Genomic DNA, 111,775 nt, shown 5'->3' on the forward strand with positions numbered 1-111,775 from the left:
ACCGTGGTGGTGCTCGACGAGGACATCTCGATCATCGCCGACAGCCGGGGCCGCTTCGTCTTCCGCCTGCCTTACGTGCCCACCAACTGCATCGCCACCCTGAAGGCGGGCGAGGACGAGCGCGAGGCGGTCATCGCCAATTGCGGCCCCGCCGGCCAGCCCGGCCCGAAGGGCGAGACGGGGCAGAAGGGCGACACGGGTGACAAGGGCGAGACCGGCCCCGCCGGCCCGCAGGGCGTCGCCGGCCTGCCCGGTCCCCAGGGGCCCAAGGGTGAGCCGGGTGCCAAGGGCGAGCCGGGTGCCAAGGGCGAGGCCGGACCGAAGGGGGAACCCGGCCCCAAGGGAGAGACGGGTCCGAAGGGGGACGCCGGACCAAAGGGCGAGACGGGCGCGAAGGGGCCGGCCGGCGAGCGCGGCCCGGCGGGTCAGAAGGGCGAGCCCGGTCAGGCCGCCCTGGCGGCCGCCGCACCCGCATCCCCGTTCCGGGTGGTGCGCCAGGACACCTGCCCGGCCTCGGGCTGCGCGATGACCTGCGAGGGCACCGAGATCCTCGCCTCGGCCCTCTGCCTGAAGGGCGGCAGCGCCATCGTGACGGCGGGCGCCGACGGAACCTTGAGCGCGGCCTGCCCCACAGAGAGCCAGGGTTTCGTCGGCCTCTGCGCCCGGCGCTGAGGGGACGAACGACCCGGGCGATCGCCCCTCGCCGAAACGGAGCCGTCCGGTGTAAGGACGCGCTTCGTTTCGCGCCGAAGTCGATCCCACCCGTGTCGATACCGTCCATGCTCCCTGCCCCTGCCAGCCCCGTTCCCTGCACCCGCGGGGTCGTCCGATGACCCTGGGCATCTGGGGCAAGCTCGGCGGGGCCGGCCTCGGCCTCGCCATCGGCGGCCCCCTCGGCGGCCTCGTCGGCGGGGTGGCCGGGCACTTCCTGGTCGACCGCGAGGGCGCGCTGTTCGGCACCACGCCGCGCGACGTGGTCTTCACCACCGGCCTCGTGGCCCTGGCCGCCAAGATGGCCAAATCCGACGGCGTGGTGACGCAGGCCGAGGTGGAGGCCTTCGCCAAGGTGGTGCAGGTGGACGAGCGCGCCCGGCCCGGCGTGCAGCGCCTGTTCGACCTCGCCAAGGGCACCGCGAACGGCTTCGAGGCCTATGCCCGGCAATTGGCCACCACCTTCCACGACGAGCCGGCCCTGCTGGAGGACGTGCTCGACGGCCTGTTCCACATCGCCAAGGCCGACGGCGCCATCCACGAGGCGGAGGAGCGCTACCTGCGGGCGGTGGCGGAGACCTTCGGCTACGACGAGGCCGCGTTCCGCCGCATCGCCGCCCGCCACGTCCGGCTCTCCGACGATCCCTACCTCGTCCTCGGCCTCGACCACGACGTCGACGATGCCGGGCTGAAGGCCGCCCACCGGGCCCTGGTGCGGGAGAACCATCCCGACCGGGCCATCGCGCGCGGCCTGCCGCCGGAGGCGGTGGCCATCGCCACCCGCCGGCTCGCGGCCATCAACGCCGCCTATGACCGGATCAGCGCCGAGCGGGGCCTCACGTGAAACCGACGCCCGAGAGCGCCGTCGCCACCAGCGTCCACCCGTCGCCGAATCACGGCGAGCGGCGGTCCGGCCCGGTGGATCTCCTCATCCTGCACTACACCGGTATGGAGAGCGCGGCCGTCGCCCTGCAGCGCCTTGCCAACCCCGTGGCGGAGGTCTCGGCCCATTACGTGGTGCTGGAGGACGGCCGCGTGGTGCAGATGGTGCCCGAGGGGCGCCGGGCCTGGCACGCGGGCCAGGGCTCCTGGGCCGGGCTCAGCGACGTGAATTCGCGCTCCCTCGGCGTCGAGATCGTCAATGGTGGCCATGCGGGCGGCCTGCCGGCCTACCCCCCGGCACAGATCGAGGCCGTGGTCGCCCTGTGCGGCGATCTCGCCAAGCGCTGGAGCCTCGCTCCGCACCGGATCCTCGCCCATTCCGACATCGCCCCCGGGCGCAAGGAGGACCCGGGCGAGCACTTCCCCTGGGAGACCCTCGCCCGCGCCGGCATCGGCCACTGGGTGCCGCCGGCCCCGATCCGCGACGGCCGCTTCTTCGCGCAGGGCGATGCCGGGCCGCCGATCGAGGCGCTGCAGGCGATGTTCGCCCTCTACGGCTACGACCTGCCGGTGAGCGCCACCTTCGATGCCCGCATGGGCGCGGTGGTGACGGCGTTCCAGCGCCACTTCCGTCCGGCCCGCATCGATGGTGTCGCCGACGCCTCGACGATCACGACCCTGCGGGACCTGATCGCGGCGCTGCCGGGACGGTAGGGGACGAGAGGGCGCGCTTCCGCTCGCGTCCTCCTGCGGAAGAGGGTGGGCGCGGAGCCCCGGGAGAGGAAGGCGCCTGCGCCAGGGCCGACGGGCACTTCGCGCGCGTGCGGCCTGCGATCCCGCTCGGGTGAGCCGGGAGATCCCGGCTCACCTCTGGGAGCCGGCTTAGGCCCGGTGCTGTACCGCCCCGCCGCCATGCCCGTGCGCCTCTTCCGTCACCGAGCCGCGGGTGCGCCACAGGCTGTAGGCGATGCCCGCGATGAGGAACACGACGGTGACCGCGAGGGAGACCCACGGCGGCACGTGGACGAGGTCGAAGGTGTCGGCGACCACGATCTTGCCGCCGATGAAGATCAGGATGAAGGCCAGCGCCGTCTTGAGATAGGCGAAGCGGTCTACCATCGCGGCCAGGGCGAAGTAGAGCGCGCGCAGGCCGAGGATCGCGAAGATGTTCGAGGTGTAGACCACGAAGGTGTCGGTGGTGATGGCGAAGATCGCCGGCACGCTGTCGACGGCGAAGATCACGTCGGCGCCGTTCACGAGAATGAGCGCCAGAGCCAGGGGCGTCAGCCAGAGGGCGGTCTTGCCGGTCTTCGGGTCGGGCTTGCGCACGACGAAGTGCTGCCCGTGCAGCTCGGGCGTGATGCGCAGGACCCGCTGCAGGAACCGGACGGCCCGGTTCTCGCGGATGTCGCCCGGCTCCTCGTCCTTCGAGAGCAGCATCTTGAGGCCGGCGAAGATCAGGAAGGCGGCGAAGATCGACAGCACCCAGGCGGCCTGGTGCACGAGGGCCGCGCCGAGGCCGATCATCAGCCCGCGCAGCAGGACGGCCGCGAGGATGCCCCAGACCAGGACCCGGTGCTGGGCGGCGCGGGGGATGCCGAGCGCCGTGAGGATGACGGCGATCACGAAGACGTTGTCCATCGACAGCGACTTCTCGACCACGAGGCCGGCGACGTATTCCTGGCCCGCCTGGGGCCCGAGATACCACCAGACCCAGCCGCCGAAGATCATGCCCAGGGTGAAGTAGAACAGCGTGAGGAGCAGGCTCTCCTTCACGCCGATCTCGTGATTTTTGTCGCGATGCAGGAGTCCGAGATCGAAGGCCAGCAACCCGGCCACGAGGGCGTGGAACCCGAGCCACATCCACACGGGCTTGCCGAGCCACTCGTAATACAGAAAATCAACCATGACGCAGGACCGTCGATGCTTCTTGAGGAGAGAAAGCATCGGCTCCGACATCACGGAACGCATCATGCAGCATCCCGCCAGAGGGGCCCGCAGCCGATGAGGCGCAGTTGGGACTCTGAACCGGGCGAATCAAGGGCATCGAGCCGTCACGCTTGACAGGGCCGGCCCCCGGCGGCTTCCCAAAGCGCATGACTGACAGCGAACGCAACGGCCGCGAGGCTCGCGGCCCCGCGGTGATCGGGGGCGGCCCGGCCGGCCTCGCGGCGGCGGAGGTGCTGGCGCAGGCCGGCCACGCCGTGACCCTCTACGACCGGATGCCGAGCGTGGGGCGAAAATTCCTCATCGCCGGACGCGGCGGGCTCAACCTCACGCATTCCGAGCCGCTGCCGGCCTTCCTGGCGCGCTACCAGCCGGCTGAGGACGCCCTCGCCGGGGCGATCGCGGCGTTTCCGCCGAGCGCCCTGCGCGCCTGGTGCGACGACCTCGGCCAACCGACCTTCGTCGGGTCGAGCGGCCGCGTCTTTCCCGAGGCCTTCAAGGCCTCGCCGCTGCTCCGGGCCTGGCTCCAGCGCCTCGACGGGCTGGGCGTCCGCATCCGCACCCGTCACCGCTTCACCGGCTGGTCGGACGCGGGCGGGCCGGTCTTCGAAACCCCGGACGGACGGGTCGAGGCCGCGCATCGCCCGGTCCTCCTGGCTCTCGGCGGCGCGAGCTGGCCGCGCCTCGGCTCCGATGGGGCCTGGGTGCCCCTGCTCGCGCGGGACGGTGTCGCGGTGGCGCCCCTCAAGCCCGCCAATGTCGGGTTCACCGTGGCCTGGTCGCCGGTCTTCGCCGCGCGCTTCGCCGGCGCCCCCTTGAAGCGGATCGCCCTCAGCCTCGAGGGCACCCGCGTGCGCGGCGAGGCCGTGATCAGCGCCGACGGGATCGAGGGCGGGGCGATCTACGCCCTCGCACATCGAATCCGGGCCGCCACCGAGCGGGGCGAGGCCCGGCTGGAGATCGATCTCCGGCCGGACGTGGAGGAGGCCGCGCTGGCACGGGCGCTCCGCGATCCGAAACCCGGGCTCTCCCTCGCCAATCGCCTGCGCAAGGCCGCCGCGCTGACGCCCGTGGGGATTGGCCTCCTGCGCGAGGCGGCCCACCCGCTGCCCGTGGCCGCCGAGGCCCTGGCGGCCCTGATCAAGGCGGTACCGCTCCGTCTCCTGGCGCCGCGCGGCCTCGACCGGGCGATCTCCACGGCGGGCGGGATCCGCTTCGGCGACGTCGATGCCGGCTTCATGCTCGTCCGGCGGCCCGGCACCTTCGTGGCCGGCGAGATGCTGGACTGGGAGGCCCCGACGGGGGGCTACCTCCTCCAGGGGGCCTTCGCCTCGGGCCGCGCGGCTGCGGCGGGCATGCTGGCCTGGATCGCGCGGGACGCCGCCCGAGGCGCGTGATTCGCCGTCTCACGAAAAAGGCTCCCTCTCGGGGGAGAGGGAGCCTGATGGTCCGGCGCAGCCGTTCCGGGCCGCGCGGTGCCGGGTCTTAGCGGCAGTATACGTCGCCGTAGGCGTCGCGGTAGGTGCCGTAGGGGCAGCGCGGGGCGGTGGAGGCGCCGACGATGGCACCGCCGGCACCGCCGATGGCGGCACCCGCGAGCGCGCCGCCGGCGCGGCCGGTGGCGGCACCGCCGATGGCGGCACCCGCGAGGGCGCCGAGGCCGGCGCCGCCGAGGGCGCGGTCCTGCGGGGTGTTGCAGGCGCCGACCGAGAGGGCGAGAGCACCCGCGAGGGTGGCGGCAATGAGCTTCTTCATGGTTCCGAGACTCCCTTGTGCGTCGTCGTGACCCGGCCTTCGGCCGTGATGTTCGTGCCGCCCGAGCTTAAGCATTCCGCGCGAGAAATGCACGCGAAACGGCGCAGGTTCCGTCCCGCCTTTCCGTTTCGTCGAAAAACCCTCTAGTGATGCGCCGATCAGGGCCCATCCGGGCGGCGCCGTCCGCCCATCCCGCCGCGAGGACTCCATGCAGCGCGCCACCGCCATCGTCCGCAAGGTCGCCGTCCGCGCCGATGCGATCGTCGACACGATCGTGCTCGACCATGCCGCCCGGCAGGCCCCCCCGGACAGCCTGACCGGGGAAGGCGGGCTGAGCCTGACCCTCGCGCTCGCCAAGGCGGCGGCCTTCGAGGACGGCGATGCCCTGCGCCTGGAGGACGGGCGCCTCGTCGCGATCCGCGCCGCCGGCGAGCCGCTCCTCGAGGTCCGTGCCGAGAACCCGGCCCGGCTCCTGCGCCTCGCCTGGCAGCTCGGCGGCAGCCACGTGCCGGCCGAGATCGCCGCCGAGGTGCTCTACGTGCCCCGCAGCGCCGCCGAGTTGGTGCGCGGCCAGGGCTGCGCCGCCACGCCGGTCACCCGCGCCTTCAAGCCCGAGCGCGCCGCCCACGACCACAGCCAGTGCGGCCACGATCATCACGATCACGGGCACCACGCGCACGACCACGCGGATCACGACCACGGCCATACCCATGCGGGGCATGACCATGATCACGGCCATGATCACGCGCACACCCATTCCCATGGGCACGATCATGCCCACGCGCACGATCGTGCCAAAGACCCTGCCAAAGAGCACGGCGCGCACGGCCACGTGCACGGGCCGGACTGCAAGCACGACCACTGAGCGGAGCCGCCCCGCGTTGAAGCCGGCGGCGCGGACCGTTATGTCCGCCGGATGATCGCCCGCGACCTCCGCTTCTCCGTCGCCCCCATGATGGACTGGACCGACCGTTACTGTCGGGCCTTCCACCGCACCCTGTCGCGGCACGCCCGCCTCTACACCGAGATGGTGACCACCGGGGCGGTCATCCACGGCCCGCGCGACCGGCTGCTCGGCTTCGACGCGCTGGAGCACCCGGTGGCGGTGCAACTCGGCGGCTCAGATCCGGCCGACCTCGCGCACGCCGCCCGCATCGCCGAGGATTTCGGCTACGACGAGGTCAACCTCAACGTCGGCTGCCCGTCCGACCGGGTTCAGGACGGGCGCTTCGGCGCCTGCCTGATGCGCGAGCCCGCCGTGGTGGCCGACTGCGTCGCCGCCATGAAGGCGGCCGTGTCGGTGCCGGTCACGGTGAAGTGCCGCATCGGCGTCGACGACCAGGACCCCGAGCGGGCCCTCGACGCCCTCGCGGACGCCGTGGTCGCGGCCGGCGTCGACGGCCTCGTGGTGCATGCCCGCAAGGCCTGGCTCCAGGGCCTGTCGCCCAAGGAGAACCGCGACGTGCCGCCCCTCGACTATCCGCGGGTGGCCCGGCTGAAGCGGGACCATCCCACGCTGCCCATCGCCATCAACGGCGGCATCGCCACCCTCGCGGACGCGGTCGCCCATCTGGCGGAGGTCGACGGCGTCATGATCGGCCGGGCCGCATACAGCGACCCGGCGATCCTCCTCGACGTCGATCCGGTCCTGTTCGGCGAGCCCGCCCCGGCGGCCGACCCGTTCGCCGCGATCGCGGCCTTCGAGCCCGTCCTCGCCGGAATGCTGCAGGAGGGCGTGCGCCTGCACGCGGTGACCCGACACATGCTCGGCCTGTTCAACGGCCGCCCGGGCGCGCGCGCCTATCGCCGGCATCTCTCCACCTTCGGCCTCCAGCCCGAGGCCGGCCTCGCGACCCTGCGGGAGGCAGTGAATCGGGTCTCCCGCGGCGGTCAGGCTTCCGATCCGGCCATTCCGGGCAGGGAGGGGGCACAGGATGCCGCCTGAGCCTCCCCGTCCGGGCCTCTATAACTAGAAGCGGGCGTCTTCTTGTTTGCTGGCACAATATTCAGGAAGTGCATTGGGATTGTTGCTGATATGGCACGCGAAATCACAGCTTGGATTGTGACATCATTATGAACAATTTGCGGCTGTAGTTTTCGGTATTTCAACCATCGATCCGACCAGCGGATTCGATGGGGCGAACGATGCGATTCCAATACAGTGTTTCGAGTGCGGCCATCATTCTCGCGGCATCGGGTATAGCCTCGGCGCAGGCACAGACCGCGACTATCACGCCGTCCAATGCCAATGTGCTGAACCTGCTCGCACCGTTCCTATCCCTGAACGCCAGTGCGATTGGCCAGGCGACGCTGCAAGGCAACCTCTCGCAAGCCATCGCCATCAACAACCAGTCGACGCCGGACCAGCGCGCCCTCGCCATCAGCGGCAAGGCCCTGCCGGGCGGCACCCCCTTCCTCGGCTCGATCACCCTGGTCGACGGATCGGTGGTGAAGCTCGGACCGGCCGACAATCTGGCCGGCGGCCTCCCGCTCCAGGCCATCCAGAGCAATCCGGGAATGCCGGGCACGATCAACCCGATCCAGCCGGTGGGCGGTTACGGCCCGGTGCTGGGTCCGCTCTATCAGCAGGGCATCCGCGCCAGCACGGACACGAAGGGACCGCTGGCCCGGACTTTTGATTTCCTGAACCGGGCCTACAAGTTTACCAGCTCCGATCTGGGCGTCGCGAAGAACTACTTCGCCAACGGTGCGGCCAACAATCCGAGCGTGACGCCGGCCGGCTATGTCCCGGTTCCCGCCGTCGCGCCTGCCGGATACACGCTGCCCCGCTTCAACGGGCTGCCCAACACGACGACGAGCGTCCTCGATATCGCCGCCGGCGTGACCAACACGCAAGCCGGACAGGACGTCTACGGGAGTTCGCGCCCGGTCCAGGTCCGTCCGAACGGCATCGACCCGTTCGATCCGACCTCGATCAATGGCCTGACCACCAACCCTTCGTTCCCCAGCGGCCACACCAATTACGGGATTACCGACTCGATTCTGCTCGGCATGCTGACGCCGTCGCTCTACCAGAGCATGCTCATGCGCGGCTCGGAATACGGCGACAGCCGCATCGTGCTCGGCGTCCATTATCCGCTCGACATCATCGGAAGTCGCGCCTTCTCGGCTTATAATCTCGCGCAGGCCTTCACCAACCCGGCCTATATCGACAATGCCGCCACCACCGGCACGGCCATCAACCTGACCTCGCTCTTCACCCAGGCCCAGGGCGAACTCCAGAGCTACCTGTCGGCCGGCTGCGGCGCCGCCGTCGCGACCTGCGCCACGAGCGCGGCCAACACGGGGGGCAACCCCTATCTCCCGTCCGCCGCCAATCAGGCCTTGTACCAGTCGCGCCTGACCTATGGTTTGCCGGTCCTCACCTTCGCCGAGGCGCCGCGCGAAGCCGCACCTGCCGGCGGGCCGGATGCCGCCATTCTGCTTGCGCCTCTGTATGGCGGTAGCAGCAGCGCGGCCGCGCAGATCGCGCCGAAAGGCGGCCTCTATGGCGCGCTCCAGGACAGCACGATCAATCAGATCATCGTCAACACCGAGACGAACGCGCTCAGCGCCTTCTACGGCATGCCGCTGAGCTACTGGGCGCGCATCGACCTCTACAGCGCCGCCGGCTACTTCCGGAACGTCGTCGGCACGCTGTCGATGGCCGCGAGCGACCTTGTCGCCACCGACGTCACCGTCGGCCAGACCGGGGCCCTCTATGCCAACGGCACCATCGCGGGGACCGTCACGGTGGGCACGGGCGGTCTTCTCGGCGGCACCGGCACGGTGGGCGGGCTCGTGGCCCAGTCCGGGGCCGTGGTGGCGCCGGGCAATTCCATCGGCACCCTGAACGTGGCCGGCAACGCCGCCTTCGCCGCCGGCACCACCTTCCGGGTCGAGGCCAACGCCGCCGGCCAGGCCGACCGCCTCGCCGTGGCGGGCACCGCGACGCTGTCGGGCGGCACCGTCCAGGTGCTGGCGGCCGACGGCGCCTACGATCCGCGCACCCGCTACACCGTCCTGACCGCCGCCGGCGGCGTGCAGGGCCAGTTCTCCGGCGTCACCGCCAACTTCGCCTTCCTGACGCCCACCCTGGGCTATGGCGCGAACGCGGTCGACCTGACCCTGACCCGCAACGACGTCGCCTTCTCCACCATCGCCCAGACCCGCAACCAGGGCAGCGTCGCCGACGCCATCCAGGCGGCCGGGGCGGGCGCCGCCCTCTACGGCCGCACCGTCGGGCTGAGCACGCCCGAGGCCCGCGCCGCCTTCGGGGCGCTCACCGGCGACATCCACGCCAGCGCGGCCGGCGCCCAGTTCGAGACCGCCTTCTTCGTGCGCGAAGCGATCCTCGACCGCCTGCGCTGGGGCACGGGCGAGGCCGCCGACTACGGCGCCCTTCCTGCGACCTACACCGCCGACCTGCCGGGCCGGGCCGCCCCGGTGGTGCCCGTGCCCATGCGGGTGCTCGATCCGCAGGTGTTCGGGCTCTGGGGCCAGGGCTTCGGCAGCTTCGGCCAGACCCGCGGTGACGGCAACGCCGCGTCCCTGTCGCGCCAGACCTCCGGCTTCGTGCTCGGCGCCGATCTGCGCCTCGAAACCGGCTTCCGCCTGGGGTTCACGGGCGGCTACACGCTGACCAGCCTCGACAGCGCCGGACGGCTCGCCTCCGGCACGATCGAGAGCGGCTTCGGCGGCGTCTATGGCGGCTTCGCGCGGGGGGCCTTCGCCCTGCGCCTCGGCGCGGTCTATGCCGACCAGGCGAGCCGCCTGCGCCGGGCGGTGACCTTCGCGGGCCTCTCCGACAGCGACACGGCCCGCATCGGCGGCTCCACCGTGCAGGGCTTCGGCGAAATCGGATACCGGATCGTGCTGGGTGCGGCGCCGGCGCTCGCGCTCCAGGCGTCCGCCCTGCAGCCGACCTACCTCGAGCCCTTCGTGGGCGGGGCCTACGTGTCGATCGGGCGCGACCGCTTCGCCGAGACCGGGGGGCTCGCCGCCCTGACCGGCGCGGCGCAGACCACCGAGGTGGCGACCTCCACGGTGGGCGTGCGCGGCCAGACCAGCCTGGACCTGGGCCTGGGCTCCGGGGCGCCGGTGTCCCTGCACGGTCTGATGGGCTATCGCCGGGCCTATGGCGACGTGGTGCCGAAGGCGCTCCTCGGCTTCGGCACCGGTCCGAGCTTCCTCGTGGCCGGCACGCCGATCGGCCGGGACGCGCTGGTGGCCGAGGCCGGCCTCGACATGCGGGTGGGCCGCGCCACCACCCTGGGCGTGGCCTATACCGGCCAGGTCGGCGAACGCGCCCAGGACCACGCGGTGAAGGGCAGCTTCACCTACCGGTTCTGAGACGCGACCGGCCGGGTCGGAGACGCGAAGACGCCGCCCGCCCCGTCGGCCGGGCGGCGTCTCCTTCGGCGAAGAACCTCAGCGGCCGCGCAGCACCAGCCGGTCCCCGCGGACCTCGAAGGAAGCGAGGCGGTCGAGGAAGCTCATGCCGAGGAGGTTTTCGCGCAGGGCGCCCGGCCGGCTCACCAGGGCCGGGACCCGCCGCGCGACGATACCCCCGACCCGGAGGCTGTCGAGGAAGGCCGGGGCCGCCACGGTGACGCCGTTGGCGGTGGAGACCCGGACGCTGAATTCGGACTCCGCCGGGCGGATGCCGAGGGCGGCCGCGCTCTCGGCGGTGAGCACCACGGAGCTGGCGCCGGTGTCGAACTGGAAGCCTTGGGGCTGGCCGTTCACCTCGGCCCGGACGTGGAAGTTGCCATCGCTGCGCCGGGTGATCGTCACCGTGCCGTCCGACCCCGTCACCGCGCTGCCGGGGCGCAAGGCCCCGAGCATGCGGTCGCCGATGATCCGGGCGTCGTCGCGGTAGGCGTAGCCGGCCACCAGGGCGGCCCCAAGGGCGCCCCAGAGCAGCAGGGCCGTCAGGTTCGCGCTCACGCGGCCCCGGAACTGGTGCCAGAATCCCGCCGCCACCACGGCGAGGAGGCCGGCGCTCATGGCGAGCTGGGCGAACTGGTCCGGCTCCATCCCGGCGATGCGCTGGGTGTCATCGGACAGGAGCAGCACCGCCAGGGCGCCGCCCAGGATGACCAGTCCGACCAGGATCATGACGCCGCCGGGGCCAGGGCCCGGGTCGGGAAGGCGTTCCGCAGGCGTGCGTCGAGCGTGGCCATCACCGCCCGGCGCTGGGGCTCCGACATCGAGCCCCACAGGGCGATCTCGTCGCGGGTGCGGCCGCAGCCCTCGCACAGGCCGGTGGCCGCATCGAGGAGGCAGAGCTTCGTGCAGGGGCTGGAGGGTTTGGGGCGGGGCTGGGTCATCGCCCCTGTCCATGCCAGGGCCATGGCGTCCGGATCAAGTCCGGCCGCGGATCAGGCGGGGACCGCCGCCAGGAGACCGATGAGGGCGGCGATCTCGGCCGCCTGCTGGGCGGCACCGACCACGTCGCCGCTCTGCCCGCCGATCATCCGTCGCGCCAGGGCGGTGACCGCGAGGGACGCGCCGAGGCCAAGACCGAGCATCAGGACGAGGCCGGGCACCGGAAGGCCGAGGACTAGGGCCACCAGGGCGACGAGGAGGGTGAGGGCCCCGGCGGTGGCCAGGGTCCGCCGGCTCGGACGTCCCACGGCGGCGCCGGCGCCGTCCGCACGGGCGGGCGGCAGCAGGGCGAGGGGCGCCAGGGCGGCGCTGCGCGAGAGCGCGGCGGCCAGCAGCAGGGCCGGCGCCGCCAGGAGCTCGACCCGGTCGAGGAGCGTCGCCAGGGCGCCGATCCGCAAGGCCAGGGACAGCATCAGGGCGACGCCGCCATAGGCGCCGATGCGGCTGTCGCGCATGATCTCCAGGCGCCGGGCGGGCGTGGTCCCGCCGCCGAATCCGTCGGCGACGTCGGCGAGGCCGTCCTCGTGCAGGGCCCCCGTCACCAGGACGCCCGCCGTCACCGCGAGGGCGGCGGCGAGGAAGGGCCCGAGGCCGAGGCCCCAGGCGGCGAGCAGCACCCCGGCTCCGGGCAGGCCGAGGAGGAAGCCCGCCAGGGGCAGCATCCGGGGGAGGGTGCGGAAGTCCGGGACCGCGTGCGGGTCGCCCTCGCCGGGCAGCGCCGGCACGGGCAGGCGGGAGTAGAAGCGCAGGCAGCCCGCCAGGTCGTAGGCCAGGCGGGCCCCCGGAAAGGCGGGTTCGGCCTCCTCGTTCATCGCGACCCTGCCTCGCCTTCACCACCCGTGCCCGGAGCGTTATAGCTCCCGCGACGGGCGGCCCGCCATCCTGGCACCGGGGCCGGCCACCGGAATCGCTCCATGACCTCCGAGACGACCGCCCCCGAGAGCCCCTTCGGCGACATCCGCCGCCTCGTCGAATCCCTGCCGGGGCCGGACCGGGACGCGGTGGCGATGGTGGCCGAGCGCGACGCCACCCTGACCAAGCCCGCCGGCTCCCTGGGGCGCCTGGAACATCTCGTCTCCTGGCTCGCCGCTTGGCAGGGCAAGGGCCAGCCGAGCCTCGACCGTCCCCTCGTCTGCGTCTTCGCCGGCAGCCACGGCGTCACCGCCCGGGGCGTCTCGGCCTTCCCGGATGCGGTGAACCGCCAGATGCTCGACAACTTCGCGGCCGGCGGCGGGGCGATCAACCAGATCTGCGCCGCCTACGGCCTGGGCTTCAAGGTGTTCGACCTCGCCATCGACATGCCCACGGGCGACATCACGGTCGGGCCGGCCTTCGACGAGAAGGCCTGCGTCGCCACCATGGCTTTCGGGATGGAGGCGGTGGCCGCCGGGACCGATTGCCTGGCGCTCGGCGAGATGGGCATCGGCAACACCACCGTGGCGGCGGCGATTTACGCGGCCCTCTACGGGGGAGAGGCCGCCCATTGGGTCGGGCGCGGAACCGGCGTCGACGCGGCGGGGCTCGCCCGCAAGGTCGCGGCCGTGGAGGCGGCCCTCGCCCAGCATGCCGGCCACCTCGACGATCCCCTGGAGATCCTGGCGCGCCTCGGCGGCCGCGAGATCGCCGCCATGGCGGGGGCGATCCTGGCGGCCCGCCTGCAGCGGGTGCCGGTGGTGCTTGACGGCTACGTGGCGACCGCCGCCGCCGCGCTCCTGCACCGGCTCGACCCGACGCTCCTCGACCATTGCCTCGCCGGGCACGTCTCGGCGGAGGGGGCGCATGCGGACGTGCTGGAGCGCCTGGGCCTCGTCCCGCTGCTGGCTCTCGGGATGCGCCTCGGCGAGGCCTCCGGCGCGGCCCTGGCCCTGGGCCTCCTCAAGGGCGCGCTCGCCTGCCACCGGGACATGGCGACCTTCGCCCAGGCCGGGGTCTCGGAGCGCAGCGCGGGCTGACGCCCTCAGGCGGCCCGGGCGCGCTTCTCGGCGGGGGCGGCCTGGGATTCCCCCGGTACTTCCAGCGCCGGCAGGGTCTCCATCACGCGGCTCGCGGGGAAGATCACCACGACCTCGGTGCCCTCGCGCGGCTTCGACTTCAGCTGGAAGTTGCCGCCGTGCAGGTCCACGAGGCCCTTCACGATGGGCAGGCCGAGACCCGAGCCCTGCTCGGCCGTCTTGATCGCCAGCGAACCGCGTCCGAAGGACGACATCACGGTGCCGATCTCGTCCTCGGGGATGCCGGGGCCGCTGTCCTTCACGCTGACGTACTGGCCCCCGGACGAGGTCCAGCCGACCTTGATGGTGATCTCGCCCCCCGGCGGCGTGAACTTCACCGCGTTCGACAGGAGATTCAGCACGATCTGGCGCAGGGCCCGTTCGTCGGCCCAGAGCCGGGGCAGGCTGCCGTCGATGAACTCGTGGACGACCTGGTTCTTGCCGCGGGCGCGCAGGCTCATCATGTGGCGACACTCCTCCACGGCGTGCCCGAGCTGAACCGCCTCCTCGTTGAGCTCGTAGCGCCCGGCCTCGATGCGCGAGAGGTCGAGGATCTCGTTGATCAGGTTGAGAAGGTGCATTCCGCTGTCGTGGATGTCGGAGGCGTATTCCTTGTACGAGGGCGCGACGTGGACGCCGAACACCTCGTTCTTCATCACCTCGGAGAAGCCCAGGATGGCGTTGAGCGGCGTGCGCAGCTCGTGGCTCATGGTGGCCAGGAAGCGGGACTTGGCGAGGTTGGCCTCCTCGGCGCGGCGGCGGGCCTCGTCGGAATTGGCCTTGGCCTGCTCGAGCTCGCCGAAGATCGAATCCTTCTCCGCCTGGGATTGCAGCGCCTCCACCGTCGAGGCGTAGACGCGGCGCCCGAGGCCGAGGAAGAACAGCTGCGCGCCGACCACCATGGTGACCAGCATCATCGTGTTCATGTCCTGGGACACCGCCAGGAGCGAGAGGGCGGCGATGCACAGGGGCACCAGGGCGGCCCCGGCGGCGGCCGGCAGGGTCGCGGCCAGCATCGTCGCCATGGCGGCCACGATGACGAGGCCGAACAACACGAAGGTCCGCGCCCCGGAGGCGCCGACCAGCACCATCATCGCCCAGGCCGTGCTCTGGAGGAACTCCGCGGCCATGAAGGTGCGGCGCCAGCTCCGCACCGAGACGAGGTCCGGGTCCTGGGCCAGGAAGCGGCGCGTGAGCAGCTTGGAGACCGTCACCGTCGCCAGGAGGCACAGCCCCCAGCCCGCCGCGAGGGCCGGCGGGGTCCAGACCGCCGCGATCCCCGCCACCGCGAGGCCGAGCAGCGCCAGGGGGATGACCGCGCCCGATCGGTACTGCGCGTAGACCCGGATCAGCTCGTAGTCGAAGGCACGTTCCAGCCCGCTCGTCGAGGTGAGCTTCTCCCGCGCCGATCGCATGTCGCGCGCGACCTCGCGTCGACGGGCCGCCTCCTGGGCGGAGGGGCCGCGGCCGCGCTGAATCATCTCGGCAGTCAGGTCGGTCATCACCGTCGCGAGGAGTCGGAGGGGGCGTCGCGGTCGAGATCGGGACCGCGGAGAGGCCGGGATACAACCGCTCGGAACCTGCGCCGGATATGTTAAGAAGCGCCTGCCGGAACCGGGCGGATTGTCGGAATCCGCATCACGGCGGCGGCCTGTGAACAGGATTCCGGCAAGGATTTCAGGGGCGCGTGGCCACGGCGCGGCGATGGAATACGGTCTGCCGGGGTGTGCTGCCGCACATGGTTACGATCAAGCAACGCTTAGCCTCGTTCCAAACTGCGATCGGGAGGCCGAGATGCTGAAACTCACCGTCAACGGGGTCTCCCACGAGGTCGATGCCGACCCGGAGATGCCGCTCCTCTGGGCGCTGCGCGACCACCTCAACCAGACCGGCACCAAGTACGGCTGCGGCATCGCCCAGTGCGGCGCCTGCACGGTCCATCTCGACGGCCAGCCCGTCCGCGCCTGCCAGACCCGCATCGGCGATGTGGGCGCGGCCCAGATCACCACCATCGAGGGCGTCTCCGGCAAGGTCGCCGAAGCGGTGCGCACCGCCTGGCGCGGCCTCGACGTGGTCCAGTGCGGCTACTGCCAGTCCGGTCAGATCATGTCGGCGATCGGCCTCCTGTCCGGGAACCCGAAGCCCACCGATGCCGACATCGACGGGGCCATGGACGGCAACGTCTGCCGCTGCGGCACCTACCAGCGCATCCGCGCGGCGATCCACGAGGCGGCGCGAACCCTCGCTTGAGCCTCAGGCCCGCCGCGACCCCGAATTCCCGATCTTTCCGACTCTCGCGTCTGAACTGGAGCCCCCCATGCTGAAGGTCCGTCAGGCCGCCCCGCCCGTGCCGTCCCGCCGCGCCTTCCTGGGCGGAGGCGCCGTGGCCGCCGGGGCCCTCGTCATCGGCTTCACCCTCGACCCGGCGAAGTTCGCCCAGGCCGCCCCCGGCCCCGACCTCTCGGCCCTGCCGCCGATGCCGAACGCCTTCGTGCGGATCGCCGCCGACGACACCGTGACGGTGGTGATCAAGCACCTCGACATGGGCCAGGGCAACACCACCGGCCTCGCCACCATCCTGGCCGACGAGCTCGATGCGGACTGGGCCACCATCCGCACCACCTTCGCGCCGGCCGACGCCACGCTCTACAACAACTTCGCCTTCGGCCCCGTCCAGGGCACCGGCGGCTCCACCGCCATCGCCAATTCCTGGGTCCAGCTGCGCAAGGCGGGGGCGGCCGCCCGCGCCATGCTGGTGGCGGCGGCCGCCGAGCGCTGGACGGTCCCGGCCTCCGAGATCACGGTCGAATCCGGCACGGTGCGCCACGCGGCCTCGAACCGGCAGGCCCGGTTCGGCGAACTCGCGGAAGCCGCCGCGGCCCAGCCGGTGCCGAAGGAACCGCGCCTCAAGGAGGCGAGCCAGTTCACCCTCATCGGCAAGAAGGTGCCGCGGACCGATTCGGTGGCCAAGACCGACGGCACGGCGATCTACTCCCTCGACATCCGCCGCCCCGGGCAGCTGACCGCGGTGGTGGCCCATGCGCCCCGCTTCGGCGGCACCGTGAAGACCGTCGACGACAAGGCCGCCCGCGCGGTGGCGGGCGTGGTCGACGTGCTCACGATCCCCACCGGCGTCGCGGTGCTGGCGCGTGACACCTGGTCGGCCATGAAGGGCCGCGAGGCGCTCAAGATCACCTGGGACGACAGCGCGGCCGAGACCCGCTCGTCCGACGCGATCCTGGCCGATCACCGCAAGCGCCTGGAGACGCCCGGCCTCGTCGCCTCGAAGAAGGGCGACGCCGCCGGCGCGATCGCCGGCTCGGCCAAGGTGCTGGAGGCCGAGTTCACCTTCCCCTACCTCGCTCACGCGGCGATGGAGCCCCTGAACGCCACCATCGAGAAGGCCTCGGACGGCACCTACGACGTCTTCGCCGGCTGCCAGCTCCAGACGATCGAGCAGGCCGTGGTGGCGGCCACGCTCGGGGTGACCACCGACAAGGTCCGGCTGCACACGCAATGGGCCGGCGGCTCCTTCGGCCGGCGTGCGACCCCGGGCGCCGACTACTTCGCCGAGACCGCCTCCATCGTCCGCGCCACCGGCGGCAAGGCTCCCGTCCACCTCGTCTGGACCCGCGAGGACGACATGGCCGGCGGCTTCTACCGGCCGATGGTGGTCCACCGCCTCCGCGCCGGCCTCGACGCCAAGGGCGGGATCACGGGCTGGGAGCACCGGACCATCGGCAAGTCGATCATGATCGGCACCGCCTTCGAGACCATGATCGTGAAGGACGGCGTCGACGCGACCACGGTGGAGGGCGCCTCGGACACCCCCTACGCGCTGCCCGCCTACCGCTTCGAGGTCCACAACGCCCGCGAGGGCGTGCCGGTGCTGTGGTGGCGCTCGGTGGGCCACACCCACACCGCCCAGGCGATGGAGGTGTTCATCGACGAGCTCGCCCACGCGGCCGGCGCCGATCCCGTCGCCTACCGCCTCGGGCTGCTGGGGGGCGCGCCGCGCCTCTCCGCCACCCTGAAGCTCGCCGCCGAGAAGGCCAGCTGGGATCCGAAGAAGGGCGCCGACAAGAATCGCGACAAGAATCGCGGCCTCGGCGTCGCGGCGCACGAATCCTTCGGCTCCTACGTGGCCATGGTGGCGGACGTGACGGCCGAGGACGCCAAGGTGAAGGTGAACCGCATCGTGGCGGCGGTGGATGTCGGCATCGCGGTCAACCCGGATGTGATCCGCGCCCAGGTCGAGGGCGCCGTGGGCTTCGCCCTGTCCTCGGTCCTGCGCAACAAGATCACGCTCAAGGACGGCGTGGTGCAGGAGAAGAACTTCGACGCCTACGAGCCGACCCGGATGAGCGAGATGCCGGTGGTCGAGGTCCACATCGTGCCCTCCACCGCCGCGCCCACCGGCATCGGCGAGCCCGGCGTGCCCGTCATCGCCCCGGCGATCTCGAACGCGATCTTCGCCGCCACCGGCCAGCGCCTGCGCTCGCTGCCCCTCGACCTCAGCGGCCTGAAGGGGGCCTGAGCCGGCGCGACGACACGGGCCCTCGCCCGCGGCTCCGGCGCCGCCTATCTCGGAGGGCATCATGCTCTCCGAGATCAAGCCCATCGAGACGCCCTTCGACGCCACCGTGGCGCGCCTGCGCGCCTGCCGGATCTGCCGGGATGCGCCGCGCTACGGCGCGCCCCTGCCGCAGGAGCCGCGCCCCATCGTCCAGGGCCTGGCCTCGGCCCGGCTCTGCGTCGCGAGCCAGGCGCCCGGCAACCGGGCCGACAAGAGCGGCATCCCCTTCATGGATCCCTCGGGCACCCGCCTGCGGGACTGGCTCGGCCTCGACGAGGCGGCCTTCTACGACGCGCGCCGCCTTGCCATCGTACCCATGGGGGCCTGCTTTCCCGGCTACGACGCGAAGGGGGGTGACAAACCCCCGCGCCGGGAATGCGCCGAGCGCTGGCGGGACGAGCTGTTCGCCGGCCTGCCGAACCTCGAACTCATCCTGGTGATCGGGCAATACGCGCAGGCTTGGCATCTCGGCCGCGCCAAGGCCGGGCTCACCGACACGGTCCGGCGCTGGCGCGAGATCCTGGCGAGCCCCGGCACGCCGCGGGTTCTGCCGCTGCCCCATCCCTCCTGGCGCAACAGCGGCTGGCTCAAGGCCAATCCCTGGTACGAGGCCGAGCTGCTGCCGGTCCTGAAGGCCGAGGTGGCGCGGGCGATGGCGCCCCGTTGACGGCGTTCCCCCCGGCGGGATTGCCCGTTGACAGGAGCGGCCCTGCGCGGGATCGCTCGCGGCGGAACCGGAGAGCCCCATGACCGCATTGCTGGACCCGCGCGACCGCCTGATCGTCGCCCTCGACGTGGGCACCGTGGACGAGGCCGAGCGTCTGGTCGACCGGATCGGCGATGCGGCGACCTTCTACAAGATCGGCTACCGCTTGGCCTATGCGGGCGGGCTCGCCCTGGTGCCGCGCCTGGCCGCCGCCGGCCACAAGGTCTTCCTCGACCTCAAGCTCCATGACATCGGCAACACCGTGGAGGAGGGGGTCCGGGCCCTCACCGACCTCGGCGCCACCTTCCTCACCGTCCACGCCTATCCGCAGACCATGCGGGCGGCGATCCGGGGCCGGGGTGCGAACGGCCCCCGGATCCTCGCCGTCACGGTGCTGACCTCCTACGACGATGCCGATGCGGTCGAGGCGGGCTATGCCCTGCCGGTGGCGGACCTCGTGGCCCGGCGCGCCGGCCAGGCGGCGGAGGCCGGGATCGACGGCATCGTCTGCAGCGCCGCCGAGGCCCCGGCGGTGCGCGCCCGGATCGGGGCGGACCGCGCCATCGTCACCCCCGGCATCCGGCCGGCGGGCGCCGAGGCGGGCGACCAGAAGCGCGTCATGACGCCCGGCGAGGCGCGCCGGATCGGGATCGATCACGTCGTGGTGGGGCGTCCCATCACCCAGGCGGCGGACCCCCGCGCGGTGGCGCAGGGCATCGTCGCGGAGATGCGATAGGGGTTCAGCTCCTGGCGCGCAGGCTTCCCAGCAGGAAGGCGATCATCGCTTCGAGGGGCGGGGCACCCGCGTCCGGGTAATGGCTGACCAGGGCGGGATGGCAGTAGCGGATGACGGCGGTATGGATGCAGGCCGCCGCGGTCGACGGATCGGCGACGTCGAACTCGCCGGCCGCCACCCCCGCCTGGACGAGTTCGCGCAGGACCGAGCCGATCTGGTCCACATGGGCGCGGCAGACGTCCCAGCTCTCGGTGATGGCCGCTTCCACCATCTCGTGGAGGCGCGGGTTCGCTTCGCAACGCTCGACGCAGGCCTGGTGCATGACCGTGACGACCCCGGCGATCCGCGCGGCGGCGGTCCGGTCCGGCGCGGCGGCGGCCTGGGCCACCCGCTGCTCCGTGTCGTCCATCAGGCGCTTGATGACGGCCTCGTGGATCGCCTTCTTCGACTCGAAGAAGCGGTACACGTTGGCCGGGCTCATCCGCAGCGTCTTGGCGATGTCGGCGACGGTGGTCTTCTGGTACCCGACGAGCCGGAACGCCTCTTCCGCCGTCGCGAGAATGCGGCAGCGCGTGGTGGGGGCCGCTTCGTCGGGGATGTCGCGGACGAGGGCCGCTGTACGGGTCATGGCTTTTAACTAGGCTGTTGCCACGCTGGCGTCAAAAATACGCCGCGCCCTACCGTCCCTCGCCGATGGCCTGCCGACGCATGACGCGGCCCGGCACCGCGCGACGCCGGACAGTTTCGGGCTGGAACCGGATCGGAACGGATCAGGATCCGAACTGCGAGCCCAGCTGTTCCAGGTACTCGGCCAGATCGACGCCGCCGATCCGCTTGCCGTAGTCGAAGCGCATCCCCTGGCGGATGTCGACGCTGCTGCTCTTGGTCGTCAACGTGAAGGGCTTCACGCAGACCCAGGCGCCGTCGCGCCGATGTTCGAAGAAATTCAAGATCTCATGCTTGGCCATGAGGGCCTCCCCGGCTGTCTCACCAGACAACGGGCCGGCACGGGAACGGTTGCGCTCCCGGTTAACGAAGTTCGAGCTTGACCGTTAGCTTTGGGCGTCCCCGCGCTGCACTGTCCGATGGTGCGCCGCAGCTATCCTGGTCTTGCGGAGATTGCCACCGGGTCCGTGGCCGCGGGGGGATGGCCTCCCGGCGTCACGGAGCCCGGGCGCTCCGGGATCAGGCGGCGCTCTTCAGCGCGCCCGTGCTGTCGTGGAAATCCGGGCCGTTGGTCGTCCGGGTCACGTAGCCGTCGCGGATCAGGTAATCGCCGAACCGTTCGCCGGCCTCCTTGTTCCGGGCATAGGTGGCGAAGAGCGGGTCGAGGAGGGTCTTGATCTCGGAGGCGGTGACGTCCTCGGCGTAGAGCTTACCGAGGCGCGAGCCGTCGAAGGCCGCCCCGAGATAGAGGTGGTAGCGCTCGGGCCCGCGGCCGACGAGGCCGATCTCCGCGATGAACGGCCGGGCGCAGCCGTTGGGGCAGCCGGTCATCCGGATGGTGATCTCGTCGTCCTGCAGGCCGTGGGAGGCGAGGCTCGCCTCCAGCTCGTCCATCAGGCTCGGCAGGTAGCGCTCGCTCTCGGCCAGGGCCAGGCCGCAGGTCGGCAGGGCGACGCAGGCCATGGAGTTGCGGCGCAGGGCGCTGGCGCCCTTCAGCATGCCGTACTGGTCCACCAGGGCTTCGATCTCCGCCCGCTTCTCGGACGGCACGTTGGCGATGATGACGTTCTGGTTGCCGGTGAGGCGGAAGTCGCCTTCGTGGATCTCGGCGATCCGGCGCAGGCCGGTGAGCAGCTGCGGGCCGTTCTCGTAGTCCTTGATCCGGCCCGAGGCGACGTAGAGCGTGAGGTGGTGGCGCCCGTCGTCGCCCTCGGTCCAGCCGTAGCGGTCGCCGTTGGCCGTGAAGGCGAAGGGCTTCGGGTCGGCGAGCGGCTTGCCGACGCGCGTCTCCACCTCGGCCCGGAACGCGGCGAGCCCGTAGCGCTCGATGGTGTACTTCAGGCGGGCGTTCTTGCGGACTTTGCGGTTGCCCCAGTCGCGCTGCACCGTCATCACGGCTTCCGCCACCTTCAGGGCATCCTCCGGCGCCACGAAGCACATCACGTCGGCGGTGCGCGGAAAGGTGTCGGTCTCGCCGTGGGTCATGCCCATGCCGCCGCCCACCGTGACGTTCCAGCCCGTCACCCCGCCCTTCTCGTCGAGGATGGCGATGAAGCCGAGATCGTGGGCGAAGATGTCGACCTCGTTGGAGGGCGGCACGGCGACCACGGTCTTGAACTTCCGGGGCAGGTAGGTCTTGCCGTAGATCGGCTCGATCTCCGCCGCGTCCTCGCCGCCGACCACGCGCTCGCCGTCGAGCCAGATCTCGCGCCAGGCGCTGGTCTTGGGCAGGAGCGAGTCCGAGATGTCCTTGGCGAGCTGGTAGGCGGCCTTGTGGGCGCCGGTCTGGGCCGGGTTGGTCGCCGCCATCACGTTGCGGTTGACGTCGCCGCAGGCCGCGATGGTGTCGAGGAGCGTCGCGTCGATGGCCGCCATCGTGCGCTTCAGGTTCGACTTGATGACGCCGTGGTACTGGAAGGTCTGGCGCGTGGTCGCCCGGAGCGCCCCGCCCGCATAGGTCGTGGCGATCTCGTCCAGCGCCAGCCACTGCTTCGGGGTGACGACGCCGCCGGCGATGCGCAGGCGGATCATGAAGCTGTAGGCCTTCTCGAGCTTCTTCTTGGTGCGCTCGGCCCGGATGTCGCGGTCGTCCTGCAGGTACATCCCGTGGAACTTCACGAGCTGACCGTCATCCTCGGAGATGGCGCCGGTGGCGTGCTTGAGGAGGCCGTCCGCCAGGGTGCCGCGCAGGTAGCCGCTGGCGATCTTGATGTGTTCGTTGGCGGCCAGGCCCGCGGCGCGCGCCGCTTCCGCTTCCGAGATCGGGCGGTCGGTGGGCGGGGTCTCGTAGGTGCGGGTGGTGGTCTTGTCGGCCATGGCGGGCATCCGGTTCGGGAACTCTCCTCCCCCCTGTGGGGAGGAGCTGGAGGTGGGGGTGGTGCAGGAGGCACCGCGAGCGCTCGATCCTGCACCACCCCCACCCTTGGTCCCTCCCCACAAGGGGGAGGGAGGGGTCTCAGTAGACGTCCTGCTGGTAGCGGTGGGCGCGCTCCAGGGCGGCGACGGCGGCCTCGGCCTCGGCGGGGCTGAGGGCCTTCACGTCCTGGAAGGCCTTCACCACGGCGTTGCGCACGTCCTTGGCCATCCGGGTGGCATCGCCGCAGACGTAGAAGCTGGCGCCGCCGTCGAGCCAAGCGACGACCTCCTTGGCGTGCTGGGCGATCCGGTCCTGCACGTAGACCTTCTCGGGCTGGTCGCGCGAGAAGGCCACGTCGATCTGCGACAGCGACCCGTCCTCCAGGGCCTCCTGCCACTCGAGCTGGTACAGGAAGTCGTGGGTGAAGTGCCGGTCGCCGAAGAACAGCCACGAGCGGCCGGGCGCTTCGACGGCGCGGCGCTCCTGCACGAAGGCGCGGAACGGCGCGACACCGGTGCCGGGGCCGACCATGATGATGTCGGTGGCCGGGTCCTGCGGCAAGCGGAAGTGCCGGTTGGGCTTCAGCTTCACCCGCAGCTTGGCGCCGTTGCGGATCCGGTCGGCCACGTGGGTCGAGGCGACGCCGCTGCGCGCCCGGCCGTGGGTCTCGTAGCGCACGGCCGCGATCACGAGGTGGACCTCGTCGCCCACCTCCTTGCGGGAGGACGCGATGGAATAGGCCCGCGGCGGCAGGGGCCGGGTGATGGTGGTCAGGTGCTCGGCCGTGACGGGGGCCGGGAAGCTCTGGATGAGGTCGATGAGGTGGCGCCCCTCGATCCAGGCCTTGGCCTCGCCGCTGTCGATGAGTTTCTGCGCCTCGGCATGGCCCGTCGCCTTGACGAAGCGCTCGACGGTGGTGGCCGACAGGGTGGTGATGTCGCGCTCGGCCAGCAGGGCCTGGCGCAGGGCCGCGTCGCCGGACAGGCCGGTGGCCGCCAGGATCTCGTCCACCAGGGCCGGGTCGTTCTCCGGATAGATCTCCAGGGAATCGCCGGGCTCGTAGGCGGGCGCGCCGTCCTCGAATTCAAGGGCGAGGTGGATCGTCTCCTTGTCGGAGCGCGACGAGTTCAGGTTGACGTGGTCGATGACCTCCACGACCCGGGGCTCGCGGCTCGGCTCGGCCTCCTCGTCCTCGTCGCCGGCAGCGCGCGCGGCGAAGTCCACCGCCACGACGTTGTCGGCGCTCGGGGGCGGCGCCAGTGCCTTGAGGGTATCCTTGATCCAGGCGGCGGCCGGCGTCTCGAAATCGAGGTCGAGGTCGGCGCGGTCATGGGCCCGGGTGCCCCCCAGGGCCTCGAAGCGGGCATCGAGCGCCTTCCCGATGGCGCAGAACTCCGCGTAGGAGGTGTCGCCGAGGGACAGCACGCCGAAGGACACGCCGTCGAGGCGCGGCGCACCGTCGGCCATCAGTTCGTTGTAGGCGCGCACGGACCGGGCCGGCGGCTCGCCTTCGCCCCAGGTCGCCGCGATGGCGACGATGCGCTTCTCCTTGGCGAGGCTGGCGATGTCGAGATCGGCGAAGTCGAGGACCTTCGGCTTGAAGCCGTTCTTGCGGGCGAGCTTGGCCATGTCGCCGGCGAGCTTCTCGGAGTTGCCCGACTCGCTCGCGAACAGGATGGTCAGCGGCTCGGCGGCCTTGGGCGGCGCGGCCGGGACGGTGGCGGCCTGCGGCGCACCGCTGGCGTCGAGGCCGGCGAGGAAGCCCGCGAGCCAGGCCCGCTGAATCGGGGAGGCGGCGCCGAGGACGGCGTCGAGGCTCGCGCGTTCGGTGTCGCCGAAGGGAGCCGTGCGGGGAATGATCGCGTGTCGTGCCATGTGGGAAGCCATGTCGTCCTGAGAGGCCGGCTGTCAACGGGGTTGTCCGTTTTACAGAACGACGTCACGGTAGAAGGAGCTGCCTGCGTGTGCAGGGCGAAAGAGAATTTTATTCCCCGGCCACCACCGACAGCGTCGGCGTGAAGCGTCCGTTGGCGGGCGGGGCCGGAAGGGGCAGGGCGGTGGTGGACTTGACCTTTTCCATCGCGAACCGGGAGGTCACGTTCTTGAGGGGCAGAGTCGCGATGAGGTGCTTATAGAACGTATCGTAGGCGCGCATATCGGCGACGACGACGCGGAGCATGTAATCCACGTCGCCGGCCATGCGATAGAACTCGAGCACCTCCGGCATGGCCGAGACGGTCTCGGCGAAGCGTTCCAGCCATTCGCGCGAGTGATCCGCCGTCTCGATGGAGACGAAGACGGTGAGGCCCAGGCCGAGCTTCACCGGATCGAGCACGGCGACGCGCCGATCGATGACGCCGTCCGCCTCCAGCCGCTGGATGCGCTTCCAGCAGGGCGTCTGCGACAGGCCGACCTTCTCGCCGATGGTGGCGATGGACAGGGTGGCGTCCTGCTGCAGCAGCGCCAGGATCTTCAGGTCGATCGAATCCAAGCTGGCCTCGCGGGTTCGTGAGACGCGGCGACGTGCTGGTCGGCACATCGTGGCCGCATAATGAGAAGGAATTTCCTTCGTCGAGCAACAGAATGCCCCTGCGGCCCGTTTCGGCAATGGGGGCGCGACACCGGGGAGTTGCCCGGTATCGATGGCCGCCATGCCTTGACAGCGTTCGTTATAGCGAACATTTCAGGTGCCAGACAAGTCACATCGCCACATTCGCCACCAAGCCACCTCCACCACGGTACATCGCGAAGTCTCTCATGAGCTCTCAACTGGAACACGCGGCGCGGGACCTCGCGTCCGCGATGGCGGGCCGCGACCTGAAGGCCCGGATCGCCTTGATCGAGGCGACGGTGCCGGGCCGGATCGTGTTCACCACCAGCCTCGGCATCGAGGACCAGGCGCTCACGCACGCGGTCGCGATGCACAAGGGCCGGACCGAGATCGTCACCCTCGACACCGGGCGGCTCTACCCCGAGACCTACGACACCTGGACCGAGACCGAATCGGCCTACGGCATCCGCATCCGCGCCTATGCGCCCGAGCGCGAGGCCGAGGAGCGCTTCGTGGCCGAGTCCGGCATCAACGGGTTCCGCCACTCGGTCGCCGCCCGGCAGGCCTGCTGCGGCTTCCGCAAGGTCGAGCCCCTGGGCCGAGCCCTCGCGGGCGCTGCCGGCTGGCTCACGGGCCTGCGGGCCGGGCAGTCGGCCAACCGGGCCGACACGCCCCTGGCCGAGGCCGACGAGGGGCGGGGCCTCCTGAAGATCAACCCCCTGGCCGACTGGTCCCGCGCCGACGTCGAGCGCTTCGTCGCGGACAATTACGTGCCCTACAACGTGCTGCACGATCGCGGCTTCCCCTCCATCGGCTGCGCACCCTGCACCCGGGCGATCCGCGTCGGCGAGGACGAGCGCGCCGGCCGCTGGTGGTGGGAACAGGCGTCCAAGAAGGAATGCGGCTTGCACGTCCACGCCCCCGAAGAGCAGCCACCCGACGAGCGATCGCCCGAACGGAATGTCGCGCCCGGCCACGAAGCGGCCGCCTTCGAAACGACCCGAACCTCGAACGCCCTGGAGATGGCCCGATGAGCGCCGCCCCCCTCACCACCCACGCGGCCACCGCCCAAGGGGCGAGCCGGTCCGCCCGGCTCACCCACCTTCAGCGCCTGGAGGCCGAGAGCATCCACATCATGCGGGAGACGGTCGCCGAGACCGAGAACCCGGTGATGCTCTATTCCATCGGCAAGGATTCCTCGGTGCTGCTGCACCTGGCGCTGAAGGCCTTCGCGCCGGGGCGCCTGCCGTTCCCGCTGATGCACATCGACACCACCTGGAAGTTCAAGGAGATGATCGCCTTCCGCGACCAGCGCGCGAAGGAACTCGGCCTCGACCTCATCGTGCACACCAACCAGGACGGTCTCGCCCGCGGCATCGGTCCGGTGAGCCACGGCTCGGAGGTGCACACCGACGTGATGAAGACCCAGGCCCTGCGCCAGGCCCTGGACAAGCACAAGTTCGACGCGGCCTTCGGCGGCGCGCGGCGCGACGAGGAGGCCTCGCGCGCCAAGGAGCGCATCGTTTCCCTGCGCACGGCGCAGCACCGCTGGGACCCGAAGCGCCAGCGCGCCGAGCCCTGGCACCTCTACAACATGCGCAAGAAGCGCGGTGAGTCGCTGCGCGTGTTCCCGCTCTCGAATTGGACCGAGCTCGACGTCTGGCTCTACATCGAGCAGGAGCAGATCCCGATCGTGCCGCTCTACTTCGCCAAGCCCCGCCCGGTGGTGGAGCGCGAGGGCCAGCTCATCATGGTCGACGACGACCGGCTGCCGCTGAACCCCGGCGAGACGCCCCAGGAGGTGTCGGTCCGTTTCCGGACGCTGGGCGACTATCCCCTAACCGGTGCCGTCGAGAGCGGCGCCGCGACCCTGCCGGAGATCATCGGCGAGACCCTGGCCGCCCGCACCTCGGAGCGCCAGGGCCGGGTCATCGACAAGGACGGCGCGGGCGCCATGGAGCGGAAGAAGCAGGAGGGCTATTTCTAAGATGACGATCCACCAGTCACCCGAAGCCTTCGGCTACGACGCGTTCCTGTCCGCCCACCAGAACAAGGAAGTCCTGCGCTTCATCACCTGCGGCTCCGTCGACGACGGCAAGTCGACCCTGATCGGCCGCCTGCTGCACGACACCAAGCAGATCTTCGACGACCAGGTGACAGCCCTGCAGCGCGACTCGCGCAAACACGGCACGCAGGGCGCGGAGATCGACCTGGCGCTCCTCGTGGACGGCCTCCAGGCCGAGCGCGAGCAGGGCATCACCATCGACGTCGCCTACCGCTTCTTCTCCACCGACAAGCGTTCCTTCATCGTGGCGGACACCCCCGGCCACGAGCAGTACACCCGCAACATGGCCACCGGCGCCTCCACGGCGGACGTGGCCGTGATCCTGGTGGATGCCCGCCAGGGTCTCACCCGGCAGACCCGGCGGCACGCGCTTCTGGTCTCCCTGCTGGGGATCAAGCGCGTGGCGCTGGCCGTGAACAAGATGGACCTCGTCGGCTGGTCGCAGACCCGGTTCGAGGAGCTCCTGTCGGCCTTCAACGCCTTCGCAGGCCCCCTCGGCTTCAGCGAGATCCGGGCGATCCCGCTCTCGGCCAAGAACGGCGACAACGTCGTGCTGCCGGGCGCCGCCGCACCCTGGTACACCGGCACCCCGCTGCTCCAGTACCTCGAAGAGGTCCCGGTCCGCGTCGAGGAGCAGGCCGCCCCGTTCCGCATGGCGGTGCAGTGGGTGAACCGGCCGAACTCGGATTTCCGGGGCTTCGCCGGCCTGATCGCCAGCGGCCGCGTCGCCCCGGGCGACGCCGTCATCGTCGAGCCCTCGGGCCGGACCTCGACCATCGCCCGCATCGTCACCGCCGACGGCGACCTGCCGCATGCGGTGGAGGGCCAGTCGGTGACCCTGGTGCTCGCCGACGAGATCGACGCCTCGCGCGGCTCGGTGATCGTCACCGCGGACGCCCCGATGCGGGTGACGGACAGCCTCGACGCCCGCCTGTTCTGGGCGGCCGAGACCGAGCTGCTGCCCGGCGCCACCTTGCTCGCCAAGATCGGGACCGTGACGGTGAACGCCGTCGTCACCACGATCCGGACCCGGATCGATCCCGAGACCGGCAACCCCGAGCCGGCCGCGCGCCTGACCGCCAACGACATCGCCGACGTGACCCTGACCCTCGACCGGGCGGTGGCGGTGGACGCCTACACGGCCAACCGCGACACCGGCGGCTTCATCCTGATCGACCGCGAGACCACCGACACGGCGGCCCTCGGCCTGATCCAGGCCGATGCGGCGGCGACCCCGGTCAAGGACGAGCCCGCGGAGGTGCGCGAGACGCGCTCCGGCGGCGGCTTCCTGTCGAAGCTGCGCTGGGTCTTCGGCGGAATCTGACGGGTCCGGACCCGGCCCGGCAGCGCCGGGCCCGCGGGACCACCCCCGACGGCCTCACCGCCGCGGCTCCTCCCGGAGCCGCGGCGGTTTGCGTTCGCTGCGCGCCGGTGCCGTTTGCAAGGGGGGATCGATGCGGCGAGGGTCATCTCCCTCGCCCATCTCCCTTGCCCATCTCCCTTGCCCGTGCGCGACGGCGCGACTAGGGTCCGCGCCGCTCGATCCGACCTTCGAAAACAGACGGGAGTGACCACCCATGGGCTTTCTGGCCGACGCCTTGTCCCGCGTGAAGCCGTCCGCGACCATCGCGATGACGCAGAAGGCGCGCGAGCTGAAAGCGCAGGGCATGGACGTGATCAGCCTCTCCGTCGGAGAGCCGGATTTCGACACCCCCCAGCACATCAAGGATGCGGCCATCGAGGCGATCCGGCGCGGCGAGACCAAGTACCCGCCCGTCTCCGGCATCGTGTCCCTGCGCGAGGCCATCGCCAAGAAGTTCAAGCGCGAGAACGGGCTCGACTACAAGCCGTCCCAGACCATCGTCGGCACCGGCGGCAAGCACGTCATCTACAACGCCCTCCTCGCCACCCTGAACCCCGGCGACGAGGTGGTGATCCCGCGTCCGTACTGGGTCTCCTACCCGGAGATGGTGGTGCTGTGTGGCGGCACCCCGGTCTTCGCCGAGACCGACATGGCCCATGACTTCAAGCTGCAGCCCGAGGAGCTGGAGCGGGTGATCACCCCCAAGACCAAGTGGATCATCCTCAACTCGCCCTCGAACCCCTCCGGCGCGGCCTATGCCCGCGACGAGCTGAAGAAGATCACCGACGTGCTGATGCGCCACCCGCAGGTCTGGGTGCTCACCGACGACATGTACGAGCACCTGACCTACGGCGACTTCGAATTCGTCACCCCGGCCCAGATCGAGCCGGGCCTCTACGAGCGCACGCTGACGATGAACGGCGTCTCCAAGGCCTACGCCATGACCGGCTGGCGCATCGGCTACGCCGCCGGCCCCGAGCACCTGATCAAGGCGATGGACTTCGTCCAGGGCCAGCAGACCTCCGGCGCCTCGACGATCTCGCAATGGGCCGCGGTGGCGGCCCTCGAGGGGACGCAGGCCCACCTCGCCGAGTTCCGCAAGGCCTTCCACACCCGCCGCGACCTCGTGGTGTCGATGCTGAACCAAACCAAGGGCCTCAAGTGCCCGACGCCCGAGGGCGCGTTCTACGTCTATCCGTCCTGCGCCGAGACCATCGGGCGCAAGACCCCGGCGGGCAAGACCATCGCGACCGACGAGGACTTCGTGGTGGAGCTGCTCCAGGCGGAGGGCGTCGCGGCGGTCCACGGCTCGGCCTTCGGCCTCGGCCCTAACCTGCGCATCTCCTACGCCACCTCCAACGCGGCCCTCGAAGAGGCCTGCACCCGGATCCAGCGCTTCTGCGGCTCCCTGAGCTGAAGGCGGCGTCCGGCGCGGCCCGCGGGCCTCGCCCGGATCTTGCGTCCCTGGAACGACCGCGCCCCGGCCGAGAGCCGCGGCGCGGTCGTTCTTGTTTCCGGAGGTCCGTGCCCATGACGACGATCGCCATCCTGGCCGCCGGCGCGATGGGGAGCGCACTCGCAGCGCGCCTCACCGGGAACGGCGCCGAAGTCCTGACCGTCCTCGACGGACGCAGCCCGGGGACCCGGGCGCGGGCGCTCGCCGCCGGCATGACCGACACCGACTTGCCCGGCCTGATGCGGGCCGACCTGCTGCTCTCCATCGTCCCGCCGGCCGATGCCGAGGCCCTCGCCATCACTCTGGCGCCGATCCTCGCGGCGGCGGCGCACAAGCCCGTCTACGTCGATTGCAACGCGGTGAACGTCGTGACGGTCCGACGCATCGCCGGGATCGTCGCGCCGACCGGGGCGGCCTTCCTCGACGGTGCGATCATCGGCCTGCCGCCGATACCCGGCACCCCCGGTCCGCGCCTCCACGTGTCGGGCGATGCCGCCGAATCCGCGCGACCTCTTCGCGACCTCGGTGTCGACCTCAGGGTGAATACCGGTGGTATCGGCGCGGCCTCGGGCCTGAAGATGGCCTATGCGGGCATCAACAAGGGCCTCACCGCTCTGGCCGCCCTCATGGTGCTGGGGGCCGAACGGGCGGGCGCCGGCGAAGCCCTGCGGGCGGAGCTCGCCGAAACCGAGCCGGCTCTCCTCGCGCGCTTCGCCCGCGGCCTTCCCGACATGCTTCCCAAAGCCCAGCGCTGGGTCGCCGAGATGCACGAGATCGCCGATTTCCTCGGTGACGATGCCGCCGGGCGCCAGGTCTTCGCCGGCGCGGCCGACCTCTATGCGCGTCTGTCCGGCGCGGACGAGGCGGGTGACAGCGCCCGCCTGCGAGCCTTCGCGGCGGCGTGCGGATCGTCGCAGCCGTCATGACGCGGGGGAAGCCGGTTGCCGGCTTCATCGGCGCCGCCTACATCGGCGGTCCCTGCTGCCGAGGCGCTCGATGGTTTCGCGAACCCTCTCGGGCTTGGCATGGCAGCGGGGCTTGTCGTGACGGGGCGGTGCGGACCAGTTCTCTGCATGGTTCCTGTGAGGCCTAGTGGGCCGGGTGGCGACAGGCGTGTCAGGGACGCGGGGAACAGGAACCGCAGCCTTGGCGCAAGGCCCACCTCATCGGCCCCGTCTCATCCCGGGACGGTCTTCGGCTGCATCCCGGTCCCGGTCGTTAAGGATCCTCGGCAAGTGTAGGGATCGGCCGGGGAACCGGTCGTGTGCCACTGCGTAGTTTCGGGCCAGACCACTATGAGACGCCTCCTGACGGGCGGCATCAAGGCGATCCTCGCGGTCGCTGCGCTCTCCACCGCCGCTCACTGGACCTTGCGCCTGCAGCGCGAGCCGACCCTTCCGCTCCGCGCTCAGGCGGAGCTTCCCGACCCGATCATCACCGGATCGATCACGCCGCGGCACGCAGAGCCTGCCATCCTGGCGGAGCCGGCTGCGGATTTTGCCAAGACCCTCGACCAGCGCCACCTTTCCGAACTCTTCGCCGGTGCGGCGCCCGAGAAGGCGAAGGTGCAGAAGACGGCCGTCAAGCGCTAGGACCAAAGTCCCGACTGCCCGTCAGCCGGCCATGCCACGGACCGCACGCCCGAATCCGGGGCGTGCGACCGTTGACGACGGGATCGTGGATCGGTCAGGCGGCGGCGCGGCTGGCGTGATTGCCGTCCTGGATCTCCGCGATGATCTTGGCGCAGAAGGCGTCGAGGTCGTCAGGGTTGCGGCTCGTGATCAGGCCCCGGTCCGACACGACGGGCTCGTCCGTCCAGTCCGCGCCCGCATTCACCACATCCGTCCGGATCGATTCGAACGAGGTCATCCGGCGTCCCTTCGCGGCGCCGACCTCGATCAGCAGCCAGGGCGCGTGGCAGATGGCAGCGACCAGCTTGCCGGAATCCAGGAAGCTGCGGATCACCGCGAGGGCCTTCGGCTCTAGGCGCAGCTTGTCTGGGTTGATCTGGCCGCCCGGGAGGACGAGGGCATCGTAGTCCTGCGGTGACACGGACTCGAGATCCTTGTCGACCGCGACGTTCTTGCCCCAATCGGTCTTGTCCCACCCGCGAATGGATTCCTTCGCCGTGCGGGACTGCGGCGCCGCGACGTGCACGGTGGCGCCGACCTCCTTGAGCCTGCTCTGCGGGACGGTGAGCTCGGTCTCCTCGAAGCCATCGGTAGCGAGGATTAAGACCTTGGCCTGCCTGATGTCAGACATGGATTGTCTCCAGAATGCGAAAGATATGGCACTGAACAGGTCACATGAGATGCGGGTTCCGCACGGGTAACGGACGGGCCCTTCGGGCGCGGGAACCTGGCCGCGCTCGGCCGTGTTGGTCCGCACATACCTTAGACAGACAGGAGGCTTCGCATGGCCAATCACGAGATGGCCAATCCCGGCCTGCCGATTCCCGAGCCGCTGCCGGGTGGAATTCCGGGCGATCTGCCGACGCCGCCCCCGCCGGACGAGCAGCCCGATATCGGACCGACGGGGCCGCGCACGCCGTATCCGGTCAACGATCCGGGGATCGACGAGCCGGCCGGCCCGGGCTCGGAGCCGGACTACCTGCCGGGCGGTCCGACCGATCCCGGCGTCCGGATGTAGGGGGGGGTCAGTGGTCCCCGTGCGACGCGCGCACGTCGCGCGGTGCACTTAGGATTTCGGAGAGGCTCGTCGCCACGTGACGGGCCTCTTCATCCGTTAGGCGAAGCTGAAACGGGGGCAGGGCGCCAGCCTGGAGGGCCACGACGGCCTGGCCTTTTTCGTCCGTACCGATCTCGATCGCCGACGACGTGACGTCGAGCATCGCAATCTCCTCGTCGGACATGTCCTCGGGCAGATCGCTGTCGTCGGGTTCGTCGATGGCGGTGAGAAGCTGGCCCACCGCCCGCACCAGGGCGCGAGCCGCCCGGGCATCCATCACGACGGCCGTGGCCTGATCGTCCTTCTGAAATGAAAGCTGGATGTTCGCCCCTTCGAGGGAAACCGAGATGCCCGCCATGAATCGCCTAACCGCTTGCTCAGGAACTCTTATATGCGCTGGGCCGCGCAAATAACACAGGGGACGCCGTTAGGGGCGCTCCGAACCGGGGTCGTTTCCGTCGGGTAGAACGCCTTGTTGCCGCCGCATGATCGGACTACATGAGAGATAGCGGGTATCGGTGAGCTGGGATCTTGTACCGCAAGCGTCTCACGTCCTGCTGATTCCGTCAGGCCTACCGAAGAGGATCTGCCGCTTGTGTCGAGCAGACGCAGGCTGTTGATCGACGAACGATACGAGGATCTATTTCGTGAATACCGGCACTGTAAAGTGGTTCAACGAGACCAAGGGCTACGGCTTCATTCAGCCTGACGACGGCGGCAAGGATGTGTTTGTGCACATCTCCGCAGTCGAGCGCGCTGGCATGCGCAACCTCATCGAGGGTCAGAAGATCTCCTACGAGATTCAGACCGACAAGCGCAGCGGCAAGGACTCGGCTGGTAACCTCCAGGCGGCCTGATGCTCCCGGCGCCAGCCCCCGGGCTGGCGTCACCCTGAAGGGCTTCCCACGAAGCCTCCGCCGCCGGTGACCGACACCCTTCTGGGGAGAAGGGGTTTAGCATCCGGCATATCCCGCAACACCAACGACGCGCGCGGCTCAACCGGCCCGATGCGTCCGAGACACGGCACGCAAAACCTGCACGTTATTGAAAGTACACAAGAAAAATATGTTGTTTGAATATACCCGACGCCGCGGCGTCCGTTCGCCCGTCACCGATGCGGCGACCTTCAAGGTGGGTCACCTGAAGCAGACCATGGCTCATGAGGCAAAGACCGTCGACCTCAGCCATCTGATCGACACCTCCTACAACTACCATTCGCCCCGCGAACTGCGCTGGCATCTGGCCGAGCGGTTCGGCATGGCCCCAGAGGCGGTCGCTCTCCGCGAGCATCACTGATCCGAGGCCGCCCTGATCCTGTCGGGGCGGACCACGCGCCTCGTCATCGAGCCGACGTTACGATCGAGCCCAGCGCCCAGGTGCTGGGCTTTCCTGTTTTAAGACACCCGGGCGCCGCCTCCGCCGGCGTTTTCAGCGGGGTGTCAGCGCCGCCACGACATCGTTTCGCAAGGTCTGGGATACGGCCACGAGTTCTCCGTGCACCGGGTCCGGACGGTTGTAGGTCGTGGGACGGCCTTGAAGATCGCTGACAGTGCCGCCCGCCTCGCGCAGGATCAGGTCGGCGCCCGCGAGATCCCAGTCCCGCGCATGGGGCGAGACCAATCCCACATCGATGGAGCCCTCGGCAACCCGCGCGACGCGCAAGGCCAGGGACGGAACCCGCTCGACGGAGACGAGCTCGGCCTGTTGCCCGTTCGTCCCGGCGCCCCGGGCCAGGCGGTCCATCATCGGCTTCGGACCGGTGACGCGAGCCCCTTCGACGGCGCACTGGCCGGAGACGGTGATGGTCTGTCCGTTGCGGGTGGCTCCCGCTCCCGCGATGGCTTCATAGAAGGTGTCGGTCACGGGCGCGTGGACGAAGCCGAGGACGGGTTGCCCAGCCGACAGCAACGCCACGGCGATCGACCAATCGGGATGCCCGGACATGAAGGCGCGGGTCCCATCGATGGGATCGACGATCCAGACGAGGCCGGCATCGAGCCGCACCGGATTGTCGCTGGTCTCCTCCGAGAGCCAGGCTGCTCGGGGCAGCATCGCGCTGAGGCGAACCTTCAGGAAGGTGTCCACCGCCACGTCGGCTTCCGTCACCGGCGAGCCGCCCGCCTTCGACCAGACCCGCGCCCCCGTCTGTCCGCCTGCCTTGTAGAACGGCAACGCGAGGGCGGCCGCTTCGCGGATCGTCTCGCGCAGGGCAGGAACGAGGGCGTGTGCGGCTTCCGGGGGGATCGGATCGGACATGCGTCTCCATACGGTTCAGGAGGTCAGGCTGGGCGCTTGTTGAAGAGCCCGTCGCCCCGGCACGGATGCATGGAGGGCGGTGCTTCCTTCGTTGTAGGGTGCCGGGCGGGTTGTCACAAGGAGAGCGACGCAGATGTCGATACGGACAAATCTCTTAGATCGAAGCAAGGAAGCGTTGAGCATTCCACGTGCTTCACCCTTGTCCATACTCGCTTAACGCTCACTCTTAAGCTGGCCTGAGGAGGTTAGACGTAAATCTGCTTATCATAGACGGGTGGCCCATAGAGGTTGCCGGCGCCAACAGGGTGTACGAGCCATGAACACTTTCGCGAACATGAACGACATGTCGGCGGATGCCACCTTCGTCGGCGCTGCCCCCGTTCTGACGCTGTCGCGTCTCCCGGTGATCGACCGCCTGGGCCCGGGGCGGCCCACCGGCGTGGCCCTCGCCTACGCCGAGGATGATTCGGATGCTTGCGGCGAGGACCGCTTCGACCTCCTCCTCGTCGACGCCACCGGCCGGGTCGTCACCCGCCTCGGACCGTTCTGCGAGGACGAGGTCGTGGCACATTGGCGTGACGTCGCCGCCAAGTCGGGCCTGCCACGGATGATCGTCAAGGAGGACGGCGAACTCGCCAGCGTCTCGAACCAGCTCGGCCCGGTGGCCCTGGGCCGGACCCGGACCCGCCGCCGTCACGGCCTCCTCAACGGCCGCCGCCCGCGCTTCCTCGTCCGCCGCAAGACTGGCGCACTGCCGGTTCGTCCCCTGATCCATCGCGGCGAGAACGAGATCATCTCCGGCGCCCGCTGCTGAGCCGGGTCGCCGGATCCCGAGCGAGACTCAGAGGATGTGCGTCACGGCGGCATCCGCCGCGAGGCCGAGAAACAGGATCAGACCCGCTTCCCGATTGGAGCGGAAGAGCGTCAGGGCACCGCGCCCGTCGCGCGTGTCGAGGCGCAGAACCTGTCGCCCGAGATGGGCGCCGAACAGGGCGACGCCGAGCAGGCCCACGGGGCCTGCGCCCGCCAGGACCGCAGCGAGCGCGACGAAGCCGACGCTGGTGCCGTAGCACAGACCGATCGCCCCCCGCATCCGGCGCCCGAAGAAGCGGGCCGAGGAGCGGATGCCCGCGATCTCGTCGTCCTCGATATCCTGTACGGCGTAGATCGTGTCGTATCCGATCACCCAGGCGATGGTGCCCGCGTAGAGCAGCAGGGCCGGCACATCGAGGCGTGCGAACACCGCGACCCAGCCCATCAGCGCGCCCCACGCGAAGGCGAGGCCGAGGACCGCCTGCGGCACCGGCATGACGCGCTTCATGAAGGGATAGATCGCCACCGGGACCAGCGAGGCGATGCCGACGCCGATCGCAGGACCGTTGAACTGGAGCAGTACCGCGAGGCCCATCAGGGCCTGCAGCACGAGGAAGACGGCGGCTTGGCGCGCCCGGACCTGGCCCGAGGGCAGGGGGCGCGAGCGGGTGCGCTCCACCTGGGCGTCGAGGTCCCGATCGGCGATGTCGTTGTAGGTCGAGCCCGCACCCCGCATGGCGACGGCCCCGACGAAGAACAGGGCCAGATGGATCGGGTCAGGGAAAGCGGCACCGGACCGGATGGCCGCGAGGGAGGCCGACCACCAGCAGGGCAGAAGCAGGAGCCACCAGCCGATCGGCCGGTCGATACGGGCGAGGCGCAGGTAGGGCCGGGACCAGCGCGGCGCGATCCGGTCAACCCAATGTCCCGCCACCGCATCGGCGACGCGGCGGTCCGCGTTCGGGGAGCTCACGCCGTCCATGGACGCACGGGCGCGTCGGGCCGACTCGTCCGGAAAGGTTTCAGCACCGGATCAGAGGGCGCCCTGCGGCATCTTCAGGCTGCCCGTGAGTCCGGGGCCGCCGAGGAGGCCACCGCCGCCGCCGTTCTGGGCCTGCGCGCGGGCCTGGGCTTCCATCTTGGAGGCCTGGGCCGCGACGGTGCAGACCTTGGTCTTGATGCCCGACACCTTGAGGTGGTCGGCCTTGAAGCCCTCCGCGAAGGAATCCGGGATCGAGCACCACTCCTTGTTGGCGGTGATCCACTTCAGGCCGGCGGTGCCGTTGGCCTGGAGCTTGCCGAACAGGGTGCAGGCCTCGGCCGGCGTCATCTTCTTCTTCGAGTTCGACGCGGCGTTCGCCTTGCCGATCAGGTCCTTGCGGGCCTGGAGGGTCTGCTGGATCTCGCCGCACTCGGCGGACTGCGCGAAGGCCTGTTCGCTGAAGAGCGCCGTGCCGGCGAGGGCGACGGCCAGCGTCGCGATGGTCTTGAACGACATGCCTTGAGATCCTTTCTCCCCCCATCCGCGATCCGATGGGGGTGAGCCCGGCGACCGGATGCGGAATGGCCTGATGCGTGCCCGGAAGCGCACAAGAGTTCGCGCCTTTCGGTCTTGGTTTCGTTTCGGCATAGGAATGTGGCGTCTTTCGAGCCGCAAACGCCGGGTCGCATTCGAACGTGGATTTACGGCGCAATGTTGCCGCGTGTTGCGGGTTTGCATCAGCCGCTGCGGTTCGGGACCGCGCCGTTGACAGCCGACCCACCCCACGCGACCACGCCGGGCATGGCCGCTTACGACTTCACCGCCCCACGCCTCTTCGTCGAGGCCGACCTCTCCGTCGGAGCGACGCTGCCCCTCAACCGAGCGCAGGCGAACTACCTCCTCAACGTCCTGCGGCGCGGGCCCTCCGATCCAGTTCTCCTGTTCAACGGGCGCGACGGCGAATGGCGCGCAGAGATCGCCCCGACCGGGCGCAAGAGCGCGGACCTGATCGTGCGAGAGCGCACACGCCAGCAGCCGCCACGCGCGGACCTTCACTACCTGTTTGCACCGTTGAAGTCGGCCCGGCTCGACTATCTGGCCCAGAAGGCGGTGGAGATGGGGGCCGGCACCCTTCGCCCTGTCTACACCCGCTATACCCAGAGCGAGCGGCTGAATGTCGATCGCCTGCGCGCGAACGCCATCGAGGCCGCCGAGCAATGCGGCATCCTCGAACTGCCGGAGATCCAGGAGGCGGCCAAGCTCCCGGCGGCGCTCGCAGACCTCAACCCCTTGCGCCTGCTCGTGTTCTGCGATGAGGACGCCCCGGTTTCGGATCCGATCCTGGCCCTCCGGCAGGCCGCCGATCCCGCGGCCGCCCCGCCTCTCGCGGTGCTGGTCGGACCCGAGGGCGGGTTTTCACCGGACGAGCGCGCCCTGATTCTGGAACGTCCGAACACGGTAGCCCTCTCCCTTGGTCCGCGCATCCTGCGGGCCGACACGGCGGCGGTGACGGTGCTGGCCCTGGTTCAGGCAGTGCTCGGCGACGCTCGCTGAGGCGTCGCTTGCCCGCGTTGTTCGCGCGGGTCCCGTGGCCTATGAGGCGCGTTGACCCGATGTAAGGGGCCACGCCGCTGCGGTCCGGCGCGCCTCTCCTTTGAACGACCTTCCTGAAGAGGCAGCGCATGGCGCGCGACACGTCCGATACGACGCCCCTGACCACGCGGGACGAACTCATCGCCTGGTTTGCGGAGGGCGAGAAGCCGCGCGCGCGCTTCGCGATCGGCACCGAACACGAGAAGGTGCCCTTCTACCGCGACGGACACCGCCCGGTCCCGTATGCGGGTGAGAAGGGCATCCGGGCGCTGCTGGAGGGGCTCGGCCGCGAGACCGGCTGGGAGGCGATCGAGGATGCCGGCCACCTGATCGGTCTAGCCGGTGCCGAGGGCGGCGCCATCTCCTTGGAGCCCGGCGGACAGTTCGAGCTCTCCGGTGCACCGCTGGCCGACGTGCACGCGACGGTCACGGAGTTGCGGACGCATCTCGAGGCGACGACCCGGGTTGCAGACGGTCTCGGCATCGGCTTCCTCGATCTCGGCATGAGTCCGAAATGGACGCGGGAGGAAACCCCCGTGATGCCGAAGAGCCGCTACAAGATCATGGCGGCGTACATGCCCAAGGTCGGCAGCCTCGGCCTGGACATGATGCTGCGTACCGCCACCGTGCAGGTGAACCTCGATTTCGCCTCCGAGGCCGACATGGTGGCCAAGATGCGCGTCGCCCTGGCGCTGCAGCCGGTGGCGACCGCCCTCTTCGCCAATTCGCCCTTCACGGATGGGCGTCCCAACGGCTTCCTGTCGCGCCGGTCCGAGATCTGGCGCGACACCGATGGCGACCGCACCGGCATGCTGCCGCGGGCCTTCGAGCCCGGCTTCGGCTACGAGTCCTACGTCGACTGGCTGCTCGACATGCCGATGTACTTCGTGAAGCGCGGCGAGACCTACCACGACGTCTCCGGTGCCTCGTTCCGCGACCTGATGGCCGGCCGGCTCGCGACGCTGCCGGGGGAGCGCGCGACGGTGTCGGATTGGGCCAACCACGCTTCGACCGCCTTCCCGGAGGTCCGGCTCAAGCGCTTCATCGAGATGCGCGGATCCGATGTGGGCGGTCCGTCGATGATTGCTGCGCAGGCTGCTTTCTGGGTCGGGTTGCTCTACGACGAAGCCTCGCTTACGGCGGCCTGGGACATCGCCAAGAACTGGAACGCCTGCGACCGGGAGGGGCTGCGCGCCACCGTTCCCCGCCTCGGTCTGGCCGCCCGCATCGCGGGTCGATCCCTCGGGGCGGTGGCGGCCGAGGCACTGACGATCGCCCGCGCCGGGCTTGCCGCCCGGGCGCGACGCGACGCTCAGGGGCGGGACGAGACCCATTTCCTGCAGCCGCTGGAGGCCATCGTCGCCGCCGGACGCTCCCTCGCCGAGGAGCGCCTCGCCGATTACGAGGGCCGCTGGCAGCGCTCCGTGGAGCCTGCTTTCACCGAATGCGTCTTCTGAACGACTCGCGCCGTCACAGCCGGGCACATCCGCCGGCAAAAGGCGAAGGTGCTCGAAAACACCCGCCATCCTGGCTTGACTGTCGCGAATCTGGAACGGATCGCCAATGTTGCCGTTTCAAGGACTATCTCTTCCTGTGACGGAGAACGTTCGCATGTCGCGCATCTTGTCCTTCGCCCTCGCGGGCACCACTGCCATCGGTCTTTCGGCCGGTTCCTTCACCGCCGCTCAGGCCGCTCCGATGCCGATGCTCAGCGCCGCCCAGGTCGGTGGCGGCACGGCCATCGAAACCGTGCGCTATCGTGGCTATGGCCGGGGCTATCACGGTGGCTACCGTCGCGGGCCCGGAGTCGGCGGCGCGCTCGCGGCCGGTGCGGCCCTCGGCATCATCGGTGGCGCCATCGCCGCCAGTCAGGCCCCGCGCTACGGCTACTACGATCGCGGCTACGTCGGAACGGGCTACGGCTATGGCTACGGCGCGCCCGCCTATGGCTACTATGCCGCCCCGTCTTACGGTTATGGCTACGGCTATCCGGCCTACGGCTACGGTTACTGACGTCTCGCCGTCCGGGTGCGCTTAGCGCCCGGATCGGACGTCCATGATCCCGCCGACGGTCAAAGCCGTCGGCGGGATTTTTCATTCCTTCAAGGGGTAGAGCAGCGGTGAGCGGGAAAGCTGCGGGCTGGGATGCGTTGCCGATGACGGACGGAGGCAGCGAGACCGAGCATCTCGACCTCACCGGCTTGAAGTGCCCCCTGCCGGCCCTGCGGACCCGGAAAGCCCTGCGCCGGATGCCGTCCGGCGCCGTCCTGGTGGTGACGTGCACCGATCCGATGGCGGTGATCGACATTCCGCACCTAGTCAGGGAGGAGGGCGACACCCTCCTCGCGCAGGCGCGGGACGCGGATCGGATGACGTTTACGATCCGCAGAAGCCGCACAATCCCCGAGATTGTTGCCGAAAACACGCGCCTCACGCCTCATTGATGCGCCAACGCCCTGTTAGGGCCCTCCCATCCGGTCGCCGCAGCCTCGGCGATCCGACGGGGGAGAGCAGAATGGCGCCGATTATCCGCGGCACCCGAATCGTGCACGACGGCTGGAGCCGGTTTCTCGTCGCCGAGGTGACGATGGACGACGGCACACGCCTTGCGCGCGAGATCGAGGATCACGGACGGGCGACAGCGGTACTGCCCTACGACCCGACCCGGCGGGTCGCCCTGCTGGTCGAGCAGTTCCGGACCCCGGCCTTCTATGCGGCTGGGGTCACCTCCGTGCTGGAGGTCCCGGCCGGCCTCCTCGACGAGTCGGAACCCGAGGAAGGCGCACGGCGCGAGGCCTACGAGGAGACCGGCCTGCGTCTCGGTGCCCTCGAACCGGTGACCTGCGGCTGGAGCATGCCGGGAATCTCGACCGAGCAGATGGACCTGTTCCTGGCCCCGTACGAGGCGCCCGACCGGGTCGGTCCCGGCGGCGGCCTTGCCGGGGAGCATGAGGACATCACCATTCGCGAGATGGCCCTGAGCGAACTTGCGGCCATGACGGATCGCGGCGAGGTCACCGACATCAAGACCCTGGCATTGATCCTGACCCTACGCCTGCGGCATCCGCACCTGTTCGCCGCGGCCTGATACCTCCTCGACGCTTCAGGGCGTATCGGGCGCGCGCCGCGCGTTGGGGGTCGGACGCGGCCGGGCAGCATGGGGACGCCGGCGGGATGTCATGAGCAGCGATCGGCGCAGGGCAATTCCGATCAGCCCCCAGGAGCGGACGAAGTAGCGGCGGAACAGCCGGTGCGGCGCGTGCCAGAACCGGAAGAACCACTCGAGCCCGAAGCGCTGCATCAGGGCGGGCGCGCGGGGCACCAGCCCGGCCGCGACGTTCAGCGCTTCACCGACGGCCAGGACCACGGGACCGCCGAGGGCATTTCCTTGGCGGTCGACCCAGATTTCCGAGCGTGGCGCACCGACGCCGAAGACCAGGAGGGTCGTCCCGTGCGCCCGCACGGCCGCACAGAGTTGCGCCCCATAGGTCTCATCGTTCTCGAATCCGAAGGGCGGCACCGTGAAGGCGATCGACGCGCGCGGGATCCCCTCCGCCACCAGGCGCTCGGTGAGGTGGAGCCCGACGGCCTCCGTCGAGCAGACGAGGAAGATCTGCTGGCCGGCAGGCCATGGCGCAGCGAAGGCGGCCGCGATCAGGTCGTGGCCCGTGACCCGCTGTGCCGATCGGCCCCCGCGGAGCCGGGCGAGCCAGACGAGGGGCATGCCGTCGAGGGTGTGAGCGACGGCGCCCTCATACGCTTTCCGGAACGCCGCGTTCTCCGACAGCGTAACGATGTGATCGAGGTTCGCGGTGACGATCATGCGCGGCCGAGTCGCCGGCTGGCGGGCCGAGGTCGCGAGGATGTCGGAGGCCGATCCGGGCGTGAACGTGATGTCGAATAAGCGAACGCTCATGTCATCGCCTTTGGGACCTGTCCCGTGCGCACCCCGAGGATGAGCGACGGGAACCCGGGGCTGATCCATCGCGCCTCGGGGGAGGCTGGCGCGGGGGAGGTTTGAGGGGATCGATCGTGGGAGCCGTGGCGGACGGCGCTGCGTTCAGGCATCGACAGCTCGGAAGCTGCGGGCCCCGGTCGACCCGCTCGTCCGAGGCGGACGGGTCATCACGCGTCGGTCGCGACGGGCCCCGAGCCAGAGAGCGGCGGCGGCGCCGAGACCCATGCCCAGTAGCAGGGCGAGCGGCAGCACCAGCTTGGGGGAGGGTGGCCAGGCTCGGCTCCGCGGCGGCGTCGCCGTCGAAATGACCCGCACGTTGGAGCTGTTCACGCGCTCCTGTTCGTTGGTCTCCCGTGAGCGGCGCAGGAATGCCTCGTAGATCGACCGCCGGGCATCGAGCTCGCGCTCGAGTTCGCGCAGGCCGACATTGGCGCGATCGTTGCCCGCCGTCTCGGTCTTGGCCCGCTCCAGGCTCCGGCGTACGGCGGACTCGCTCGCCACGGCCCGGTCGTAGTCCTTTTGCGAGGTGTCGATGATGCGCTCCTTCTCGCGCTGGATCAGGCGTTGGAGATCGCGCTGCTGCGCATACTGGTCGGCCATGGCCGGGTGGCGGTCGCCGAGGCGCTGGGCGAGTTCTGCGGTGTTGCGCGAGAGCGTCGCGTATTGCTGCCGCAGGTTCTGCATCTCGAGGGATTGCAGCATCTCCGGCAGGGCGGTCCCGGCTTCGCCGGTGCGCATGTGCCGCGCCTGATCGAGGCGGGCCTTGGCCTCGGCCATTTTCAGGGTCGCGGTGACGAGCTGTTGGTTGAGGTCGCTAAGCTGCTGGTCGCTCAGGAGGCGCCCGCTCGACGTCACCAGCTTGTTCGTCACCCGATATTGCAGGACCCTGCGCTCGGCCTCCTCGACCGATTGGCGCAGCGTCGTCAAACGGCCCGACAGGGCCTCGGAGGCACGGCGCGCCGCATCGGTGCGCGCTGCCGCATCCTCCGCGAAATACGCGTCCGCGATGGCATTGGCGATCCGGGCCGACTTCTCCGGGTCCCGGGTCTGGACGTAGACGTCGATGACGAATGTCCGTTCGGCCCGACGCACGCCGAGCTTGAGGCGCAGGTTGTCGAGGGCGAGATTGACCGGCTCGCGGCTCGCCGGCGGCGGCTCCATGCCGAGGAGCGCCGTGAGGCTCAGCACCAGAGGATTTGTCGAGGCTGCGGGAACGAACTCCTCGTCCCGCGTCAGATCGAGGCGGTCGATGACCCGCCGCAGGACGTTGTCGGACTGCATCACCCGCGTCTGGCTCTCGGCGATCGAGACGCCGCTATCCGCCTGGGGCTGCCGGTTGCTCAAGTCGTTCTGGATCACCGGAAGATCGGCCGGATCGACCAGGATCTGCGTCACGGCAGTGTAAGTCGGTGTCACGGCGTTCAGCAGCACCACGGCGAGGATGACGGCCGCGAGCCCGCCGAGCAGGATCACGCCGGTGCCGCGCCACAGGCGACGCAGGATCAGGCCGCTGTCGAGCCCACTCGGTACTCTGGTCTCGAGGATCACCGGCTCGCCACGGACCGGGCTTCCGAAGTCGAACATCTGTCTCGTCTCCCGACCTGGTCGCCGCTCGCGCGGTTCTTGTCTTCCGCCTCGAACAACTCTGTTCCAGTTTCGTCGCCGGTCTGTTTCGAAACGGAACAGGCGCCCACCGAAACGTCCTCAACAGCGTCGTATGCGCAGAACCTATGCCAAGGGAGCTGCTGCGCTGTGCGTCGCGATGGCCGCACCCCACGATGTTCTCGTCCAAGCCGGGAATCGAGATGATATTGGCAAGAACAGGCTTGATGACAGGTTGCGATCTACGTAGTCCGCCGGACCTTCGTCAGTTGCCTGTGCACAACTGCGCCCGACGTCATGCTGGGTCATGATTGGGTGGCTGTACGAGCCGATCTTCCGCGACCTCGTAGGCGGATGGGCCGACCTTTAGAAATGTCGAGAAACACGCCGCGTCCCCGGCGGCCAAGCGATTCCAGCGTGCCACGTTGGCCCGGGCGGCCGCCGGGACCGCTGCGAATGCGGGATTCTCGATCCAAGCGAGGATCGCGGCCGCGGCACCCGCCGGATCGGAGGGTTCGATCTGCAAACCGGAGCCGGCCAGGACTTCGGAGAAGACCGGTCCGTGCGGTGAGACGACCGGAAGCCCGCCGTGCTGAGCCTCCAGGAGCGGCAGCCCGAGCCCCTCGGCCTTCGAAGTCGAGAGCAGGAGATGACACCGGGCGACGAGGCCGCGCAGGGCCCCGTCGTCGAGATAGCCGTGCAGGGTAAGGAACGGCGGCGGCGCGGCGAGGAACGCATGGTGTCCCCAGCCGACCCGGCCGACCACATGGAGTTCCGCCGCGACCCCGCCCGCATTCAGGGCTGCGACGATCGCGAGCGCGGACGGGTAGTCCTTGCGCGGCTCGATGGTCCCGATGCAGAGCAGACGAAGCGGCATGCCGGGGGCGGGCGGCGGGCCTGCGGGCAGGTCGGTGAGTCCGAATACATCGCGCACGGCAGGCCGCAGTAGGGCCACCAGGGCCTCGCGGGCGCACAAGGTCCTTACCGCCTCTCCGGTGGTGCGGGAGTTGACGAGGAAGGTGCGCCCGAAGCGCAGCGCGAAGGCGAAGCTCGGCGCCATGTAGAGGCGGCTCTTCCAGCTGAGGTCGTTTGGGCGCGTCAGCAGAAAGGTGTCGTGCACATACGTGATGCATTGGCGACGGCGCAGGACCGAGAGCGGCCCCGGGGGGAACCCCGGAAAGAGGAACAGGCCCGAGGGATCGCGCAGGGCCCGTAGGGGCAGGCCGAGATGCTGGGCCGCGATCATGCCGGCGATCCCGCGCGCCCGGACCTTGGTGACAGGGTGCGGATGGAGCGTGTCGGACGTGAACAGGTCGAGGGCGACGCGCTCGATCCCGGTGACGTGCCCGCGCAGATGGGTGTGATCGAGATAGAGGCGGCGCGGGTCGGACGGCACGGTCATCGCGCCTCTCCGCCGGTAGCGGGCCGGAACGTTCTCCGAAGCGTCGCGACCGCGTAGAGGAGCCGGCGCAGCCACGGCGGCATGTCGCGTCCCACGAGAGCGTGCTTGGCCCGCCGGGCCAAGCGGACTCCCGGCGGCGTGTCGCCGGGGATCAGGCTCGTACGTCCGGGCGCCCGGTCCAACGCCATCGCGAAGGTCGACAGCATCTCCGGCGCGAAGCGGAGACGTCCGGCCCCGGCCGAGGCCGGCAGGATCCCGCGCGCGACGAACACGTCGTTCAGGCGCATCGCACACGCGGCGTGGCTGTTGCGGCTCTCGAGGGCGATCCGCCCCAGGGCTCCCAGGCGTCTGCGCTCGGAAGCATCGGCGATCAGCGCTCGGAGTGCGTCCTCGAGGGCGCCCCCGTCCGGTGGCACGAGGCGGCCCGAGACCCCGTCCAGGACGGCGGTGGCGAGACCGGTCGTGCGATAGGCGACGGTCGGAGTTCCGCACAGCCCGGCTTCGACGGGGGTTTGGCCGAACGTTTCCTGGCGGCTCGCCGTGATGGCGAGATCACAGGCACCGTACCAGGCTGCCAGCGTCGCCTCGTCGCCGATGGGACCCGCCGCGATCAAGTCCGGGATTCCCAGGGAATCCGGATCGTCGAGCCGCCCGACCGCGACGAAACGGAGCCCCGGCCGGGCGACCCGGCGCAGGATCGCGGTCAGCTCGGTGGTCCCCTTGCTGGGCGCGTCCGCGATCACGGCGGCGAACATCACGAGGACGTCACCGGACGGCAAGCCGAGTTCGCGCCGCAGGGCTTCCCGCGATCCGGGCCGGAACACCCCCGTCGGAAAAGCCAGGTCGATGCGGTCGACGCGTGTCCCCTTCGGCGCCAGCGCGCGCGCCGCGGATTCCGACCAGTCGGAGGCCGCGAGCAGGAAGGGTCCCTCGGGTCCGGCGAGGATCGCCTGCTTTTCCGCATAAACGCCGGCGATCCGCTGCGGCAGTAACTGCGGATAGGCGTTGGGCGAGGGGCAGCGGGCGTCGCATCCCTCGGCGATGATCGGGCAGCCGGACGGGGAGGCGCAACGCCCGGTGACGGGGAAGAGATCGTGTAGAACGGCGGCGACCGGAACGGTGCGGGCGAGCCGCCCCAGGATCGTGGTGCGGCGGGTCGCGCCATGAAGGTTGCCCGCCAGGACAACATCGTAGCCGCCCTGCGACAGGGCATGCTCCGTCTGCGGAAACCGCTCGACCCACTCGGCCGCGGCCGGCGGCGATTCTGCCCCGAGGCAGTGATCGCTGACGGCGTGGCCGGCAAGGGCAAGCGCATCGCACAGGCGCCGGTGGGCGATCCCGGCGCCGCCGAGCTGACCCTGGTCGGTCAGGCTGGCCACCGAGAGGCCGGAGGCCATCGCGGGCGCAACGCTGCCCGGCGCATAGTGCAGAAGCACCGGTCGGCCCACGCGTGCAAGTGCGGCGCCCTGTCGGACGAGGCGGGGCCAGAGGGCGGCTACCGGATGCGCGGCCTCGGGGTCGAGGCCGCCGGCAGCCTGCACGCAGGAGCGCTTGAGCAGAACCTCGCCGCCGGTGAAGGGAGCGAGCGGCCCGTCCGGCGGCGCGGGATCGACGAGCGTCCCCGGCGGCGCCGCCGGTGCGTCGAGACCGAGTAGTCCCGTATCGAAGACGACTCGCAGGCCGACGACGACATCGGCGCCACTGAGAAGGAATTGCAGGCCGAGGGCCGCGAGCGCATCCGGGGCCAGAAGATCCCCCGGACGAAGGACCAGAAGAGCGTCCCACCCCTCGTCCGCGACGATGACGGGCAACTGCACCGCGCCCTCTGCCAACGGGATGAGGTCGTGGCGGAGGTTCGGATAGCCCTGAGCCTCCACGGACGCCCGGGTGGCGGCGAGCGGCCCGTCGCACGAGCCATGGACCAGCGTGACGACACGCAGGCGAGGCCAGGCACGATTCGTCAAGGGCGGAACGACCAGAGCGGGACGGGGTGGTCCGAAGGGCCAGGCCGCGATGCCATGCGCACGGGGTCCGAAGCGGTCGGCGACTCCATCGACCGTCGGCTGCGCGACGGATCTGTCCGATAAGTCCGTCACGCTTGCCCGATCACCCTTCGCCCGACCACTGCTTGCCTGGGCGCCGTCGGGAATGCCGAGGGCCGCCGCACAGGATGCGGGGGAAGATCTGAATCGTCCGTATGCGCGGAGCTGAATTCCGGCGGACGACACCGACGTACCCCCAACGTGCGATCGCCTCACTCCAGACGGACAGTCCGAGCGGACAGGGGCTTGCCTGTCACGCGAACGCGCGGGCCGAATTTTCAGGCGAAGAGGGACGTCGATCGGCCGAGATCGTGACGTCGCGAGGCGCTTCCATCAGGATGATCCGCGCGAGAAGCCGGACAGCTTCTGATGTTCGATGATCTCGGGAAAGACAGGGTCTTGATGATACTGGTCGGAGTGGCAGGATTTGAACCTGCGACCCCCACGTCCCGAACGTGGGTACGTTCGGTGTCCGTCCCCGCGGGGGTTTCGGTTTCCCCTCTACACCGCGACTGGTTTCGCATTCGTTCATTCACGTTCATGCGCCGCAATCCGTGGCCGTCGGGACCAAACCTGTGGCCGACATGTGGCCCGAGAACGTTTGTGGACCGCCGCCGTGACAGTGCCAAGGCCCCTCCGCACCCGCCCGGGCTTGCCCTTGGGCTCCGACGGCGCGAGGTTCGGTGCATGCCTGATCGTCCCGGCCGCCCCGGTGAACGCGTTGCCGACCTCTACCCCATCGAGGACGGCCCCGGATCCGGGCGCCTCGTCGAGCTCACCGTGCGCGTGCTCGTGGGGACCGAGCGGTCGACCGTCATCGTGGCCGACCCGGTGACGGGGAGGGCCCTTGCCCACCAGGTCGTCCCGCACGGGGCGGAGGCTGACACGGCGGCCGCCGCGGTTGCGTCCCTAGTGGAGGACAGGATCGCAGGGGGAGCGCCGAGATGGCTGATACGACCGAAGCCCGCCCGTCCCGAGAGGAGCGCCTCGCGCGGCTGTCCCCCGAGGACCGCGCCGCCGTCGAGGTCTGGAGCCTCGGCCGCCGGGCACGGGACCTGGCCGCCGCCGGGGATCCGGACGCGCCCGCGGCGGAGGCGGCCTTCTGGGAGGCGGAGGCCGCCGCGATCGAGGCCGAGATCCTGATGCGGCGGGTCAACGTCGAGGACCTGAAGGCCCGGTACCCGGTGCTCGCCCGGGACGCCGAGGTCACCGTCGGCGTGGGCTGGCAGCCGATCCTGGAAGCCCTGTTCGATCGGCTCGCCGGCATGAGCGTCGTCGTCCCCCTCGTCCGGGAGAAGTTCGGCGGGCTCGACGCCAAGTTCTACCCGGTCGGTGCCTGGGTCCATGCGGAGTTCGACGCCATGGACGGGATCAAGGAACCGGTTAGGGAGGCGGCGCTTCGGACCTGCGAGGCCTGCGGGGCGCCGGGCACCATGCGGCGGGACGGCCGGTGGCGGACCCGGTGCGATCGGCATGCCGCCATGTGAAACCAGATTAAGACGGATCGCCGTTTCTGTCTTAATCCGGTTTCAAATGGGAGAGCCCCTCCGGCCTACTGTTGCTGGGCTACCCAAAGGTTGTCAGTGGGACGGGGGTATCTGACAGCGCTGAAGGCATTTGATGGCAGTTCCCTGTCAAATCAGGCTTTGCAGCGGATATGAGAGCATTGACGCGGACGCCTCGACGGCGATGCGGGCGGCTCAGGCCGCCGCCACAACCGGAAGCTCTTCGAGCCGGGTCGTGTACCGGGGGGAGCGCATCTCGAACTTTGTCGACCAGTCCCGCTTGGGCGCAAACCCTGCCGTGCCTGGTACGACCGCTCCCCGTCCGAAGCGGCGATTGCAGGCGTCGAGCGCCTCCATAAGAGCCGCGCCCATCTCGCGGTCGATCTGTCCTAGGCCGGGCATGGCTCGCTGCGACGAGACGAGAGGCGCCAAGTCGGTCGTCACGACCCCGGCCTTGGAATAGCGGTACCCGTCCCGCCACGTCTTCCGGACGCCGTGGGTCGCGGCCTTCACGAGCGCGAGCGAGTCGTTGGTCGCTTCCGGCAACGTGACGACGGTCGAGACCGAGCGCTGTGGCCGGCCCCGGTCGTGCTCCGAGGTGTGAAAGAAGACCGTGACGTGGTTGGTCGCCAACCCTTCGCGCCGGAGCTTCTCGCCGAGCCTGGACGCATGCGTCGCCACGGCCTGCTCCATGGTGGCCCGGTCCTCGACCCGTTCCGAGAAGGACCGGGTGACCGCGCAGCCCTTCCGGGTCGCCGCCAACGTCTCCAGGTCGAGGCAGGCCGTCCCGCGCAGCTCGTGCACAAGGCGCTCGCCCACGACAGTCATGGCCATGCGGGCGGCGCGCGGGTCGAGGTCGCGCACGTCCGCGGCGCTGTCGCATCCCAGCGCCTCCAGGCGCCGGGCGTTCGCCGGGCCCACCCCCCAGATGTCGGCCACCGGCACCCGGATGATCCAATGGTCGTACTGCTCGGGATCGGTCAGGTCGCACACGCCCCCCAGCGCGGGATTTTTTTTCGCGATGTGGTTGGCGAGCTTCGCGAGGGTCTTCGTGGAGCCGATCCCGACGCAGGTGGGGATCCCCGTCCAGGCCCTGACGGTCTCGCGCATGTCTCGGCAGAGGATCGCCCGCTCGGCAGGGCGCACATCCGAGATGTCCAAAAAACTCTCGTCGATGGAGTAGATTTCGATGCGGGGGGAGAACCCCTGGTAGACGGCGTTCACCCGGGCGGACATGTCGCCGTAGAGGGCGTAGTTCGAGGAGTAGACCCGCACGCCCTTCTGCCGGCACATGTGGCGGATCTTGAACCACGGCTCGCCCATGCCGATGCCGAGCGCCTTGGCCTCGTTGGTCCGGGCGATGGCGCAGCCGTCGTTGTTCGACAGCACGATCACCGGCAGCTTCGCCAGGCGCGCATCGAAGACCCGCTCGCACGAGCAGTAGAAGCTGTTGCCGTCCGAGAGGGCGTAGGCCCGGGCGCTCATTCCGAGCGGCGCCTCGGGCTCACCGAGCTGGAGACCACGCCCCAGACCTCGATGACGGCGTCGGGCGAGAGCCGGAACTCCGGGAAGCGCGGGTTGGCGAAATGCAGGGTCACCCGGGGGCCCTGGCGCTTCCAGACCTTGAAGGAGCGCTCGCCGTCGATGTCGACCACGACGACGTCGCCGTTGCGCGGGGTCAGCGAGCGGTCGACGACGGCGAGATCCCCGTCGTGCAGGCGGGCCAGCAGCATGCTGTCTCCGGCCACGCGCACCAGGAAGGTCGCCGGCCGGCTCACGATCAGCAGGCGCTGGAGGTCGATCTCCTCCTCGATGAAATCGTCGGCCGGGCTGGGGAAGCCGGCCCGCACGGGCGTCGCCAGGAGGGGGACCGGCATGGGGAAGCCGATAACGACGTCGTAGACCTGCATGCCCGCGCTCCGCGAATCCTTCGGAACAAAAGCAGAACACATTGGCCGGGTTCCGCACAAGCGGCCACGCTTGCGGCGACGGAAATAGGGGGCAACCTATGGACGGACCCTGGAACGGTCTACGTCACCCGGAGGGAGCCGTGCGCGTGTCCCGTGATACGGACCCACCCCGCACGCAGGCAGGCTCGGCGCCGCTCCATCGTGTCAAAGAAGACACACGAAGCGGGCGACGACCCGGGACGTACCGGTACGCTTAACCTAAGCGCCAACCCGCACGTCGAGCGCGCTGGCTGAAGCTTTCCAACGGGGGTATGCTAATCAGCGTATTCGTGAACGGCAAGGCATCATCCATGACCCCGGCGACCTTCGGGTCTTACATCGTCAGCCAACGCAAGGCGAAGGGCATAAGCCAGAAGGACCTTGCGGCCCGCATCGCGCGGGAGGAGGACGGCAAGCCCATTTCCGCGCAATACCTGAACGACATCGAGCGGGATCGCCGCAATCCCACTTCCGACCACATCATCACCCAGTTCGCGACCGCGCTGGACGTCTCGCCGGAGTACCTTTTCTATCTGGCCGGAACCCTGCCGAAGTATGCGCGCGATGCGGGCGTCAGTCCCGAGACGGCCACCCAGATCATCAGCGCGTTCAGGAAAAGCGGCGGGTAGGGGAGCGGCCATGGTGATGATGGTGCCGGACGAGACGAGGCGGTTCCGCAGGCGGCCGCACTTCAGGCAGGAGGAGATCGATCGCGAATGCGAGACGCTCGTGGCCGGTTTCCTCATGCGCCACAGGGGCAAGGTCGAGTACCCGATCTCGACCGATGACCTGACCGTGCTCATCGAGCAGCATGTCGACGTGTTGGACGTCTACGCCGACCTCACGCCGGACGGACACGACGTCGAGGGGGTGACCCGCTTCAAGAGCGGCGCGATCCCCGACATCGAGATCTCCAAGCCCCTGTCGACCGATACCCGCCGCGAGAACCGGTACAGGACGACGCTGGCGCACGAGCTTGGGCATGTCCGTCTCCACGACGGGCTTTTCCAGGCGGCCTTCACTCCCGGCGACATGTTCGAACATGCCCGCGAGCATCGCCTGGTCTGCAAGCGCGATACGATGCTCGATGCGCCGAAAGGCGACTGGCTCGAATGGCAGGCCTGCTACGCCTCGGGCAGCTACCTCATGCCCGTCGGCGCGATCCGGGGCCTGCTCGCACCCATCCTCGCCGCCCAGGACGCCCTGGCGCCGTACCAGGTCGGCGAGGGCGTATCCGATGCGATGATCGAGGCGCTGCGGGCTCGTTTCCAGGTCTCAAGGGACGCGGCACGCGTGCGCCTCCTGAAGCTGAACTACATCAGTTCCACGCCCAGGGTCCCGACGCTTTTCGGCTGACCCCGTTCGTTCGAACGGGGCTGTTGACTCCTTCCTCAGACCCGAACTACGCTGATCAGCATATCGGCGATTCGGCATAGCGAGATGCGGTCGTCGGAGCGGCGCGCCCCGATAGCGGCGGGCCTGGCCCCTCGTACCGAAAGAACGACATGAACCGCATGACGCCGAACTTCGAGACCGATCCCCTTGCGGAACCGCTCGATGCCCTCCTCATCGATATCGCCGTGCGCGTGCAGCTTCCGCCGGGATTGCACGAAAAGGCGTGCGGACGCGGCGAATCGGTCTGCAAGCACATGGAACGCGACGGGAGCTCCCTGAAGGACCGGGTCCGGCGCTTCTATCCGCAGGGGTCGATGGCCATCGACGCCACCATCTCCACGCGAGGGACGGACGAGGAGTACGACCTCGACTACGTCGCGGAACTCGACGTCCACCACGAGGCTCCCCCCGGGGCGGTCCTCGACCTCGTCCACGCGGCCCTGCGCGACTACCCGACCTCCAAACCGGTCGAGCGTCAGACCCGGTGCGTCACGGTCTTCTTCGCCGACGGCATGCACGTCGACGTCACCCCATCCTCGCTCCTGCCGCATGGGGCGGAACGGGAAAGCCACATTTTCCATAGCAGTCCCGACAGGCCCTCGCACGAAGGGCGGCACGTGCCGATGAACGCCTACGGGTTCGGCGGCTGGTACAACCAGCTCACGCCCGTCGAACGTCGCTTCGCCGATGCCGTCAACCGGCGGATCTACGAGGCCGCCGGCATCGAGATCCGTGCCGACGCCCAGTTCGACGAGGTCCCAGGCCAAGTGCCGCTGATCGTCAAAAGCGTGACCACCGTCGCGCTCCAGTTGCTCAAGAGGCATCGCAACGTAATCTACGCGGGCTTCGAGGGCCGCATCCCGCCGTCGGTGATGCTGAGCTGCATCGCCGGCCATTCGGCGAGCCCCGGCACACCGCTTTCCGACATAGTGATCCGGCTGTGCCGCACGATCGCGCGGATGATCCACGCCGCCTCGGCCAGGCGGGAGAAGGTCTCGGTCGTGAACCCCGTCTATGCCGACGACCGGTTCACCGATCGCTGGCCCGAGAACCTCGGGCAGCAGGACGGATACGCCGCACATCTCACCAGGCTCGCCGACGGTCTGGAAGCCATCCGCCGGGGGGCCTCCCTGGAGGATGCGCAGGATTGGCTGCGCCTTCAATTCGGGGACTCCGTCGTCTCCCGATCGATGAAGGCGTTCAACCTGCGGCTCGGCAGCGGCATCCGCCACTCCGCGCAGGCCTACACGCCCCGCGGCGCCCTCTACGTGCCGAGCGCACCCCGCATCATCGGAGCCGGGGCGGCTTCCGCTTCGATGCCGGCCGCGGCGCGCGCCCATACCTTCATGGGGGACCTCCGGCGGTGAAAGGCTTCCCGAGCATCGCCGACCAGGCCGCCGCTATGCTGCGGCTCTGGCCCTCCTTCCGCATGCACCGGATCGACGATCGGTCCGCGACTTGGAGCGGGCCGATGCGACCCCTCATGGCGCGCTACGAGATCGAGGTCCTCTACAGGGTTCCCCTCATCGTCGAGAGGTTCGCTCTCCTGCGCCAGCAGCCGAGGGTGCGTGTCGTCTCGCCGGAACTCAGGCGTCGGAACGGCGACCCCGAGGGAAAACTGCCCCACGTCTATTGGGACGCCCGGGACAATCCGAGCCTGTGCCTGTTCGACTTCGAGACCTCCCAGTGGACGCCCTTCGACCTGATCGCCGAGACGACGTTGCGTTGGTCCGTGGATTGGCTGGTTTGCTACGAGGGATGGAGAGCGACCGGCGAATGGACCGGCGGCGGACGTCACCTCCAACTCGCACGGGCAGGGAACTGACATGACTTACGTTCCGCCCCGGCGTTCCGACGACACCCACCAAGGCCGCCGGATCCGCCAACCATGGCCCGCCGACAGGCCCTTCCGCATCCTCTCGATCGATGGCGGGGGGATCTGCGGCATCCTTCCGGCCTCGGTCCTGGCCGAACTCGAACACCGCTTCCTCGGCGGCAGGTCGATCGCCGGCCATTTCGACATGATCGCCGGAACGAGCACCGGCGGCATCATCGCCCTTGGCCTCGCCCATGGCCGGACGGCCGGCGACGTGCGCGACATCTACGTCGAACGTGGATCGAACATCTTCCCGCCACCCACCCGGGTCGGCCGCATCGTGCGATCGCTGCGGCGAACCCATCGCTACGCATACGACCGCGCGCCGCTGGAGGAGGAGCTGCTCCGGATCTTCGGCGACGCCCCCTTCGGCGATGCACGGACGAGACTTTGCATCCCCTCGTTCGAAGGTCGGCATGGGGAGCCATGGATCTTCAAGACGCCGCATCATCCGGATTACCGGAAGGACCGCTTCGAACGCATGGTGAAGGTCGGCCTCTCGACCGCCGCCGCCCCAACCTACTTCGAGGCGCTTCCGAACAACGGCTACGTGATGGTCGACGGCGGTCTTTGGGCCAATAACCCGGTCATGAACGCGCTCGTCGACGCGCTCGCGTGCTACGATGTCGGGCGAGGCCAGATCGAGATCCTCAGCCTCGGCTGCGGCGAGACGGCGTTCACGGTCGACCAGGCGAAGGCGCGGGGCGGCCTCTTCCAGTGGAAGGGGGTCATCCTCGCGGCGATGCGGGCGCAGTCCCACAACGCCCTCGGCCAGGCCGGCCTCCTCGTCGGCAAGGACCGGGTCATGCGGATCGATGCGCCCGAGAGCTCGAACGCGATCGCCCTGGACGATCATCGCCGGGCCACCGCGGAGCTTCCGGCCATGGCCCGATCCCTCGTCGAGGCGTCGGGCCGCGAGATCGCGAGGGTCTTCCTCGGCGACGAGGCGGCTCCCTATACCCCCTGTCCCCTCCCTCTCTAGGAGGGCCCCCGGCCGAGGGTCGGCCATTCCGGGTCCGCGCGTCACGATGCGGGCGGTCGGCCATCCGGCAGGTCCAGCCGCCCGCGCAGCCGTCCCATCTCCGCCTCCGCCACGCCGAGCCGAGCCGGACCGGGCCGGGCCGGGCCGGGCCAGGGCCTCGTCCGACGCCCGCATCCGCGCGGCAATCGTTTCCCGCTGCCGGAATTAGAAAAGGCGGACCGAGCATTCAGGTTGGTGGTTGTCACGATCATGAAGGGCAGGCGAACAAGGCAGGGGAAGCGGTAGGATACGGGCGGAACCCCCGCGCGCTTCCGGCTGCGGCCGGACCCACCACCCATGCCGAAGTCGCCTCGCTCCTCGAGCGTGGACGGGCCAATGGATGAGACCGCGTTGCGCCTCCGGGCCTTTTTCGACCTGCACCGGGAGTGGCCCGAAACCGGTCAGGATCCAGCCGCGCACACCCGCAGGTCCGCATACCGGGCGAAGGCCTATGCCTGCCGGATGTTGATGCGACGGACGGCGCCGCAGGACGTGGGACGGGGCGACGACCTTTCGCGGGCGTGCCCGCAGCGCCTATGGCATGGGTTCACCAACGACGGGCGAACCTCGTCGTCGACCGTCGTCAGATTCTGATCTGGGACCCGATCTCCACGGCGCGGTCGACCGGGATGCGGAAATAGCGCGACGCGTCCGTGGCCGCCTGTGCCATCGCGATGTAGATCCGGTCCTGCCAGACCGGCATCCCGGTCTCCGACGACGCCACCAGGACGCGCCGGGTCAGGAAGTAGGATAGCTCGCCCCTGTCCAGGCCGGCCTGCGCCAACGCCGCCGGAAGGTCGGGGAGTTCCATGAACCCGAACCGGACGCTGGCCCGGCTGACGGTCTCAGACAACTGCTCGACCCGGACGCGCTCCCCGCCGACGATGCGCGGCGTATCCTCCGTCACGACCGTCACGATGATGTTCTCCGCGTGAAGTACGCGGTTGTGCCTTACGTTGTGCAGCAGGGCGCCGGGCGTGTCGCCGAGCGTGCCGGTCAGGAAGACGGCCGTTCCAGGCACGCGCTGGATCGTCCCGTTCGTGGCCGTCCCGATGAAGTCGGAGAGGGGGAGACGGTCGCGGTGGATCTCCCTGGTGATGAAGAGGGAGCCGGTGCGCCACGTCCACATCATCGTCACGAGCACAGCACCCACCAGCAGGGGAAGCCAGCCCCCGTCGAGGAGCTTGAGGGCGTTGCCCGTCAGGAACACGCCCTCGATGAGCAGGAACGGCGCCAGGACCAAGGCCGCGACCGCCGGCGACCACTTCCACGCCTTCCACGCCACGACGAAGACCAGCGCCGTCGTGATGACCATGTTGCCGGTGACCGCGATCCCGTAGGCCGCAGCCAGTGCGGTGGAGGACTTGAACAGCACCACCAGGAAGACGACCGCCACGAGCAGCCACCAATTCACCTGCGGGATGTAGATCTGGCCCCTCTCAGTCTCGGAGGTACGCAGGACCCGCATGCGCGGCAGCAGCCCCAGCTGCATCGCCTGCTGGGTGATGGAGAACGCCCCCGTGATGACCGCCTGGCTCGCGATGACGGTGGCCATCGTGGCCAGCAGCACCATCGGGACCAGGGCCCAGGATGGGTAGAGCAGGAAGAATGGGTTCTCCATGTTCTCCGGGTGGGCGAGCAGCATGGCGCCCTGTCCGAGGTAGTTGAGGGCGAGGGCCGGAAAGACGAGGCCGAACCATGCCGTCCGGATCGGCCCTCCGCCGAAATGGCCCATGTCCGCGTACAGCGCCTCTGCGCCGGTGACGGCGAGGAACACGGCGCCGAGGACCAGCAGGCTCGCGCTTCCGTGGCCTAGGAGGAAGCTCACGCCGTACGCCGGATTGAAGGCATGGAGGATGCCGGGTTCGCCGGCGAGATGGATCAAGCCGCCAACCGCCATGGCAAGGAACCAAAGGGCCGTGATGGGGCCAAAGAACGTGGCAACCCGGGCGGTCCCATGGCTCTGGACGACGAAGACGCCGATCAGGATGGCCAGGCTGAGTGGCAGCACGAAGGGTTCGAAGGTCGGCGTGACGAGCTTCAGGCCCTCGACCGCGGACAGGACGGAGATGGCCGGGGTGATGATGGCGTCGCCGTAGAACAAGGCTGCGCCGGCCATGCCGATCAGGATGACGGCCCCGCCCTGGTGGCCAAGTGCGCGTTGCGCCAGGGCGACGAGGGACAGCGTGCCGCCCTCGCCGTCGTTGTCCGCCCGCAGGACGATCAGCACGTACTTGACGGTCACGATGAGGATCAGCGCCCACAGGATCAGCGAGATCACGCCCAGGATGATCTCGCGGGTCAGCGCATGGTGCCCTGCGCCACCGGTGGCCGCATGGAGCGACTCCTTCAGAGCGTAGAGCGGGCTGGTGCCGATGTCGCCGTAGACCACCCCGACGGAACCGAGGGTGAGGGTCCAAAAGCCGGCTCCCGGCGCATGTCCAGTCCCGGCCTCCGATGGCCTCGGCGATGGGACGGGGGTCGTGACGCTGGTGGGCATGGGTCGTGTCCCTTGGCTTGGCCACCGGTCATCACCGCGGCCCGGCTATAACGGCCAAGCCTCCAGGATTGTTCGTCGCCCGCGCAAGCGCCGTCGCCCTGGCGGTCGAACCGAAATCCTTATGCGAATGTCCATCGGTCCATCTCGATCCCTTATGCGGGTTCGAGGATGTTCGCCTGCCTTATCCGCGGCGCAGGGTCGAACCATCTCCATGAACGTCTTCGTACGACGCCAAGCCCCGACGGAGCCGCTGCCGTCCCGGCAAGAGGCGCCACGTGACGAACGCCATTCCTTCGACCGGCAACCGACGCGGGACCGACTTCGCAACATCCGCTCGCAGTGCCGTACCTGCGGCGTGCGCTTCCACGGCTTCCACCTCGGCAACGACGGCGTCGTCCAGGCTGACCGCTCCGTATGGAGGGCGGCCTGTCCGAGATCCGTGCAAGCCGAGTGCCCCGTCGGCTGCCCGGAGCTTCGCCAGGCATTGCGCCGATCGACCCTGATTTCGGAATGAGCCGACGTCGGCTGTTTCCGCCGGGAATACCGAGGAAGGCGACGCGGCGGGTCATGGTCCCGGCGATCCTGATGAGATCCTTATAAGATCGCCCTCTCGTCCCTCTCGAACCCTAATGCGGTTCCGGGCCACATCAAGGTCATGAGCGCGACCGGTCATGGCACCGGTCCGCCGAACCGAAACGGACGCACCATGCTCGATCTGACCTTCATCGCCGTGGGGCTCGCCTTCTTCGGCCTGGCCGCCGGCTACGCCGCCCTTTGCGAACGCCTCTGAGGGACCTGCCATGACCCTCGACCTCACCCTCGGCGCCCTCGTGACCCTCGGGCTGCTCGGCTACCTAACCTACGCCCTCGTCCGCCCCGAGCGGTTCTGAAGGAACACCTCCCATGACCCTCAACGGCTGGTTCCAGATCGCGCTGTTCTGCGCGGTCGTCGTCGCGCTCGCACGCCCCCTCGGCGGCTACATGACCCGCGTGTTCACGGGTGAGCGAACCCTCCTGTCTCCCGTCCTCGCGCCCGTCGAGCGTGGGCTCTACCGCGTCGCCGGCATCAACGCCTCGCAGGAGCAGCACTGGCTGGCCTACGCCCTGACCATGCTGACCTTCCACGTCCTCGGCTTCCTCGCCCTGTACGGGCTTCTGCGCTTCCAGGCGGTGCTGCCGTTCAATCCGGACGGGCAGTCGGCGGTCGCGCCCGACCTCGCCTTCAACACGTCGACGAGCTTCGTCACCAACACCAACTGGCAGTCCTACGGCGGCGAGACGACGATGTCGTACCTCACCCAGATGCTGGGGCTGACCCACCAGAACTTCCTGTCGGCGGCCACCGGCATCGCGCTCGCCGTCGCCCTCGTGCGCGGCTTCTCCCGGGCCTCGGCCAAGACCGTGGGCTCGTTCTGGGTCGATCTGACCCGGACCACCCTCTACGTGCTGCTGCCGCTCTGCATGGTGCTGACCCTGTTCTACGTCTGGCAGGGCATTCCGCAGACGCTCGGCGGTGCCGTCGAGGCGACGACCCTGGAAGGCGCCAAGCAGACCCTGGCGGTCGGCCCGGTGGCGAGCCAGGTCGCGATCAAGATGCTCGGCACCAACGGCGGTGGCTTCTTCAACGTCAACGCCGCGCACCCGTTCGAGAACCCGACCACGCTGTCGAACTTCGTCCAGATGGTCTCGATCTTCGCCATCGGCGCGGCGATGACCAACGTCTTCGGCCGCATGGTCGGCGACGAGCGCCAGGGCTGGGCCATCCTGTCCGCCATGGGCGTGCTGTTCCTCGCCGGAACCGCGGTGGTCTATTGGGCTGAGAGCGCAGGCAGTCCCGTCCTCAATTCCTTCAGCCTCACCGGGGGAAACATGGAGGGCAAGGAGGTCCGCTTCGGCATCGTCGCGTCCGCCCTGTTCGCGGCGGTGACCACGGCGGCGTCCTGCGGCGCGGTCAATGCCATGCACGACAGCTTCACGGCGCTCGGCGGCATGATCCCGATGATCAACATGCAGCTCGGCGAGATCATCGTCGGCGGCGTCGGCGCCGGCCTCTACGGCATCCTGGTCTTCGTCATCGTGACGATCTTCGTGGCCGGGCTGATGGTCGGCCGGACCCCCGAGTATCTCGGCAAGAAGATCGAGGGCCGCGAGGTCAAGATGGCGATGCTCGCCATCCTATGCCTGCCGCTGATAATGCTCGGCTTCACCGCGCTGGCCACCGTGGTCGCCGCCGGCCTCGCCGGGCCCGCCAACGCCGGCCCGCACGGCTTCTCGGAGATCCTCTACGCCTTCACCTCGGCGGCGGCCAACAACGGCTCAGCCTTCGGCGGGCTCACGGCGAACACGGCTTTCTACAACACGACGCTGGGTATCGGCATGCTCTTCGGGCGGTTCTTCGTGATCGTCCCGGCGCTCGCCATCGCGGGGTCGTTGGCGGCCAAGAAGACGGTTCCGGCCTCCGCGGGGACGTTCCCGACCCACGGCGGCCTGTTCGTCGGGCTCCTCGTCGGCGTGATCCTCATCGTCGGCGGACTGACGTTCTTCCCCACCCTGGCCCTCGGGCCGATCGTCGAGCACCTCGCCGGCGGCCTTGGTCAGACCTTCGCGGCGGGAGGCTGAGATGCAACTCGCCATGCTGCCATCCCGCAACCGCGCCGCGATGCGGCGCGCCCTGGCCCGTCACAGGCCGCGGTCCCAGCCCTGGAGCCGGATCGAGCGCAACCGAAAGGACATTCGGCTTTCGGACGTCATCCTCGCCATGCTCGGCCTGGCCATGCTCGGCGCCCTCGGCCTGATGGCCGGGGTCGCCCTCGTCGGCGATGCGCTCGCACCTTGAACCCCGCTCCACGGCGCGGGACCGCGCCGACCCTGAAGACGTCTTCCAATCGGACACCCGCAATGGCCCGCCCAAATTCCACCAGCCTGTTCAGCGCCGCTCTCGTCGGTCCGGCGCTCATCGGCGCCCTGACCAAGCTCGACCCACGCAAGATGATCAAGAACCCGGTCATGTTCGTGGTCGAGGTCGTGGCCGCGCTGACCACCGTCCTGTTCATCCGTGACGTAGCGACCGGCGGGGCGAACCTCGCCTTCTCCGGCCAGATCATCCTCTGGCTGTGGTTCACCGTGCTGTTCGCCAACTTCGCCGAGGCCATCGCCGAGGGACGCGGCAAGGCCCAGGCCGACAGCCTCCGGCGCACCCGCACCGAGACCATGGCCAAGCGCCTGAAGGGCGCCGGCCGGGAGTTCGAGACCATCCCCGGCAACGACCTCAAGGTCGGCGACGTGGTGCTGGTCGAGGCCGGCGACATCATCCCGTCGGACGGCGAGGTGATCCTCGGCGTCGCCTCGGTCAACGAGGCCGCAATCACGGGTGAATCAGCACCGGTGATCCGGGAATCCGGCGGCGACCGCTCGGCGGTCACCGGTGGCACCCAGGTGCTCTCCGACGAGATCCGGGTGCGGATCACCGCCGCCGCCGGCTCGACCTTCGTCGACCGGATGATCGCCCTGGTGGAGGGTGCCTCGCGACAGAAGACCCCGAACGAGATCGCGCTCAACATCCTGCTCGCGGGCCTGACCATCATCTTCGTCTTCGCCGTCGCCTCGATCCCGAGCTTCGCCTCCTATGCCGGCGGATCGATCCCGCTCATCGTGCTCGTCGCACTGTTCGTCACCCTGATCCCCACCACCATCGGGGCGCTCCTGTCCGCCATCGGCATCGCCGGCATGGACCGCCTTGTGCGCTTCAACGTCCTTGCCATGTCGGGGCGCGCCGTCGAGGCGGCTGGCGACGTCGATACCCTGCTGCTGGATAAGACCGGCACGATCACGCTGGGCAACCGGCAGGCCATCGAGTTCCGTCCCGTCCGCGGCGTATCCGAGCAGGACCTCGCCGACGCCGCCCAGTTGGCATCGCTGGCCGACGAGACCCCGGAGGGTCGCTCCATCGTGGTGCTGGCCAAGGAGAAGTACGGCATCCGCGCCCGCGACATGGGAAGCCTCAACGCCACCTTCGTGCCGTTCACCGCCCAGACCCGGATGAGCGGCGTCGACCTCGACGGTTCCTCCATCCGCAAGGGCGCCGTCGATTCCATCATCGCGTCGGTGAGCCAGCAGCCGATGGCCACACGCGGATCGAGCGCGGCCCTGGCCTACAGCCCCGGCGTCGCCGACGAGGCCGTGCGCGAGATCCAGTCCATTGCCGAGGACGTGGCCAAGGCGGGCGGCACCCCGCTCGCCGTGACGCGGGACGGCCGGCTTCTCGGCGTCGTCTACCTCAAGGACATCGTGAAGGGCGGCATACGCGAGCGCTTCGCGGAGCTGCGCCAGATGGGCATCCGTACGGTGATGATCACCGGCGACAACCCCATGACCGCCGCCGCCATCGCGGCGGAGGCCGGCGTCGACGACTTCCTCGCCCAGGCCACCCCGGAGGACAAGCTCGCGCTGATCCGCAAGGAGCAGTCCCAGGGCAAGCTCGTCGCCATGTGCGGCGACGGCACCAACGACGCCCCGGCGCTGGCCCAGGCCGATGTCGGTGTCGCGATGAACACCGGCACGGTGGCGGCCCGCGAGGCCGGCAACATGGTCGACCTCGACAGCGACCCGACAAAGCTCATCGAGATCGTCGGCATCGGCAAGCAGCTCCTGATGACCCGCGGGGCACTGACCACCTTCTCCATCGCCAACGACGTGGCCAAGTATTTCGCCATCATCCCGGCCATGTTCCTGGTGCTCTACCCGCAGCTCCAGGCCCTCAACGTCATGGGCCTCGCCTCGCCCGAGAGCGCGATCCTCTCGGCCATCATCTTCAACGCCCTCATCATCGTCGTCCTGATCCCGCTGGCGCTGAAGGGCGTGTCCTACCGGGCGGTCGGCGCCGGGGCGCTGCTGCGCCGGAACCTCCTGATCTACGGGCTCGGCGGCATCCTCGTGCCCTTCGTCGGCATCAAGGCGATCGACCTCGCGGTCACCGCCCTGCACCTCGTCTGAGCCGTCCCCGCCGATCACCTCTTGGAGCATCGCCATGTTGAACCAGCTTCGCCCCGCCTTCGTCCTTCTGATCGCCCTGACGGCGATGACGGGCCTCGCCTACCCCCTCGCGATGACCGGCATCGCGGGGGCGATCTTCCCGGCCAAGGCCGCCGGCAGCCTGATCGAGCGCGACGGCAAAGTCGTCGGCTCCAGCCTGATCGGGCAGTCCTTCACGCAAGACGGATACTTCCACGGTCGTCCCTCGGCCACGAGCGCCGCCGATCCGGCCGACGCCACCAAGACCGTGCCGTCGCCCTACAACGCAGCGAACTCATCTGGCTCCAACCTCGGGCCGACGAGCGCGGCCCTGGCCGAGCGGGTCAAAGGCGACCTCGACGCCCTGAAGGCCGAGAACCCTAGTGCCACCGTGCCGGTCGACCTCGTGACGGCGAGCGGCTCGGGCCTCGATCCCGACATCTCGCCCGAGGCAGCCCTGTTCCAGGTTCCCCGGGTCGCCAAAGCGCGCAATCTGCCCGAGGATCGGGTGCGCTCCCTGGTGGGGGCCCAGGTCCAGGGTCGCTTCCTCGGTATCCTCGGAGAGCCCCGCGTGAACGTGCTCGCCCTGAACCTCGCCTTGGACGGTTCAGACTCGAAGTAAGCCAGCCTCATGACAGGCCGCCCCATGCCGACGCCCCTGCGCGAACCCGACCGTCCCTCGCCCGACGCCCTGCTGCAGGCCGCGCGTCGGGAGGAAGGCGGACGGGGTCGCCTCAAGATCTTCCTCGGGGCGGCCCCGGGGGTTGGCAAGACATACGAGATGCTCACCGTCGGCCGGGCGAGGCTGAAGGCCGGCACCGACGTGGTCGTCGGTGTGGTCGAGACCCACGGGCGCGCCGAGACCCTGGCGCTCGTCGAGGGGTTCGAGGTGCTCGGCCGGCGCTCGGTCGCGTACCACGGCACGGCGCTCGACGAGATGGACCTCGACGGATTGCTGGCCCGAAGGCCCGCCCTGGCGCTCGTGGACGAGCTCGCCCACACCAACGCGCCGGGCTCGCGCCACCCCAAGCGCTACCAGGACGTCGAGGAACTGCTGGACGCCGGCATCGACGTCTACACCACCCTCAACATCCAGCACGTCGAGAGTCTGAATGATGTCGTCGCGCAGATCACCCGCATCCGGGTGCGCGAGACCGTGCCCGACGGCGTCCTCGACCGGGCGGACGACATCGAGGTGGTGGACCTCAACCCGGACGACCTGATCCAGCGCCTGCGCGACGGCAAGGTCTACGTGAAGGGCAACGCCGAGCGCGCGCTCAAGCACTACTTTTCGCGGGGCAACCTGACGGCCCTGCGCGAACTCGCGTTACGCCGCACCGCCGACCGGGTCGACGACGAGCTCCTGAGCCACATGCGGGCCAACGCCATCGCGGGCCCGTGGGGCGCCGGCGAGCGCGTCCTGGTATGCGTCAGCGAGGATCCCCGCTCCGCCGGCCTCGTGCGCCATGCCAAGCGGCTCGCCGACCGGCTGCACGCGCCCTGGACCGCCATCACGGTCGAGGGTCCCCGCAGCCTGTCACTCGACGAGGCCGCCCGCGACCGCATCGCCGACACCCTCCGCCTCGCCGACCGCCTCGGCGGCGATGCCGTCACGCTTCCGGGCGGTCGACGCGTCGCCGACGACATCCTTGCCTACGCCCGTTCGACCAACGTCAACCACATCATCCTCGGCAAGGCCGACCGGTCGAAGCTGTTCGAGCTCCTCAACGGCTCGGTGGTGCACGACATCGTCCGGCACTCGGGCAACATCAGCATCCACGTCATCACCGGCGAAGCGGCGAAGGCCGATCCGGTCCCCCCGAAGACGGTCGCCACGGCTCCGGCCAAGCCGCCCTTCGCACCAGTGCCCTACGTCGTCGGTGTCCTCGCCACCGCCGTGGCCCTCGGGCTCGCCCTCTTGGTCGAACCGTATCTCGGCGTCGAGAACGCCGATCTCATCCTTCTCACCGCCATCGTCGCCGTCGCCGTACGGTTCGGCCTGGGACCGTCGCTGGCCGTCGTCGTCATCGCCTCGCTCTCCTACAACTTCTTCTTCCTGCCGCCGGTCTACACCCTCACCATCGCCGACCCGACCAACGTCGCCGCGTTCCTGCTGTTCACGGTGGTCGCCGTGGCGGTCTCGAACCTCGCGTCGCGGTCCCGCCGCGAGGCGGTGGTCTCGCATGGCCGGGCCCGGGCCACGGAACGCCTCTACGGCTTCAGCCGCAAGCTCTCCGGCTGCGGCACCCTCGACGACGTACTCTGGGCGACCTCCGCCCAGGTCGCCGCCATGCTTCGGGTCCGGGTTGTCGTCCTTCTCCCCGATCAGGGAGCGGTCTCCGTCCGGGCCGGCTTCCCACCCGAGGACACCCTCGACGCGGCCGACCTCGGCGCGGCCAAGTGGGCCTTCGACAACGAGCGACCCGCCGGCAGGGGCGCCGACACCCTGCCCGGCGCCAAGCGGCTGTTCCTGCCGATGCGGACGGGGCGCGGCATCGTCGGCGTGATCGGCCTCGACGCCGACGGCACGGGTCCCATCCTCTCGCCCGAGGACCGCCGCCTGTTCGACGCGCTCGCCGACATGGCGGCGCTCGCCGTCGAGCGGGTCCGGCTGGTGGAGGATCTCGACCGGGCCGAGCGCGCCGCCGAGACCGACCGCCTGCGCCAGGCCCTGCTCACCTCGATCAGCCACGACCTGCGCACCCCGCTGTCCTCGGTGCTGGGTGCGGCCACCACCCTGCGCGACCTCGACGAGGCGCTGCCCCGCGACGCCAAGGCCGAGCTGCTCGCCACCATCATCGCGGAATCGGAGCGGCTCAACCGCTTCATCGTCAACCTCCTCGACATGACCCGGCTGGAGGCGGGAGCGGTCGCGGCGAGCCTGACCCCGCAGGACGTCGGCGAGACCGTCGACACCGCCCTGCGCCGCTTAGGCTCCATCCTCGCCGGCCATCAGGTCGTGCTCGATCTTCCGGCCACCCTGCCGGCCCTGCGCCTCGATCCCGTCCTGTTCGAACAGGTCCTGGTCAACCTCCTCGACAACGCCGCCAAGTACGCTCCCGAGGGCTCGACCGTCACCGTCAGGGGCGCGGTCGAGCCCGGACAGGTCCGCCTCCAGATCCTCGACGAGGGCGACGGCGTGCCGGTGGCCGACGTGGAGCGCGTGTTCGACAAGTTCTACCGGGTCCGCAAGTCCGACAGTGTCCGGGCCGGGACGGGCCTCGGCCTCGCCATCGCCCGCGGCTTCATCGAGGCCATGGGCGGCACCCTGACCGCCGGCAACCGCCACGACCGCCTCGGCGCCGTCTTCACCATCATCCTGCCCGTCCCGGTTCCGGGACGCGGCGAAGCGGATATCGCCGCATGACCATGAACATCCTCGTCATCGACGACGAGCCGCCGATCAGGAAGCTCCTGCGCATGGGCTTGGCCACCCAGGGTTACGAGATCTTCGAGGCGCCGGACGCCCGCACCGCCCTCGATGTCCTGTCCCGCGAGACGGTCGACCTGACCATCCTCGACCTCGGGCTGCCGGACATGCGCGGGCACGACCTGTTGCGCCTCATCCGCATGGATTTTCGCGACCTGCCGGTGGTGGTCCTGTCGAGCCGCGACGACGAGGCTGGCAAGGTCGAGGCGCTCGACCTCGGGGCCGACGACTACGTCACCAAGCCCTTCGGTATGGGTGAGCTCCTGGCCCGTATCCGCGCGGCCCTGCGCCACCAACTCGCGGTCCAGGGCGAGCGAGCCCTGTTCGAGGTCGACGGCCTCAGCGTCGACCTGGTGCGCCGCCTCGTCCGGGTCCGCGGCACCGAGGTGAAGCTGACCCCACGCGAGTACGACTTCCTGCGCGTGCTGATCCAGCATGCCGGCAAGGCGCTGACACACGCCCAGCTCATGAGCGCGGTGTCGACCTCGTCCGACCCGCAATACCTGCGCGTCTACATGCGCCAGCTTCGCCTCAAGCTGGAAGAAGACCCCGAGCGCCCGCGCATCCTCCTGACCGAGACCGGCGTCGGCTATCGCCTACGTGCCCCCGAGGACGAGGCCCGGGCTTGATGGCGGGTTTAGCCGTGCATGAAGGCGAACCCTTCGAGATCCTTCCGGACCCGGGCGCTTGAGCGAGCCCCTCGACCCATACCGCAGTCCCGCGACCGAGCCGACCCGAATGACCATCGACGAGATCCTATCGCCCGACCAAGTCTCCGTCGGGGTCCGTGCGGCGAGCAAGGCCGCGCTCCTGGACGACCTGGCGCGCCGGGCCGCCCAGGCGCTCGGTCTCGATGCCGCGTCGCTGCGGACGGCGCTGGAGAAGCGCGAGGGCCTCGGTTCGACCGGGGTCGGGGACGGCATTGCGCTGCCGCACGCCCGGCTGGAGAGCGTCAGGCACCCGTTCGGATGCCTGGTACGCATGCGCGATGCGGTGGACTTCGACGCCATCGACGAACGGCCGGTGGACCTCGTCTTCCTTCTGCTGCTTCCGACCGATGCGCAGGGCTCGCAACCCAACGCTCTGGCCTGCGTCGCCCGCCGGATGCGGGATTCCAAGACGGTGGCGGCGATGCGGGGAGCCCGCGATGCCGGGGCGCTGTTCGCGACTATGAGGGGCAGCCGGACGTCACCGTGACGGCCTACAGGCTGTCGATCCAACGACACTGGATGCTGTGCACCCTGACCGTCCAGGATGGGTGGGAAGCAGCTTGGCTGCTTTCGGTCGCAAGACGTTCTTAAGCGGACCTAAGATGACCTGCCGACTCCGGATGGACGGTCCAACCCATCGCAGGGTCGAAGTTCGTTGAAGTGGGATGCCGACATCATCAGAGGCGATGCGACCGGCACGAAAGCGCTCTGCCTCGGGAGACAGCGTGATTCACGATTGCAAAGCCCCGGTCACGCGACATCTCGTGCTGGTCCGGCATGGCCAGAGCGTAGCCAACCGATCCGGCCTGTTCACGGGATTGCTGGACTCGCCCTTGACCGAGCAGGGCCGGATGGAAGCCGAGGCAGCCGGGCGGCGTTTGGCCGAGCGCAGCTGGCGCTTTTCCGCAGCCTTCACCTCGACGCTGACGCGGGCCGTCGTGAGCGGCCGGCTTATTCTCGATGCGCTCGGGCAACCCGGATTGGTCCCCCAACGCTTCGCCGCGCTCGACGAGCGAGACTACGGCGACCTCAGCGGGCTCGACAAGATCGCCGCCGATGCGCGCTGGGGGGCGGAGCGGATCGAGACCTGGCGCCGCTCCTACGCCGAGGCGCCGCCGAACGGTGAGAGCCTTCGCGATACCGTCGCCCGCATCGTGCCATGCTACCTCCGAACCATCCAGCCGGCGGTCATGGGCGGAGACGTGCTCGTCGTTGCCCACGGCAATTGCCTGCGGGCGCTTGTCATGGCGCTTGAAGACCTGAGCCCCGCGGAGGTCGAGCACCTCGAACTCGCGACGGGCTCCGTCAGGATCTATGAGCTTGCTGCGGACACGGCGATCAAGGCCCGTTGGATCGACGGGTGAATCCGCCTGTCGGCCCCACAAAATGGGTCTCCGCAAACTCTGAAGGGGTCATCATTCCATCTATTTCAGTGATGGGAAACATCTAATCATTCCGTTGGAGTGAATGAACGGGACCTGGGATCCTCCGGCATCACATCGGAGCCATCCATGTCCGCGCCCAGACTTTTCTCCCACTCTCGTTCGACGCGTGCCTTAGCCGGCACGAGAGCCATCCTTCCGGGACTGGGCCTCTGTGTGGCGGTCACCGCCGCAGCGATCGGCTTCGAAGCCGTCGAGACGCACCTGTTCGGTCGCGCTTGGCTCGAAGCCTTGGTGCTGGCGATCCTGCTCGGGAGCGCGATCCGCACCGCCTGGACCCCGTCGCAGCGTTTCTTTCCCGGCATCGCTTTCGGGGCCAAGACCGTGCTGGAGATCGCGGTCGTACTGCTCGGCGCGTCGCTCAGCCTCGCGACGATCCTCGCCGCCGGACCGGGCCTGCTCTTCGGCATCGCGGGCGTCGTCGTCGTGGCGATCCTGTCGAGTTACGGCATCGGCCGAGCGCTCGGGCTGCATCCGCGCATGGCGATCCTCGTGGCCTGCGGGAACTCGATCTGCGGCAACTCGGCGATCGCGGCCACGGCACCGGTGATCGGCGCCGATGGCGAGGACGTCGCCGCCTCCATCGCCTTCACCGCGGTGCTGGGCGTGCTGGTGGTGCTCGGCCTGCCGCTGCTGGTGCCGCTGCTCGGTCTGTCGCCGATGCAGTACGGCGTGCTCGCCGGCCTCACCGTCTACGCTGTTCCGCAGGTCCTCGCCGCCACCGCGCCGGTCGCGGCGCTCAGCGTCCAGGTCGGAACCCTGGTGAAGCTCGTCCGGGTGCTGATGCTAGGCCCGGTCGTCCTGATGCTCTCGCTCGGCGCAAGCCGGCTGCGCGAGGAGACCGACGAGGCCGCCCCCGGCGTCACCGCCGGCGACCGCCCTGCTCGCGCCGGCCTCGCGATCCACCGCCTGGTGCCGTGGTTCATCCTCGCCTTCCTGGCGCTCGCGGGCCTTCGCTCGGCCGGGCTGGTCCCGCAGGTCGCGCTCGCGCCGATGTCGGAGACTGCCAACGTGATGACCGTGGTTTCGATGGCGGCGCTCGGTCTCGGGGTCGATGTGCGCAGCGTCGCTAAGGCCGGAGCACGGGTGACCCTGGCGGTGGTCGCCTCGCTCGTCGCACTCGGCGCCGTCAGCCTCGGTCTGATCCGCGTGCTGGGCCTCGCTTGAACCGATCGGATGCGCCCGAGGCCCGGTCAGGCCCCGGCGAGGCAGGGCGAGACGAAGAGCTCCCCGCGATAGGCCCCGCGCAACGTGCGCACGGACACGATCAGCCAGAGTAGGGTCAGCAGGCCGACGAGGCCCGCTCCGAGCCAGGCGAACCCGCTGAGTGCCGTCACTTCGCCGATCCGCAGGGTGGCCAGGGCATAGACGCCGAGCGGGAAGATGTAGCCCCACCAGCCGAGGTTGAACGGAACGCCGGCGCGTAGGTAGCGCACGGTGACGGCGAGCGAGAGCAGAAACCACCAGGCGCCGTAGCCCCAGAGGATCAGCGCGCCGATCAGGCCCGTGATCCTGAGGATCTCGGGCGCGCCGGCAAAACCGCCTGCCGCGAGGATCGGGCCACCGGCCTGCCCCAGCACGAGCAGGCCGAGCGCCCCGGTTCCGAGCGGACCGAGGGAGAGCCAGCTCGATGCGGCCATCTCACGCGGTGGCAAGTTGTGCAGCGCCATGCGCAGCACCAGGATCGCCAGGATGCTCAGCGCCAGCGGGACCGAGACGCCCCAGAGTACGAAGCTCGTGACGATGACGGCGAGTTGTTGGCTCTCGCCGCTCAAGGCTGGAGCGAGCAGGCCACCGGAGACGGCGACGACCTCGGCTGTCACCACTGGCAGCAGCCATACGGCCGTCATCTGGTCGATGCGGTGCTCCTGACGGGTGAACATCAGGTAGGGGATCGCGACAGCACAGATCAGAGCGAGCGCCACGTCGAACCACCACAGCGGCAGTGCGATTCGGACGGTCTCTGCGCCGAGATAGGGCGGACCGAATATCAGCAGCCCGTTCAGAAGCGTCGCCAGTGCCATCGGGATCGCCCCGAAGAACATCGACACCGTCGAGTGTCCGAAGATCCGTCGGGCGCCGTCGAAGTAGAAGATCCAGCGCGCGCCGTAGACCAAGCAGAAGGTGGCGAAGAGCACGACGGAGGCGAGCCAGAGCCCGAGCGGCACAGGGGCCAGCAGGGCATGCGTCGCTGGCAGACGGTCGAGGGTCAAGGCGACCACGCCAGTGCCCATCACCACGGTGAACCAGTTCGGCGTGAATTGTCGGACCACGTCCCGCGGATGCTGGAGGCGCGAGAGCGGCTTTAGGCCTGTGCTGATCGCCAGCAGACTGGATTCGGACACGGGGCGCTCTTGGGCTTCGGAGGGTCAACGCACCGGCTCTAGCACGACCCCGCATCGCGCGCCGCCGCGATAGACAGCAACTCGCAAGCGGCGCTTAATCATCAAAACAATCGATTAAAACTAGCTAATCAAACCATTAGTACGAATGGTTTCCGGCCGCTACCTTCTTGTCATCACGAACCGGCGTGACGACCCCACCAGAAGGATATCGACCATGACCCGTACGATCGCCGCCGTCGCCCTCGCCGCCTCCGCGCTTGTCGGCATGACGGGCCTCTCGCAGGCCCAGGGCCTCCGCGCTCCGCAGGTCCGCTTCATCACCAGCCCATCCGCACCGATCTACGGCGACGCCGATGGCGCCAACGCCAAGAACCCGGCACTCCCGGCCTACGCCCGTGGCCGAGGCCAGGAGACCGGCGGCCCGGCGCGGGAACTGATCGGACGCTGACAGCGCCCCCTTGGCCGCCGGGCATCCGTCCGGCGGCGCGTGAAGCCTTCGACCACCCGAATGGCAGGGAGATCCGTCATGACCCGACCCACCATCGAGACCACCGACGAGGCCTAGCAGGGCGAGACCAGCGGTCATATGCGCTGGGTCCTATTCTGGACGGTCGCCCTGACTGTCGCCGCCGTCGGCACCGCTTGGCTGACGATCATCTGATCCGGCCGCCCGCCATTGATCGGAGATCGGAGATCTTCGGATGATCGCAATCGGAGATCGTTGAGATCTCGAACGATCATTGGATGGAATAATCGTCTCGCCGTAGCATCTCCTTCACGGAGAAGACGCCTCTTTGCCGGGATGCCTTGGATCGATGACCCGAGTTTCCGGCGGCGAGACCGAACCGTCTCGACCGACGCCAATGCCGTCCGCCGACGGCGACACCGAGATCTAGCGACCGGCCGACGCGGCCCAACAAACGATTCCAGGGAGACATCATGCGCCATCTGCACGAACCGTTGAACCGCCGCCTCGTCCTGGGTGGCCTAGGGGTCGGCAGCCTCGCCGCCGCCATGCCGGCCTGGGCCGCGGGCTCGGTGAAGCTTCCGCTGCCCGGCGGCCCGGACGAGCGGGCGCTGACCACCGCCTTTCCGGGCAAAGGCGAGATGATCCTCCAGCGCACCCATCCGCCGCTGCTGGAGACGCCGTTCTCGGTGTTCGACGAGGGCGTGTTCACGCCCAACGACCGCTTCTACGTGCGCTGGCACTGGGCCTCGATCCCGACCGAAGTCGATGCCGGCACCTTCCGGCTCAAGGTCCACGGCCACGTCGATAAGGAACTCTCGCTCTCGCTCGACGCCATCGCCGGCCTGCCGCGCTTCGAGATCGCCGCGGTGAACCAGTGCTCGGGCAATTCACGCGGGCTGTTCGAGCCGCGGGTGCCCGGGGCGCAATGGGCCAACGGCTCGATGGGCAACGCCCGCTGGACCGGGGTGCGCCTCAAGGACGTGCTCGAAAAGGCCGGGGTGAAGGCCGGTGCCGTGCAGGTGCGCTTCAACGGCCTCGACGAGCCGGTCGTCGACGACGCGCCGGACTTCAAGAAGTCCCTCGATCTCGACCACGCCAACAATGGTGAGGTGATGATCGCCTACGCGATGAACGGCGAGCAGCTCCCGTTGCTAAACGGTTTCCCGCTCCGCCTCGTGGTGCCGGGCTGGTACTCGACCTACTGGGTCAAGATGCTGTCCGACATCGAGGTGCTGGACAAGCCCGACGAGCAATACTGGATGAAGACCGCCTACCGCATTCCGGACGTGCCGGGCGCCAACATCAAACCAGGCCAGACCGGCTTCAAGACGGTGCCGATCAACAGGATGGTGCCGCGCTCGTTCATCACCAATTTGCAGGACGACGCCAAGGTGGCAGCCGGAACGCCGGTGGCCATCCGCGGCATCGCTTTCGGCGGCGATTGCGGGGTAAAGGCGGTCGAGTTCTCCAGAGACGGCGGGGCGACGTGGTTTCCGGCGCAACTCGGCGCGGACGAGGGCCCCTACAGCTTCCGCCGCTTCGACGGCAGCCTGCCGGCGCTGGCCGCCGGCACCCACACGGTCAGGGTCCGCTGCACCAACACCAACGGCGTCGCGCAGGGCATGGACCGGATCTGGAACGGGGCCGGCTTCATGCAGAACGGCATCGAGGCCGTATCCTTCCAGGCCGCTTGAGGAGACCAGCCATGAACCCGATCCATCCGGCGGCCCTGATCGCCGCGCTCGCCTTGTCTCCTCTGGTGGCGCTTGCCGCCCCGGCCCCCGAGCCGATGCGCTTCACCTCACAATCCATCGCGATGCCGACCTCCGACCGGACCTTCCCCGACGGACAGGGGGCCGAGGCGGTCAACAACAACTGCCTCGCCTGCCACTCGGCCGGGATGGTGCTAACCCAACCCAAGCTCACGAAGGCGCAGTGGACCGAGACCGTGAACAAGATGGTCCACGTCTACAATGCGCCCGTTGATCAGGCCGACGTGCAGACCATCGTCGACTACCTGACGGCGTTGAAGCCGGCACCCTGAACCCCCGAATCCCGAGGCCGCCGCGCTTTTTTCGCCGGCCTCGGGGAATAGACCGCGCCTTCCGGCGTCTCCCCAGGGCGATGCACGGCCGGCCCGGCCTTAGACCACGGATTTCCGATTTCGAACCAGCCCTCACGGTAGGCCCCGGCCGCCGAACGAGCGCGCATGCCCGAGAGACCCGCTTCATGACCCATATCCGCACCAGCCTCCGCACCCTCCTCGCCGGAGCCGCCTTGCTCCTAGCGCAGGCCCAGCCCGGGTTCGCCGCCGGCTTCGACGGCGCGATCAAGAACAACGCACTGGCGCTGAACGCCGCCGGGACCGTCGCCGCTGTGTCGAACAGCGAGGAGAGCGCCGTCGTCGTCTACGACGTCGCCAAGGGCACGGTGCTGCGCCGCCTCGACGGCTTCGTCACGCCGCGAAACATCGTGTTCGCGCCGGACGGCGCCCGTTTCTACGTCTCCGACAGCGGCACCGGCCGGATCACGGTCTACGAGACCGCCACCGGCAAGGAGGCCGGCGTTCTCGCCGCGGGCCCCGGCTCGTTCGGTACGGTGCTCTCGGCCGACGGGGGCAAGCTCTACGTCAATAACGAGGCCGCAAGCACGCTGACCGTGTTCGACACCAGGACCATGCTCGCCGAGGCTGTGATCCCCGGCTTCGCGCAGCCGCGCCAGGGCGTGAAGCTGTCGCCGGACGGCAAGACCGTGTTCGTGACGAACTTCCTCGGCGACAAGATCACGTTGGTCGATACCGCCACCAACAAGATCACCGGCGAGATCGCCGGGTTCGACAAGCTGCGCGCCATCTCGATCACCAAGGACGGAAAGACGCTGTTTGCAGCCAACAGCGGCCGCAACACCATCGGCGTGGTCGATGTCGCCGCCCGTAAGGTCACCTCCGAGGTGGCAGTGGGCAAGGACCCCTACGGCGCCGCGCTGACCCCGGACGGGCACTTCGTCTATTCGGGCAACCTCAAGGACAACTCGCTCTCGGTGATCGATACCGGCACCCTCAAGGTCGTCGCCACGGTGACCGGCCTGAACGAGCCGCGCCAGGCGATCGCGTTCTCGGCCGACAACGCCCACGCCTACGTCCTCAACCGCGACCTTAGCGTCGCCGTGGTGGACCGGGCGAAGAACGCGGTCATCTCGACCATGAAGCCCTGAGGCGTCGCGCGTCGGGTGCCTTCTCGGCTCCCGGCGCGTTCTCGTCGTCGACACGTCACGAACGCAGGACAAAGACCCCATGCTCGGCCTGTTCCAGCGCAAGGACCGCCTCATCGTCCACGGAAAGGCGCCCTACAACGCCGAGCCACCGCTCGATCGCCTACGCGCCGCCTTCCTCACCGAGCAGGCCGACTTCTACGTCCGCAGCCACGGGAATATCCCGGATCTCGACGCCGACAGCTACCGCCTGACCGTCGACGGGATGGTTGCGACGCCGCTCGAACTGTCCATTGCCGATCTGAAGACGCGGTTCGCGCCCGTCACCGTCACGGCGGTAATGCAATGCGCCGGCAACCGCCGGGCCGACATGCTAGCGGTGGCCCCGGTCTCCGGCGACCCGTGGGCGCCCGGCGCCATCGGCAACGCGAAATGGACTGGGGTGCGCCTCGCCGACGTGCTGCGCGCGGCCGGCATCGATGCGGGCGATACGCGCCACGTGGCCTTCGAGAGCCACGACCGGATCGCGGACACGGACACGCGTTTCGGCGCCTCGATCCCGCTCGCCAAGGCGCTGGCCCCCGATACGTTGGTCGCCTTCGCAATGAACGGCGAGCATCTCTCCCCCGAGCATGGCCACCCCCTGCGCGTGGTGGTGCCGGGATTTGCCGGTATCCGCAGCCCGAAGTGGCTCGCCCGCATCACGGTGCAGGACCGGCCCTCCGACAATCCGATGCAGGCCGACGACTACAAGCTGTTTCCGCCCGACGTGACCGCCGAGACCGCCGACCCCACCCACGGCATCACCATCGAGGCGATGCCGCTCAACAGCGCGATCTGCGAGCCCGCCCGCGGCGCAGCGTTGAAGGCCGGCCGGCACGCGATCCGCGGCTACGCCATCGCCAGCGACCGCGCGGTCGCCCGCGTCGACGTCTCGACGGATGGCGGTCGCAGCTGGGCACAGGCCCGGATCGACCGCGATGCGGACGCACCCTACGCCTGGACGTTCTGGGAGATCGACTGCGAGCTGACCGCGGGCGAACACGAACTCGCGGTGCGGGCCTGGGACTCAGCCGGCCAGACCCAGCCTGCGGCGCCGGACGACACCTGGAACTACAAGGGTTACCTCAGCGCCGCCTGGCACCGGGTACGGGTCACGGTGGCCTGACCTCACGCCCAGAGTAGGGCGGTGGCCGCAAGGCCCGAGATCGCGATCAGCAGGGCCGCGATCCCGACGGTGAGGATGCGCGGCATCATCGGGATCTCGGTATGGGCAAGACGCGCTCGAATCGCCCGATCCCGCCATGCGGCGCCGGCGAACGAGGCGAGCGCACAGGCGATCAGCGTGAGCGACAGCACCTTCAGCGGCCAAACCGCCAGCACCTCCCGCAGGAAGCGCTGCGCAGCCAGGCCGACGCCGAGGAAGGCGAGCCCGGTGCGAAGCCACGCCACGAACGTACGCTCGGCTGCCAGCACCGTCCGGTCCTCGGCGAGCCTCACCCGGGGATCGTCGGGGGGCACGGGTTTCGCGGGCTCACTCATTTGATGTTCGCCGTCGCGATCAGGTCGAGAAGCGCGTCGGCGGCCCGGCTGCAGTAGCGCTCCTTGTGGCGCAGCACCCGGAAAGGACGGCTCGGCAGGGCGAACGCCGCCCGTACCAGGGTCCCGGCTCGAAGCGCTGCGGCGACCACGGTCTCGGACAGCACGGCGGCCCCGCCCCCGGCCTCGACGGCGGCGCGGACCGCCTCGTTCGAGGGCAATTCGAGTGTGACTTGGAGTTGAGCCGCAGCGAGGCCGGCGTCCGTCAGCGCCGCCTCGAAAGCCGAGCGGGTTCCCGATCCCGCCTCGCGCAGCACCCAATTGGCCGTTGCGAGCTCCTTGGGTTCGAGGGCAGTAGCCCCGGCGAAGGGATGGCCAGGAGCGACTACGAGGACAAGCTGGTCTCGCGCGATGGTCGTGCTCGCGAGCGTCGGGTCGTCCAGCGCTCCCTCAACGAAGCCGAGTTCGGCCTGCCCCGCGCGCACCGCGTCGGCGGCGTCGGTGGTGTTGCCCACCGCCAGCCGGATAGCGATCTCGGGGTAGGCCCGGCGGAAGGCAACGAGATGGCGCGGCAGCCAGTCGCTGGCGATGGTCTGGCTGGCGTAAAGCGCCAACGTCCCTCGTCGCATGCCGCTGAGGTCTGCGAGCACCAGTTCGGCGGCCTCCGCCCGGGCGAGCACGGCACGGGCCTCGACAAGGAACGTGCGCCCCGCCTCGGTCAGCTCGATCCCGCGGCCGACCCGGTGGAACAACTTGGTGGCGTGACGCCCCTCGATATTGGCGATCGCCGCGCTGACCGCCGACTGAACGAGGTTCAGTGCCTCGGCGGCCCGCGTCACGTGCTGCCGCTCGGCCACCGCCACGAAGATGCGGAGCTGGTCGAGGGTCATGGCTGCTGCCGATCCGGCGCGAGGCCGCGGACCTGCGCATCAACCGCCTGCGCGACGGTGAGCAGCCGGGCCTCGTCGGTCCGACCGGTGACGACGTAGGACATGCCGCCATCGACCCAGGAGAAAGCGGCGACGTCGCCCTCGCGGGCGAAGCGGAACACTGTGCGGCCATCCGCATCGCCCACGCGGCTGTAGAGCGTCAGCCGGGTGCCGTGGTCGTCGTCGTACATCAGCATCGCTGCGGATTCGGACCCAGCGGGCAACAACCGCCCGCCCATCAGGCGGAAGCCGTAGGCCGTGAGGTCGGGGGTGGTCACCGCCCGGCCGAGGCGCTTCGAGAGCCACGTAACAAGGTGCGGCTTCTCGTCGGCGCGCACCTCCACCGGATGCACCGCCTCGACCACGTAGGTGCGGAAGGCCGCCACTGCGTCGTCGGTCGCCGGCTCGGTTCGCGCAAGCGTGACCGTGGGTACCTGCCGCGCGGCATGGCCGAACCAGCCGGCGGCACCGCCGACCGCGAGGCAGAACACGGCCGCAGCCGCGACCGGAAGCCAGCGCCCGGTTATTGGGCTATGTCGCGAGCGGATGTTGGCCACCCGGAGCCGCGCCGGGATCGCCTCCTCGGCAATCGGCGCGAGGCGGGTACGCAAGCGCTCGCGCAGGGCGCGATCCGCCGAGACCTCGGCCGCCCGCGCGGGGTTTCCCCTGAGCCATGCCTCGACCAGCGCCTGCCGCTCCGGTTCAAGATGACCGTCGATCAGGCCGTGCAGGTCGTCCTCGCCGACCGGGCGCGGATCCCCGCTCATTTCACCCTCCTCAACAAGCCGGTTCGGCCCGTTTCCAGAAAACTTCGCATCCGCTCCCGGGCTCGGCTTAACCGCGACATCACCGTGCCCAGCGGTACTCCGAGCACCTGCGCCGCTTCCGCATAAGACAGATCCTCGACCGCGACGAGCAGTAGCACTGAGCGCTGCTCCTCGGGCAGGGCGTCGAGTCCGGTGAGCACGTCGCGTGCCCCCATAACGGCCTCGGGGTCGGCACCCGGATCGGGCACCTGCTCCAAAGCCTCAGCGCCGACATCGATGCCGCGCCGGCCCCGGCGTCGAACAGTGCCGAGGAACAGGTTGCGCTCGATCGTGAACAGCCAGGCTCGCAGGTCGCCGTCGCGGCGACGTCCGGACCAGCCGGACAACGCCCGCTCCAGGGTGTCCTGGACGAGGTCATCCGCCGCTTCGCGGTCCCGCAACAGTGCGACTGCGTAGCGCCGCAACGCTGGGATCTGCGGTTCGATGAGGGCGGCGATCTCGTCCACGAGGCTTTACCGATCAGGGCTTGGCGATGTGCCACGCGTCGTTGAGGAATCCGTCGCCGGTGATGTCGCCGGGCTTCGTATCCTTGGCGAAGGTGTAGAGCGGCTTGCCCTTGTAGGCCCACTGCATCGTCCCGTCGTCCCGCGTCACCATCGTCCAGTCGCCACTAGCAGCCGAGCCGGAGGCGGCCATCAGTGCCGGCCAGTTGGCGGCGCAGGGGCCGTTGCACATCGACTTGCCGCCCATGTCCTTGTCGAAGGTGTAGAGGGTCATGCTCTTGGAATCGACGAGCGCCGGCCCCTTGGCAGTCTCGGCCGTCATCGCAGGCGCAGCGGCCTGGGCGGCGACGGCGGAGAAGGCGAAGGCCGCAAAGGCAGCGCGGATCAGCATGGTGTGCATGAGTGAGGTCTCCGGCGGTCGACCATGACCGCATCGGGAGAGATGCCGAACGGGCGCGTCTATTCCACTGACACACGAAAAAGATTGGTGACGTCAGCGTGACCGCCGACTCGTCCTCAACCACGGCATACGGCCGTCACCCAGGAGCAGTCAGAGGAATGATGCGGCGGCGTCACCACTCTGAAAGGCGGAGATCCGAGATCATGCCCTCGCACGGCGAGATCGACTGCAACGTCTGCTTTCAAGAGATACGTTGGCTTGCTCTTACGGCGTAGTTGGGTCGATTTCCGCCGTGTTGATGGGGTGGTGCCAACAATCAAATTGCTTCGAGCGGGCCCTTGCTTCGTAACACTCAGGTTCCGCGTGGTCCCAGCAGGATGACCGCGGCACCAATAAGACAGATCGCGGCGCCGCCGACGTCCCATCGGTCGGGCCGATGTCCCTCGGCCAGCCATGGCCACAGGATCGACGAGACGATGTAGACGCCGCCGTAGGCTGCGTATGCGCGTCCCGCGCTCTCGACGAGGGTCGGCAGGTAGGCGAAAAGGTCAAGCGAAGCCTTTCCAGGCGCCAGCCACCACGGCGAGCGTTCGAGGCGTAGCCAAGCCCAGAAGGCGAAGCATCCGGCAATCTCGGCGACGGCTGCGCCGACATAGGCGATAAGTGTCATCTCGCCGGCATCCGGTGCCCCGCGTCCACGGTCAAGCCTGGTTTAGAAGCGACCGGCCGGTCAGACGAGATCGAGGGAAACCGTCCCGAGATCCCCGAAGGATGCGCGGACGTTCTGGCCCGGGACGATCCGCACGAGGCCGGCGCAACTCCCCGTCGTGACGACCTCGCCGGCTTCCAGGCGGCGCTCGCGGCCGGCCAGCCACTGTGCCGTCCAGGCCACGGCGCCGATGGGTGCGCCGAGCGTATCCGACCCCCGGCCCCGGGTGACGGCATGGCCATCGAGGTCGATACGGACCTCTGCCGAGGCGAGGTCGACGGGACGTCCATCCCGCACCCAGGGCCCGAGCACATGGACGGCTTCGAGCCCAAGGTCGGCCGTGGCCGTCAACGCGTTCAGTGGGATGCCGTGGGGGACGCGACGTCCGACGATATGCAGTTCGAGATGGCACGCGAGGCAGGCATCGGCCGCCTCGTGCTCTCCGGTCGGACCTTCCAATACCTCTCCCAGGGGGTGCGCGAGGACGAAGCAGTATCTGGCCCCGACCCCGATGATCCCCCGCGGGAGGAGGAAGGCTGAGCCGTCGTCCAGAAGCGCTCCGCGACGCAGGGGGGTGATCACCCGTTCCGTGCATCCCAGGGGCTTGGCGGTCACCGGGCTGGTGGCGCACAGCGCGTAGCCGACGTGGCCGTCCGCCAGGATGCGCAACGTCGCCTCCCGGAAGTCCTCGGCCTCGTCCATTCCGGCCAGACGGTGGAGGCCTACGTCGAGGCTCTCACCGCCTGAGCGATGGGCCGACGCGGCGCTTTCGGCGATCCGCTCGATCTTGTCCCGTGTCAACGTCATGGCGCCCGGCTGCGGGCGAGCGTCACGCCCTGGTGGTGCCGCTGCCGGATCGGATGCCGTCGCATCTGACCATCCCTCCGGTGGCGGCCGTGCTCCTGCGCAACGAAACGGTGGATCAGCGCCATCACCGGCAATCCAATGCAGAGCGTCGCAACGGTGGCGGAGGCGGAGAGGCCCAGCCCCCAACCGGTGACAACCCAAAGGATGAAGGCGTACCCCGTCATGACGAACCGTGCGACGAGGCGGCGGGCATGGCGTGCCCGCAATCGTCGGGCCGCGTAACCCATCCTAGATCCTAAGCTCGATGCGGTCCGTCGCGATGACGACGGCGTCCGGTCGATGGCCAGTGAGGTCGACCGCGTAGTGGAGCGCATCATGCCGGGTGCGGAACAGGCCCCCGCCCAGGCCATGGACCTCCATGGCGACCCAGCGACCCTGGGGGTCCTGGCCGACGATGAACCGCATCGATTGGGATTGGACCGCCTCGGAGACGATGGTGGCGACCGGGATGGTGACGGGCATGGAACGACTGGGGTTCGCGCGATCCATCGGTGGACCGCCTCCTTAAGCTGGACCCAGGCGCATAACGGTTCGAGCGGGAGCCCCGGGCTTCGGCATAAGTGTCCCATCAGGATTTTCGTCGAAACGCGGATGGGGCGCCAAACTCACTCGCATCGGGGCCTGCGGCGGCCCACCTTTGCCTGGAAGGCAGAAGGCCGCGTGGGGGGATGTGCACTTGAGCGGAAAGCGTTCGCCGGCCTGGCGCGTGGCGTGGTTCTGCGCGCCGATCCTGGCATTGGCCGTCGCCGGCCTCGCCTATGCCTACCTGACGCACCCGACCACGCTCGTCGTCGCGGTCGCCCCCAACGGCGGCACCGAGCCGGCGCTGATGCGCGCCTACGCCGAGGCGCTGTCGAGGAGCAAGGCATCCATCCGGCTGAAGCTCGTTCCTTTCGGCGGGGTCCGCGAAAGTGCCGAGGCGCTGCGGGACGGCAAGGCCGACCTCGCTGTGGTCCGGCCGGACGTGTCGATGCCGCGAAACGGGCTCACGCTGGCGGTCCTACGCGAGCAGGCCACCCTGGTGGCCGCGCCCCGACGGGTCGGCATCGCGGATTTCGCAGCCCTCGCCGGAAAGAGGCTTGCCGTGTTGGCACCCCGCAAGGCGGACCATGCCCTGGTGCGGGGGCTCGTGGAGCGGCATGGACTGGAACTTCGGGACGGCGGTCCGGAGGGGGACGCATCGGCGAAGGCGGTCTCCCTGGTGCCGGTGGAGGAAGCCGAGCTTGCGACGGCCTTCGCCGCCGGGCGTATCGACGCCGTGATCCTTCTGACAACCCCGACCTCGGCGGCCGCCCAGCGCATCGTCGATCTCGTCCGCGACGCGGATCCCGACCACGAGGCGGCGCTGTTCGGGATCTCCAATGTCCCTGCCGCCCTTGCGAGGATGCCACTGCTCCAGTCGGTCACCGTCCCGGCCGGCCTCTTCGACGGCGACCCGCGCATGCCGGCCGATGACATCGTGACGGTGGGATCGTCCTATCGCCTGATGGCCCGCTCGACCCTGTCCCGGACCGTCGCCGCCGAAGCCACCCAGCACCTCTTCGAGATGCGTACCCTGCTCGCGGAAACGACCCCCGCCGCCAACGACGTCCTGCACCCGGCGTACGACACGACCGTCGGCGCCACCAGCGCGCGGCTGCCCATCCACCCGGGCGCCATCGACTATTACGAGCGTGAGCAGGAGAGCTTCATCGAGCGTTACGAGAGCTGGATCTACCTCGTGGCGATCTTCGGCGGCGGCCTCGGCTCGGTGGCGGCGTGGCTCCGCCAGCGGGTGGGACGCATCCGGCGTGAGCGCATCGAGGTCGCGACCCTACGATTGCTGGAAATCCGCTCCAGCGCCCGCGGTGAGACCGGGCCGGCGAAGCTTGAGGCCATGGCGGCCGAGACGGACGACTTGGCCGCCAGCATCGCCCGGCATGCGATGAGGCGGACGACGGAGCCGCGGACGCTTGCGGGCGCGACCCTGGCGGTGGATGCGGCGCGATCGACCATCGCGAGGCGGCTCGGACGACGAGGGCCGGAGGGGGCGACCGCCCCCCTCGATGGATTTTCAACGGAAGGTCGAGACGGAGGGGAGCGATGACGATTACGAACGAGGTTCGCTTCGAGCGGAAACGCGAGCGGGCCTACGAGCCTTGGGACCTCACCCACAGGCCCGAAGGGCTCGACATGCTGTTTTGGCTTCTCGCGAAGAGGGAACTCGGGGCGGCGGGAATGGACACGACCGAACGAGGCGGGCCATCGCGGGCCCATCACGAAGGAAACGCGGCATGAGCCTTGGTGCGACGACCTTGGACGGGACGGGCACCGCCCGATCGCCGTCGACATCCGTCGGGCATCTCATTCCCGAGGGTCCGCCGGCCGCCACCGGCGGTGGAGAGGTCCCGGGCGTCGTGGCCTCCGGGGTCTACGCCGGCGGACGCCGGATCGCGGACATCCGGATCGACGAGGCCGGGGAATGGTCGCGCCGGCCCGATCACGTCGTCTGGATCGGCCTCTACCAACCCTCGATGGAGCTCCTCGAACAGGTGCAGGCCCAGTTCGGGCTGCATCGGCTCGCCATCGAGGATGCCAGGCACGCCCACCAGCGTCCCAAGGTCGAGCGATACGGCGACGGCCTTTTCGTGGTGGTGCGGACCGCCCAGCTCGTTGAGGGACGCATCGCGCTCGGAGAGACCCAGATCTTCGTCGGACGAGGCTACATCGTCACCGTCCGCCACGGCGCCTCGGCTTCGTACGCGTCCGTGAGGGAGAAGACGGAGTCCTGCCCCAGGCAGCTCGCCCACGGGGAGGACTACATCCTCCATGCGGTGCTCGACTTCATCGTCGACAACTACCGGCCGGTCATGGAGACGGTCATGGCCGAGGTGGAGGCCATCGAGGACCGCGTCCTCAAGCGCGAGCTCCTCCCGGCCGAGGTGGAGCGCCTCTACCTGCTCCGACGCGACCTGCTGCGCCTGCGTTCCGCCGTGGTCCCGCTGGTGGAGGTCTGCCGCAAGCTCGAACACGGCGACATGGTCGCCATCGACGAGGAGATGCAGCCCCTGTTCCGGGACGTCTCCGACCACCTGCGGGGCGTTCAGGAAGAGATCGACGCGATGCGCGAGGTGCTCGCCTTCGCATTCGAGGCGAGCCTGATGCTGGGACAGGCCCAGCAGACGGTCATCACCCGGCGGCTCGCGGCCTGGGCGGCCATCCTGGCGGTCCCGACGGCCATCGCCGGCATCTACGGCATGAACTTCGAGGTCATGCCCGAACTGAAGTGGCGCTACGGCTACTTCGTCGTGCTCGGCGGCATCTTCACCGCCTGCGCCGTCCTGTACTGGCGGTTTCGTAAGAACGGCTGGCTGTGATGGGGTTCGGCACCGCGGATCGGCCATAGGGCTGCCGGGCGGAAGGGCGGCCGGCCATCGCCTTCCATGGTCCGGCCACCGCACGTTCGGGCCTTGTCGACGTCGCGTCCCAGGGAGACGACTAAGGCGGGTCTCGCCGAAGGCCTCCGGGGGCATGCGCGCCATCCGTGTCCGGCGCCGGCCTCAGTAGCGGATGGTGGCGCGCAGACCGAAGACGGCCGCGTTCCCGATCCGGGCTCCGGTCGGGTCGCGTGGGTTGGCCACCCCACCGTTCGGCCGGAACACATACTGGAAGTCCGGCTGCAGCGTCACGCCGGGTCCGAGCACCGCCTGGTAGGTCGCCTCCAGCACCGCCTCGCTGCTGCGCCGCGGTCCGGGGACTCCGCCTAGGAGAATGGCATCGGTGTCGAGGCCGCGCGCTCCGTCCGAGATCTTGCTGAGAGCGAAGGCGACGCCGATGGTGTCGTCGGAGCGCCCCGGGAACAGGCCTTTGTAGCCGATGCCGGCATCGAAGTAGACGTCGAGCAGGTTGCGGTCCGTCGGCGAGGACGACACGCGCACGAACACGCTGGCGCCGTCGTTCGGGTCGTCGGGCTCACGGTAGATCGTCTGGTCGATCATCCCGTAGATGCCGTTGTTGCCACGGAATCGCCGGGCGATGCCGGAGCTGGCGGGATCGGCCAGGGGCCGGCCTTCACGGTCGTCGCGCAGGCCGTCGAAGCGGCCGAAATGATACCAGCCGCCGAGCGTGACTGTGCCGGGCTCAAGGTTGTCGTCCGCCTCAAGGCCGTAGGCGTAGGCCGCCTCGGCGATCACCAGGGCAGGGTCGTTCGTCCGGAAGTTCGTGCCCGTGCGGTTGCGGCGCTGCGGGTCCGGGTCGTTGTCTTCCCGTGCCGCGCCGGAGGGATCGCCGTTGTAGACGCCCGCCTGCAGGGAGAGGTTCTTGTTCGGCACGTACTTGGCCCGGACGCCCGGCGTCGCCAGCGGGTAGATCGGGCCGCCGCTCGGCAGGATGACCGCCATGATGTTGGGCCATCCGAAGGTCGAGTTGACGAACAGCGTGCCGGTCTGGCTCACCGCGAACTCCGTGTCGCTGGCAAGCTGGCCGATGCGCAGGCTGAGCTGGTCGTCGAACAGCTTCTGCTCGAACCAGAGCTCGTACAGGCGCGAGGACGGCAGGGCCTCGATGGCGCTGACGGTGATGAAGTTGTTGACGTAGTAGCGCGACAGGCCCGTGCCGTGGATCTGGAACAGGTTCGCGTGGAAGCTCGCGCCCTGCCAGCCCAGAAGCCTGTCGAGGTCGGCGTCGAACTGGAAGTCCAGTCGCCCCTCGTAGATGCCGCCGCGGCGCGAGCCGCCGGTGACGTTTCCGAAGCTCTCGCCGATGAAGGTCAGGCTGTAGGAGATGCCCTTCCCCTGGAGGAAGCTGCGCATCCCATAGGGGTCACCATAGGATCCGAGTTGGTCCTGGATCGACGTCGTCAGGTTGGCCGAGGGCTTGGCGGAGGTGTCGGGCTGGGCGACCGAGGTTTGCGGATCGCCGCCCGCGCCACGCAGGTTGCGCAGGAACGGCGTTTCACGCGCGATCCGCGCCGCGTCACCGATGAGGTCCTGACCGGAAACGGCCTGGGAACCCATCGCAAGGGCGAGCCCGATGAGAAGGCGGCGATGGTAGCGTCGCAAGGAACCCGGCATCCTCCGCAAGCCTTCGGGGTTACCTGGCGCCCGTTCAGGTTTCGGAGGCGTCGGCGCCGCCGTCATGGGACGCATGTTCCACGCCGGACCGGTTATGGACCAACGAAGGCGGTCGCGATATGGGCCGGGCGAAAGGCGGCGTGGCTTCCGGACGGGAGGATCCCGCGTCGGGGTTTCGCCCGCGTCGGGGCGCATCCGTGCGTTTCCCCACCTGGATCAATCCTCGACGGATCCCATCAATTCACCGGTGACCAGCAACGTCGCGGCGATGGCGGAGCGCAGCTCGGCGATGCCCCGACCATGGGGCGACGTCCCTTGGCCCGGTTCATCGAACGCGGCGCAGGCTTCCGACAAGCGGACGAAGCCCATGAGGCCGGCCTCCGACTTCAGGCGGTGGATCGATGCCAGTCCCGCCGGCGATAGGAGCGAGGCATCCCCCAGCCCGGCCAGCATCATGACGAGGGATCGCAGCATCAGGAGCAGCGAACGGGTTCGGTCGCCCCCCAGGAGGGCCGTGACCTGTCCATGGATCGTCGGATCGAAGACGAGCGGGCCATCCGCTGCGGCATGTCCGTGATTGTGTCCGGGCATGGGTCACCGCGCATCGCAAGGTGGGTGGAGGCCCGCCCGGACGGCCTTTTGCCGCTCGCTGGAACCGGCCTCTTCCCACCCCGGTCCGGAGGACGCGTCCGGTACCACCGGCGAGGCGATCGGCCCATCCGTGGGCACCAGGCCCGGCGGCAGGGCCGGAGCGTCGGGCCCGGGGTAGGGACCGAGGCCGGCGGCGACCGGGGAATGTGGGATCGGGATGTGGACCATGGCGCTTCGGTTCGTTCGCATCGATGACCGCCATCGTCCACGGACGGACCCGCGCCGTCACCTCGTCCGGATGGGCGGCCCGATAGGCCGCACGGCCTAGCGAGCGATCCGGGACGCCCTCGGACGACCGAGGTTGGCGCCGCCCCAGGCGGCGGCCGCGGAGCGGTTCGGCACGCCCAGAACCCGGAGCAAGGTTGCCACGTGGATCTTCACCGTACCTTCCCCGAGGACGAGCGTGCGCGCGATCTCCTTGTTCGATCGGCCCGACACGATGAGGTCGAGGACCTGGCGCTGGCGCGGGGTCAGGTTCGCCATGGCGTCGGGGCGCCCCGCGATCCGGGCGGGGTCGCCGGGGAACGCCCCTCCCTCCCCGGTGCCCACATGCGTGACGAAGGAGGGCACGTAGACGAACCCGTCGAGCACCATGCGAAGCGCTTCGGCCAAGGCCTCGACGGTCGGCCCCTTCGGGACGAAGCCGTGGACGCCGGCCCGCAAGGCCATGAAGACGTCCTCGCGACGCGTCGAGCCCGACACGACGACGGTCAGGACCTCCGGATGGCATTCCCGGACCGCGGAGAGGCTTTCGGCACCCGCCATGCCCGGCATCGCCAGGTCGAACAGGGCGAACCGCACCATCGGCCTTTCGGCAAGGGCTTCCAGCGCCTCGTCGAGCGAGCCGGTCTCATGCACCGCCTCGAAGCCGAGCCGCGTCGTCAGGACGGCCGCCAGCGCGATCCGGAAGAAAGGGTCGTCGTCGGCGATGACGGCTTGCCCGGGAGATGACATCGGTTCCCCCGTACGCTGTCCGGTTGGGATGCGGGCGGCCCGGAGCCGCGACGATAGTCCGGATGGCCTATTCGCGGCATGATACCAGCTCGACCGGACTAATGGCCATGCGGCGAGGACTTCGTAGCATCGAATACGCATCACGGATCCGGGATTTCCCCGGGCCGCGGCGTGCCGAGCCGGAGACGCCTTCCATGAGCCAGCGTGCCAGACCCGCCGTCGTCGTCGTGGCCGAGGACGACCCGGTCGCCCGCAGCCTCGTGGTCGCGGAACTCGCCAGGGCGGGCTACCTGGCGATGCCGCACGGGGACGGGTTGTCGGCCCTGGAGTACCTCGCCCTTGGAGAACGGGCGGACGCCCTCGTCACCGACGTGCACATGCCCGGCTCCATCGACGGCCTCTTCCTGGCGGTCGAGGCGCGGGCGCAGCGCCCGTACCTGCCCGTCCTCTACATGTCGGCGCGGGCCCTCAGGGTGCAATCGATGGTGCCCGGGTCCCGCTTCCTGCCGAAGCCCTACCCGGTGGGCGGCCTCGTCGGCATGCTCCGGATCGCGATGGGCGCATCGGCCGCCCGGATGATGGCGGAGACCTGGTCGCTGCATGCCGAGATCGAGCGCAGGTTCGTCGTGACCGACGACGGCTGGATGGAGGCCGCGACCGGCTGGCGCCAACTCACCGACGGGATCCTCGGCGAACTCCACGGCATCAAGGTACGCGTGCGCCGGGCCGGCGAGCGCGCGTGGCTCACGGTGAAGGGACCGCGGGAAGGCATGCGGCGCTCGGAGTTCGAGTACGAGATCCCGTCGGCGCAGGCCGAGGTGCTTCTCGGCTCCGGGCTCGCGGGCGAACCGGTCGTCAAGGTCCGCCACCTCGTTCCCCATGGCGGCGTGACCTGGGAGGTGGACGTGTACGAGGGGCGTCTCGCCGGTCTCGTCCTCGCCGAGGTCGAGCTGCGCGACGAGGCGCAGGAACTCGACCTGCCGCCGTGGGTCGGACGCGAGGTCACCGGCGACCCGCGTTTCGGCCGGAAGGGCCTGAGGTCCCTGTCCTGGCAACGCGCCTGAGGGTGCGCGGGATATCGCGAGGACTTCCGTGCCCGTAACGCGTAGGGGACAAGGCGCGACCGGACGGATATCGGAACGCGTCCGGCGGGAGCCGGGCCTTCGGGGGATGAAGTTGATGACCGGGTCCGCGACGCCGCAGGCAGACGACACGGACGCGCCGGGTTCCACCTGGCATCCCGGCATGCGGACCGCGAGCCCGGCACCGGGCGTCGCCTTGGTTGCGCTGGTCGTCCTGGGCCTCGTCCTGGCTTGCGCGACCGCGGCCTGGAAGGAGGCGAGCAACGCCAGGGTCACCGCGGAGCGGCTGGACGTGGCCGTGCTCCGGGTGGCATCGGTGATCTCCGAACGCATGGCGAAGTACGAATACGGGCTCCGCGGCGCGCGGGGAGCCATCGTGGCCGCCGGCGAGGACGGGATCACACGGGGCCGCTTCAGGGACTACAGCCTGACCCGCGACATCGACCGCGAGTTCCCCGGGACCCGCGGCTTCGGCTTCATCCGCCGCGTCGATCCCGCACGGGAGGCCGCGTTCCTGGAAGCCGCGCGCCGCGACGGCGCACCGGACTTCGCCCTCCGCCAGATCACCCCGCACCCCGGCGAGCGCTACGTGATCCAGTACCTGGAGCCCGTGGAGCCCAACCGTCCCGCCATCGGCCTCGACGTCGCCTCCGAGGACCATCGCAGGGGCGCGGCGCTCGCCGCGATGGAGACCGGCCAGGCCACGCTGACCGCGCCCATCACCCTGGTGCAGGCCAGCGGCTTGCGCGAGCGAGGTCTCCTGCTCTACCTCCCGATCGCCCGGATGGACCCGAGGGGGGCGACGGTCGCCGAACGACGGGCCCGGACGATCGGATGGGCCTATGCGCCCCTCGTCATCGACGAGGTACTCGCCGGCCTGGACCTGAACCTCGTCGAGCTGGACCTGGCGATCTCGGACGCGACGCCCGAGGCGCTTACCCGGTTCTACGGCACGGGCGACGCGCTCGCCTCGGTCGACCCGGCCCTGGTCCGGCGCAGGACCGTCGCGGTGTTCGGGCGATCCTGGGACCTGGAGGTCCGGGCGCTGCCCCCGTTCGTATCCGGGCTGAACCTGACCTCACCGGCCACCGCCGGCGGCACCGTCCTGGTCGCCATGCTGATGTTCGCCGGCATCGCCCATCTCCGGTTGACCGGACGTCGGCGCGAGGTTCTCGCCGGGGTCGAGAGGAGCCGCCTGGCGGCCATCGTCGAGAACGCGGAGGACGCCATCGTCGGCAAGACGCTCGACGGGACCGTCACGGACTGGAACCCGGCGGCCGAGCGCCTCTTCGGCTTCACGGCCCCCGAGGCCATCGGACGCAACGCACGTGACCTCGTCGTGCCGCCGCACCTGCGGGCGGAGGAGCGCGAAACCCTGGATCGCGTGCGTCTCGGGAAGCCGGTCGCCCCGCTGTCCACGTTGCGGCTCCATCGCGACGGCAATGCCGTACCCGTCCTCGTCACGGTCTCGCCGATCCGTTCCCCGCGCGGGGAGACCGTCGGCGTCGCCACCGTCATCCGGGACATCGGCGCCCAACTCGCCGCGGAGGAGGAGATCCGCACGCTCAACGCGTCCCTGGAACGCCAGGTCGCGGAACGGACCTCGCAACTCCGGGCCGCCTCGGCCTGGCAGGACGCGATCCTCCGGCATGCCGGATACGCGGTCATCGCGACCGATCTGGACGGGACGATCAGCCTGTTCAACCCGGCGGCGGAACGGATGCTCGGCTATGCGGCCGGCGAACTCGTCGGAACCGCGACGCCCGGACTGTTCCACGACCCGCGCGAGGTCGCTGATCGCGCGGCCGAACTGTCCGCCGCCCTCGGGGAGCGGGTGGAGCCCGGCTTCGAGGTCTTCGTCGCCCGTGCCCGGCGAGGCATGCCGGAGACGGCGGAGTGGACCTACGTCACCAAGGCCGGGGAGCGACATCCCGTGCTCCTCAACGTCAGCCTGCTGAGGACGGCCGACGGCCCGGACCTCGGCTACCTGGGCATCGCGATGGACCTGTCCGAGCGGCGCCGCCACGAGGCCGAGATGAAGGCGGCCAACGCCGGCACCTGGAGCTACGACGTCGCGACCGGCCTCGTCCGTCTCTCCGCCGAATGCGCCCGCCAGCACGGCCTGCCGGACGCGGAGACCGAGATCGACGTGGAGCGCGGCTGGCGCCCGCTGGCGCACCCGGCCGACGTCGGGCACGTCCTCGCCGACCTCGGCGCGGCCGTCGAGACCGGCGGGAGCTACACGACCGAGTTCCGCATCCCGCTCCCCAACGGTGGCCTGCGCTGGATCTCGGCCATGGGTCGCGTCGAGACCGACGCCGACGGCAGGACGTCGAAGGTCCTCGGCCTGACGCTGGACGTGACGCCGCGCAAGCTCGCGGAGATCGCGCTGGGCGAAGCCAAGGCGCAGGCGGAGGCCGCGCGCTCCGATGCCGAGAGGGCCAACCAGGCCAAAACCGACTTCCTCGCCTCGATGAGCCACGAGATCCGTACGCCCCTCAACGCCATCATCGGCTTCACCGACCTGATGCTGGCATCGGACCGGCTCGCCCCAGACCTGCACCGGCACGCCGACCTCGTGCGCGCGTCCGGCGCGGCGCTCCTCGCCATCGTCAACGACATCCTCGACTTCTCCAAGGTCGAGGCCGGCGCGGTCGAGCTCGCTCCGAGGCCCTTCGCGCTGTCGAGCCTCCTGGATGCCTGCACGTCCATCGTCCGGGCACAGGCCGAGACCAAGGGCCTGCAACTCCGGACGAGCCTCGGCCCGGACCTGCCCGGTTGGGTTCTGGGCGACGAGGGCCGCCTGCGGCAGGTGCTGCTGAACCTGCTCAACAATGCCGTGAAGTTCACCAAGGCCGGCTCCGTCACCCTCGACGTGAGTTCGGAACCGGCGGGGCCGGCGGAGCGGGTGCTCCGCCTGCGGGTGACCGACACGGGCATCGGCATCCCGGAGGAGAAGCGCAAGCGCCTGTTCCAGCGCTTCAGCCAGGTCGACGGCTCCATCGGCCGGGACTACGGCGGCACGGGGCTCGGCCTCGCCATCAGCAGGAGCCTCGTCGAGCTCATGGGCGGCGAGATCGGCGTCGGCTCCGACACCGGGCGCGGATCGAGCTTCTGGTTCAGCGTCACGCTTCCGTTGGCGGACGCGCCCGACGGACAGGCGACGGTTCCCGCGGCATCGGTCGCCCGACGGAAGGGGCGCCTGCTCCTCGTCGACGACTCCCCCATCAACCTGGAGCTGGCCAAGGCCGTCCTGACCGGTGCGGGACATGACGTCGAGGTCGCGGGCGAAGGCGCGACGGCGGTCGCGGCGGTCGCGGCCGGCGGCTTCGACCTCGTCCTCATGGACGTGCAGATGCCCGGGATGGACGGGATGTCGGCGACGCGTGCGATCCGGCATTCCAAGCTCCCGACGGCGACGATCCCCGTAATCGCGATGACGGCGAACGTGCTGCCCGAGCAGGTCCGCGCCTTCCGCGAGGCCGGCATGGACGACCACGTCGGAAAGCCCTTCGAACGGGAGGCGCTCTTCGCCACCATCGAACGCTGGCTCGGCGCCGGCACCTCGGCATCGGGCGTTCCCGTCGAACGTCGGGTGCCCGCCTCGTTCGACCGCTCGATCTACGAGCAGATCGGCCGGTACCTCAAGCCGAACCGCCTTCACGAGGTCCTGCACCTGCTCATCGCGGAGCTCCGCACGAGCTTCCAGGGCGACGCAGCCATGTTCGACGCCCGGTCCTGGTTGCGCCATCGCGCCCACTCGCTCTCCTCGGCGACGGGGATGATGGGCTTCGTGGACCTGGCAACCGCCTGCCATGCGCTCGAATGCTGCGGCGAGGATCGGCTCGACCGCGAGGGCGTCGAGGTGTTCGGGCTGCTCCTGGAGCAGGTCCGGCGACTGTCCGACGATGCCGTCGTCCTCGCCGAGGAGCTCTCCCGTGGCATCGACGGGACTGATCGCCCCCACACGGCGGAGCATACCTCCGCATCCGCCCGGGAGGCGGCGGCAAGCTAGGATCGGGCGTGCTGTAGTAAATCTCCGGCCTTCGACCTGCCCGGCTCAGACCGCATCCTCCGGCCTGCGCCTGCGGTAGCGCCCGCCGCCTTCGCTCACGAACATGCGCCGCTTATACCTCCGCTCGTCGATGCCCCCCCTGACCGTCGCGACGTCCCAGACCTGCCTGTGCCTCTCGGCCTCCTGCACCAGGTCGGCACCGATCCGCATCGTGATCTCGTTGACGTGCAGCGAGCCCTGCTCCGGCAGGATCTCCCAGACCTCCTGAACCACCCGCAGCCAGAACTCCCGCGCGCGCACCGTGGCCACCTTCCTCCGCGACGCGTCGAGCTCGGCCGCATGCCGTGCGATCTCGGCACGAAGCCCCTCGATCACGGCCTCGCGCGCATCCACCATGCCGAGCGCCTCGTTCCGGAGCTCCCGTTCGGTCGCGACGGCCTCCGCCATCCGCCGCCGCTCGCCTTCCAGGACGGCCGCGGCCTCCGCCTGCGCCGCCTCCCACAACGCCACGCCGGCCTTCGCCAACATCGTCGAGACCGCGTCCGGCATGCACGCGAGCTCGATGATCGGGCTGTAGGCCCGCTCCTCGCACCAAGCCGAAAAGTGCTCGCCGACAACCAAGTTGCTCTCTGCCAATGCGGGCTGCAGCGCATACTTCGCGGCGTCCTGGACCATTCGGCTTCCGGCTCCGAGGCCGCAGATGGAACGGATTAGAGCGACCTCACTAGGGCTGTCCACACCCTGTTCGGAACGCCCATCGGAAGCCGGTTGCCCGCCCGGTCTGGCCAGGGCAGGGTGGCCTCTCACCTCCTGGGATCCCCGCCGTGAACGCTCGCTCGATCTTGAAACGGATAGCTCGCACCGCCTGAGCCCAGCTCAGCGCCCCTTCGCGCGCGCCCTCCGTTCGATCCTGTGAGCCCCCCCAATGTCCGAGAAGCTCTCCGCCGCCGCGGCTGCGTCCGTGCGCGCCGCCATGCTCGACCCCTCGAAGCTCGCCGGAGCGCGCAAGACGAAGGTGCCGCTCCCCCGGGTGCAGCGCCTCGCCGGCGGGGAGATGCAGTCGTGGTGCGTCGTCACCGACCTCCGCTCCGTTCTCAGGCCGCTGCTCCGCCATCGCCTCAGCCGGCCGTGCGCCCGCGCCATCGAGCGGGCGATCGTCGCCGCGAACGTCGTGACGACCACGAGGCTTGAGCGCATCCTCTACAAGGAGGCGCTGCGCCGGGACCTGCCCCGCGGGGCGTGCCCCGAGCTCCAGGCTGCGGCCGACGTCCTCCCGTTCCACCTTGCGGAGCTCGGATGCCGCGTGTCGGCGGCCCGGATCGCCTCGCAGGCGCTCGCGTCCGCACACCTCGCTGTGCAGACCGGGCGCCTCGACAGGGCGTTCCTCTACCTTAGGCACGCGCTGTTCCGGGCAGAGGAGGCCGAGCACGGTCGCGGGGATAACGCCGAGCTCGCGCAGGGACCCCTCTACCAGTTCCTGGAGGCCTTCGACGTCCGGGCTGGCCTCTGGCTGGCGGCGATGACGGCCTTCGAGACGGCAGACCGCATGGTGGAGGACGAGCACGACATCCTCAGGGGCGGCGTCGGGATGATCGCGCCGCCGCCGTCCGACCTTGCGGACCTCGACCTCATCCTGGGGCAGGCGAAGGCCAAGGCGGAGGAGGCGCCCGGCCGGACGCTCGTGGTCTTCCCGACGATGGACCACCTGCCCCAGCCCTCGAAGTCCGTCTCGGACCGGGGGGACTCCCCGCGCGCGATCGCGGAGCCTTGGGCCGGGAAGGGCATGCCCCTCACCCCGGCGCCGGACCCGGCCGCCTTCGCCGCTCGGCTGCGGGGCCTGTTCCCGTGGGCCGACGAAGTCGTCGACGTGTTCGCCAGCGACTTCGTCGGCTCGCCCTACGCCGCGCTGCGGCCGCGCATCCTCGTCAGCCCTCCCGGCTGCGGGAAGACGGCCTTCGCCCGTGCGGTGATCGAGACGGCCGGGCTGGACGTCACCGTCTTTGGGGCTGCTGGGACCATGGACGGAGGTGCCTGGGCGGGCACATCTCGTCAGTGGGGGTCGTGGCGCCCGTCGACGCCAGCGCAGGGCTGCCTTCGCCATGGGAAGGCGAGCCACGGCATCGTCATCGACGAGGTCGAGAAGGCGGGCAACGACCGGCGGTGGGGCAGGCTCGACGAGACGATCCTCCCCTTCCTCGAACGGGGATCCACCGCCCGGGCGATCCACGACCCGGCTTTCGAGACGGCACTGGACCTCAGCGCAGTCTCCTACGTCCTGACGGCGAACTCCCTCCGGGGCGTCTCCACGGCGCTGCTCGACCGGTGCCAAGTCCTGACATGGCCGGCCCCCCGGGCGGAGGACCTTCCGGTCGTGGCGGCCGGGATCCTCGCGGAGATCCGGCGGGACCGGGGGCTGGATACCGCCTGGTGTCCTGACCTCGACGGCGAGGAGATGGGGATGATCCCCTGGGTCGGGGGGAGCATGAGACCGCTGAGGAGGATGGTCGAGGCGGTGGTCGCAAGCCGGGAGCTCGAAGCTCGCCGGCGGCCGAACTGAGGAAGGAACGAGCGATGATCGCGTCTGAATTCCTCACGATCGCCGGGCGCGCGCTGCGAGATCACTGCGGCGCCGACAGCGTCACGGTCAGGGCGATCGAGCCGACCGTCCACGGGCCCCGTGTCCGATGGGACGGCCCGCTCCTTCACCGCGAGCGCAGGCGGGATACGATTCCAGGCGGCGGCGTCTGGATCGGGCCGCCGGCAGGCCCGCTCCTCCTCAACATCCTCTCGCTGGCCACCGCCTTCCGCTGGGCGGACGGGGCGCCCAGGTGCGCCAAGGACTGGAGCGAGCGCCTAGCGCGTCGGTACCGGCGTGTCTTCGGACCGACGGGGCCGGCTACGGGGCCGGGCTGGTCCTGGCTATGGGAAGCGGGCGCGCAGGCGGTCAAGGACGCCGGGATCCCGTCAGACTTCCGAACGAGCGACGCCAAGGAAAAGTATGGCTCGGCGCGCTGGTACGTCGAGGGCGACACATCCGCGGCCGTCGACGATGTCATCGACGCGGTCGAGCACCTGTCGGCTCACATCTGCGAAGACTGCGGCGCCCCGGGCCGGATCCGCCAGGGCGGCTGGCTCCGATGCCTCTGCACGCGCCACGCCGAGGGGCGCTTGCCCACAGATGAGTGACGTCTACTGGCACCGCGCACGCCGGCTCTGGAGCGTCCGCGAGGCCGGCCGGGTCGTTGCCCACGTACCGGCGATCGCCCTCTCGGGCGTGGCGTTCCGGGCGTCGGAGGCGGGCCGATTGCGGTGCCTGCGGACGGGATGCCGGGACGTCCATGCTTGGGCGGTCGGCTCGGTCTGCGAGGTGTCCCGCACCGGGGACGCGGTCCGGATCAGGTACCGCATCGAGACGTGTGGTTTCAGGGTGGGGGACCGGGTCATCACGAAGGCGGCGCGGGTGTGGTTCGAGGCGGACGGAGCCGCATAGGTGGTCGGGGGAGAGTGATGACGAGCGTCTGGATCCTGTCCGACCTCCACGTGGATGCGGCCCCATGGGTCCCGCCGCCGGGGCCGCGCGTCGACATCGCCATCGTCGCCGGCGACGTCGCGAATGGGCTTTGCCGGAGGGCGCTGCCCTGGCTCGCAGAGCACATCGTTCCGCATGCCGACGCCGTCGTCTACGTACCGGGCAACCATGATCTATGGGGATGCCGCCTGCCGGACGAGATCGAGCGGGCTCGTGGGAACGCGATCGAAGCCGGGATCCGCCTCCTCGACCTCGGCCAGGTCCTGAACGTCGGGCGTCTGCAGGTGATCGGGGCGACGCTGTGGACGGACTACCGCATCGGCGGCGAGGGAACGCGCGCAGCGGCGATGGCCACATGCGGGGACCGGCGCGACGGCATGAGGGATCATCGCCGGATCCAGACCCGCGACGCACGCGGCACCCCGGCCGCGTTTCGTCCGCAGGATGCGGCCGCGCTCCACACCCGGCACCGCGCCCGCATTGAGGAAGCCCTGTCAGCCCCGTGGGACGGCTCAAGGATCGTCGTGACGCATCATGCCCCACACTCGGGCAGCCTCCTTCACGGCGAGGTCCGCGAGACGATCGACGCGGCCTATGCCAGCGACCTGTCGGCCATCCTGGAGGGGACCGGCGCGCCCGATCTCTGGATCCATGGACACGTCCATGTCAGCCGGGGCTACGTCGTCGGCCGGACCCGGATCCTGGCCAACCCCCGGGGGCACGACACCTCGTTCCGGCGGCGGGACGGCACGTGGGCTGACGAGAGGGAGAACCCCCGGTTCGACGGCAACCTCGTGGTGGAGATCTGAAACGAAGGAGGGCGCCACCCTCGCGGATGGCTCCCTCGAACATGGGCAAGAAAAGTCTGCCCTAGCGATCCCGGACGGCGTGCATCTAAATGATACCTACGGCCCGGATGCTTCCCCGAGAGGGGGTAAGCCATTGGGAGGATAAAGGGCCCGCACAATGTGCGGACCCTTTGGCGGCTGAAATTTCAGCCCTGATCCTGGGGTTCGCCCGCGTCGAAGAGGTCCGGCTCGTGCCGCCCCTCGGCCTTCCGGGCCTGCTCGGCTGCCCACATGGGGAAGTCGACGAGGATCCTGTCGAGCCCCAGGGGAGTGACCAGCGGCTGCGGGGTCTGCTCGACCGTGCCGTTCTACCGCCGGATCGGGGCGAGGCGCACGTGCATGTACTTCTGCGCCACCTGAGGACGGAACGGCCGCTTCTTCACGGTGCTGGGCCAGACGTAGATCTAAGACTTCTGGCGGTCGTTGTCCCGCAGGTTGAGTGAGGAATCCAACGGGGCAGCGCCTGTCGAACCGGCTAGCTATCCAACCCACTTACGGTTGTCTTGGCGCGACCTAGACACAGCCTTCGACGCAAATGGGCTTGACACCAAGACCGACGCTTAACCGGATCGATAAGGCACGCGCGTCGTCACGGCGCGCGCTTCACGAACCCAATGTCCACCGCCACATCCTTCAGGCGCTCGGGCTTTCGTTCCTTGCGCTCTGAATACCGGTCGACGAGGTAGGCTGACCGCTCGCGGGTCAGCAGCGTGAACTTCATCAACTCCTCGCAGACGTCGACCACCCGGTCGTAGAGCGGCCCGGGCTTCATCCGGCCGGCGTCGTCGAACTCCTTGTAGGCCATGGGCATCGAGGATTGGTTGGGGATGGTAATCATCCGCATCCAGCGCCCGAGGATGCGCAGGGCGTTGACCGCGTTGAACGATTGCGAGCCGCCCGAGACCTGCATCACCGCGAGGGTCCGACCCTGCGTCGGGCGCACCGACCCCTCCGACAGGGGTAGCCAGTCGATCTGGCTCTTCATCACGCCGGTCATGTTGCCGTGACGCTCGGGACTAACCCAGACATGGCCCTCCGACCAGATCGAGAGATCGCGAAGCTCCTGGACCTTGGGGTGGTCGACGGTCGCGTCATCAGGCAGCGGCAGGCCGTGCGCGTCGTAGATCCGCACCTCGCCGCCCATCGCCTCCAGCAAGCGCGCGGTCTCGTAGGCCAAGAAGCGGCTGAACGACCGCTCCCGGAGCGAGCCGTACAGGATCAGGAAGCGTGGGGCGTGTGTGAACGGTGTCTGCACCTGCAGGTCGGTCGCCGTTGGGACCACGAAGTGTCCCTCGCTGAGGTTGGGCAATCCGTCGGCGAAAGGCTGTGGGGGCTTGTCCAAGACGCTTCAATCCTCTACGTTTCAACGATGGTTGAGATATTGACATCATGATGGACGAACGGCAAGCCGTGGCCGCCTTCGCGGCCCTGGGCCAGGAGCACCGCCTGCGCATCGTGCGCCAACTCGTGACCGCCGGTCTCGAAGGCATGGCGGCCGGCATACTGGCCGAGGCGGTCGGCGTCTCGGGCACTAACCTGTCGTTCCACCTAAAGGAGCTCAACCATGCAGGGCTGGTCACCTCGCGGCGCGAGGGACGCTCGATCATTTACAGCGCCGCCTACCCGGACCTGTCCGAGCTCATCCAGTTCCTAATGCGCGATTGCTGTCAGGGCCGCCCCGAGGTCTGCGCCCCCGCCGTGGCCGCGCTCGCCGCCTGCTGCCTGCCCACCGGAGACACCACCCATGCCTGACCGCGTCTACAACGTCCTGTTTCTCTGCACCGGCAACTCCGCTCGCTCGATCCTGGCGGAGGCCATGCTGAACAAGGAGGGCCAGGGACGCTTCCGGGCCTTCTCCGCCGGCAGCCAGCCCAAGGCAGATGTGAACCCGCTCGCCGTTCAGGTTCTTAGCGAGACGGAGTACACGACCGAGGGGCTGCGCTCGAAGTCGTGGGACGAGTTCGCCCGCCCCGACGCGCCGGTCATGGATTTCGTCTTCACGGTCTGTGACAACGCCGCCGGCGAGGCCTGCCCGTACTGGCCCGGCCAGCCGGTGACAGCCCACTGGGGCATCGAGGACCCCGCCTCGGTCGAGGGCACCGACCTGGAGCGCAAGACGGCCTTCGTCACCGCACAGCGCTACCTTAAGAACCGGATCGCCGCCTTCGTCGCGTTGCCCATTGCCAGCCTTGATCAGGTCGCCCTGTCCGCCCAGGTGCGCGAGATCGGCCAGCAGGCTGGCGCCACCTCACCCCGCCCGGAGGTCGCGTGATGGACGTCGTCATCTACTACAACCCAGATTGCGGCACGTCCCGCAACACCCTGGCGATGATCCGCGGAGCCGGCATCGAGCCTCATGTCGTCGAGTACCTCAAGACGCCGCCGAACCGGATCCTGGTTCGCCAGCTCGCCGAGCGTGCCGGCGTCTCGATCCGTGACCTCCTGCGCGAGAAGGGGACACCCTTTGTCGAACTCGCCCTGGACGACGCGACACTTACGAACGACCAACTACTGGATGCCATCGCCGAGCACCCGATCCTGCTGAACCGCCCCCTGGTGGTGAGCCCGAAGGGCGTCGCCCTGTGCCGGCCCTCGGAGAAGGTCCTCGACCTCCTGCCGGCCCAGCAGGGCGAGTTCGTCAAGGAGGACGGCGAGCGCGTCGTCGACGCGCACGGGCGCCGCGTCGCCACCGCCTGAGCCGTTCCAAGCCTCCAAGAACAAGAAACGGTCTCGATGCTTGCGCTTGCCATCTTCGTGGTCACCCTCGTCTTCGTCATCTGGCAGCCCAAGGGGTTCGGGATCGGGTGGAGCGCCCTCATCGGGGCCGCCGTGGCGCTCGCCACAGGGGTCATCAGCCCCGGTGACATCCCTGTGGTCTGGCACATCGTCTGGGACGCCACCTTCACCTTCGTCGCCCTCATCATCATCTCGCTGCTCCTCGACGAGGCCGGCTTCTTTCATTGGGCGGCGCTACACATCGCCCGCTGGGGCGGCGGCCGGGGACGTTTGCTATTCCCGCTGGTGATCCTGCTCGGCGCGGCCATCGCGGCGGTGTTCGCCAATGACGGGGCGGCCCTCCTGCTCACCCCCATCGTGCTCGCCATCCTGCTCCGGCTGAACTTCAAGCCGGCGGCGGCGCTGGCCTTCATCGTCGCCTGTGGGTTCGTGGCGGACTCGACCAGCCTGCCGCTGGTCATCTCGAACCTCGTCAACATCGTCTCAGCGAACTTCTTCGACATCTCCTTCAGCCGATACGCGGCGGTGATGGTGCCGGTGAACCTCGTCTCGCTGACCGCGACCTTGGTGGTGCTGTGGCTGTTCTACCGGCGCGACCTTCCGGCCACGTACCCCGTGGCCGAGCTCGAAGCGCCCCGCCACGCGATCAAAGACCCGCTGGTCTTCAGGGCGGCTTTCCCGCTCCTCGGGCTGCTGCTGGTCGCCTACTTCGTGACGGCACCGTTCGGCGTGCCGGTCTCGGTGGTCACTTGCGCCGGAGCACTGGTCTTGCTGGCGCTGGCCAACCGCAGCCGCGTCATTCCCATCCGCAAGGTCCTGACGGGGGCCCCCTGGCAGATCGTCCTGTTCAGCCTCGGCATGTACCTCGTGGTCTACGGCCTGAAGAACGTCGGCCTGACCGACTACTTGGCGCAGGGGCTCGTCTGGCTCTCGGGCCATGGTGCGTTCGTTGCCACCATCGGCACCGGGTTCGCCGCCGCCATCTTGTCCTCGGTCATGAACAACATGCCGAGCGTGCTCGTGGGTGCGCTCTCCATCCAGCAGGCTCCGGATCTCTCGCCCCTGATGCGCGAGCTCATGGTCTACGCCAACGTCATCGGCTGCGATCTCGGCCCGAAGTTCACCCCAATCGGCAGCCTGGCGACCCTGCTCTGGCTGCACGTCCTCGACACCAAAGGCCAGCACATCACCTGGGGCCAGTACATGCGGGTGGGTCTGGTCATCACGCCGCCGGTGCTGCTCGTCACCCTCGCCGCCCTGGCGCTCTGGCTCCCCGTGCTCGGGGCTGGGTAGCGGACCGATGGCTCCGACGCGCCGCTGGCCCGTGATCTCGGCCCTGGGGGTCGTCCAGATCCTGACCTGGGGCTCCTCGTTCTACCTGCTGTCGGTGCTCGCCGCCCCGATGTCGGAGGATACGGGATGGCCCTTGGCGTGGGTCATCGGTGGCCTGTCCCTGGGCCTCCTCGTCGCGGGTTTGGTCTCGCCGCGCGTGGGAGCCTTCATCGGGGAGCATGGAGGCCGGCCCGTCCTGGCCTTTGCGGCCCTGGTCCTCGCCGCGGGCCTCGCCATCCTCGGCCTGGCTCCGAACCTTCCGACCTACCTGGCGGGATGGCTTCTCATCGGTCTGGGCATGGGCACCGGACTCTACGATCCGGCCTTCGCCACCCTCGGGCGCCTCTACGGCTCCGAGGCACGGAGCGCCATCACGACGCTGACACTCTGGGGCGGCTTCGCCAGTACGGTATGCTGGCCACTCTCCGCCTTCCTGATCGAGCAGGTGGGCTGGCGCGGGACCTGCCTCGCCTATGCCGGGCTTCATCTCGCGGTCACGTTGCCCCTCGTCCTTCTCGTGATCCCCCAGCAGCCCGTACGTATTGTTTCGCGATCGGAAGGCGTGATCCCTGCCATCCGGCTTGAGGGACGAGAGCGTCGTGCCTTCCTCCTCATGGCGGGGGTGCTGACCCTTGGGGGCACGGTCATGGCGTTGGTCTCGGTGCACCTCATCACCCTGCTCCAGGCCCGTGGCGTGGCACTCACCTCGGCCGTCGCCTACGGCGCCCTGATCGGGCCGGCACAGGTCGGGGCGCGCATCGTCGAGATGGCTGGCAAGGGCCGGCATCACCCTCTCTTGACCCTCTCCGCGGCGATGATCCTGGTAGCCATCGGGGTCGCGATGCTGGCGGCCGGCCTACCCTTGGTCGGGCTGGCGCTGGTCCTCTACGGGGCTGGCAACGGGATCTATTCGATCGCCCGGGGAACGGTGCCCATGGCCCTGTTCGGTCCCGAGCGCTACGCCCCGCTCGTCGGCCGTCTCGCCCGTCCAGGGTTGGTAGCGCAGGCGCTTGCGCCCTCCGTCGGAGCCGTTGTCCTCACCCACGCGGGCGCGAACGCCACCTACGCCCTGCTCAGCGTGCTCGCCGTTGCGAACGTCGCGCTTGCCCTGTCCCTCTGGCGTGTTCGGCCCGGAGGATAGAAAAGCGACGGCCGCCGCGGACGTCCGCCGCGGTCCCCAATTCGATCCTTGCCTTCGACGGATCCCGAGCCTACTGACGCTTAAACGATTCCATAACGGTTTAAGTGTCGTGAAAGAAAAGCAAGCGCTCGATGGCTTCGCAGCCATCGCGCAGGAGACACGCCTGCGCATCATCCGCCTCCTGGTCACGGCCGGGGCGAAGGGCATGGCGGCCGGCGCCATCACTCAGGCGATCGCCGGGGCCTCCGCGCCGCGCATCTCGTTCCACCTCGGCCACCTTGAGAACGCCGGTCTTGTGGAGAGCCGCCGCGAGGGGCGCTCCATCATCTACAGCGCGATCTTTCCGGCCCTGTCCGACCTTGTCGCCTTCCTCATGCGCGATTGCTGCGAGGGGCATTGCGAGGTCTGCGACCGCGCCATCGACCTGTTCGCCAAATGCACCGGCCGGCCCCAGCGGGTCGAGCAAGCCCCCAAGATAGTCTGCGAGGAAGCATGACAAACCTGCGCGACACCCTCGAAGGCCACCAGATCGCGATCTACTTCGTGGCCATCGGCGTCGCCGCTCTTACCGCCCTGACGCTGCCCGGAACGACGGCCCTGGAGGTCGGCATCAACCCAGCCCTGGCGCTAATGCTCTTCGTCACCTTCCTCCAGGTGCCCCTGCCTGAACTTGGGCAAGCCTTCACGCGAGTCCGTTTCCTGGCGGCGCTCCTGGTCGCGAACTTCGTCGTGCTGCCGATCCTGGTGGCCGGCCTGATCCGGTTCGTGCCTGCCGATCCCATGCTGCGGCTAGGGGTGCTCATGGTCCTGCTCACGCCGTGCATCGACTACGTCGTGACCTTCGCACACCTCGGTCACGCGGACGCCAAGGTGCTGCTGGCGTCCACCCCGGCGCTCCTGATCGCGCAGATGCTCCTTCTGCCCGTCTACCTGAACATCTTCCTCGGCGAGGACGCCGCCAGGTTCGTCCAGGTCGGTCCATTCGTGCACGCGTTCGTCTGGCTGATCGCCGTCCCTCTCGGGCTTGCCGCGTCGGTTCAGCATTGGGCCGGACGCAGCCTAGCCGGGCAACGGGTGTCCACAGGCCTCGGACTCCTGCCGGTACCCGCAACGGCCCTCGTCCTGTTCGTGGTGATCGCGTCCGTCCTGCCCCAACTCGGGCCCGCGCTCGACGATGCCATCCGGGTGGTCCCGATCTACGTCGCCTTCGCCGTGGCGGCACCGCTTCTGGGTTGGACGGTCGGGCGCGCATTCCGCCTTGATGCGCCCACCGTCCGCACCCTCGCCTTCAGCGCGGCCACCCGCAACTCCCTTGTGGTTCTGCCACTGGCGTTTGCGGTTCCGGGTGCCGTGCCACTCCTGCCCGCCGTCATCGTCACACAGACGCTGGTCGAACTCCTCGCGGAACTCATCTACGTCCGCCTCATGCCCAGGTTCGATGCCCCGGCATCCTCGCCGGTCGCCGCCTAGGTCGACGGTCGTTCCACGGACGAGCGGCTGCGTGACCCCGCATCGCCACCCGCTTCCGGCCTCTTGGGACCAAGGCAAGGACGACCGGCGGTCCCGTTCCACTGCTGTGTGTCGGAGGGGCCGGCTTTCACATCGGTGCATCGAGCATGTCGAGAACCGGGCAGGCCGGCGTCGGGGCGCCGCTGCACCGCTCCACGGTGTCGCTCAGGATGCGCTCAAGCCGCGCGAGACGAGCGAGCTTGGCGCGGACCTCGGAAAGGTGGGCGGCGGCGACGTCCCGGACCTCGCCACAGGACCGGTGCCCGGGCGCGGCCAACGCCAGCAGGGTTCGGATGTCCTCGATCCCGAAGCCCAATGCGCGGGCCTGACGGATGAACGCCAGGCGCCGGACATGAGCAGGATCGTAGGCCCTGTGACCGCCTTCCGTGCGGGCGGGCGGCGGCATGAGCCCGATGCGCTCGTAGTAGCGGACGGTCTCCAGGTTGATCCCGGCCGCCGCCGCGATCTGGCCAATGGAGAGACCTCGCGAACCCTTCGCCATTTTTCGCTTGATCCCGTAGTGGCTACGGGATGCAGGGTGGCACGATGATGATCGACACACCATCCATGACGCCTTCCGCACGACCCGCCTCAGGTCCGCGGGACGGCCTGCCGGTTTCCTCGGGAAACTGGTTCGCAGGGCTGGGCACGGTCGCCGGGCTGGGTGCCCTGGCGGCTTCGTCCTGCTGCGCCCTCCCGGTGGCGCTTGCCGGTCTCGGCGCGACAGGGGCGGTGTTCGGAGGGTTGGCCATGTTGGCGAGCATCCGGCCGATCCTGCTCGGCGGGGCCGCCCTGGCCCTCCTCATGGGTTGGGCGCTGTTCTTCCGTCACCGGGCGACGGCATGCGACATGGCCGAACCATGTGCTCGCACGGGGCCGTCATGGCATACCCCTGGCCTTCTCGGGCTTGGGACGGCGCTGGTCGGTTTGGCGCTCGCGTGGGAACCATACCTTGAGCCTGTCGTGCTCAAGGCGATGCGGTGAGGCCGACGATGCAGCTTCGGTCCACCCTGACCTGCCCGCACTGCGGTCATCGAGCGACGGAGACGATGCCGACCGACGCCTGCCAATTCTTCTACGAGTGCACCAGCTGCGGCACGCTTCTGCGCCCGAAGGCGGGCGACTGCTGCGTCTTCTGCTCCTTCGGCGACGTGCCCTGTCCGCCCATCCAGGAAGCGCGCGAGAACGGCGGGTCCGCATCCTGCTGCTCGGGGTCCTCCTGAGCTGCGGACCGGACACGAAGCTTACCCGCTTGGTCCAAGTCCGGGCAGGGTGCCGTGCTGAACGATCCGACCCTCGATTTAGCGTGTCCGAAGCCGTCGGGTGCATGGCTTCGGAGGTCCGAGCGCGAGACGTCCTGCGCGTCCCGTACTCCAGTCCCTTCCTCGCCGGTCTACGATGTGGCATCGTCCAAAGGTGACCTTCTGGCTCGCCCTTCGCAGGCTGCTCCCGCTCCTGGCGGTCCTCAGCCTCGCCCTTGCGCCGGTGACCGCATCCGCGGCCGCCGCGGGCATGCGCGCGCCGACGGCCGTTCAAGGTCACGCCATGGCGATGCCCGACGAGGCCATGGACGACATGGCCGGGATGGCCATGGACGAGATGCCGTGCTGTCCCAAGGAGCGGCCGGGCATGCCCGACTGCTCGAAGGGTTGCCCCCTGATGGCGCTCTGCCTGGCGAAGGTCGCCACCGGGCTGCCGGTCGCCGTCGGACTTCCGGGCCGCGTCGCCGGCGTCGAGGGGCCGACCTGGGGCGTCACTGCCTCCTTCGACAGCCTGTCGCAAGGGCCGCCCACCGAGCCTCCCCAAGCCTGAACCCGATGCCGCCGGCGCCTGCGCCGGCCGATCCCGCGCGCCTGAAGGCCCGGGTCCCATCGTTTTCAGGAGATCATCGACCGTGTCCAAGACATCGTTTTCGCGCGCCCTCACGGCTGCGCTGCTCGGCCTCGTCCTCACCGCCGCGGCCCGGGCCGACACCAAGGACTACGAATTCCAGCTGGTGAAGGACGAAGCCAAGCAGGGCGAGGCCATCCTCGACGTCCGCCTCGTCGACAAGCGCACGTCCAAGCCCGTGCCGAACGCCGTCATCTTCGCCAAGCGCATCGACATGGCGCCCGACAGCATGGAGGAGATGACCTCCAAGATCGAGCAACTGCCCTCGCCGGAGCCGGGCCTTTACCGGTTCAAGGCGAAGCTGACGATGGCCGGCGGCTGGCGCCTCTCGCTCGGGGCCAAGGTCCAAGGCGAGACCGGCACCGTCGAGAACAGGCTGGTGTTCAAGGCCACCAAGTGAGCCGGTCGGCTTGGGCGGCCGGGACCCTCTCCGCGCTCGCGGCGGGGGTTTTGGGGTATGGCGCGGGGCATGAGGGCAGCCCCGTGCCGGCGCTCGTCCAGCAGGCGCGGACCGGGTTCGCCCATTGGCTGCCGGGAACCCGGCAGCCCTCTTCGGTGCCCGCTCGGGTCCCGGCCAAGGCGACGGGACCGGTCGTCTACTACCAGGACCCGGACGGAAAGCCGGACTACGCCTCCGAGCCCAAGCGCACGGCGGACGGTCGAGACTATCGCGCCGTCCACGCGAGCGAGGAGGTGCGCTTCGACGAACCCGACGAGACGGAGGCAATGCCCGACGCCGGGCACGGCGACATGGCCATGGCTCAGGCCACGATGCCGGAGACGAGTGCCCGCAAGGTGCGCTTCTACCGCAACCCGATGGGTCTTCCGGACACCTCGCCGATTCCGAAGAAGGACTCGATGGGAATGGATTACCTCCCCGTCTACGAGGGCGAGGACACCGACGACGGCACCGTGAAAATCTCGCCCGGCAAGCTCCAGCGCACCGGGGTCCGGACGGCGGTCGTCGAGCGACGCGTCCTGTCGATGCCGGTGCGCGCACCTGGCGCCATCGAGGAGGACGAGCGCCGGATCTCGGTCATCGCGATGCGTACCGACGCCTTCATCGAGAAGGTCGAGGCCGTCACCACCGGCGACCACGTGCACAAGGGCCAGCCCCTCCTGCGCCTGTTCTCGCCGGAGATGAACGCGGCCGCCGCGCAGTACCTAACCGGCATCGGCTACGAGGGCGCCCGCCGGCGTCTTGAGAACCTCGGCATCCCGCCCGAGGTCATCGACGAGATCGAGCGATCCCGAAAAGTGCCCTCGACCATCACGTGGTCGGCGCCCCGCGACGGCGTCGTGGTCGAGCGCAACGTCTCGGACGGGATGCGCGCCAAGTCCGGCGACACCCTGTTCAAGCTCGTCGACCATTCCCGGGTCTGGGTCTTGGCCGACGTGACCGAACGCGACCTGGCGGCCGTGGCGGAGGGCCAGACGGCGACCGTGCGCGCCCGGACGTTTCCTGATCGCGTCTTCACCGGCGCGGTGACCCGGATCTACCCGCACCTCGCCATGGGGACCCGGACCGCCCGCCTGCGCATCGAGTTGCCCAACCCGAACGGCGACCTGCGCCCGGGCATGTTCGCCGACGTCGCCATCGCCACGGGCAGTGACAAGCCGGTGGTCGCGGTGCCCGATGACGCCGTCATCGATACCGGCATCAGGCAGGTCGTCCTGCTAGACAAGGGAGAGGGTCGCTTCGAACCGCGACCGGTCAGGCTCGGCGTCCGCGGCGACGGCTACGTCGAGATCCGCGCCGGCATCGCCGCGGGCGACCGCGTGGTGACCTCGGCCAACTTCCTCATCGACGCCGAGAGCAACCTGAAGGCGGCCCTCCAAGGTCTTTCCGAGCCGAAGCCCGATCCCGGGCCGCAAGCCGCCGCCGAGGGGAAGGCGCCATGATCGCCCGCCTGATCGCCTGGTCGGCGCGGAATCTGGTGCTAGTCCTGATCGGGACCATCTTCGCGGTCGGAGCCGGGCTCTACGCCCTGAAGACCCTGCCGCTCGACGCGATCCCGGACCTCTCGGACGTGCAGACCATCGTCTACACTGAGTACCCGGGCCAAGCTCCCCAGGTCGTGGAAGACCAAATCACGTACGTCCTCTCGACTGCCATGCTGACGGTGCCGCGATCCAAGGTCGTTCGCGGGTTCTCGTTCTTCGGGGTCTCGTTCGTCTATGTCATCTTCGAGGACGGCACCGACCCGTACTGGGCTCGCAGCCGAGTGCTCGAATATCTCAACACCGTGGCCAAGCGCCTGCCGGCGGGAGTAACCCCGACCCTGGGCCCCGACGCCACCGGCGTCGGCTGGGTCTACCAGTACGTCGTGGTGGCTAAGGAACGGACGCTGGCCGAGCTCCGCTCGCTCCAGGACTGGGTCGTGCGCTTCGGGGCGTCGCGTGCCGAGGGCGTGGCGGAGGTCGCGGGCGTCGGCGGCTTCGTGAAACAGTACAACGTCGTGGTCGATCCCAACCGGCTCCGTGCGCAGGGCATCACCCTGTCCAAGCTCCGGGACGCGATCCGGTCGAGCAATGCCGACGTCGGCGGCCGCACCGTCGAGCTCTCCGAGTTCGAGTTCGTCGTCCGTGGCCGCGGGTATCTCAAGAGCGTCGCCGACATCGAGAGCATCGTCCTGAAGACCGAGGCGGGCACCCCGCTGCGGGTGAAGGAGGTGGCTCGGGTCGAGCTCGGTCCCGACGAGCGCCGCGGCATCACCGAGATGAACGGCGACGGCGAGGTCGCCGGCGGGATCGTCCTGCAGCGGTTCGGGGCGAACGCCCTGAACGTCATCGAGAACGTGAAGGTGCGCCTTTCCGAAGTCGCCGCCAGCCTGCCCAAGGGCACGGAGATCCTGCCGGTCTACGACCGCTCGCACCTGATCGAGGCGGCCATCGAGACCCTCAAGGGTACCCTGATCGAGGAGAGCGTCATCGTCGCCCTCGTCTGCGTCGTGTTCCTGCTCCACGTCCGCAGCGCGCTGGTCGCGATCCTGATGCTGCCGGTCGGCATCCTGATGGCGTTCGCGGGCATGAAGGCCCTCGGGCTCGGGGCCAACATCATGAGCCTCGGCGGCATCGCCATTGCGGTGGGCGCAATGATCGACGCCGCCATCGTCATGATCGAGAACGCCCACAAGCACTTGGAGCGGGCTGACCCCGGAAAGTCCCGGGTCGAGATCCTCATCGAGGCAGCGAGCGAGGTCGGCCCCTCGCTGTTCTTCTCGCTTCTCATCATCACCGTGAGCTTCCTGCCGATCTTCACCCTGGAGAGCCAGGAGGGGCGCCTCTTCGGGCCGTTGGCCTTCACCAAGACATTCGCCATGGCGGCGGCGGCGGTGCTGTCACTGACCCTCGTCCCGGCGCTGATGGTCCTGTTCGTCCGCGGCCGGATCATCCCAGAGCACCGCAACCCGGTGAACAGGCTCCTCATCTGGGTCTATCGGCCCCTTATCGCCGGCGTGCTCCGGGCGCGCGTGTTGACGGTCCTGCTGGCCATGGTCGTCCTGGCGGCGACGGCATGGCCGGCGAGCCGGCTCGGCTCGGAGTTCATGCCCGACCTCGACGAGGGCACGCTGATGTACATGCCGACGACCCTGCCGGGCATCTCGGTGACTAAGGCGGGGGACCTGCTGGCGACCCAGGACAGGATCATCAAGTCCTTCCCCGAGGTGGCATCGGTCTACGGCAAGGCCGGTCGCGCCAACACCGCGACCGATCCGGCGCCGAGCGAGATGTTCGAGACCATCGTCAACCTGAAGCCGAAGGCGGAGTGGCGCCCCGGGGTCACGACGGCGAGCCTGAAGGCCGAGATGGACGCTGCACTCCAGTTTCCCGGGGTCTCGAACGCTTGGACCCAACCGATCCGCGCGCGGATCGACATGCTCTCGACCGGCATCCGCACCCCTGTCGGGATCAAGGTGATGGGGACCGACCTCACCGAGATGGAGAAGGTCGCCCGCCAGGTCGAGGCGGTGGTGAAGGCGGTGCCGGGCACGTCGAGCGCCTATGCCGAGCGCGTCCAGGGCGGCTACTTCCTCGACATCACCCCCGACCGCGAGGTGCTGGGTCGGTACGGGCTGACGGTCGGGGACGTGCAGGACGTCATCGCCATGGCGCTCGGCGGCGAGAGTGTCACCAACACGGTCGAGGGCCGCGAGCGCTACACCGTCAACGTGCGCTACCCACGCGCCTTTCGCTCCGACCCACGATCCATCGGCTCCGAGGTCCAGGTGCCCATCGCAGGCGGGGGTACGGTGCCGCTCGGCGAGGTGGCCAAGGTGCAGTTGAACCGTGGTCCGACCCAGATCCGGACGGAGAACGGCCGGCTCGCGGTCTTCATCTACGTCGACGTCGCCGGTCGCGATCTCGGGGGCTACGTCGCCGAAGCCAGGGCGGCGGTGACCAACGAGGTCAGTCTGCCGCAGGGCACACTCGTGCAGTGGAGCGGGCAGGTCGAGTACCTCGACCGGGCGACGGCCCGGCTGAAGGTCGTGGTCCCGCTGACGCTGCTGATCGTGTTTCTGCTCCTTTACCTGAACTTCCGGCGGCTCACCGAGACGTTCATCGTCATGCTGTCGCTGCCCTTCGCTCTCGTCGGCGGGGTCTGGCTGATGTGGTGGATGGGCTTCAATGTGTCGGTGGCGGTGGCCGTCGGCTTCATCGCGCTCGCCGGCGTCGCGGCCGAGACCGGCGTGATCATGCTGGTCTACCTCGATCATGCGTTGATCGAGGCGCGGGCTGAATGCGGTCGCGCTGGCAGGGCCTTCACCCGCGAGGGCCTGCGGCGGGCGATCATGGTGGGCGCGGTCGAGCGGGTGCGTCCGAAGATGATGACGGTTGTCGCCATCATGGCCGGGCTACTGCCCATCCTGTGGAGCACCGGCTCTGGCTCCGAGGTTATGCAGCGGATCGCGGTTCCCATGATCGGCGGCATGGTCTCGTCGACCATGCTGACCCTGGTCGTCATCCCGGCGGTCTACGGTCTCGTGAAGGGATGGAGCCTGCCCGAACCCGAGATGCCGACCGAATCCGTTGAAGTCGCCGAATTGCCCTTAGCGGCAGAGTGAGAACGGGAGACCGACCATGAACGAGACGATCATGACGACCCGGCGTGCCGCGATCCTGGGACTAGCGGCTTTGGTCGTCCCCGGGCACCGCGCTCTGGCACAGGACCTGCCGACCCTGTCCGTGACCAAGGACCCAACCTGCGGCTGCTGCGAGAGGTGGGTCGCCCACCTGCGGGAAAGCGGTTTCCCGGTGACCGTCACCGAAGGAGCGGTGAACCCGCTTAAGGTCCGCCTCGGGGTGCCGCGTGACCTTTCAGCCTGCCATACCGCCCAGGTTGGCGGCTACGTCGTGGAGGGGCATGTCCCGGCCGGGGCGATCAAGCGGCTGCTGGCCGAGAAGCCCAAGGGCACCGGACTGGCTGTCCCTGGCATGCCGACGGGTTCCCCCGGGATGGAGGTCGAAGGCATGGAGCCGGACACCTACGACGTCGTCCTATTCGGGCCGACCGGGCGGAGCACCTTTGCGCGCTATCGAGGCGGCGCAATTATCTGAGACGAAGCCGTGACCTCCGGGAGGGGAGGGTAAGCGTGAGGCCAGGGCGCGCCCGATGCACCTCATGCTATGGAGGCCCATGCGCCGCTTCCCGCCCGAACGCATCGTCTGCCTGACCGAGGAAACAGTCGAGACCCTGTATTTGCTCGGGGAGCAGGACCGCATCGTCGGCGTCTCCGGCTATGCGGTCCGTCCTCCACAGGTCCGCCGCGAGAAGCCGCGGGTCTCCGCTTTCACCAGTGCGGACATTCCGAAGATCTTGGCACTCGCGCCCGACTTGGTGCTGACCTTTTCGGATCTTCAAGCCGGTATCGTCTCAGACCTCATACGGGCAGGCATTGCCGTGCATGCGTTCAATCATCGGGACGTCGCCGGTATCCTTGCCATGATCCGCACCGTCGGCGCCTTGGTCGATGCCCGAGACAAGGCGGAGGCGCTGGCGCTCGGCTACGAGAACCGGCTCGCGCGGGTGGCTGCCCAGGCCCGGGGACAGGCGCGATTGCGCGTGTACTTCGAGGAATGGGACGAGCCCCTCATTTCGGGCATCGGGTGGGTTTCTGACCTGATAGACATCGCTGGCGGCAACGATGTCTTCCCGAACCTCGCCCGGCAGCCGGCCGCTAAGGACCGTATCGTGGCGCCGGAGGCGGTGCTGGAAGCCGCTCCCGAGGTCATCCTGGCATCTTGGTGCGGGAAGAAGGTTGTGCCCTCGCGCATCGCCGGGCGGTCGGGCTGGTCGGCCATCCCCGCCGTCGTGAACGGACGCATCGTGGAGATCAAGTCGCCCCTGATCCTGCAGCCCGGTCCTGCAGCACTGACGGACGGCCTCGACGCCATCCTGCAGGCATTGGGTCATCCGCTCCTGGATGACGACCCTTATCCGCTGTCTCCGGCCTTGGGTATCGCCGCCGCGCCGTGGCGCCTCACCGAGAGGCACCGCACGCAGCTTCTCAAGGTCCCGGATGAGGGATGGATCGAGGGCACTCGCCTCGACGCACGCTCGCTGGAGGTCCTCGTCCGGCGCGGATGGATCCGACGCGCGCACGCCGACCCCCTCGGGCGGGCGCGCCGCGACGGATACCAGCGGACGGAGGCGGCTAGGCTCGCGCTGGGCATTACGACCGCGCCACCCTAAAGGGTGGGCGCCCCTCATGCGTGGCGCGCGATCCTAGAAATGGTGGTGATGCCGCCGATGATGATGATGGTGGTGGCCCCAGCCATGGTGGTGATGTGGCCGGAAGTGATGATGGTGTCCCCAGCCGTGATGGTGACCTCTGCCGTAGTAGCCCCCGCCGTGGTGATGGTGATGCCGGCGATGGTGATGGTGATGCTGAACGTGACGCATCAGGCCAGGGCCATCCTGCATCGCGATGACCCCGCTCGGTGTCACCGGAGCGGCGGAAGCGGCGGTGCCG

Annotated in this window: 111 protein-coding genes, 1 tRNA gene and 1 pseudogene (2 of these 113 cut by a window edge); 73 read left to right on the forward strand and 40 right to left on the reverse strand. The window is 69.4% G+C overall.

The window, feature by feature from the left end; all coding sequences use genetic code 11:
- The 3 genes from ASF18_RS20770 to ASF18_RS20780 form a co-directional block, all read left to right on the forward strand.
- Window positions 1-672: the 3' portion of a collagen-like protein gene (locus ASF18_RS20770; protein WP_056354840.1), read on the forward strand. 204 nt of this gene lie to the left of the window's left edge; the window shows 672 of its 876 coding nt (coding positions 205-876); the start codon falls outside the window, past its left edge; it ends in the stop codon at window positions 670-672.
- 157 nt (window positions 673-829) lie between these two features.
- A complete protein-coding gene (locus ASF18_RS20775) occupies window positions 830-1,555 on the forward strand; it encodes a molecular chaperone DjiA (RefSeq protein WP_056212231.1) in 726 nt (241 codons plus the stop codon).
- A complete protein-coding gene (locus ASF18_RS20780; RefSeq protein ID WP_056354844.1) occupies window positions 1,552-2,307 on the forward strand; it encodes an N-acetylmuramoyl-L-alanine amidase in 756 nt (251 codons plus the stop codon). Before ASF18_RS20775 ends, ASF18_RS20780 begins: the two co-directional genes overlap by 4 nt.
- 168 nt (window positions 2,308-2,475) lie before the next feature.
- Here ASF18_RS20780 and ASF18_RS20785 read toward each other — a convergent pair whose 3' ends face one another.
- Complete coding sequence (locus ASF18_RS20785; RefSeq protein WP_056212355.1) at window positions 2,476-3,501, reverse strand: TerC family protein; 1,026 nt, start codon at window positions 3,499-3,501, stop codon at window positions 2,476-2,478.
- A 188-nt stretch (window positions 3,502-3,689) separates the two neighbouring features.
- Between ASF18_RS20785 and ASF18_RS20790 the strand changes: the two genes are divergently transcribed.
- Entirely contained in the window at window positions 3,690-4,937 is a 1,248-nt protein-coding gene (locus ASF18_RS20790) for a TIGR03862 family flavoprotein (protein ID WP_056354848.1), read from the forward strand.
- 88 nt (window positions 4,938-5,025) lie between these two features.
- On the opposite strand, the gene ASF18_RS20795 is transcribed toward ASF18_RS20790, so the two are convergent.
- Window positions 5,026-5,295, reverse strand: coding sequence for a hypothetical protein (locus tag ASF18_RS20795; protein ID WP_056212224.1), 270 nt, complete (start codon window positions 5,293-5,295; stop codon window positions 5,026-5,028).
- A gap of 208 nt (window positions 5,296-5,503) precedes the next feature.
- Here ASF18_RS20795 and ASF18_RS20800 point away from each other — a divergent pair, with 208 nt between their 5' ends.
- The 3 genes from ASF18_RS20800 to ASF18_RS20810 all read left to right on the forward strand — a co-directional run bounded on the left by ASF18_RS20800 (window position 5,504) and on the right by ASF18_RS20810 (window position 10,647).
- A complete protein-coding gene (locus ASF18_RS20800) occupies window positions 5,504-6,160 on the forward strand; it encodes an urease accessory protein UreE (RefSeq protein WP_056354851.1) in 657 nt (218 codons plus the stop codon).
- A gap of 51 nt (window positions 6,161-6,211) precedes the next feature.
- Window positions 6,212-7,240: a tRNA dihydrouridine(20/20a) synthase DusA gene (dusA, locus tag ASF18_RS20805; protein ID WP_082487840.1), complete on the forward strand. Its 1,029-nt coding sequence runs from the start codon at window positions 6,212-6,214 to the stop codon at window positions 7,238-7,240.
- A 305-nt stretch (window positions 7,241-7,545) separates the two neighbouring features.
- Window positions 7,546-10,647: an autotransporter domain-containing protein gene (locus ASF18_RS20810; RefSeq protein WP_244472788.1), complete on the forward strand. Its 3,102-nt coding sequence runs from the start codon at window positions 7,546-7,548 to the stop codon at window positions 10,645-10,647.
- Window positions 10,648-10,725: 78 nt separating this feature from the next.
- On the opposite strand, the gene ASF18_RS20815 is transcribed toward ASF18_RS20810, so the two are convergent.
- The 3 genes from ASF18_RS20815 to cobS are packed head-to-tail and all read right to left on the reverse strand — an operon-like array spanning window position 10,726 to window position 12,497.
- Window positions 10,726-11,415 (reverse strand): TIGR02281 family clan AA aspartic protease, encoded by a 690-nt coding sequence (locus ASF18_RS20815; protein WP_056354856.1) that lies wholly within the window; start codon window positions 11,413-11,415, stop codon window positions 10,726-10,728.
- Window positions 11,412-11,627, reverse strand: a complete 216-nt coding sequence (locus ASF18_RS20820) for a DUF1289 domain-containing protein (protein WP_056354859.1) — start codon at window positions 11,625-11,627, stop codon at window positions 11,412-11,414. Before ASF18_RS20820 ends, ASF18_RS20815 begins: the two co-directional genes overlap by 4 nt.
- A gap of 51 nt (window positions 11,628-11,678) precedes the next feature.
- Window positions 11,679-12,497, reverse strand: coding sequence for an adenosylcobinamide-GDP ribazoletransferase (gene cobS / locus ASF18_RS20825; RefSeq protein WP_056212214.1), 819 nt, complete (start codon window positions 12,495-12,497; stop codon window positions 11,679-11,681).
- 102 nt (window positions 12,498-12,599) lie between these two features.
- Between cobS and cobT the strand changes: the two genes are divergently transcribed.
- The gene (cobT, locus tag ASF18_RS20830; protein WP_056212212.1) at window positions 12,600-13,637 is read left to right on the forward strand and encodes a nicotinate-nucleotide--dimethylbenzimidazole phosphoribosyltransferase; all 1,038 of its coding nucleotides are present in this window, start codon (window positions 12,600-12,602) and stop codon (window positions 13,635-13,637) included.
- Window positions 13,638-13,642: 5 nt separating this feature from the next.
- Here the strand turns inward: cobT and ASF18_RS20835 are convergent, their stop codons facing one another.
- Window positions 13,643-15,178, reverse strand: coding sequence for a HAMP domain-containing sensor histidine kinase (locus ASF18_RS20835; protein ID WP_056212210.1), 1,536 nt, complete (start codon window positions 15,176-15,178; stop codon window positions 13,643-13,645).
- A 292-nt stretch (window positions 15,179-15,470) separates the two neighbouring features.
- Between ASF18_RS20835 and ASF18_RS20840 the strand changes: the two genes are divergently transcribed.
- From ASF18_RS20840 to pyrF, 4 genes are all read left to right on the forward strand, one after another.
- Window positions 15,471-15,926, forward strand: a complete 456-nt coding sequence (locus ASF18_RS20840; protein WP_056212209.1) for a (2Fe-2S)-binding protein — start codon at window positions 15,471-15,473, stop codon at window positions 15,924-15,926.
- A gap of 67 nt (window positions 15,927-15,993) precedes the next feature.
- Window positions 15,994-18,213, forward strand: a complete 2,220-nt coding sequence (locus tag ASF18_RS20845) for a xanthine dehydrogenase family protein molybdopterin-binding subunit (RefSeq protein ID WP_056354861.1) — start codon at window positions 15,994-15,996, stop codon at window positions 18,211-18,213.
- A gap of 61 nt (window positions 18,214-18,274) precedes the next feature.
- A complete protein-coding gene (locus ASF18_RS20850; RefSeq protein ID WP_056354865.1) occupies window positions 18,275-18,919 on the forward strand; it encodes a uracil-DNA glycosylase family protein in 645 nt (214 codons plus the stop codon).
- A 79-nt stretch (window positions 18,920-18,998) separates the two neighbouring features.
- Window positions 18,999-19,694 (forward strand): orotidine-5'-phosphate decarboxylase, encoded by a 696-nt coding sequence (gene pyrF, locus ASF18_RS20855; protein WP_056354867.1) that lies wholly within the window; start codon window positions 18,999-19,001, stop codon window positions 19,692-19,694.
- Between the two features lie 4 nt (window positions 19,695-19,698).
- Here pyrF and ASF18_RS20860 read toward each other — a convergent pair whose 3' ends face one another.
- The 5 genes from ASF18_RS20860 to ASF18_RS20880 form a co-directional block, all read right to left on the reverse strand.
- Window positions 19,699-20,322, reverse strand: a complete 624-nt coding sequence (locus ASF18_RS20860) for a TetR/AcrR family transcriptional regulator (RefSeq protein ID WP_056354870.1) — start codon at window positions 20,320-20,322, stop codon at window positions 19,699-19,701.
- A gap of 142 nt (window positions 20,323-20,464) precedes the next feature.
- Window positions 20,465-20,662 (reverse strand): hypothetical protein, encoded by a 198-nt coding sequence (locus ASF18_RS20865; RefSeq protein WP_055956893.1) that lies wholly within the window; start codon window positions 20,660-20,662, stop codon window positions 20,465-20,467.
- Between the two features lie 217 nt (window positions 20,663-20,879).
- A complete protein-coding gene (locus tag ASF18_RS20870) occupies window positions 20,880-22,676 on the reverse strand; it encodes an NADPH-dependent assimilatory sulfite reductase hemoprotein subunit (RefSeq protein WP_082487866.1) in 1,797 nt (598 codons plus the stop codon).
- Window positions 22,677-22,815: 139 nt separating this feature from the next.
- Window positions 22,816-24,591 (reverse strand): flavodoxin domain-containing protein, encoded by a 1,776-nt coding sequence (locus tag ASF18_RS20875; protein WP_056354878.1) that lies wholly within the window; start codon window positions 24,589-24,591, stop codon window positions 22,816-22,818.
- A gap of 109 nt (window positions 24,592-24,700) precedes the next feature.
- On the reverse strand, window positions 24,701-25,207 hold the full coding sequence (locus tag ASF18_RS20880; RefSeq protein ID WP_056212195.1) for an Lrp/AsnC family transcriptional regulator: 507 nt from the start codon (window positions 25,205-25,207) through the stop codon (window positions 24,701-24,703).
- A 266-nt stretch (window positions 25,208-25,473) separates the two neighbouring features.
- On the opposite strand from ASF18_RS20880, the gene ASF18_RS20885 reads away from it, so the two are divergent.
- The 6 genes from ASF18_RS20885 (at window position 25,474) to ASF18_RS20910 (ending at window position 31,743) form a co-directional block, all read left to right on the forward strand.
- Window positions 25,474-26,301 carry a phosphoadenylyl-sulfate reductase gene (locus ASF18_RS20885; RefSeq protein ID WP_056354881.1) on the forward strand — a complete coding sequence of 276 codons (828 nt, stop codon included), beginning with the start codon at window positions 25,474-25,476 and terminating at the stop codon, window positions 26,299-26,301.
- On the forward strand, window positions 26,298-27,254 hold the full coding sequence (gene cysD / locus ASF18_RS20890) for a sulfate adenylyltransferase subunit CysD (protein WP_056212190.1): 957 nt from the start codon (window positions 26,298-26,300) through the stop codon (window positions 27,252-27,254). Before ASF18_RS20885 ends, cysD begins: the two co-directional genes overlap by 4 nt.
- Before the next feature lies 1 nt (window position 27,255).
- Window positions 27,256-28,656 (forward strand): sulfate adenylyltransferase subunit CysN, encoded by a 1,401-nt coding sequence (cysN, locus tag ASF18_RS20895; RefSeq protein WP_056354885.1) that lies wholly within the window; start codon window positions 27,256-27,258, stop codon window positions 28,654-28,656.
- Window positions 28,657-28,909: 253 nt separating this feature from the next.
- Window positions 28,910-30,112, forward strand: coding sequence for a pyridoxal phosphate-dependent aminotransferase (locus tag ASF18_RS20900; RefSeq protein WP_056354888.1), 1,203 nt, complete (start codon window positions 28,910-28,912; stop codon window positions 30,110-30,112).
- Between the two features lie 113 nt (window positions 30,113-30,225).
- On the forward strand, window positions 30,226-31,077 hold the full coding sequence (locus ASF18_RS20905; protein ID WP_056354891.1) for an NAD(P)-dependent oxidoreductase: 852 nt from the start codon (window positions 30,226-30,228) through the stop codon (window positions 31,075-31,077).
- A gap of 369 nt (window positions 31,078-31,446) precedes the next feature.
- A complete protein-coding gene (locus ASF18_RS20910) occupies window positions 31,447-31,743 on the forward strand; it encodes a hypothetical protein (RefSeq protein WP_056354894.1) in 297 nt (98 codons plus the stop codon).
- Window positions 31,744-31,837: 94 nt separating this feature from the next.
- Here ASF18_RS20910 and ASF18_RS20915 read toward each other — a convergent pair whose 3' ends face one another.
- Window positions 31,838-32,413 carry a type 1 glutamine amidotransferase domain-containing protein gene (locus ASF18_RS20915; protein WP_056354898.1) on the reverse strand — a complete coding sequence of 192 codons (576 nt, stop codon included), beginning with the start codon at window positions 32,411-32,413 and terminating at the stop codon, window positions 31,838-31,840.
- Between the two features lie 168 nt (window positions 32,414-32,581).
- Between ASF18_RS20915 and ASF18_RS20920 the strand changes: the two genes are divergently transcribed.
- On the forward strand, window positions 32,582-32,800 hold the full coding sequence (locus ASF18_RS20920; protein WP_055957152.1) for a hypothetical protein: 219 nt from the start codon (window positions 32,582-32,584) through the stop codon (window positions 32,798-32,800).
- 7 nt (window positions 32,801-32,807) lie between these two features.
- On the opposite strand, the gene ASF18_RS20925 is transcribed toward ASF18_RS20920, so the two are convergent.
- Window positions 32,808-33,197 (reverse strand): hypothetical protein, encoded by a 390-nt coding sequence (locus ASF18_RS20925; protein ID WP_056212179.1) that lies wholly within the window; start codon window positions 33,195-33,197, stop codon window positions 32,808-32,810.
- Window positions 33,198-33,486: 289 nt separating this feature from the next.
- Between ASF18_RS20925 and ASF18_RS20930 the strand changes: the two genes are divergently transcribed.
- Complete coding sequence (locus tag ASF18_RS20930) at window positions 33,487-33,696, forward strand: cold-shock protein (protein WP_055956856.1); 210 nt, start codon at window positions 33,487-33,489, stop codon at window positions 33,694-33,696.
- Between the two features lie 208 nt (window positions 33,697-33,904).
- Window positions 33,905-34,135 (forward strand): hypothetical protein, encoded by a 231-nt coding sequence (locus ASF18_RS20935; protein ID WP_056212176.1) that lies wholly within the window; start codon window positions 33,905-33,907, stop codon window positions 34,133-34,135.
- Window positions 34,136-34,267: 132 nt separating this feature from the next.
- Here ASF18_RS20935 and ASF18_RS20940 read toward each other — a convergent pair whose 3' ends face one another.
- Complete coding sequence (locus ASF18_RS20940) at window positions 34,268-35,095, reverse strand: 3'(2'),5'-bisphosphate nucleotidase CysQ (protein ID WP_056354901.1); 828 nt, start codon at window positions 35,093-35,095, stop codon at window positions 34,268-34,270.
- A gap of 343 nt (window positions 35,096-35,438) precedes the next feature.
- On the opposite strand from ASF18_RS20940, the gene ASF18_RS20945 reads away from it, so the two are divergent.
- The gene (locus ASF18_RS20945; RefSeq protein ID WP_056355276.1) at window positions 35,439-35,909 is read left to right on the forward strand and encodes a DUF6101 family protein; all 471 of its coding nucleotides are present in this window, start codon (window positions 35,439-35,441) and stop codon (window positions 35,907-35,909) included.
- Between the two features lie 27 nt (window positions 35,910-35,936).
- Here ASF18_RS20945 and ubiA read toward each other — a convergent pair whose 3' ends face one another.
- Both ubiA and ASF18_RS20955 read right to left on the reverse strand, forming a co-directional pair.
- Entirely contained in the window at window positions 35,937-36,890 is a 954-nt protein-coding gene (ubiA, locus tag ASF18_RS20950; protein WP_056354902.1) for a 4-hydroxybenzoate octaprenyltransferase, read from the reverse strand.
- A 51-nt stretch (window positions 36,891-36,941) separates the two neighbouring features.
- Window positions 36,942-37,406, reverse strand: a complete 465-nt coding sequence (locus tag ASF18_RS20955; RefSeq protein WP_056212170.1) for a hypothetical protein — start codon at window positions 37,404-37,406, stop codon at window positions 36,942-36,944.
- Window positions 37,407-37,691: 285 nt separating this feature from the next.
- On the opposite strand from ASF18_RS20955, the gene ASF18_RS20960 reads away from it, so the two are divergent.
- The 5 genes from ASF18_RS20960 to ASF18_RS20980 all read left to right on the forward strand — a co-directional run bounded on the left by ASF18_RS20960 (window position 37,692) and on the right by ASF18_RS20980 (window position 41,571).
- Window positions 37,692-38,444 (forward strand): 16S rRNA (uracil(1498)-N(3))-methyltransferase, encoded by a 753-nt coding sequence (locus tag ASF18_RS20960; RefSeq protein ID WP_056354905.1) that lies wholly within the window; start codon window positions 37,692-37,694, stop codon window positions 38,442-38,444.
- Window positions 38,445-38,572: 128 nt separating this feature from the next.
- On the forward strand, window positions 38,573-39,940 hold the full coding sequence (locus ASF18_RS20965) for a glutamate--cysteine ligase (protein WP_056354910.1): 1,368 nt from the start codon (window positions 38,573-38,575) through the stop codon (window positions 39,938-39,940).
- Between the two features lie 154 nt (window positions 39,941-40,094).
- Window positions 40,095-40,496 (forward strand): hypothetical protein, encoded by a 402-nt coding sequence (locus ASF18_RS20970; RefSeq protein WP_056278161.1) that lies wholly within the window; start codon window positions 40,095-40,097, stop codon window positions 40,494-40,496.
- Window positions 40,497-40,639: 143 nt separating this feature from the next.
- Window positions 40,640-40,927, forward strand: coding sequence for a sulfurtransferase TusA family protein (locus ASF18_RS20975; protein ID WP_056278165.1), 288 nt, complete (start codon window positions 40,640-40,642; stop codon window positions 40,925-40,927).
- 71 nt (window positions 40,928-40,998) lie between these two features.
- A complete protein-coding gene (locus ASF18_RS20980) occupies window positions 40,999-41,571 on the forward strand; it encodes an NUDIX hydrolase (RefSeq protein WP_056278168.1) in 573 nt (190 codons plus the stop codon).
- Between the two features lie 15 nt (window positions 41,572-41,586).
- Here the strand turns inward: ASF18_RS20980 and ASF18_RS20985 are convergent, their stop codons facing one another.
- The 5 genes from ASF18_RS20985 to ASF18_RS23995 all read right to left on the reverse strand — a co-directional run bounded on the left by ASF18_RS20985 (window position 41,587) and on the right by ASF18_RS23995 (window position 47,998).
- Window positions 41,587-42,399 (reverse strand): WecB/TagA/CpsF family glycosyltransferase, encoded by an 813-nt coding sequence (locus tag ASF18_RS20985; protein ID WP_244472789.1) that lies wholly within the window; start codon window positions 42,397-42,399, stop codon window positions 41,587-41,589.
- A gap of 144 nt (window positions 42,400-42,543) precedes the next feature.
- Complete coding sequence (locus tag ASF18_RS20990; RefSeq protein ID WP_056354912.1) at window positions 42,544-44,025, reverse strand: GumC family protein; 1,482 nt, start codon at window positions 44,023-44,025, stop codon at window positions 42,544-42,546.
- Between the two features lie 313 nt (window positions 44,026-44,338).
- Window positions 44,339-45,445, reverse strand: coding sequence for a glycosyltransferase (locus ASF18_RS20995; RefSeq protein WP_056354914.1), 1,107 nt, complete (start codon window positions 45,443-45,445; stop codon window positions 44,339-44,341).
- Window positions 45,442-47,409, reverse strand: coding sequence for a glycosyltransferase (locus ASF18_RS21000; RefSeq protein ID WP_244472790.1), 1,968 nt, complete (start codon window positions 47,407-47,409; stop codon window positions 45,442-45,444). Before ASF18_RS21000 ends, ASF18_RS20995 begins: the two co-directional genes overlap by 4 nt.
- 487 nt (window positions 47,410-47,896) lie before the next feature.
- Window positions 47,897-47,998: transfer RNA gene (locus tag ASF18_RS23995), tRNA-Leu, on the reverse strand.
- A 433-nt stretch (window positions 47,999-48,431) separates the two neighbouring features.
- Between ASF18_RS23995 and ASF18_RS21005 the strand changes: the two genes are divergently transcribed.
- Window positions 48,432-48,974: a hypothetical protein gene (locus ASF18_RS21005; protein WP_056354917.1), complete on the forward strand. Its 543-nt coding sequence runs from the start codon at window positions 48,432-48,434 to the stop codon at window positions 48,972-48,974.
- 213 nt (window positions 48,975-49,187) lie between these two features.
- Here ASF18_RS21005 and ASF18_RS21010 read toward each other — a convergent pair whose 3' ends face one another.
- Window positions 49,188-50,477, reverse strand: coding sequence for a Y-family DNA polymerase (locus tag ASF18_RS21010; RefSeq protein ID WP_056354919.1), 1,290 nt, complete (start codon window positions 50,475-50,477; stop codon window positions 49,188-49,190).
- Entirely contained in the window at window positions 50,474-50,902 is a 429-nt protein-coding gene (gene umuD / locus ASF18_RS21015; RefSeq protein WP_056354922.1) for a translesion error-prone DNA polymerase V autoproteolytic subunit, read from the reverse strand. The genes ASF18_RS21010 and umuD overlap by 4 nt, the downstream gene beginning before the upstream one ends.
- Window positions 50,903-51,252: 350 nt before the next feature.
- On the opposite strand from umuD, the gene ASF18_RS21020 reads away from it, so the two are divergent.
- The 5 genes from ASF18_RS21020 (at window position 51,253) to ASF18_RS21040 (ending at window position 55,194) form a co-directional block, all read left to right on the forward strand.
- Window positions 51,253-51,570: a helix-turn-helix transcriptional regulator gene (locus tag ASF18_RS21020; RefSeq protein ID WP_056355282.1), complete on the forward strand. Its 318-nt coding sequence runs from the start codon at window positions 51,253-51,255 to the stop codon at window positions 51,568-51,570.
- Window positions 51,571-51,589: 19 nt separating this feature from the next.
- Entirely contained in the window at window positions 51,590-52,297 is a 708-nt protein-coding gene (locus ASF18_RS21025) for an ImmA/IrrE family metallo-endopeptidase (protein WP_244472791.1), read from the forward strand.
- Between the two features lie 149 nt (window positions 52,298-52,446).
- Window positions 52,447-53,703 (forward strand): nucleotidyltransferase, encoded by a 1,257-nt coding sequence (locus ASF18_RS21030; protein WP_056354928.1) that lies wholly within the window; start codon window positions 52,447-52,449, stop codon window positions 53,701-53,703.
- A 104-nt stretch (window positions 53,704-53,807) separates the two neighbouring features.
- The gene (locus tag ASF18_RS21035; RefSeq protein ID WP_244472792.1) at window positions 53,808-54,161 is read left to right on the forward strand and encodes a hypothetical protein; all 354 of its coding nucleotides are present in this window, start codon (window positions 53,808-53,810) and stop codon (window positions 54,159-54,161) included.
- A gap of 1 nt (window position 54,162) precedes the next feature.
- Window positions 54,163-55,194: a CBASS cGAMP-activated phospholipase gene (locus ASF18_RS21040; RefSeq protein ID WP_056354931.1), complete on the forward strand. Its 1,032-nt coding sequence runs from the start codon at window positions 54,163-54,165 to the stop codon at window positions 55,192-55,194.
- Between the two features lie 622 nt (window positions 55,195-55,816).
- Here the strand turns inward: ASF18_RS21040 and ASF18_RS21050 are convergent.
- Window positions 55,817-57,733 carry a potassium transporter Kup gene (locus ASF18_RS21050; protein ID WP_056354937.1) on the reverse strand — a complete coding sequence of 639 codons (1,917 nt, stop codon included), beginning with the start codon at window positions 57,731-57,733 and terminating at the stop codon, window positions 55,817-55,819.
- Between the two features lie 655 nt (window positions 57,734-58,388).
- Between ASF18_RS21050 and ASF18_RS25115 the strand changes: the two genes are divergently transcribed.
- The 11 genes from ASF18_RS25115 (at window position 58,389) to ASF18_RS21100 (ending at window position 69,492) form a co-directional block, all read left to right on the forward strand.
- Window positions 58,389-58,523 carry a hypothetical protein gene (locus ASF18_RS25115; RefSeq protein WP_264051079.1) on the forward strand — a complete coding sequence of 45 codons (135 nt, stop codon included), beginning with the start codon at window positions 58,389-58,391 and terminating at the stop codon, window positions 58,521-58,523.
- A 10-nt stretch (window positions 58,524-58,533) separates the two neighbouring features.
- Window positions 58,534-58,623 carry a K(+)-transporting ATPase subunit F gene (locus tag ASF18_RS21055; RefSeq protein ID WP_036267122.1) on the forward strand — a complete coding sequence of 30 codons (90 nt, stop codon included), beginning with the start codon at window positions 58,534-58,536 and terminating at the stop codon, window positions 58,621-58,623.
- 13 nt (window positions 58,624-58,636) lie between these two features.
- Window positions 58,637-60,352: a potassium-transporting ATPase subunit KdpA gene (gene kdpA, locus ASF18_RS21060; RefSeq protein WP_056354940.1), complete on the forward strand. Its 1,716-nt coding sequence runs from the start codon at window positions 58,637-58,639 to the stop codon at window positions 60,350-60,352.
- A 1-nt stretch (window position 60,353) separates the two neighbouring features.
- Window positions 60,354-60,569 (forward strand): hypothetical protein, encoded by a 216-nt coding sequence (locus ASF18_RS21065; RefSeq protein ID WP_056354942.1) that lies wholly within the window; start codon window positions 60,354-60,356, stop codon window positions 60,567-60,569.
- 62 nt (window positions 60,570-60,631) lie between these two features.
- Window positions 60,632-62,725: a potassium-transporting ATPase subunit KdpB gene (gene kdpB, locus ASF18_RS21070; protein ID WP_056354945.1), complete on the forward strand. Its 2,094-nt coding sequence runs from the start codon at window positions 60,632-60,634 to the stop codon at window positions 62,723-62,725.
- Between the two features lie 34 nt (window positions 62,726-62,759).
- On the forward strand, window positions 62,760-63,365 hold the full coding sequence (locus tag ASF18_RS21075) for a K(+)-transporting ATPase subunit C (RefSeq protein ID WP_056354948.1): 606 nt from the start codon (window positions 62,760-62,762) through the stop codon (window positions 63,363-63,365).
- A gap of 24 nt (window positions 63,366-63,389) precedes the next feature.
- A complete protein-coding gene (locus ASF18_RS21080; RefSeq protein WP_056354951.1) occupies window positions 63,390-66,110 on the forward strand; it encodes a sensor histidine kinase KdpD in 2,721 nt (906 codons plus the stop codon).
- A complete protein-coding gene (locus ASF18_RS21085) occupies window positions 66,107-66,802 on the forward strand; it encodes a response regulator transcription factor (RefSeq protein ID WP_056354953.1) in 696 nt (231 codons plus the stop codon). Before ASF18_RS21080 ends, ASF18_RS21085 begins: the two co-directional genes overlap by 4 nt.
- Window positions 66,803-66,860: 58 nt before the next feature.
- Window positions 66,861-67,370, forward strand: coding sequence for a PTS sugar transporter subunit IIA (locus tag ASF18_RS21090; protein ID WP_244472793.1), 510 nt, complete (start codon window positions 66,861-66,863; stop codon window positions 67,368-67,370).
- A 238-nt stretch (window positions 67,371-67,608) separates the two neighbouring features.
- The gene (locus tag ASF18_RS21095) at window positions 67,609-68,247 is read left to right on the forward strand and encodes a 2,3-bisphosphoglycerate-dependent phosphoglycerate mutase (protein WP_056186057.1); all 639 of its coding nucleotides are present in this window, start codon (window positions 67,609-67,611) and stop codon (window positions 68,245-68,247) included.
- A 147-nt stretch (window positions 68,248-68,394) separates the two neighbouring features.
- Complete coding sequence (locus ASF18_RS21100; protein ID WP_056186060.1) at window positions 68,395-69,492, forward strand: putative sulfate exporter family transporter; 1,098 nt, start codon at window positions 68,395-68,397, stop codon at window positions 69,490-69,492.
- A 26-nt stretch (window positions 69,493-69,518) separates the two neighbouring features.
- Here the strand turns inward: ASF18_RS21100 and ASF18_RS21105 are convergent, their stop codons facing one another.
- Window positions 69,519-70,670, reverse strand: a complete 1,152-nt coding sequence (locus tag ASF18_RS21105; protein WP_056186063.1) for a TDT family transporter — start codon at window positions 70,668-70,670, stop codon at window positions 69,519-69,521.
- Window positions 70,671-70,884: 214 nt separating this feature from the next.
- Between ASF18_RS21105 and ASF18_RS21110 the strand changes: the two genes are divergently transcribed.
- From ASF18_RS21110 to ASF18_RS21130, 5 genes are all read left to right on the forward strand, one after another.
- Window positions 70,885-71,118: a hypothetical protein gene (locus ASF18_RS21110; RefSeq protein ID WP_018044302.1), complete on the forward strand. Its 234-nt coding sequence runs from the start codon at window positions 70,885-70,887 to the stop codon at window positions 71,116-71,118.
- 491 nt (window positions 71,119-71,609) lie between these two features.
- Entirely contained in the window at window positions 71,610-72,833 is a 1,224-nt protein-coding gene (locus ASF18_RS21115) for a molybdopterin-dependent oxidoreductase (protein ID WP_056186066.1), read from the forward strand.
- An 11-nt stretch (window positions 72,834-72,844) separates the two neighbouring features.
- Complete coding sequence (locus tag ASF18_RS21120) at window positions 72,845-73,183, forward strand: cytochrome c (RefSeq protein ID WP_056186069.1); 339 nt, start codon at window positions 72,845-72,847, stop codon at window positions 73,181-73,183.
- A 185-nt stretch (window positions 73,184-73,368) separates the two neighbouring features.
- Window positions 73,369-74,352, forward strand: a complete 984-nt coding sequence (locus ASF18_RS21125; protein ID WP_056186073.1) for a beta-propeller fold lactonase family protein — start codon at window positions 73,369-73,371, stop codon at window positions 74,350-74,352.
- Window positions 74,353-74,431: 79 nt separating this feature from the next.
- Window positions 74,432-75,517 carry a sulfite oxidase gene (locus ASF18_RS21130; RefSeq protein WP_056186076.1) on the forward strand — a complete coding sequence of 362 codons (1,086 nt, stop codon included), beginning with the start codon at window positions 74,432-74,434 and terminating at the stop codon, window positions 75,515-75,517.
- A 2-nt stretch (window positions 75,518-75,519) separates the two neighbouring features.
- Here ASF18_RS21130 and ASF18_RS21135 read toward each other — a convergent pair whose 3' ends face one another.
- The 9 genes from ASF18_RS21135 to ASF18_RS21175 all read right to left on the reverse strand — a co-directional run bounded on the left by ASF18_RS21135 (window position 75,520) and on the right by ASF18_RS21175 (window position 80,525).
- Window positions 75,520-75,891, reverse strand: coding sequence for a DUF202 domain-containing protein (locus ASF18_RS21135; RefSeq protein ID WP_056186077.1), 372 nt, complete (start codon window positions 75,889-75,891; stop codon window positions 75,520-75,522).
- Window positions 75,888-76,778, reverse strand: a complete 891-nt coding sequence (locus ASF18_RS21140; RefSeq protein WP_056186080.1) for a LysR substrate-binding domain-containing protein — start codon at window positions 76,776-76,778, stop codon at window positions 75,888-75,890. Before ASF18_RS21140 ends, ASF18_RS21135 begins: the two co-directional genes overlap by 4 nt.
- Complete coding sequence (locus ASF18_RS21145) at window positions 76,775-77,584, reverse strand: anti-sigma factor (protein ID WP_056186082.1); 810 nt, start codon at window positions 77,582-77,584, stop codon at window positions 76,775-76,777. Before ASF18_RS21145 ends, ASF18_RS21140 begins: the two co-directional genes overlap by 4 nt.
- On the reverse strand, window positions 77,581-78,090 hold the full coding sequence (locus ASF18_RS21150) for an RNA polymerase sigma factor (RefSeq protein WP_018044293.1): 510 nt from the start codon (window positions 78,088-78,090) through the stop codon (window positions 77,581-77,583). Before ASF18_RS21150 ends, ASF18_RS21145 begins: the two co-directional genes overlap by 4 nt.
- Before the next feature lie 13 nt (window positions 78,091-78,103).
- Window positions 78,104-78,487 carry a hypothetical protein gene (locus tag ASF18_RS21155; RefSeq protein WP_056186085.1) on the reverse strand — a complete coding sequence of 128 codons (384 nt, stop codon included), beginning with the start codon at window positions 78,485-78,487 and terminating at the stop codon, window positions 78,104-78,106.
- Window positions 78,488-78,839: 352 nt separating this feature from the next.
- On the reverse strand, window positions 78,840-79,157 hold the full coding sequence (locus ASF18_RS21160) for a YnfA family protein (protein WP_056354958.1): 318 nt from the start codon (window positions 79,155-79,157) through the stop codon (window positions 78,840-78,842).
- A gap of 60 nt (window positions 79,158-79,217) precedes the next feature.
- A complete protein-coding gene (locus ASF18_RS21165) occupies window positions 79,218-80,003 on the reverse strand; it encodes a fumarylacetoacetate hydrolase family protein (protein ID WP_082487843.1) in 786 nt (261 codons plus the stop codon).
- Window positions 80,000-80,290 (reverse strand): hypothetical protein, encoded by a 291-nt coding sequence (locus tag ASF18_RS21170; RefSeq protein WP_056354964.1) that lies wholly within the window; start codon window positions 80,288-80,290, stop codon window positions 80,000-80,002. Before ASF18_RS21170 ends, ASF18_RS21165 begins: the two co-directional genes overlap by 4 nt.
- A 1-nt stretch (window position 80,291) precedes the next feature.
- Window positions 80,292-80,525 carry a hypothetical protein gene (locus tag ASF18_RS21175; RefSeq protein ID WP_056354967.1) on the reverse strand — a complete coding sequence of 78 codons (234 nt, stop codon included), beginning with the start codon at window positions 80,523-80,525 and terminating at the stop codon, window positions 80,292-80,294.
- Window positions 80,526-80,790: 265 nt separating this feature from the next.
- Here ASF18_RS21175 and ASF18_RS21180 point away from each other — a divergent pair, with 265 nt between their 5' ends.
- The 3 genes from ASF18_RS21180 to ASF18_RS21185 are packed head-to-tail and all read left to right on the forward strand — an operon-like array spanning window position 80,791 to window position 83,419.
- Window positions 80,791-82,149 (forward strand): TAXI family TRAP transporter solute-binding subunit, encoded by a 1,359-nt coding sequence (locus ASF18_RS21180; protein WP_244472802.1) that lies wholly within the window; start codon window positions 80,791-80,793, stop codon window positions 82,147-82,149.
- Entirely contained in the window at window positions 82,146-82,340 is a 195-nt protein-coding gene (locus ASF18_RS23315; RefSeq protein ID WP_082487844.1) for a DUF2934 domain-containing protein, read from the forward strand. Before ASF18_RS21180 ends, ASF18_RS23315 begins: the two co-directional genes overlap by 4 nt.
- Window positions 82,337-83,419, forward strand: coding sequence for a magnesium and cobalt transport protein CorA (locus ASF18_RS21185; protein ID WP_082487846.1), 1,083 nt, complete (start codon window positions 82,337-82,339; stop codon window positions 83,417-83,419). Before ASF18_RS23315 ends, ASF18_RS21185 begins: the two co-directional genes overlap by 4 nt.
- 183 nt (window positions 83,420-83,602) lie before the next feature.
- Here ASF18_RS21185 and ASF18_RS21190 read toward each other — a convergent pair whose 3' ends face one another.
- The 3 genes from ASF18_RS21190 to ASF18_RS21200 all read right to left on the reverse strand — a co-directional run bounded on the left by ASF18_RS21190 (window position 83,603) and on the right by ASF18_RS21200 (window position 86,719).
- Window positions 83,603-85,057: a carbohydrate porin gene (locus ASF18_RS21190; protein WP_082487869.1), complete on the reverse strand. Its 1,455-nt coding sequence runs from the start codon at window positions 85,055-85,057 to the stop codon at window positions 83,603-83,605.
- A gap of 273 nt (window positions 85,058-85,330) precedes the next feature.
- Complete coding sequence (locus ASF18_RS21195) at window positions 85,331-85,705, reverse strand: hypothetical protein (RefSeq protein WP_056354972.1); 375 nt, start codon at window positions 85,703-85,705, stop codon at window positions 85,331-85,333.
- Between the two features lie 324 nt (window positions 85,706-86,029).
- Window positions 86,030-86,719 (reverse strand): response regulator transcription factor, encoded by a 690-nt coding sequence (locus ASF18_RS21200; RefSeq protein WP_056354975.1) that lies wholly within the window; start codon window positions 86,717-86,719, stop codon window positions 86,030-86,032.
- A gap of 194 nt (window positions 86,720-86,913) precedes the next feature.
- Here ASF18_RS21200 and ASF18_RS23320 point away from each other — a divergent pair, with 194 nt between their 5' ends.
- Both ASF18_RS23320 and ASF18_RS21210 read left to right on the forward strand, forming a co-directional pair.
- Window positions 86,914-87,783, forward strand: a complete 870-nt coding sequence (locus ASF18_RS23320) for a response regulator (protein WP_162239187.1) — start codon at window positions 86,914-86,916, stop codon at window positions 87,781-87,783.
- A 115-nt stretch (window positions 87,784-87,898) separates the two neighbouring features.
- A complete protein-coding gene (locus ASF18_RS21210; RefSeq protein ID WP_156650059.1) occupies window positions 87,899-91,816 on the forward strand; it encodes a CHASE domain-containing protein in 3,918 nt (1,305 codons plus the stop codon).
- Between the two features lie 45 nt (window positions 91,817-91,861).
- Here the strand turns inward: ASF18_RS21210 and ASF18_RS21215 are convergent, their stop codons facing one another.
- Window positions 91,862-92,491, reverse strand: a complete 630-nt coding sequence (locus ASF18_RS21215; RefSeq protein WP_056354980.1) for a hypothetical protein — start codon at window positions 92,489-92,491, stop codon at window positions 91,862-91,864.
- Between the two features lie 250 nt (window positions 92,492-92,741).
- Here ASF18_RS21215 and ASF18_RS21220 point away from each other — a divergent pair, with 250 nt between their 5' ends.
- The 3 genes from ASF18_RS21220 (at window position 92,742) to ASF18_RS21235 (ending at window position 96,154) form a co-directional block, all read left to right on the forward strand.
- A complete protein-coding gene (locus tag ASF18_RS21220) occupies window positions 92,742-94,373 on the forward strand; it encodes an AAA family ATPase (protein ID WP_056354983.1) in 1,632 nt (543 codons plus the stop codon).
- 14 nt (window positions 94,374-94,387) lie between these two features.
- The gene (locus tag ASF18_RS21225) at window positions 94,388-95,002 is read left to right on the forward strand and encodes a hypothetical protein (protein ID WP_056354985.1); all 615 of its coding nucleotides are present in this window, start codon (window positions 94,388-94,390) and stop codon (window positions 95,000-95,002) included.
- Window positions 95,003-95,323: 321 nt separating this feature from the next.
- The gene (locus ASF18_RS21235) at window positions 95,324-96,154 is read left to right on the forward strand and encodes a metallophosphoesterase (RefSeq protein WP_056354992.1); all 831 of its coding nucleotides are present in this window, start codon (window positions 95,324-95,326) and stop codon (window positions 96,152-96,154) included.
- 628 nt (window positions 96,155-96,782) lie between these two features.
- On the opposite strand, the gene arsH is transcribed toward ASF18_RS21235, so the two are convergent.
- Window positions 96,783-97,535: an arsenical resistance protein ArsH gene (gene arsH / locus ASF18_RS21240; protein ID WP_056354995.1), complete on the reverse strand. Its 753-nt coding sequence runs from the start codon at window positions 97,533-97,535 to the stop codon at window positions 96,783-96,785.
- Between the two features lie 50 nt (window positions 97,536-97,585).
- On the opposite strand from arsH, the gene ASF18_RS21245 reads away from it, so the two are divergent.
- The 7 genes from ASF18_RS21245 (at window position 97,586) to ASF18_RS21275 (ending at window position 102,872) form a co-directional block, all read left to right on the forward strand.
- Window positions 97,586-97,945: a metalloregulator ArsR/SmtB family transcription factor gene (locus ASF18_RS21245; protein WP_056355295.1), complete on the forward strand. Its 360-nt coding sequence runs from the start codon at window positions 97,586-97,588 to the stop codon at window positions 97,943-97,945.
- A complete protein-coding gene (locus tag ASF18_RS21250) occupies window positions 97,938-98,465 on the forward strand; it encodes an arsenate reductase ArsC (protein WP_056354998.1) in 528 nt (175 codons plus the stop codon). The genes ASF18_RS21245 and ASF18_RS21250 overlap by 8 nt, the downstream gene beginning before the upstream one ends.
- Complete coding sequence (arsC, locus tag ASF18_RS21255) at window positions 98,465-98,890, forward strand: arsenate reductase (glutaredoxin) (protein WP_056355001.1); 426 nt, start codon at window positions 98,465-98,467, stop codon at window positions 98,888-98,890. The genes ASF18_RS21250 and arsC overlap by 1 nt, the downstream gene beginning before the upstream one ends.
- Before the next feature lie 36 nt (window positions 98,891-98,926).
- Window positions 98,927-100,222: an arsenic transporter gene (locus ASF18_RS21260; protein ID WP_056355004.1), complete on the forward strand. Its 1,296-nt coding sequence runs from the start codon at window positions 98,927-98,929 to the stop codon at window positions 100,220-100,222.
- 7 nt (window positions 100,223-100,229) lie between these two features.
- Complete coding sequence (locus ASF18_RS21265; protein WP_056355007.1) at window positions 100,230-101,402, forward strand: MFS transporter; 1,173 nt, start codon at window positions 100,230-100,232, stop codon at window positions 101,400-101,402.
- Between the two features lie 109 nt (window positions 101,403-101,511).
- Window positions 101,512-101,898 carry a metalloregulator ArsR/SmtB family transcription factor gene (locus ASF18_RS21270; protein ID WP_056355010.1) on the forward strand — a complete coding sequence of 129 codons (387 nt, stop codon included), beginning with the start codon at window positions 101,512-101,514 and terminating at the stop codon, window positions 101,896-101,898.
- Window positions 101,895-102,872, forward strand: coding sequence for an arsenic resistance protein (locus ASF18_RS21275; protein ID WP_056355013.1), 978 nt, complete (start codon window positions 101,895-101,897; stop codon window positions 102,870-102,872). The genes ASF18_RS21270 and ASF18_RS21275 overlap by 4 nt, the downstream gene beginning before the upstream one ends.
- 127 nt (window positions 102,873-102,999) lie before the next feature.
- Here the strand turns inward: ASF18_RS21275 and ASF18_RS21280 are convergent, their stop codons facing one another.
- Complete coding sequence (locus tag ASF18_RS21280; RefSeq protein WP_056355016.1) at window positions 103,000-103,413, reverse strand: helix-turn-helix domain-containing protein; 414 nt, start codon at window positions 103,411-103,413, stop codon at window positions 103,000-103,002.
- Window positions 103,414-103,457: 44 nt separating this feature from the next.
- Here ASF18_RS21280 and ASF18_RS24000 point away from each other — a divergent pair, with 44 nt between their 5' ends.
- The 9 genes and pseudogenes from ASF18_RS24000 to ASF18_RS24005 all read left to right on the forward strand — a co-directional run.
- Window positions 103,458-103,895 carry a mercury transporter MerT gene (locus tag ASF18_RS24000; RefSeq protein ID WP_162239188.1) on the forward strand — a complete coding sequence of 146 codons (438 nt, stop codon included), beginning with the start codon at window positions 103,458-103,460 and terminating at the stop codon, window positions 103,893-103,895.
- Between the two features lie 8 nt (window positions 103,896-103,903).
- Window positions 103,904-104,134 (forward strand): GDCCVxC domain-containing (seleno)protein, encoded by a 231-nt coding sequence (locus tag ASF18_RS24950; protein WP_056355022.1) that lies wholly within the window; start codon window positions 103,904-103,906, stop codon window positions 104,132-104,134.
- A gap of 193 nt (window positions 104,135-104,327) precedes the next feature.
- Entirely contained in the window at window positions 104,328-104,723 is a 396-nt protein-coding gene (locus ASF18_RS21295) for a hypothetical protein (protein WP_056355025.1), read from the forward strand.
- An 82-nt stretch (window positions 104,724-104,805) separates the two neighbouring features.
- Entirely contained in the window at window positions 104,806-105,201 is a 396-nt protein-coding gene (locus ASF18_RS21300; protein WP_056355028.1) for a FixH family protein, read from the forward strand.
- Complete coding sequence (locus ASF18_RS21305; RefSeq protein ID WP_056355031.1) at window positions 105,198-106,703, forward strand: efflux RND transporter periplasmic adaptor subunit; 1,506 nt, start codon at window positions 105,198-105,200, stop codon at window positions 106,701-106,703. The genes ASF18_RS21300 and ASF18_RS21305 overlap by 4 nt, the downstream gene beginning before the upstream one ends.
- Window positions 106,700-109,867, forward strand: coding sequence for a CusA/CzcA family heavy metal efflux RND transporter (locus ASF18_RS21310; protein ID WP_056355035.1), 3,168 nt, complete (start codon window positions 106,700-106,702; stop codon window positions 109,865-109,867). The genes ASF18_RS21305 and ASF18_RS21310 overlap by 4 nt, the downstream gene beginning before the upstream one ends.
- A 16-nt stretch (window positions 109,868-109,883) precedes the next feature.
- Window positions 109,884-110,360, forward strand: a complete 477-nt coding sequence (locus tag ASF18_RS21315; RefSeq protein WP_056355038.1) for a DUF411 domain-containing protein — start codon at window positions 109,884-109,886, stop codon at window positions 110,358-110,360.
- Between the two features lie 79 nt (window positions 110,361-110,439).
- Window positions 110,440-111,210 (forward strand): annotated as a pseudogene (locus ASF18_RS21320) (cobalamin-binding protein); the annotation flags it as partial.
- A gap of 324 nt (window positions 111,211-111,534) precedes the next feature.
- Window positions 111,535-111,775, forward strand: the 5' portion of a protein-coding gene (locus ASF18_RS24005; RefSeq protein WP_056355041.1) for a hypothetical protein. 101 nt of this gene lie beyond the right edge of the window; only the first 241 of its 342 coding nucleotides appear in the window; its start codon is at window positions 111,535-111,537; its stop codon lies beyond the right edge, outside the window.

Origin of the sequence: Methylobacterium sp. Leaf89 (assembly GCF_001422215.1) — a bacterium.
Taxonomy (GTDB): domain Bacteria; phylum Pseudomonadota; class Alphaproteobacteria; order Rhizobiales; family Beijerinckiaceae; genus Methylobacterium.

Coding starts and splice junctions, on each gene's coding strand:
- ASF18_RS20775 (WP_056212231.1), top strand. CDS start 830: ATGACCCTGGGCATCTGGGGCAAGCTCGGCGGGGCCGGCCTCGGCCTC.
- ASF18_RS20785 (WP_056212355.1), bottom strand. CDS start 3,501: ATGGTTGATTTTCTGTATTACGAGTGGCTCGGCAAGCCCGTGTGGATG.
- ASF18_RS20790 (WP_056354848.1), top strand. CDS start 3,690: ATGACTGACAGCGAACGCAACGGCCGCGAGGCTCGCGGCCCCGCGGTG.
- ASF18_RS20795 (WP_056212224.1), bottom strand. CDS start 5,295: ATGAAGAAGCTCATTGCCGCCACCCTCGCGGGTGCTCTCGCCCTCTCG.
- ASF18_RS20800 (WP_056354851.1), top strand. CDS start 5,504: ATGCAGCGCGCCACCGCCATCGTCCGCAAGGTCGCCGTCCGCGCCGAT.
- dusA (WP_082487840.1), top strand. CDS start 6,212: ATGATCGCCCGCGACCTCCGCTTCTCCGTCGCCCCCATGATGGACTGG.
- ASF18_RS20815 (WP_056354856.1), bottom strand. CDS start 11,415: ATGATCCTGGTCGGACTGGTCATCCTGGGCGGCGCCCTGGCGGTGCTG.
- ASF18_RS20820 (WP_056354859.1), bottom strand. CDS start 11,627: ATGACCCAGCCCCGCCCCAAACCCTCCAGCCCCTGCACGAAGCTCTGC.
- cobS (WP_056212214.1), bottom strand. CDS start 12,497: ATGAACGAGGAGGCCGAACCCGCCTTTCCGGGGGCCCGCCTGGCCTAC.
- cobT (WP_056212212.1), top strand. CDS start 12,600: ATGACCTCCGAGACGACCGCCCCCGAGAGCCCCTTCGGCGACATCCGC.
- ASF18_RS20835 (WP_056212210.1), bottom strand. CDS start 15,178: ATGACCGACCTGACTGCCGAGATGATTCAGCGCGGCCGCGGCCCCTCC.
- ASF18_RS20840 (WP_056212209.1), top strand. CDS start 15,471: ATGCTGAAACTCACCGTCAACGGGGTCTCCCACGAGGTCGATGCCGAC.
- ASF18_RS20845 (WP_056354861.1), top strand. CDS start 15,994: ATGCTGAAGGTCCGTCAGGCCGCCCCGCCCGTGCCGTCCCGCCGCGCC.
- ASF18_RS20850 (WP_056354865.1), top strand. CDS start 18,275: ATGCTCTCCGAGATCAAGCCCATCGAGACGCCCTTCGACGCCACCGTG.
- pyrF (WP_056354867.1), top strand. CDS start 18,999: ATGACCGCATTGCTGGACCCGCGCGACCGCCTGATCGTCGCCCTCGAC.
- ASF18_RS20860 (WP_056354870.1), bottom strand. CDS start 20,322: ATGACCCGTACAGCGGCCCTCGTCCGCGACATCCCCGACGAAGCGGCC.
- ASF18_RS20865 (WP_055956893.1), bottom strand. CDS start 20,662: ATGGCCAAGCATGAGATCTTGAATTTCTTCGAACATCGGCGCGACGGC.
- ASF18_RS20870 (WP_082487866.1), bottom strand. CDS start 22,676: ATGGCCGACAAGACCACCACCCGCACCTACGAGACCCCGCCCACCGAC.
- ASF18_RS20875 (WP_056354878.1), bottom strand. CDS start 24,591: ATGGCACGACACGCGATCATTCCCCGCACGGCTCCCTTCGGCGACACC.
- ASF18_RS20885 (WP_056354881.1), top strand. CDS start 25,474: ATGAGCTCTCAACTGGAACACGCGGCGCGGGACCTCGCGTCCGCGATG.
- cysD (WP_056212190.1), top strand. CDS start 26,298: ATGAGCGCCGCCCCCCTCACCACCCACGCGGCCACCGCCCAAGGGGCG.
- cysN (WP_056354885.1), top strand. CDS start 27,256: ATGACGATCCACCAGTCACCCGAAGCCTTCGGCTACGACGCGTTCCTG.
- ASF18_RS20900 (WP_056354888.1), top strand. CDS start 28,910: ATGGGCTTTCTGGCCGACGCCTTGTCCCGCGTGAAGCCGTCCGCGACC.
- ASF18_RS20905 (WP_056354891.1), top strand. CDS start 30,226: ATGACGACGATCGCCATCCTGGCCGCCGGCGCGATGGGGAGCGCACTC.
- ASF18_RS20910 (WP_056354894.1), top strand. CDS start 31,447: ATGAGACGCCTCCTGACGGGCGGCATCAAGGCGATCCTCGCGGTCGCT.
- ASF18_RS20915 (WP_056354898.1), bottom strand. CDS start 32,413: ATGTCTGACATCAGGCAGGCCAAGGTCTTAATCCTCGCTACCGATGGC.
- ASF18_RS20920 (WP_055957152.1), top strand. CDS start 32,582: ATGGCCAATCCCGGCCTGCCGATTCCCGAGCCGCTGCCGGGTGGAATT.
- ASF18_RS20925 (WP_056212179.1), bottom strand. CDS start 33,197: ATGGCGGGCATCTCGGTTTCCCTCGAAGGGGCGAACATCCAGCTTTCA.
- ASF18_RS20935 (WP_056212176.1), top strand. CDS start 33,905: ATGTTGTTTGAATATACCCGACGCCGCGGCGTCCGTTCGCCCGTCACC.
- ASF18_RS20940 (WP_056354901.1), bottom strand. CDS start 35,095: ATGTCCGATCCGATCCCCCCGGAAGCCGCACACGCCCTCGTTCCTGCC.
- ASF18_RS20945 (WP_056355276.1), top strand. CDS start 35,439: ATGTCGGCGGATGCCACCTTCGTCGGCGCTGCCCCCGTTCTGACGCTG.
- ubiA (WP_056354902.1), bottom strand. CDS start 36,890: ATGGACGGCGTGAGCTCCCCGAACGCGGACCGCCGCGTCGCCGATGCG.
- ASF18_RS20955 (WP_056212170.1), bottom strand. CDS start 37,406: ATGTCGTTCAAGACCATCGCGACGCTGGCCGTCGCCCTCGCCGGCACG.
- ASF18_RS20960 (WP_056354905.1), top strand. CDS start 37,692: ATGGCCGCTTACGACTTCACCGCCCCACGCCTCTTCGTCGAGGCCGAC.
- ASF18_RS20965 (WP_056354910.1), top strand. CDS start 38,573: ATGGCGCGCGACACGTCCGATACGACGCCCCTGACCACGCGGGACGAA.
- ASF18_RS20970 (WP_056278161.1), top strand. CDS start 40,095: ATGTCGCGCATCTTGTCCTTCGCCCTCGCGGGCACCACTGCCATCGGT.
- ASF18_RS20975 (WP_056278165.1), top strand. CDS start 40,640: ATGACGGACGGAGGCAGCGAGACCGAGCATCTCGACCTCACCGGCTTG.
- ASF18_RS20980 (WP_056278168.1), top strand. CDS start 40,999: ATGGCGCCGATTATCCGCGGCACCCGAATCGTGCACGACGGCTGGAGC.
- ASF18_RS20985 (WP_244472789.1), bottom strand. CDS start 42,399: ATGAGCGTTCGCTTATTCGACATCACGTTCACGCCCGGATCGGCCTCC.
- ASF18_RS20990 (WP_056354912.1), bottom strand. CDS start 44,025: ATGTTCGACTTCGGAAGCCCGGTCCGTGGCGAGCCGGTGATCCTCGAG.
- ASF18_RS20995 (WP_056354914.1), bottom strand. CDS start 45,445: ATGACCGTGCCGTCCGACCCGCGCCGCCTCTATCTCGATCACACCCAT.
- ASF18_RS21005 (WP_056354917.1), top strand. CDS start 48,432: ATGGCTGATACGACCGAAGCCCGCCCGTCCCGAGAGGAGCGCCTCGCG.
- ASF18_RS21010 (WP_056354919.1), bottom strand. CDS start 50,477: ATGAGCGCCCGGGCCTACGCCCTCTCGGACGGCAACAGCTTCTACTGC.
- umuD (WP_056354922.1), bottom strand. CDS start 50,902: ATGCAGGTCTACGACGTCGTTATCGGCTTCCCCATGCCGGTCCCCCTC.
- ASF18_RS21020 (WP_056355282.1), top strand. CDS start 51,253: ATGACCCCGGCGACCTTCGGGTCTTACATCGTCAGCCAACGCAAGGCG.
- ASF18_RS21025 (WP_244472791.1), top strand. CDS start 51,590: ATGGTGCCGGACGAGACGAGGCGGTTCCGCAGGCGGCCGCACTTCAGG.
- ASF18_RS21030 (WP_056354928.1), top strand. CDS start 52,447: ATGAACCGCATGACGCCGAACTTCGAGACCGATCCCCTTGCGGAACCG.
- ASF18_RS21035 (WP_244472792.1), top strand. CDS start 53,808: ATGCGACCCCTCATGGCGCGCTACGAGATCGAGGTCCTCTACAGGGTT.
- ASF18_RS21040 (WP_056354931.1), top strand. CDS start 54,163: ATGACTTACGTTCCGCCCCGGCGTTCCGACGACACCCACCAAGGCCGC.
- ASF18_RS21050 (WP_056354937.1), bottom strand. CDS start 57,733: ATGCCCACCAGCGTCACGACCCCCGTCCCATCGCCGAGGCCATCGGAG.
- ASF18_RS25115 (WP_264051079.1), top strand. CDS start 58,389: ATGAGCGCGACCGGTCATGGCACCGGTCCGCCGAACCGAAACGGACGC.
- ASF18_RS21055 (WP_036267122.1), top strand. CDS start 58,534: ATGACCCTCGACCTCACCCTCGGCGCCCTCGTGACCCTCGGGCTGCTC.
- kdpA (WP_056354940.1), top strand. CDS start 58,637: ATGACCCTCAACGGCTGGTTCCAGATCGCGCTGTTCTGCGCGGTCGTC.
- ASF18_RS21065 (WP_056354942.1), top strand. CDS start 60,354: ATGCAACTCGCCATGCTGCCATCCCGCAACCGCGCCGCGATGCGGCGC.
- kdpB (WP_056354945.1), top strand. CDS start 60,632: ATGGCCCGCCCAAATTCCACCAGCCTGTTCAGCGCCGCTCTCGTCGGT.
- ASF18_RS21075 (WP_056354948.1), top strand. CDS start 62,760: ATGTTGAACCAGCTTCGCCCCGCCTTCGTCCTTCTGATCGCCCTGACG.
- ASF18_RS21080 (WP_056354951.1), top strand. CDS start 63,390: ATGCCGACGCCCCTGCGCGAACCCGACCGTCCCTCGCCCGACGCCCTG.
- ASF18_RS21085 (WP_056354953.1), top strand. CDS start 66,107: ATGACCATGAACATCCTCGTCATCGACGACGAGCCGCCGATCAGGAAG.
- ASF18_RS21100 (WP_056186060.1), top strand. CDS start 68,395: ATGTCCGCGCCCAGACTTTTCTCCCACTCTCGTTCGACGCGTGCCTTA.
- ASF18_RS21110 (WP_018044302.1), top strand. CDS start 70,885: ATGACCCGTACGATCGCCGCCGTCGCCCTCGCCGCCTCCGCGCTTGTC.
- ASF18_RS21115 (WP_056186066.1), top strand. CDS start 71,610: ATGCGCCATCTGCACGAACCGTTGAACCGCCGCCTCGTCCTGGGTGGC.
- ASF18_RS21120 (WP_056186069.1), top strand. CDS start 72,845: ATGAACCCGATCCATCCGGCGGCCCTGATCGCCGCGCTCGCCTTGTCT.
- ASF18_RS21125 (WP_056186073.1), top strand. CDS start 73,369: ATGACCCATATCCGCACCAGCCTCCGCACCCTCCTCGCCGGAGCCGCC.
- ASF18_RS21130 (WP_056186076.1), top strand. CDS start 74,432: ATGCTCGGCCTGTTCCAGCGCAAGGACCGCCTCATCGTCCACGGAAAG.
- ASF18_RS21135 (WP_056186077.1), bottom strand. CDS start 75,891: ATGAGTGAGCCCGCGAAACCCGTGCCCCCCGACGATCCCCGGGTGAGG.
- ASF18_RS21140 (WP_056186080.1), bottom strand. CDS start 76,778: ATGACCCTCGACCAGCTCCGCATCTTCGTGGCGGTGGCCGAGCGGCAG.
- ASF18_RS21145 (WP_056186082.1), bottom strand. CDS start 77,584: ATGAGCGGGGATCCGCGCCCGGTCGGCGAGGACGACCTGCACGGCCTG.
- ASF18_RS21155 (WP_056186085.1), bottom strand. CDS start 78,487: ATGCACACCATGCTGATCCGCGCTGCCTTTGCGGCCTTCGCCTTCTCC.
- ASF18_RS21160 (WP_056354958.1), bottom strand. CDS start 79,157: ATGACACTTATCGCCTATGTCGGCGCAGCCGTCGCCGAGATTGCCGGA.
- ASF18_RS21165 (WP_082487843.1), bottom strand. CDS start 80,003: ATGACGTTGACACGGGACAAGATCGAGCGGATCGCCGAAAGCGCCGCG.
- ASF18_RS21170 (WP_056354964.1), bottom strand. CDS start 80,290: ATGGGTTACGCGGCCCGACGATTGCGGGCACGCCATGCCCGCCGCCTC.
- ASF18_RS21175 (WP_056354967.1), bottom strand. CDS start 80,525: ATGCCCGTCACCATCCCGGTCGCCACCATCGTCTCCGAGGCGGTCCAA.
- ASF18_RS23315 (WP_082487844.1), top strand. CDS start 82,146: ATGACGATTACGAACGAGGTTCGCTTCGAGCGGAAACGCGAGCGGGCC.
- ASF18_RS21185 (WP_082487846.1), top strand. CDS start 82,337: ATGAGCCTTGGTGCGACGACCTTGGACGGGACGGGCACCGCCCGATCG.
- ASF18_RS21190 (WP_082487869.1), bottom strand. CDS start 85,057: ATGGGTTCCCAGGCCGTTTCCGGTCAGGACCTCATCGGTGACGCGGCG.
- ASF18_RS21195 (WP_056354972.1), bottom strand. CDS start 85,705: ATGCCCGGACACAATCACGGACATGCCGCAGCGGATGGCCCGCTCGTC.
- ASF18_RS21200 (WP_056354975.1), bottom strand. CDS start 86,719: ATGTCATCTCCCGGGCAAGCCGTCATCGCCGACGACGACCCTTTCTTC.
- ASF18_RS23320 (WP_162239187.1), top strand. CDS start 86,914: ATGAGCCAGCGTGCCAGACCCGCCGTCGTCGTCGTGGCCGAGGACGAC.
- ASF18_RS21210 (WP_156650059.1), top strand. CDS start 87,899: ATGACCGGGTCCGCGACGCCGCAGGCAGACGACACGGACGCGCCGGGT.
- ASF18_RS21215 (WP_056354980.1), bottom strand. CDS start 92,491: ATGGTCCAGGACGCCGCGAAGTATGCGCTGCAGCCCGCATTGGCAGAG.
- ASF18_RS21220 (WP_056354983.1), top strand. CDS start 92,742: ATGTCCGAGAAGCTCTCCGCCGCCGCGGCTGCGTCCGTGCGCGCCGCC.
- ASF18_RS21225 (WP_056354985.1), top strand. CDS start 94,388: ATGATCGCGTCTGAATTCCTCACGATCGCCGGGCGCGCGCTGCGAGAT.
- ASF18_RS21235 (WP_056354992.1), top strand. CDS start 95,324: ATGACGAGCGTCTGGATCCTGTCCGACCTCCACGTGGATGCGGCCCCA.
- ASF18_RS21245 (WP_056355295.1), top strand. CDS start 97,586: ATGGACGAACGGCAAGCCGTGGCCGCCTTCGCGGCCCTGGGCCAGGAG.
- ASF18_RS21250 (WP_056354998.1), top strand. CDS start 97,938: ATGCCTGACCGCGTCTACAACGTCCTGTTTCTCTGCACCGGCAACTCC.
- arsC (WP_056355001.1), top strand. CDS start 98,465: ATGGACGTCGTCATCTACTACAACCCAGATTGCGGCACGTCCCGCAAC.
- ASF18_RS21260 (WP_056355004.1), top strand. CDS start 98,927: ATGCTTGCGCTTGCCATCTTCGTGGTCACCCTCGTCTTCGTCATCTGG.
- ASF18_RS21265 (WP_056355007.1), top strand. CDS start 100,230: ATGGCTCCGACGCGCCGCTGGCCCGTGATCTCGGCCCTGGGGGTCGTC.
- ASF18_RS21275 (WP_056355013.1), top strand. CDS start 101,895: ATGACAAACCTGCGCGACACCCTCGAAGGCCACCAGATCGCGATCTAC.
- ASF18_RS21280 (WP_056355016.1), bottom strand. CDS start 103,413: ATGGCGAAGGGTTCGCGAGGTCTCTCCATTGGCCAGATCGCGGCGGCG.
- ASF18_RS24000 (WP_162239188.1), top strand. CDS start 103,458: ATGATGATCGACACACCATCCATGACGCCTTCCGCACGACCCGCCTCA.
- ASF18_RS24950 (WP_056355022.1), top strand. CDS start 103,904: ATGCAGCTTCGGTCCACCCTGACCTGCCCGCACTGCGGTCATCGAGCG.
- ASF18_RS21310 (WP_056355035.1), top strand. CDS start 106,700: ATGATCGCCCGCCTGATCGCCTGGTCGGCGCGGAATCTGGTGCTAGTC.
- ASF18_RS21315 (WP_056355038.1), top strand. CDS start 109,884: ATGAACGAGACGATCATGACGACCCGGCGTGCCGCGATCCTGGGACTA.